We start from the raw sequence: 115343 nt of genomic DNA on the forward strand, positions 1-115343 counted from the left end.
CTTCGAATACGATATCAAGCCACTGATTTTTTATAATATCTAATTTCATACTTCTTGATTTTTAAGTCGATAAAACTAAGATTGCTCTTATTTTTTATCTATCACTTTTGCTTCTTCTGGTGTAAACTCAGGAACAATTGCATATGTCTCAACTCCAGTGATAGCCATTTCGTCCAAGATATCAACCAAATTACGGTAATTTGATTTTTTTGTTGGTTTAATGATCACAATGATTCCGTTTTTAGGTTTCCCTAAAGCTGCAGAATATGCTAAAACATTTTTCTTTTGTTTTAACAATTCTCTACGGATACCATCTTTACCATATGCAATATCTTTTGGGCCCACTTTTGGTGATGCCAATAACCCCATATAGTAAACCATTTTATTATCGCCACCTAACATTACTGTCATAGTTCGATTTTCATCTACCTTAGTTTTATCTGTTGGTTTATCATCTGGCTCTTTATTAGGCAATGACAAATCCATCGATTGAGGTTTTGACAACGAAGTAGTTAACATAAAGAATGTAATCAATAAGAATGCCAAATCCACCATCGCTGTTAAATCGACTTTCGAATTCTGCTTTTTACTTCTTACTTTACCACCTTTACCACCACCGCCGTCGCCGGTATTTAATTCAGCCATCTTAGTGTATATTTTTTAATTAAAAGTCTCTTCCTCTCTTACCTGTAACTAAGTTAAAGGAATTGATTTTCTGATCTTGCAAAATATCCATAATTTTTCTAATTCTTGGATATTCTTCTTTAGCATCTCCTTTAATCGCAATCTGCAATTCTTTGTCATCCAAATCAATTGTAGCTCTTCTAGAAATTAGAAGCCATTCTTTTAATTGATTATCTAATGAGTCCAAAGGAATTCCAGGCTGGTTTGCTTTGGTTCTGTCCGCCGCTTTCATATCAATGATTTGCTTCAAACCTGTAATTGGCACACCAAAATCATCCATAAGAGCAAATTTGGTTTTATCTTCTTCTGAAAATTCAATACCATATTTTGCACCCATTCCTTCAAGAGTTCTTTTACGAACTTCTCTTCCTTTGATGTCAAAAAATACTTTCCCTTTTCCTATTGTAATGATCGCCAAATCAGTATCTGGCAATTTGCTTATCGCAACAGAAGCAGGCATATCTACAGGCAATGCCTCAGGCACTTTAGCAGTAGCGGTCAAAATAAAGAACGTTAGCAAAAGGAACGCTACATCACACATCGCAGTCATATCTGTCGATGTAGACTTTTTTTTCATTTTTATTTTAGCCATTATCTTTTATTTTATTTTTTTGATGTAAAATCAAAAATTAATTATTGTCTTAAACTTCCTCTGAATTTTCTGTAAGTATTCACGATTGTAGTACCAGCCTCATCGATAGAGTAAGTTAAATCGTCAATTTTAGCAGTAAAGAAGTTGTAAGAAACAATTGCTAAGATAGAAGTAGAGATACCTGTAGCAGTGTTGATAAGTGCCTCAGAGATACCTGTTGCAAGAGCAGCTTGGTCAGGAGTACCAGCAGAAGCTAACGCACCAAACGCTTTAATCATACCAGATACAGTTCCTAATAATCCTCCTAATGTACCTAAAGATACTAAAGTAGAGATGATAGTCATGTTTTTCTCTAACATTGGCATTTCTAATGAAGTTGCCTCTTCAATTTCTTTGTGGATTACTTCAGAAGCTTCTTCACTGTTGAATCCTTCTTTTTTAACATCTTGGTATTTTACCAAAGCAGATTTAATTGCGTTTGCAACTGAACCTTGTTGTTTATCGCAAGAAGCGATAGCAGCTTCGATGTTTCCTTCTTTAATACTTCCTTGAACACTTTTCATGAATTTGTCAAGGTTAGTTTTTCCAGCAGCTTTACCAATAACAATAAATCTTTCGATAGAAAAAACAACAACCATTAAAAACATACCTAATAATACTGGTACGATGAAACCTCCTTTATATACTTGTCCTAATGTATTGATTGGATGTCCTGTTTCTGGATTACCTCCTTCGAAGTTAGCAGAATCCCCCATGATTACTTTCCAAATAAACACCCCTACTAAGATACACGCTACAATAATGATTCCTGTGATCATTCCTCCGCCATTTGAAGTGCTTTCTTTTTTAACTTTAACGTTTGCCATTTTTTTTAATTTTAATAGTTTTAAATAATTTTTATTTTTTAGTTATATTTAACTTGTAGAGGAGCAAATTTATACGTTTAGTTTAAATAAAAAAACTTTTTTTAATTTAATTGACCGAAATTTAACTTCGATTTAAAAAATATCTCATTAAATTGGCGGCGTCATTTTTTAGATAAAACAAAAAAAAGGACGATAATTAGAAAAATTACAACGTTTTAGTAAATATTCAAAGATTCCTTTGATATCTTCTTAAAAAGCTGCGAATTTTTTTTTTATTAATTTTTCAATCAAAAAAAGCTTTTTCTTACTAAAAAAAACCACATAAAAAGTGTCCAAAAACAAAGCAATACTCATATAACAATCTAAATTACAAATAAAAACATGAATAAAAAAGAGAATTTTATTGCTGATATAAATACAGGGTATTCTTCAAAGGGAGACAGCATCATACTTGGAGGCGCAATGCTTGACGGTGAACCAATTGCGGAAGCGCACGTCAAAATTCCGCTGAAAACTTTAAATCGCCACGGATTAATTGCTGGTGCAACTGGAACAGGAAAAACTAAAACAATCCAGGTTTTTTCGGAGCAACTTTCGAATGCGGGAATTCCTGTATTAATGATGGATATTAAAGGAGATTTTAGCGGTATTGCCAAAGAAGGTAAAGAGGAAGGTTTTATTACAGAACGTCATGCTAAAATAAATGTACCTTATAATGTAGCTTCATTTCCTGTTGAGTTAATGTCGCTGTCTAAACAGAATGGAGTTCGTCTTCGTGCTACAGTTTCTGAATTTGGCCCTGTATTGTTTTCTCGAATTTTAGACTTAAATGATACGCAGGCCGGAGTTGTAGCGGTTATCTTTAAATACTGCGATGATAATCAAATGCCTTTATTGGATTTAAAGGACATCAAAAAAGTAATTAATTATATTACTGAGGAAGGCAAAGATGAAATTGCCACTAGTTATGGCAAAATCTCAACTGCCACAACAGGAACCATTCTTAGAAAAATTATAGAACTGGAACAACAAGGTGGTGATTTGTTTTTTGGCGAATTATCTTTTGAAACCGATGATTTAATGCGAATTGATGAAAACGGAAAAGGTTACGTTAATATCATCCGCTTGACGGATATCCAAGATAAACCTAAATTATTCTCGACTTTCATGTTAAGTCTTTTGGCTGAAATTTATCAGAAAATGCCTGAAAAAGGAGACGCAGAGCAACCAGAATTAGTCATCTTTATTGACGAAGCTCATTTAATTTTTAATGAAGCTAGTAAAGCACTTCTAGAGCAAATCGAAACTATTGTAAAGCTAATTCGTTCTAAAGGTGTTGGAATTTATTTTGTTACCCAAAACCCAATGGATGTTCCGAGCGGTGTTTTAGCTCAGTTAGGACTAAAGATTCAGCATGCGCTAAGAGCTTTTACGGCAAATGACCGTCAGGCAATTAAAAAGACAGCCGACAACTATCCTACTTCTCCTTATTATAAGACTGATGAATTGTTAACGAGTTTAGGAATTGGAGAGGCTTTGGTTACGGCGCTTAACGAAAAAGGTATCCCAACCCCTCTAGTTGCTACCATGATGCGTGCTCCCATGAGCCGAATGGATGTTTTATCTCCATCTGAAATTGATGAAATAAACGGCAAATCGAAATTAGTTAAAAAATATGCTGAAGAAATTGACCGCGAAAGTGCTTTTGAAATCTTAAACAAAAAATTAAGTCAAGCCGCAGAAGCTGCAGCACAGCAAGAAGAACAAGCTCCAACAAAACCTTCAAAAGCAGGGCCAAGTACTACAGAAGTGGTGACTAAATCTGTTCTGAAAGTGGTAACAAGCGCTACTTTTATAAGAGGTGTTTTTGGTGTCTTAACTAAAATCTTTAAAAAATAAAAGAACTGAACCAACCTAAAATATAAAACCCGACAAATTGAAAATCTGTCGGGTTTATTATTATGTATAAAGATTATATTTACTTATATAGTTTATAGGTATAAAAACTTAAGCCTTCTCTAATAATGCTAGAATTTTGTTTTCAACTTCTGGGCTATTCCAGATGTTTTCTATATTTTCCATTCTAAGAACCTCCTCCATAATTCCGTTTTGATAATCTCCGATTGCCAGAGCTTCAGCATATGGACGATCGCTAAAAGTAACACGGCTATAAAGCGGAATCCATTTGTCTGGATGTTTGTCTGAAAAGATCTTTTCTATTTTCTTTTGCAGTAAGAATTTTTCGTCTGCTGTTTTGGTGCTCATTTCTAAGAAATTTCGATATGAAAGTTCTGCAATGGCATCTGCATTTGGTTTTCTTGAGATCTGATATTCTGAAAATATTTTTCTCCAATCGTCTTGGTACTTTTCAATCATTTCGCTCAAAACGGTTATATCTTCAAAACCCGCATTCATTCCTTGTCCGTAGAATGGGACTATGGCATGACAAGCATCACCAATTAAGGCGATTTTATTTTCGTAAGTCCAAGGAAAACATTTCATGGTAACCAAAGTACTGGTTGGATTTTTAAAGAAATCATTTGCCAATTCTGGAATTACTTCAATCGAATCTGGGAAATTTTTCTCGAAGAAATCTTCAACCATTTTACGGTCTGTCAATGATTCAAATGAGTTTTCTCCTTCAAAAGGCATAAACAAAGTACAGGTAAAACTTCCATCAAGATTTGGAAGTGCAATTAGCATGTACTCGCCTCTCGGCCAAATATGAAATGAGTTTTTATCCAATTTATGAGTTCCGTCAGGATTTGCTGGAATATTTAATTCTTTATATCCCATATTCAAAAATTCCTGAGAATAATTGAACATGCTTTGGCGCTGCATTCTGTGGCGAATTCTAGAGAAAGCGCCATCGGCACCAAAAACCATATCGAACTTTCTTTCTTCCCACTCGCCTCTTTCGCTTTCGCCGATATGAAGTGTTGCATCATTCAAAGTAACGTCCCAAACTTTTTGTTCAAAATGAAATTCGGCTCCAGCTTCTTCAGCGAGATCGATCATTTTTCTGTTTAATTTTCCTCTTGAAATAGAATATATTGATTCTCCTTCTTGACCGTAATTCTGAAAATTTAATTTATCTACCAAGTGAATGGCACGTTTATCCATCGGAATTGCAATTTCTCGAACCGAATCGCCAACACCAACCGCATCCAAAGCTTTCCAGCCTCGGTTGGACATTGCTAAATTAATAGAACGGCCAGAAAAATTTATTTTTCGGATATCTGGACTACGATCATAGACATGAACAGAGTGACCAGCTTTTTTAAGATAAATTGCCAGTAACGATCCTACAAGTCCAGAACCAACAACAGCAATTTTTAAAGATGTTTGCATCGAGGAAAATCTAATATTGGGTCGTAAAAATAACTAATAATTGTACATGAGCCTTAAAATAAATGAACAAATTGTTTGTAAATAGTGATTCACAAAGATCTCCCCGTTTTTTGCTGTCTTAAAAATATAACAAATTGTTATTTTATTTGATTTATTCGCAGAAATTAAACAACTAATTTTGCTTTAGATTTAATTCATTCTATAAAAACAAAATTCATGAACAGCGAAATTTTACAATCAGAGATTATTTTAGAAAACGAAAATGTGCTTCTTCTTCCATTTGAAAGCAAAAGAAACGCAGAACTTAAAGAAATCATTTTTGATGATAAAATTTGGAAATATATGGGAATGTATGTTCGAAGTGATGAAGACTTTGAAAACTATATTACAAGTACATTACAACAAAAAGCAGACGGAATTTGCTATCCTTTCTTAATAATTGACAAAGCGACTAACAAAGTTGCCGGCAGTACACGCTACGGTTATTTAAATCACGCAAGCCAAAAATGCGAAATTGGATGGACTTGGTACGGAAGAGCTTTTCAGGGAACGGGATTAAATCAGGCATGCAAATTTGAATTGTTGAATTTTGGTTTCGAACAAATTCAATTTAGAAGAATACAATTTAGTGCAGATCTTGAAAATATAAGATCGCAAAAAGCTATTGAAAAACTGGGCGCTGTAAAAGAAGGCATTTTTAGAAACAATTATGTTGATTCTGAAGGAAAAAGTAAAACTGACGTTTATTTTAGTATTATTTCTGAAGAATGGAAAAATACTAAACGGGATTATTTTAGAGAATATAATCAGTCAACACTAATAAAACTTTAAACGAAGTAAACGTAACTATAAATAGTTTACAAATAACGATTTCTGAGTTAGACACAAAGTTAAGTGTTAGTGATAAATACAATAAGGACCATTATGCCATTACATTGTTAAAGTAGCACACGATTTTTCAGGAATAAAAAACAAACCCCAGCCATAAAACTGGGGTTTTTAATTGAATTTAACTTTTCTAATAATTATTCTCTTTCCAATTTGATAGTATTAAATGAAACAAATTGAACAATTGCGCGTCTTACTTTTTAATACATTTCACAGTAATCAATCAAAATCATGAAAAAATCAATTCTTTTACTATTAATGGTCTTTTTATCTGCGGCAGCTATTTATGCCCAAACTGAACCAATAAAATATGGCAACAACAAGGAAGCTGGAAATTATAAAGAAATTAACGGCTTTAAAATGTACTACGAAACTTATGGAACCGGAAAACCTTTAGTTTTACTTCATGGAAATGGCGGTTCTATTAAAGGCCACAGCAAAAGAATTGAGTATTTTAAAAAGCAATTTCAGGTTATTGCAATTGACAGCAGAGGGCATGGAAAATCTATTGATCCTTCTAACAAGCAATTGAATTATAACGAAATGGCAGATGATGTGAGCGCTTTACTTGATTCGTTAAAAATAAAAAATGCTTACATCTGGGGACAAAGTGATGGTGGAATTTTAGGTTTACTGCTTGCTATTCATCATCCTGACAAAACCGAAAAAGTTGCTGTTTTTGGAGCTAATTTATATCCAGGAAAAAAAGCAGTTTATAGCGAAATTGATCAATTGGTTTTAGACACCTTAAAAGCCACGAAAGATCCTCACACAAAAAACTTATATACTTTATTGGCAAAACAGCCTAATATTTCTAAGAAGGATCTACAGAAAATAAAATGTCCTGTTTTGATAATGTCAGGAGATCGAGATGCTATTAGACTAGAACATTCTATAGAAATATTTGATAATATTCCGAATTCGAACTTTTTTGTAATGCCCGGCGCAACACATTTCGGAGCTTATGAAAAACCAGAATTACTCAATACAATTGTGACAAGTTTCTTTAATGATCCTTTTAACAAAACGTCAACTGTCGATATATTTACAGGAAAAAAATAAATATGAAACTAAAAACCCAGCTTTACAGTTGGGTTTTTATATGGAGCTAATCCATTTCCAAGTCTGGCACTAAAAGTTAATATAAAACCATAAATTCTGGCCATTTTTCAAAATCATGTTTTGGATCTCATTCTTACCACGTCACTTTTTTTAACCTAAATTTGAAGTCTATTTTCAAATCAATATTAAAAAGTCTCATACAAAATGCAATTATATTCAGAACATTACGTCAGTCCTAAAGCAGAACGGTTTGTCAATAAAATCTGGCGTCTAGATAATAGCATCGGCGAAAGCCTAATCGAAAATAAATTGGTTTTGCCAAACGGCTGTTTTAATCTTGCTATTGTTAAGGGCAATTCGATTGAAGTTCATACGAGTAAAAACAAATACGAAATGAACGAAGGCATTTATTTCTGCTCTCAAATGACTAATAAAGTGCTCGTTAATATGCAGCCCAAAACAAAAGTTACCATAATCCAGCTTCATACTTGGACGCTTTCTTTGTTTCCTAGATACGATTTGAACAATTTTACAGATTCGATTATTAAAATTAATGCAGCAGAATTGCCTTTTAAAGTGGAGATTCAATCTGATATTGAAATACTATTAAAAACTATTAATACTTATTTTGAAGCATTATCAGATTCAAATCAAAATATAATTGAAAAAATCTGTGAGATTATACGACTTCGCGAAGATGAAATTTCGGTTTCAGAAATAGGAAAATTGTTGAATTCTTCGCAGCGATTACTTCAAATAAAATTTAAAACGGCGACTGGGCTTACGATTAAAAAATACATTCAGATTTTAAAATTCAGAAAATCGGTCGATCAAATGCTGAACGCCGATTTAGAGAAAATGAGTTTAACCGAAATTGCACTTTACAACAAATACTTTGATCAGTCGCATTTTATCAGAAAGTTTAAAGATGTGACAAAAACAACTCCAAAAATGTTCAATCCTGATTTGTATTTTCTTTCGCAAAAAAGATAAAATTTCGCTTTTATACAATTTTGGTACTTTTGATTGAAGTATTCTTGCAAAATCAATAATCATCAATCAATCATCAAAATGAAAATCATCAATCCTATTTTTTTTCAATTAAAAACTATTTTAGTTGGAATTTTATTCTTTCAAATACAAATTGGTCTTTCTCAAGAAGAAAAAAACTCTGCTTTGTATAAAACCATTATGTCCAAAGACAGTCTCTTATTTGATATTGGTTTTAATACTTGCGATGTAAAACAATTTGAAAATTTATATACTGAAGATTTTGAGTTTTATCATGATAAAGACAGTGTTTCGGATAAAGCGAGATTTCTAAAGACTTTCAAAAGTGGCATTTGTTCTCCAACTAGAAAATACAATTACCGCAGAGAACTAATTTCTGGTAGTACCGAAATTTATCCATTATTTAAAAATGGCATTTTATACGGCGCGATTCAAATGGGAACGCATCGCTTTTATGAAACTTCTGCTGATAATCCTGAGCAAGCGGGGAGCTTCGCCAAATTCACGCATCTTTGGCTCTTAAAAAATAAAGAATGGAAATTGGCAAGATCGCTAAGCTACAACCATCAAATGACTAGTTCTACGGCAGGCTTATCTGGTCTTTTTGACAATGATCAGGAAACGGAAAAATGGCTTAAAGAAAATAATGTTCCTGCTTTAGGAATAGGAATTATTTCGGATGGAAAACTGAAGCAAATAAAAACGTTTGGCAATCTGAAACGCGATGTACCCGCACCTTATAACACGATTTGGAATGTTGCTTCGCTAACAAAACCAGTAACTGCAATTGTTGCTTTGAAATTGGTTTCGCAAGGAAAATGGGATTTGGACGAACCGCTTGATAAATATTGGATTGATCCAGATATTGCTAAAGATTCGAATCATAAATTATTGACGACAAGAATTATTTTAAGCCATCAAACTGGTTTTCCGAATTGGAGAGATTTTAATGAATCTAAAAAATTAGACTTCAAATTTAAACCCGGAACTCAATACCAATATTCTGGAGAAGGTTTTGAATATTTACGAAAAGCATTAGAGAAAAAATTTCATAAAACATTAGATCAATTGGCTTCAGAATTAGTTTTTGAGCCTTTAAAGATGAACGATTCCCAATTAATATGGAATGATAAAATTGATCTTTCGAGATATGCCATTAATTATGACAAAGACGGAAATGCTTACGACCCGACTAAAAATAAAACAGCAAGCGCTGCAGACGATCTTTTGACTACAGTTGAAGATTACGGCAGATTTTTATCTAGTGTAATGAACAGCGAAGGCTTAAGCAAAAAGGTTTTCGACGACATGATTTCGCATCAAGTCCAGACGAAAAAAAACAAATATTTTGGTTTGGGTTTTGAAATCTATGATTTAGGAAACGAAAATTATGCGCTTTCTCACAGCGGAGCTGATAAAGGTGTCCAGACTATTTTTATTCTGCTTCCAAAGACCAAACAAGGTGTAATCATTTTTACCAATGTTGATGATGGCTACAAAGTTTATGAAAATATAGTCGTTCATTATCTAGGGGAAAACGGCAGAAAAATAGTCGATATCGAAACCCAATAATTGCTATCAACATCAGATATTAACCTTAATCTGAGTAATATGCTAAAATTATTTATCCTTTTAATATTATACATAAGTAAAATTTTAACTGCTTAATAGCACTAAAAATATTTGTTAGTTATGAGCATAGGCCTACTTTTTAAGTAACTGGTCTGTGCTCTACTTTTTTATACTCCAAAAAAAAATAAAAATTTTAGATTAATCTTGAAACCAAATCACAAATCAATCGTCTAACATTTTAGAACATCTGTTTATTTCATTCAAGAAGTTTCAATCATCAATCAAAAACAAATTTCATTAATCTTAAACCATAATCAATCCACTATGAAAAAATCAATCAAACTTATTGCGCTTTTTGTCGCTTTTCAGCTTTTCTCATTTAGCCTTTTTGCTCAAGACAAAGCGCAGCAAATCGAGCAACTTTTAAATAAATATAACGAATACGGACAATTTAACGGTTCGGCTTTGGTGGCGGAAAACGGAAAAATAATTTTCAAAAAAGGTTTTGGTTCTGCCAACATGGAATGGAATATTCCAAATCAGCCAGACACCAAATTCAGATTGGGTTCTATCAGCAAACAGTTTACTGCTCTTTTGATTGTAAAGCTGGCAGAAGACGGAAAAATAAAACTAGATGTGCCTATTACCACTTATCTTCCTGATTATCCAAAAGAAAACGGTGATAAAATTACAATTCATCACTTATTGACACACACTTCTGGAATTCCAAATTACACCAATGCACCTAACTTTTTTAAAGATAAAGCAAGAAATCCATATGCTCCAGAAGCTTTTGTAAAGACATTTTCTAGTCTTCCACTTGAATTTACTCCAGGCGAAAAATTCACTTACAGCAATTCGGGTTATTTTTTATTGGGTTACATTATCGAAAAAATTACAGGCAAAACGTACGAGCAGAATTTACAAGAAACTATTTTCACACCTTTAAAAATGGTTAATTCTGGTTACGATCACAGCGAATTAATTATAAAAAACAGAGCTGCTGGATATGAAAAAGAAGGAAAGAAAATTGTAAACGCCGCTTATATTGACATGAGTATTCCGTACGCAGCCGGATCTTTATATTCTACTGTAGAAGATCTGTATTTATGGGATCAGGCGCTTTATACCAATAAATTGCTTTCTGAAAAATCAATGGAATCTTTATTCAAACCTTACATTAAAGCATGGAATGGCTTCTACGGATACGGATGGTCTACTTACGAAGTGCCAAACGGAAATGACAAAGTAACTGTTATTGAACACGGTGGCGGTATCAACGGATTTAACACCGTTATTTCTCGCATTCCTAAAGATAAAAATCTTGTGGTTTTATTTAATAATACTGGTGGAACAGTTTTGGGAGAAATGAACACCGCAATACGTTCAATTTTATACAATCAGCCTTTTAACCAGCCAAAGAAATCACTTGCTCTTGATCTGTTAGATGTTTATAACGAAAAAGGTGCAGTTGCAGGAACAGAAACTTACAAAAAGCTAAAAAACGATCCAACCTACGGAATTAAAGAAGGAGACATGAACAGAGTTGGATATCAATTGCTTCAAACCGGAAAAAAGAAAGAAGCGATTGAAGTTTTTAAAATCAATGTTGATGCTTTCCCTAAATCAGGAAATGTATATGATAGTTTAGCCGAGGCATATTTGGCAGATGGAGATAAAAAATTAGCAATTGTCAACTACAAGAAGTCTGTTGAACTGGATCCTACAAATGAAAACGGAAAGAAAGTTTTAGAAGAGCTTTCTAAAAAATAAAGAGAGCGTATTCTAGATTAAATTTTTAAAAATGGCTCCGATAAAATAGCTCTAGCAGTTGTTTTATCGGAGTTTTTTGTTACAACTTGGGACATTCAAAATTGGGAAATTATTTTTTAAAAATAGTATTTTAGCTTCACCCAAAATAATTGAATAACCTATGAAAAATCTAAACCAACACCATTTTCTGGTTGCGTTCCTGTGTCTTTTTATTTCTTCTAAATCTTTATCTCAAAGCAATCAGCCATTGATGCCTAGTCAACAGAACAAAATTATAATCGATAAAATTGTTGAAGCAACTCGGTATAAAAATTATGTTATTGATTTTTGCCTTTCAAAAATAAATGAAGCTACAGCAAAAGAAGGTTGGAATGACCAAAAAGCAATGGAAATTACCCAAAGCATTAATTACAAAAATTTTAGAGATGCGATTTACAACAGTTTTGTTGTATTTGACGAAGTTGAACTGGAAACTTTATTAAAAGCCTATGAAAAAGACCCAGCTTATCAAACACAAAATGTTATGACCAACAATAAGGTTTTAATTAATAATCTGAACATTTTTGCTAATGATATTGTGAAAGGCAAATATCTTTTTAAGTAAGGTTCAAAGAGACAAAGTAACAAAGGCACAAAGTTTTTTCTTTGAACTTATCTTTGTCAAAGTTTGAAACTTTGACAAAGATTACACTAGCAATAACTTGAAACTTGAAACCAAAAAAACAAAACCTTACTTCTTCGGTTTCAAAATCAACTTTGTAGATGTTTTTATGATTTCGTCTTTGTTCAATTTCATTTTTCTGAATTTACCTGCGTTGTACATTTCAGCTTGATCGCTATAATGCTTGCTGAAAGGATTTCCAGATTGTCCAGTTGGCAAAATACTCCAGCTGTTTTCTATATCGGCAAAATCGACAATTCTTCTTGTCGAAGGTCCGCCTTTAGTATAATACTTTCCTTCATCATTAAATCCGAAGAATAAATTATTGATGACTTCATTTGAACCTGGAGAATTAAAAGGTCCCACATTAAATAATCCGCGAAGTGCTTTGACTTTTCCTAATGGATGCTCGTGTTCTACTGTATGCACTTTTCCCCAATTCCATTCTGAGATATTTTCTCCCAGCTGATTCTGCAAACCCACAACAGCATCGTGAAATGATTTTGACACAACGTCTGTTCTGGTTTCTTTTACATTTTTTGTTTTGATATTATCCCACCAAACCGAATTTTCATTTTTTATCTGATTAGCAATAACTTGTTTTCCTAAAGAAATTCCCAAAAATAAATTGAAGTTGTCTTTACCCATTTCGTCTTCAAACGTATTTTTCAGATACAAATAAATCCATTTGTTGTAAATCGTTGGCGCAACATCTTCAACATTTGTTGTTCCTTTCCAAGATTTTAAAACTTTTATAACTTCTTTCTCATTATTAGAAAGTGACTTATTATCTAAACTTGCTATTAAGTTTTTCGAAACCTCAACTGCAACATCCGAAGTATTATCATAAATCATTTTACTGATAGCTTCTTTATCCCAATCTGATTTTGCATCTAAAATCCCAGAAATTCTTTTGGCGCGATCTTCTGGCAAATAATACCCAGGATATAAATAACCATTATCTATAGCTTCTGGCTGATTATTGGCAGAATAAACATATCCCCATTCTGGATTTTCTGCAGACGGATTTTGATCAAAATCTAGAAATTTGGTGATATCATCTTTACCGCTTGCGCCATCTAAAATCAAATGCGTATTAACGCCTTCATTATGTCTGTACAATTTCCCGCTCGCCCACCAAGCCACATTTCCTTTTGCATCGCCATACATTACGTTTAATCCAGGTGCCGCAATTAGACTCACTGCCTTTTTAAAATCGGTAGTATTTTTGGCATGCGAAAGTCCATAAGCCGCGTCTAAAATCTGGATTGGCTCCCTTGTATACGTCCATGACATTGCAATTGGATTTTTCTTTTCTAAACGATCTATAAAATCATTCATAACTGGACCATGACGAGTAATCTTAACTGTCAAAACTACATCTGAAGAATCTTTTACTTTAATCGTTTTTTTTCTGATTTCATATTTGCTGAAACCTGTTGGTGTCTGATACTCAGAAGCATCATCTGCTTTGTTTTTTTCTTGATAAAAATCGATGTCATCATTTTCAAACATCGTTAAACCGTAAGCATAATCTCTGTTATGCGCCAAAAGTGGAAATGGAGTTCCAGCCAAATAACATCCATATAATTCCTGTTTTGGTGTTACAATATGCGCTTCGTACCAAGTTGCAGGTTGAGAAAATCCAATATGCGGATCATTAGCAAAAATAACTTTTCCTGTTTTCGATTTATTCGGCCCAACAACCCAACTGTTACTTCCAACAAATGGAGGAATCGGAGATTGATCCAGCATTTCAGTTATAGATTTTGAAATCTCGGTATATTCCTCACTTTTCCCTTTTGAGATTTTAATTTTTGTATTGTTAAATTCTCCCTCAATACCTAAATCTTTCAAATACGCAGTACCATATTTATTTTTAATATCAGTTAATAAAGGATCTGTTTTCTGCGCCATAGCAAAACTGAAAGACATGTATCCAAAAATATTATAAACGTCTTTTATTGTAAACTTTTGCTTTTTCACACTAACCAAAGTAAATTCTAATGGCGTAACTCCTTCTTCCAAATATTGGTTAATTCCATCGAGATACGCTTGAGTCAGTTTATAACTTTCGCTGTTTTTATCCAATTTTGCAATGGCTTTCGCCGAAGCTTCTTCAATTCCGATTCCAGCAAAAAATTTATCATTTTTAAGCGCAACTCCTCCAAAAATTTCAGACAAACGACCTGGCGCAATTCGGCGCAATAATTCCATTTGCCATAATCTTTCCTGCGCATGCACATATCCAAGCGCCGTCATAGCATCTTTTTCAGAATCAGCATAAATATGAGGCACTCCAAAATCGTCAAAATAGACTGTGGTTTCTTTTTCCAGATTATTCAATTGCAAAGAACCTTCATATTTAGGTTTTAGATGAAAAATATAAGCGCACAAACCAATCGCAAGAACTGCAATAAGAACCAAAACTATCAGCAGGATTTTTTTAATTATTCTCATATTTTAAAAAAGGATGAAATTCGTAATAATGTAACTTTTCTTCAAAATCTTATAAGAGACAACAGTCTTTAAAAGTCTAAATTTATGTATTTAAAATTAATCCTATAAATGTCTGTATATAAAAAAATAGCGATTGTTGTAATTTCTCTTCTTGTACTTGTAATTCTTGCCAACATCGGGCTGAATTACTGGATCAAAAAACAGCTTCCAATCATTATTCACGAAAAAAATAAAACCGCATATAATATTAATTATGAAAAAATTGAAGTCTCTCTTTTTTCCAGAAATATTTATGCACAGACTTTATTGGTAAGTCCGAAAAATGAGCCTAAAGACAGTAAAAATGGGCTTTTCTCAAAAATTGAATCAGTTACCATCCAGCATTTTAATATCTGGGATTTGGCATTTCGCGATATTATTCAAGCCGAAAGTATCATTATCAATAAACCTCGCGTTATTTTATACAAAAAAGGCGAGAAGCTGATCAACAACAGCAAAAGTATTAAAACTGAAATTGTAGATCCATTCCGCAAAATTATAGCCGTTTCCAATATTTATCTGAACGATGGAGCTGTTGATGTAGTTTCTCTGGATACAGAAAAGCCGATCTTCAGTATTAAAAAAATCCTTTTAAAACTGGAAGGCATATTAATTACTGATGCTACATTAAAAGAAAAAATTCCGCTTCAATATAAAAGCTATGCCTTGGTTTGTGACAGTTTGTTTTACAGACCAAACGGTTTCTATCACATCAACATTGGAAAAATAAGTACTGAAAAGAATTTTTTAAAAATTAATAATTTTTCTAATCTTCCTCAGCTTAGCCGAAGAGAATTCACAAAACGTCTTGAAAAAGAAAAGGATATTTACAATTTAAAATTTGACTCGGCACAGGTTGAAAAAATGGATTGGGGTTTTAAAAACGATCGTTTTTATTTCAAAGCCAATTCGCTGGTGATTCATCATTTTGATGCTAATATTTACCGTGGAAAAATGGTAAAAGACGATCCAAGCAAAAAATATCTTTACAATCATTTATTGCGAAATCTGAAATTTCCCCTTCAAATTGATACACTGCAGGTTTTAAAATCAAAATTGGTTTACGAAGAAGAACTTGATTTTGCGAAAGGGCCAGGAATGCTAACTTTTGACAAATTCAATTTACAAGCAACCAATCTGCGAAGTGGTTTTGGTCTGAAAAAAACGGATGATGTAAAAATTAAAGTCAAATGTATTTTTATGAAAAATTCTCCGCTTGATGTCGATTGGCGTTTTAATGTTTTAGACAAAAGTGATGGATTTCATATTCAAGGCGTGATTTCAAATTTTGATGTTGGAGCTATGACAAGGTTTACTAAACCCTATATCAACAGTACTTTTACCGGAACTTTCAATAAATACCGTTTTAATTTCTATGGAAACGACAACGGATCGAAAGGAAATGCTTCCTTGGATTATGAAGATCTGAAAGTAAAATTATACCAAAAGAAAAACCCTGAAAAAGAAGCCAAACTCAAAACAGCAGTTGTTAATTTATTAGTTAAAAACGATTCGAAAGAAAAAGCTAAAACCGCTGAAGTCGAGGTAGAACGTCTTCAAGATAGATCGTTCTACAATCTTTTGTGGAGAAGCATTGCAGAATCTTTGAAGAAGATTTTGATTTAGTTTTTTTCTGCTACTTTTTTCTGCCACGAATTAAACCAATTTTCACGAATTTTTATTTGGCGGATCTTAAAATTTAATTTGTGTTAATTCGCGTAATTCGTGGCAATCCATCTGCAAACCTGATATTTGTCAGGTTTTATAAAAATTTATTTTTCTTCATTTGTCCCTATTTTAATTCGAATACAAATGACAAAAAATAACCTGCATACTTTTCATATTCCAGTAATGGGACTTGCATATACCATAGACAGTCCTATTCGAGTTGCGCAGTACGGAATTTCATCTGTTATTGCTTTAGCAGACGATGATCTGATTGAAAAGATGCGTAATTTTTACAGCACAAAATTCAATGTCCCGTACGAAGAAATTACTCAGAAATTTCATGATTATCGCGCTGAAAGAATTGCCTCTTATTTAAATTTAGTCGATAAAATTGTAAAAGAGAAATTCGAAAATTTCAAAATAGAATTGGCAGAAAGCAAAACAGCTTTGGAAAACTTTATGTCGATGCTGCCGAATACTTCTGATATTAAAAAAGGATTTCAGAATTTATTGGATGACGGAATTGCTTTTAAAGAGAACATTCAACATTATATCGAAACCAATCTTTTTCCAGGAGAAATCGATGTTAACATTATGACCAAATTGGACAAAGATAATTTTGTCAAAAATGAACAGCTTCCAATTGAATTTAACGACGCACATGCTGCTTTAAGAGGTTTTGCAAAAAGCAACTTGGAATCTTCTGTGGTTCTTTCTGCCGGAATGAATCCGAGATTGTTTGGTTACTTCGAAAACTTCAAAGATTTTTTTCCAAATGAAAATAACGAACTGAAAAAGAAAATTATCTTAAAAGTAAGTGATTTTAGGTCGGCTATGATTCAAGGGAACTTTTTAGCAAAAAAAGGTCTTTGGGTTTCAGAATATCGAATCGAATCGGGATTAAACTGCGGCGGACATGCCTTTGCAACTGAGGGACTCTTATTGGGTACGATTTTAGAGGAATTCAAGCAGAAAAAAGAACAATTGGTGCAATCGGCCCACGATTTAATGATTAAGGCTTTACAGGCAAAAAAACTGCCTATTCCTGAAAATCCTTTAGAATTAAAAATTACAGTTCAAGGTGGTGTTGGAACTGCGGCTGAACATGAGTTTTTATTAGACGAATATAACGTTGATTCTGTAGGTTGGGGGTCGCCATTTTTATTAGTTCCCGAAGCGACATCTGTCGATAAAGAAACTCGTAATTTATTAATGAGTGCCAAAGAAGATGATTTTTACTTAAGTAATATTTCGCCTTTGGGAGTTCCTTTTAATACTTTGAAAGGAACTACAAATGAATTTTTAAAACAAAAGCGAATTCATGAAAACAAAGCCGGAAGTTCTTGTCCGAAGAAATTTTTAGCTTTAAGCAAAGAATACGACCCACACGGAATTTGCACGGCTTCAAAAAAATATCAGGATATTAAACTGGAAGAATTAGAAGCAAAAAAGGATTCGCTTTCTACAGATGAATTTGAGAAAAACAAAATCAAAATCACCGAAAAATCATGTCTTTGTGTTGGTCTCGCCAATGCTTCTTATCTAGAAAATGACATTAAAATAAAAGGTCAGGCACAAGGCGTAGTAATTTGCCCTGGACCAAACTTAGCTTATTTTGATCAGGAAGTTTCCTTAAAAGAGATGATTCAGCATATTTATCAAGGAAAATCGATTATTAGAACTGAGCGTCCAAACTTGTTTATAAAAGAGCTTAAAATGTATATTACTTATTTTAGAAATGAAATTCAATCTATTTCTGGAGAACTTACAGCAGCTCACCTTAAAAAATGGAATTCTTTTAAATCTAATCTGTTAGATGGAATTGAGTATTATAAAAATTTATTTGAATCGACGTCAGTCTTTAAGGGTCATCTTGATCAACTCGATTCTTGTAAATCAGAATTAGTTGATATTAAAATTCCCGTTTCAGAGTTGGTTTAAAATTGAAAACCCCAAATTAGATGATAATTTGGGGTTTGTTTTTATTTATAGAATAACTATTCTTTCTTTTTGTTTTTACTGTCAATAACAGCTCCTGTTCCAGTTCCAAGTGCGGCTCCAGCTAATCCACCAATAACAGCACCTTCGCCTTTTTTCTTACTGACAATAGCTCCAGTTGCTGCTCCTACTCCAGCACCAATTACAGCACCTTTAGCGGTTGCACTCCAACCTTTCTTTTTGGCTGGTTCGGCTGTTGTTGCGGCAGCTTGCTGATGCACTACAACAACTTTCTCTTTCTGAGCTTCGATCTTCTCTTCGTTTAGTTTCGCCATTTCCGTCTTCATCGAATCGATAACACGCTGTTTGTTAATCTCAACTTTCATTGAATCAATGCTGGCTTGTTTGGCTTTATTTATATCTCCTTTGCTTTGATTTTGGCAAGAAGTTAATAATATCACGGTCAATAAAATATATAAGCCTTTCATGATTGTAATTTTTAAAAAATTATACATTACAAAGTACTTAATATCTGATATAAATAATTATTACAGAATTTTTTATAAAGTTTATAAGATTTGAAGATTGCTGTTTGTTCCGCGCTGAATGAAATTAATCACGCAAAGTCGTGAAGGCGTAAAGTTTTATTCTCATTTTTTCATTTCAAGAAACGAGACTCGAGCGATAGCGAACAGACAAAGTAAATCGCACTAGAAACTCTACAAAGATTGACGATATACTTTGCGGAATAACTAGTGCGATTATATATTTTAAATAAAAAAGTTTGCGACTGTGCCTGACTATTTTTTTACTTTCCCAAAATTCCTTTTTTCAAAATCTGCCCGAAATCATACATATCTTCATAAGAGCAATATAAAGGAACTGGCGCTAGACGAATAACGTTTGGTTCGCGCCAATCTGTAATGACACCATTTTTCATTAAATAATCAAACAATGCTCTTCCTTCTCCGTGAAGAAAAACAGATAGTTGCGAAGCTCTTTCTTCAGGATTTGAAGGTGTAATGATTTCGAAATTACCTTTTACTTCTTTATCAATTTCATGAAGAATAAATTCCAGATAAGAAGTAATATGATCACGTTTTGCAATTAAAGTATCCATTCCAACCTCAGCAAACATTTCTACCGAAGCCAAATACGGCGCTAAAGACAAAACTGGAAGATTACTAATCTGCCATCCATCTGCTCCGTGAACTGGATCAAAGTTGGGCTCCATTTTAAAACGGCGCTCTTTATTATGTCCCCACCATCCTGCAAATCTCGGTAAGTCCGAATTATGATGCTTTTCGTGAACAAAACAACCAGAAGCGTTTCCTGGTCCTGAATTCATATATTTATAACTACACCAAGCAGCAAAATCTACATTCCAATCATGAAGTTCTAATTTGATATTTCCTGCAGCGTGCGCTAAATCCCATCCTACTTTGGCTCCTGCTTTTTGTCCAGCGGCAGTGATGGTTTTAATATCAAAAACTTGTCCGGTATAATAATTTACTCCTCCTATTAAAACCAAAGCCAGTTCATCGCCAACTTCTTCAATTTTTGCTAACACATCTTCTAACCGAATATTGTGTTCTCCTTCTCTACGTTTAATTTCTACAATCGCATCTTCTGGTTTGTATCCGTGAAAATTGACTTGACTTTGAAACATATATTGATCTGACGGAAAAGCTTTTTCTTCGCAGATAATTTTATAGCGTTTGCCTTTTGGCTGATAAAAAGAAACCATCAATAAATGAAGATTTACAGTCAACGTATTCATCACCGTAACTTCAGACGGAAGCGCTCCGACAATCTTGCTTAACGGATCAGCAAATCTTTCCTGATAATCCCACCAAGGTTTTTCAGCATAAAAATGACCTTCAACTGCCAAATTTGCCCAATCGTCCATTATTTCATCAACATAAGCTTTGGTTCGTTTTGGCTGTAATCCTAAAGAATTTCCAGTAAAATAAATTACTCGTTTGTCGTTTACTTTTGGAAAAATGAATTGTTCCTGATAGTGGTTTAGTGTATCTTTCGAATCTAGCTCTCGTGCAAATTCGCGTGTATTTTGAAAAGTCATTGTGTTTTTATTTTGATTGCTAAAATAACAAAATTTGTTTGTTTTGTTTCAAGTTTCAGGTTTCAAGTTGATATGCTTTATGTGTTTAACTGCAGAACGAACTTGAAACCTGAAACTTGAACCAAAACTATAAAAACAGAAAACCCGACAGATTCTAAAAATACTGTCGGGTTTTTTTTATAAGATAAACTCTAATTATAGAATTAACATCGCGTCTCCGTAAGAATAGAATTTGTACCCTTCTTTGATCGCTTCATCGTATGCTTTTTTCATTAAATCGTGTCCACAGAAAGCAGAAATCATCATTAATAATGTCGATTTTGGTGTGTGGAAGTTTGTAATCATGCAGTTTGCAATACTGAAATCGTGAGGAGGGAAAATAAATTTATTTGTCCATCCTTCGTAAGGATTTAAAGTGTTAGCAGAAGACACAGAACTTTCAATTGCACGCATAGAAGTTGTTCCAACTGCACAAATGCGTTTTTTCTTTGCTTTTCCTTCGTTTACAATATCACACGCTTTTTGAGTGATGATCAATTCCTCAGAATCCATTTTGTGTTTAGATAAATCTTCTACCTCAACTGGGTTAAAAGTTCCTAAACCAACGTGTAAAGTTACCTCAGCAAAATTAACTCCTTTGATTTCTAATTTTTTCAAAAGGTGTTTTGAGAAGTGTAAACCAGCAGTTGGTGCCGCTACCGCTCCTTCTTCTTTTGCATAGATTGTTTGATATCTTTCAGCATCTTCAGCAGTAACTTCTCTGTTGATGTATTTAGGAATTGGAGTTTCTCCAAGTTCTGTCAATTTATTTCTGAATTCTTCGTAAGATCCATCGTATAAGAAACGTAATGTTCTACCACGAGAAGTTGTATTATCGATTACTTCAGCAACTAACGAATCGTCATCACCAAAATAAAGTTTATTTCCGATACGGATTTTTCTAGCTGGATCAACCAAAACATCCCAAAGGCGTTGCTCTGAATTTAATTCTCTTAGTAAGAAAACTTCAATTCTAGCTCCAGTTTTTTCTTTGTTTCCGTACAAACGAGCAGGGAAAACTTTTGTATTATTAAGAATTAAAACGTCTCCGTCATCAAAATAGTTGATCACGTCTTTAAACATTTTATGTTCGATAGTGTTTTTTTTACGGTCAATTACCATTAAACGAGATTCATCTCTGTTTTCTGCTGGAAATTCAGCCAAAAGTTCTTTCGGTAAATTGAAATTGAAGTGTGATAATTTCATATTTGAAGTTAGATTTTAAAATATCAATCTTAGACTTTTTTATCTAAAATTTTAAATCGCCTGCAAATATACGATTGTGAGATAGGCGTTGTCAAGTGTTTTGACGTTTATTTTCAAAAGTCCTTGATTTTGTGAGGTTTCACGGTGTGATAAAAACACATTATTTAAATTAATTTTAACATTTAAACCATAATAAGAAATATAAGTTCATTTAAATCTGAATCTTTATAATTTCTGAAAGTTTTCATTTCGACCAAATTAATAAACCACAATAGACACTCCCCAGTTTAAATCGCCAATCTTTGTAGAGTTATGTGTGCGATTTCTCCCTTCAGTCGAAATGACAAAAATTAAAAAAACCTCCAGTTAAAAACTGAAGGTTTTTCAAATTATGCACATTTTATTAAATGAACTTATATTTCTTATAGGCTTTAATCTTACAATTCTGAAATCTGAAAATTCAAAGCTTTCAAATCGTTCCAGAAATCTGGGTACGATTTAGAAACTACTTCGGCATCGTCAATAATAATCGGAACTTTTATTGCCAATGGCGCAAATGCCATTGCCATACGGTGATCGTTGTATGTTGCAATATGAACATCGTGATTAATATCTCCAGAACGTTCTAAAGTCAAACTGTCATTAGTTACCGAAATATTGGCTCCTAATTTTGTAAGCTCGATTCTTAAAGCTTCTAGCCTGTCCGTTTCTTTGATTTTTAAAGTGTGAAGACCTGTTAAATGGCATCCAATTCCTAAACCTAAACAGGTTACTACAATTGTCTGTGCAATATCTGGTGTATTATTCAATTCAAAATTTACATCTTCGTAATTGAATCCAGAAACTTTTTCCAAAGTCATTTTATTGTTTTGGAAAGTTGTTTTGACCCCCATTTTCTCATAAAGAGAAACCAATTCAGAATCTCCTTGAAGACTGTTTTCTTTATAACTGCTTAAAGTAATTTTAGCTGCATCAGACAAAGCTACAAGGCTGAAGAAATAAGAAGCTGAACTCCAGTCTGATTCTACCACCATTTCTTTAGTTTCAACTGATTCTTTAGGGAATACCTTAATCACATTTCCTTCAAAACTAGTTTTAATATCTAAATCAGCTAACAAAGCCAAAGTCATTTTGATATACGGAATCGAAGTGATTTCTCCTTCTAAAGTAAGTTCTAAACCATTATCTAATTTTGAAGCTACTAATAAAAGTGCCGAAATATATTGGCTGCTTACATTTGCTGCCAAAGTTACTTTTGAATCTGTAACTTTTTTCCCTTTAATTCGAATTGGCGGATATCCTACTTCTTTCTCATATGAAATCTCAACACCCAATTGTGCCAAAGCTTCCACTAAAATTTTAATCGGACGTTCCTGCATTCTGCTAGAACCAGTCAAAACCACTTCTCTGCCTTCGTTAACCGAAAAGTAAGCAGTAAGAAAACGCATTGCTGTTCCTGCATGATGAATATCTACAATTTCATCATTTCCCGCTAATGCTTTCTGCATTACTTCGCTGTCGTCTGAGTTGGAAGTATTAGCTAAAGTAATATTTGGAAATAATGCTTTTAGTAATAATAAGCGGTTCGTTTCACTTTTAGAACCGGTGATATTTAGTTGCGAATCATCAATGGTGAATTGTGAATTCGTGCTTAATTTTAAATTCATGATAGTAATTATGATTAGCGAATTACGAGTGTCTAAATTCGATTGCGCAATTTACCACTCCTTGCCCGTAAATCAAAATTCACCATTGATATTTCACAATTATTTCAATTTATCATTGTTTTTGTGACGATCTTTATCTCTAACCGATTTTAGATCCATTTTTTTATCAAAAGAGGCTTGTAAATCAATTCCTGTTTGGTTGGCTAAGCACAGCACAACAAAAACAACATCTGCCAATTCTTCTCCTAAATCTTTGTTCTTATCGCTTTCTTTTTCAGATTGTTCTCCATAACGGCGCGCAATGATTCTAGCAACCTCGCCAACTTCTTCTGTCAGCTGTGCCATATTGGTCAATTCGTTAAAGTAGCGAACACCATGTTCTTTTATCCAAGTATCAACAACTAATTGTGCATTTTTTAAATCCATCTTTTTATATCTTTTTAAGAATTATTTTTTCGTTTTGGCTTACGACCATCTTCTGAAAAAACTCTTTTATCATTCCGTAATCCTCCGCTGCAAAAATACTACTGTTGATTTCTTTTTGGCTCACAATTTGAATTTTGTTTTCAGAAACCGAAAAATTTAAAATAAAAGACATTAGCTTATCCTCTGAAGATATTCTGAATGGTTTAGGAAGTGATTCTACGGTGTATCCCTCCGGAATTTCAATATTCAAATTAAACTTTTCTATGTTTTTATATCCAAAATAAACAGGCATTTGCCTTTTTTCCTGATTAAACGGATTTTTACTTTGGGTGAAAAACAATAGAGGATTTACAAAAATCTTCCCATCAATAATATCCGAACGGTTGCCTGAAGCAAAAGAAAAAGTTTCGATCACCGACTGATCTAAGTTAGATTTCTGATTTTCGATTGCATAATTTGAAATCTGTAAACCACCCAATCTATTCTCTAATTTTTCAAGATAAGCATCTTCCGTTTTTGTATTGTTTTCTTCTCTAAAACTGTATGCATCATAATCTGTTCGTTGAACTCGAGCCTGACCATTCATTTTTCCGTCAGGATTTATTTTGACTATAAGACTGCAAATTTCTCTAGACTGCTGCGCTGGATCTAATTGAATTTCTTCAGAACTGCCATCTTTTTTGATTAATCTTCCATTCCAATTTAAAACATTTAAGGGTAAAATATTTGGTGCTGTAAGTTTATGACTTGCATCCAAAAGACTTTTTTTGCCATCAATTTCAGCTGCAACTATGACATAATTGAATCCTGTTCTTGTTGGATAAATTGGAATTCCGTTTTGTATTGTACTTACCAAAACAGGATTGGCTTCTATACCAGCGGCGCGAAGCATATTTATCAAAATAAAATTGATTTCTGCAACATTCCCTGTTTGATCTTTATAGGCTTTTTCGACTCCTTTTTCTGTATAACAGCTATTAATCTCATTCCAATTCATTCGATTTTTGACATAAGTAAAAATCAGATCTAATTTTTCCTTTTTGTCTTCTACATTAAGTAATAATTTATTCAGATCATCTGTAAACAAACTACCTTGATTTAATTGTTTCCCAAAGCTATCCTCTTTAAAAATAGTTGTAGCAACACCTTCCCAAGTTAAACTGTAATCTTTTACAGGCTGATCAGGAAGACGCACTCTCTCTAATTCTTGCTGAATACTTCCACGATAATTTTCAAGATTATTAATGTAAGGTTCCTCTTTTAATGCTGGAACATCTTTTCCTTTATAAAAGGTTTCAATCTGTTTATAACTAAATGAGCTTGTCTGACTGTAAGCATTGTCAAAACTCTGACTAGCGCCTGTAAATTTAGATTCTGTTTCTAATGGAATTCCTCCAATTAAAATGGGTTTATAAATATAAAACTCTGGAATCTGTGTTTTGTAATAAAAATAGTCAACAGGAATACTGAACTGAACATCAAAATCGGGAAACTTCACCAGATTTTCAGATCTTAAAACATATTTGTATTCAATAATAGAACCTACTTTTACATTTGGCAAAGTAATCGTCTTTTCTTTCCAATATTGATTGATTTTGTTTTTAAACTCGCCCTGATTATTTAATTTAGTTTTTACGATGTTGCCATTTTCTAAATTATAGGTCACTGCATCTGAAAACTCCAAACGGTCCTCGTTTAACTTATCATAACCGATATAAAAACGCACTTTCTGGTTGGCCCAGCTTAAACCTTCTTTTTTATAAATTTTGATTTTCACTTCGCAGACATGGTTGGCATAAAATCCAACATCTTTATTATAGCCAAAATAAGTTCTTCCTTTTTTAAACAAGATAGCAGCGGGTGCGCTGTTATCTTTAGGATGAACTTTTTCATTTAACTCCGCAATAGTTACTTTTCCCAAGTCATAATTTTGAGCTTGAATAGTTATTGTACTTCCCAAAAAGACAATACAAATTAGGAGGAATCTCAGCATAATTAAATACGTTTCAAAACGATTTTTTCCGTTTCTTTTTCTACCATTGTTTTATAATATTCTTTTAGCATCTCATATTTTTCAGCAGAAACAATAGCCTCATTTATTTGATGCAAAATAGACAACTGAAGTTTATTATCATTTGCAGCAATATTAAATTTAAAAACGCCCAAATTATCTTCCATTGTTACAGCAGCTGGGGCTGGCAATGTTTCAACCACAAAGCCTTCTGGTATTTCAATATTAATACTAAACTTGTCTGTGAATGGGAAACTAAAATCTACTGGATATTCTCTACTTTCCTGCTTAAAAGGATTGTTATTTGTCGCAAAAAACAACATTGGATTCAAGTAAATTTTACCTCCAATAACTTCGCACAAATCATTTCCAGTAAATGAATAGCTTTCTATAATTGGAAGAAGGATATCCTTTTCGTTTGTTTTTGAATAATCGCTAATTTCTATTTTTTTATTCTTGTTTTCTAACTTTTCTAAATATTCTTCTTCTTTTAATCCTTCAATATTGCCACGCGTAATCATTGCATTATAATCCATGTATTGTCTTCTTGTTTTTCCTGTGACTTTTCCAGCGCTATCGATACTGTAATTAAGGAAAACATTATCAACAGAAGTTTTTTCTGGCATTAAATTAATTTCTTCTGACGAACCATCTTTTCTAATCAATCTTCCTGACCAATTTAAAACTCTTAATGGCAGAACATTCGGAACCGAAAATTTTTCTGACGCATCTAATAAAACATATCCATTTGGAGTTTCTACCGCAGCAATCACATAATTGAATGCCGTTCTGTTAGGAAACAATGCTATTCCGTTTGCACGTGTACTTACCAAAACTGGATTTGCTGTAAGGCCAGAATAACGCAACATGGCAGTAAGCATTAAATTAATATCGGCAATATTTCCCGTTTTTTCCTTGTACGCTTTTTTAACTCCATTATCACAGCCATAACCGTAATATTTATTCCACTTTACGTTTGATTTTACATGATTTAAAATAACTAAGATTTTCTCTTCAGGCGTATTAATTCCTGAAAGTATTTTTTTCAAATCATCCTCAAAATAACCTGTTTTATTAAGTTCAGGACCAAAATCATCATAATCATAAATGGTTCTCACAACCGAAGCCCAATCTGCAGAATATTCTTTAAGCACCTGATTTGGAAATTTAGTCATTGATAATTCGTGAGCAACAGACGATGTGTAATTATCAATATTGTTAACATAGGCCTCATCTTTCATTGCAGGAAAATCTACAGCTTTGTACGTAACTTGATCTTCCATATAACTTAAATAATCAGTAGAAAAATTAGTTGATGTCACACGTCCTCCAGATCTTTCCTTGTTATTAAAAGTGATGCTTTTGGCAACCCTTGCTGTTGTTGCCTTTGGAAAAAAATAACCTTTTTGTCTTGGACTGAAGGTGTAATATTCTGGAATGAATGTTGAAAACTCAGAATAGTTGACTGGGATACTCGTTTGAAAATCCCAATCTCTTATCATTTCTTGTGGACATTTAATACTATATTTAAATTCAATAACAGAGCCTTCTTTCACATTAGGCATTGTTATTTTTTTTAAGCTTTTATATTTATTTAATACTTCTTCAAAAACGCCATCACTTTTAAGCTTCGTTTTTTCAATTTTACCGCCAACTATGTTATAAGTTACAGCATCTGAAAAAGACACTTTCTCTCTTAGACCAGAATAATTATAATACCAAACATCCTGATTTGCCCAATCCAAGCCTTCTTTTTTGTAAATTTTAATTCTAGTTTCTACATCTGTGACTGTAACAAAACCATCATTAACATCATATTCAATTCTTGCTGTTCCTTTTTTATACAAAATCGCGGCTGCAGCTGCCGAATCTTTCGGATGTACCTTTTGTTCTAATTCTGCGATGGAGACTTTTCCTAATTTAAATTCCTGCGACATCGCTTTTGAAGCGATCAATAAAATCACAGTGAGACTAAATAATTTAATAATTTTCATTGGTAATTTTTGGTTTACTTTGGTTACACTTGTTAGTTCTTGGTTAATATTATTTTGGCGTTATCGTTTCGAGAGACTTGTTCCATAAATAGGCGATACTCATCATATTCTTTGTTGGAGTATTTTCCTTTATTTAAAAACATCGATCTTTTATAAGTCAGTTTATTATTGTCTTTTTTAATGATTTCGGTTTTGTATTCACCAAATTTGCCTTTTAGCTCATAATTTGAAGGAAGAAATTCGATACTGAAACCTTCAGGAAGATTGATTTCAATTTCATCGGTATCTAAAAAACCACGTTGAATTTGAAAAGGATTTTTTCGGTTTCTAATTCGTTTTACATTTCCTGTATATTGATTGAAAGCATCAACTACAAAAATCATTTTGTTACCCGAAAGAGTTCCATAATTTACAGCGCTTAGCTGAACATCTTCGGTAAAACGAATATTTTCTTTATCATTCGTAAAAGTAATTTTACCTAGTTTCAAGTTGTTGATATTATCCCAATACTCTTTGTAATGTTCCTCTTTTTCATTCGGCTGCATGGTTTCTACTCGAGATTTAAAAGCATACACACTTCCTTGAGATGCTATTTTTAAAGTTCCAGAAAAATTCCCAGTTGGATCAATTGTATAAACCCCTTTCCCTACTTGCGTGTTTCCTTTATCATCGTAGATTTTAGTTCGTACAATTTGACCTCCCTCAGGTTTCACCACCAAAACATCACGATCGTCAGTAAAAGTTCCTTGATATCCAAACGGATCGTCCTGACTCGTACATTCTAACCAGATATAATTATCTTTATCTGGGATGGCCAAAATCATATGATTGCCTTGCATCGAAACAAAATCAGATTGAATATTTTCTTTGTAACGATCGCCATATAAAATAGTATTATAAGACGGAACATCTACAACCTGTAAAAGTGCTTTTGTATAGTTTGACAATGCTTTACAATCTCCATATCCTAAACGGTCAACATCGTTGGCTAGCATAGGTTTCCAACCGCCAATACCAATTGCAATGTTTACATATCGCGATTTTTTCTGTACATAATCGTAAATGATTTTAGCTTTCTTGATAGGATCTTTCTCATCTCCAACCAGCGTTTTAATTTTTGCTTTTGTCTCTTCTGGCAAAACAGTCGTACCGATTAAGATTTTATCTTCATACCATTTTCCGAATGCTTCCCAAGTAGTAGCATTTCCGTCAACTCCTTCTAAGTGAAAATTTTCTAATCCCATCATGACTTTAGGAAAAAGATCTGAAGGAGAAGGACTAAGATCTTCTTGTTTTTGAGCCGTGATATTTGTTGCCGTATAACTCAGATTTGTATCTGTGTCAGCTGTTTTAGTTATTTTGAAGTTATCAAATCGGAACTCTTTTTTCTTAAATCCCAATCCTTTCGGGAAAGTTACATTCAAAACGCATTTTTCTACGCTCAAATAATACCCCCCAATAAAATACCATTTTGGTATAAATGCAGTATTTGAAGTTTCAATTTCGCTGGTGTAAGCAATTGTAAAAGGATATGAAATAGGTGTGTAATTTAAATAAAGCACTCGATTATCAGAAAAAAGAGTACTTCCGCCTACAGCGCTCTGATCTTTAAAATCTTTTCTTTTGATTTTTTTTATCTCATTCCCCAATGCATCATAAACTACAGCTTCAATATTTTTTATTGAAGTTGTTTTATCATAATGACAGTATGCATCAATGTCATTTAGACCTTTTTCATTTAAAACAGAAACAACTCTTTGGGTCTTAATATTCATACTTCTTTGCGAAGCAATAACAATATCCATTTGGTCTAAACGGAGAACAGCATTTGCATTCTGTTTTAAACTATCTGGAATAGAAAGAATAGGATAAGTGCTCTTTTGGGCGAATGAATTAAGGGTTGTTAAGAATAAAAATAACGCAAAAAAAAGATTTTTCATTAGTAGGGATTTTCGTCAAATATATATTTTTTTCAGAAATCCTTAACATATGTTTAATAATATTTTTACTCCCTGTTTTTGCTGTCCATTACAATCGTAACGGGTCCATCATTGAGAAGACTGACCTTCATATCGGCACCAAAAATTCCTGTTTGCACTTTCTTGCCAAACTCTTTTTCTATTGCTTGAACAAAATTCTCGTACGTCGGAATTGCAAAATCTGGTTTTGAGGCTTTTATATAAGAAGGACGGTTTCCTTTCTTAGTTGATGCGTGAAGTGTAAACTGACTTACAACAATAATATCACCGCCAATATCTTGAACCGAACAATTCATAACATCATTCTCGTCTCCAAAAATTCTCATTTTAACGATTTTTCCAGCAAGCCAGTCAATATCTTCTTGTGTATCGGCATCTTCTATTCCTACTAAAACTAATAGTCCTTTTTTAATGTCGGCTGTTTTTTTATTGTTAACTGTTACTGATGCTTCAGAAACTCTTTGAATAACTACTTTCATTTATTTAAGTCTGAAAGCCGAAAGTCAAAAGTCGAAAGTCTAGTAAGTTTCTAAAAACTTTAAGACTTTCGACTTTCAACTTTTGACTAATTTTATTTTCTCGTTTCATCACTCGCAGCACGATCTTCACCATAAGTGTCGGTGCGATAATGCTCTTCATCGCCTTCAAGAATTTTTAGATAACTATTGTAACGAGACCAAGCAATTTCGTCTTTTTCTAATGCTGCTTTTATGGCACAATGCGGTTCTTCTTTATGCAAACAATTGTTAAATTTACATTGATCTTTGAGTTTAAAGAATTCAGGAAAATAACCGCTTATTTCTGAAGGCTCCATATCAACAATTCCAAAACCTTTAATTCCTGGTGTGTCGATAATTCTAGCATCAAAAGACAAATCATACATTTCGGCAAAAGTTGTGGTGTGCTGTCCTTGTTTGCTTTGTTCTGAAATGACCGAAGTTTTTAAATGTAAGCTTGGTTCCATTGCATTTACTAGAGTTGATTTCCCAACTCCAGAATGTCCTGAAAACATGCTTACTTTACCAATCATCATTTCTTTTAGTTTGTCAACACCTTTGTTTTCTGTAGAAGAAATACGAAGACATTTATATCCAATTTCAGAATAAATATGTTGCAAATAAAGCTGATCGTCTAAAGTCTGCTCTGTTAAAGTATCAATTTTATTAAAAACAAGAATGGCTTCGATTCCGTATGCTTCCGCAGTAACCAAAAAACGATCAATAAAACTCGTAGTCGTTGGCGGATTATCAATAGTAATCAGTAAGAAAACCTGATCGATATTAGAAGCAATAATATGAATCTGTTTGGATAAATTAACCGATTTACGAACGATATAGTTTTTTCTTTCGTGGATATTATGAATTGTTCCTGTAACGGCATCTGAAGTTTCATCCAACTCATAATCAACAATATCGCCTACAGCAATAGGATTGGTACTTTTAATACCTTTTATTCTAAATTTCCCTTTCATACGGCATTCCACAAAATCTCCTTTTTCAGATTTTACGGTATACCAGCTTCCTGTAGATTTATAAACGGTTCCTGTCATTCTTTAATTTTAGATTTCAGATTTTAGATTTCAGATTTGAAAACTAAATCCCTGCAAAGATAAATGAATAATTTTAAACATAGCCCACGATTGAAACCAGAGGGCTATGTTATAAAAAACAAAAATCCCTGCTACTTCTTTCAAAGTAACAGGGATTTAAAAAAACAATCTATTTTTAAAATCGTGATATAAGAAAACTCAAGGTCAAAATTTAGAATAAACTCAAATTAACTTATATCACTTATATGTTTCAGCAAAAAATTATGCGTTGAAAATTTTCTCTTGGTGACCAATACTTTCTTGGTGAATTGCTTTGAACATTCTCAAAACGAATTCTTCCGTAAGACCTTTTTTCTCACCTTCCAAAATCATTTTTCCCAAGATTTCGTTCCAACGGTTGTTTTGAAGAATTGCAACGTTTGCATCTTTTTTCACCTGACCAATTTCGTCAGCTACTTTCATACGTTTTCCTAATAACTCTAATAAGTTAGCATCCAAAACATCGATGTTAGCTCTTAATTTTGTCATTTTCTGACTGTACTCATCTGTAGTATCATCCGTTTTTCTAATTGTCAAATCTTTAATGATTTGTTTCAAAGCATCTGGAGTTACTTGTTGCGCAGCATCAGACCAAGCGTTATCTGGATCGAAATGAGTTTCGATAATCATACCATCGTAGTTCAAATCTAAAGCCTCTTGCGTTACTTCGAAAATCATTTTACGATCACCAGTAATGTGAGATGGGTCGATGATCAATGGTAAATCAGGGAATTTATTTTGCAATTCGATAGCAATCTGCCATTCTGGAATATTTCTGTATTTTGTTTTTTCGTAAGTAGAAAAACCTCTGTGGATAACTCCTAATTTCTCGATTCCAGCCATGTGTAAACGCTCAACACCACCTAACCATAAAGCTAAATCTGGGTTTACTGGGTTTTTAACCAAAACGATTTTATCTGTTCCTTTTAAAGTATCTGCAATTTCTTGAACTGCGAAAGGGTTTGCAGTTGTACGTGCACCAACCCATAAAACGTCGATATCGTGTTCTAAAGCTAATTTACAGTGAGCTGCAGTTGCAACTTCAGTTCCCATTAATAAACCAGTTTCTGCTTTAGCTTTTTGCAACCATTTTAATCCAATTTCGCCAACACCTTCAAATCCTCCTGGACGAGTTCTTGGTTTCCAGATTCCAGCTCTGAAAACGCTAACTTTTGAATCTTTCAATTCGTGAGCAATTTTCAAAACCTGATCTTCAGTTTCTGCACTACATGGTCCAGCTATCACAAGTGGGTGATTTAAATTGAAATCTTCTAACCACTTTCTCATTTCTTTCTTATTTTCCATCTTAATTCTAATTTACTTTTTAGTTGTTGTTAATCCGTTTAGTATTTCTTTTATTTTATTTATGCTTTCCATTTCTTCAAAAATGGCATTATAATCTTCTTCTTTTAGCAAATCTCTAAACCGACTCAGGTTAGATATATAAGCTTCTAAGGTTTCTAGAACATATTCTTTATTTTGTTTAAAAATCGGTGTCCACATTGCGGGCGAACTTTTTGCCAAACGAACCGTGCTTTCAAATCCACTTCCTGCCATATCAAAAATATCCTGTTCGTCTTTTTCTTTATTCATTACCGTTTTCCCAAGCATAAACGAACTAATGTGCGATAAATGCGAAACGTAGGCAATGTGCTTATCGTGTGAAACGGGATCCATATATCGAATTCTCATTCCGATTGAAGTAAAAAGATTTAATGCTTTTTCTTGTAACTTAAAAGCCGTCTTTTCGACTTCACAAATAATGTTTGTTTTTCCTTGAAACAAACCTCTTATTGCTGCTGATGGTCCCGAAAACTCTGTTCCGGCAATTGGGTGCGTAGCAATAAAATTTCTTCTTTTTGGGTGATTGGCTACTGCTTCACAAATTGGCCTTTTCGTCGATCCTACTTCAAAAACAATCGTTTTATCTCCTACTGCATCCAAAACTTTAGGTAAAACCGTCAGCGCTACATCTACTGGAACAGAAACAATTACAAAATCAGCTTTTTGTAAATCTTCAAAACTTCCTGCTTCGTCAATAACTCCAAGATCAAGTGCTTCTTCCAAATGTTTTTCGTTGCTATCGATCCCTAAAATAGTCGCATCAGGATAACGTCCCTTAATGTCTAGCACCATTGAACCGCCTATTAACCCTATTCCTATTACGTATACTTTCATATCTTTTTATTTGAAGCTAAGCTTCTTTATAAATTCCAAATGTTAAATTCTAAATTCCAACTTTTGATATTTTCCGTTTATTTTGTCATTTCGACGAAGGAGAAATCTTCGCAAGTAACTCCACAATCAAAAGAACCAATCTTTGTCGATCTAGCAACGGAGATTTCTCCTTCGTCGAAATGACAAACTTTGGCGAAAAATCTAAAATCTACATTCTAAAATCTAAAATTTAAAATCGATCAATCGCTTCCTGTACTTTTTCTTCTTTTACACACAATGAAAATCTGATATATCCTTCACCGTTGCTTCCAAAAATGGTTCCCGGTGTAATGAAAATATGTTTCTCATATAATATTTCGTCAATGAACTTTTCTGCAGATTCTATTCCTTCCGGAAGCTTTGCCCAAACAAAAAGCCCAACTCCTTCTTTATAAACTTCGCAGCCTAATTTCTCTGCTAATTTCTCTGTTAATTCTCTTCGGCGTCTGTAGATTTTGTTTTGATCTTCAAACCATGATTTATCACATTTTAAAGCCGCAATCGCACCTTTCTGAATTCCGTAGTACATTCCGCTGTCCATGTTGCTTTTTACTTTTAGAACTGCATCAATAATTTCAGGATTTCCTAAAACCATTCCGACTCTCCAGCCTGCCATATTGAATGTTTTACTAAGTGAATTCAATTCTAAAGCCACATCTTTTGCTCCTTCAACCTGCAATAAACTCATCGGATTATCATTCAAAACAAAACTATACGGATTGTCGTTGATCAATAATATATTGTGTTTTTTAGCAAAAGCAACCAATTTTTCAAATAACGCTAAACTTCCTCTCGCTCCAGTCGGCATGTGCGGATAACCCAGCCACATAATTTTTACTTTCGAAAGATCCAATTTTTCTAAAGCTTCAAAATCCGGTTCCCATCCATTTTCTTCTTTCAAATCATAATAAACAGGAACTGCCTGAACTAAATTGGTTACCGAAGTATACGTTGGATAACCTGGATTCGGAATCAAAACGTGATCGCCTTCATTTAAAAACGCTAACGAAATGTGCATAATTCCTTCTTTCGAACCCATAAGAGGTAAAATCTCATTATTCGAATTCACTTCAACACCAAACTGATCTTTATAAAAATCGGCCATCGCTTGTCTCATTTCTGGCAATCCCTGATAGCTTTGATAACCATGCCCGTTTTCTTCTTGAATTGCTGCAGCGACTGCTTCAATTACTGCTTTTGACGGACTCAAATCAGGGCTTCCAATTCCCATATTGATGATCGATTTTCCTTCAGACATTAGTTGTCTAACTTCTCTTAGTTTTGATGAGAAGTAGTATTCTTCAACTGTGTCTAATCGTTTTGCTGTTGTAATCATTGTTTTTAATTTTTGCTTTAGGCTATATGCTTTTTCTTTTTTTCCCTTTAAGACTTTCGACTTTTCAACTTTAAGACTCACTTAAAGGTTTTGTGTTTTTATATTCTCCCAACACTTTAAAATACTCTGCCATTATATTTAATAACGCTTTTGCTTTTGCAAAATCCTCGTATTTCTCAAATGTCACATCTACGAAGAATGAATATTTCCAAGGTGTTTCAATTTTTGGAAGCGACTGGATTTTTGTCAAATTCAGTTTGCAGTCGCTCATTACATTTAAAACCGCTGCTAAACTTCCTCTTTTATGATCTAATTCAAATTTTACAGAGGCTCTGTTGATTTCGCTTTCTGGCAAAAATGAATTTTGCTTTTTGATGATCACGAAACGAGTCATATTATTTTTGATCGTTTGAATTGATGATGCAATTATATCCAAATCGTACATTTCAGAAGCAGTTACACTTGCAATAGCCGCAATTCCAGTTAGCTGTTTTTCCTGAATTCTTCTTGCCGTTTCAGCTGTATCTTTATCCTCAACCAATTTGATATTTGGATACTGTTTCAGAAAATCCATACATTGCAAAAGCGCCATCGGGTGCGAATGAACTTCTCTTATATCTTCAATTTTCTGACCTTTTAAGGCCATTAAATTCTGTTGAATATTTAAATAATGTTCCCCAATAATATGCAGATTGTTCTTGTCAATCAAAGCATAATTTGGGATAATCGGCCCTGCAATCGAATTCTCAATCGCCATAACAGCCTGATCAGATTTTCCGGCAATAAGGCTGTCGATCAGTTCTTCAAAAGACAAACACTCATCAATATCCACATTTTCAGAGAAATACTCCTTTACAACCTGATGATGAAAAGATCCTTTAATACCTTGTATTGCAATTTTCGTTGTCATATAGTCAAAAAAAAATCCTGATTTGCATCAGGATTGTATATTAGTTTTATTTGTCTTAAAAATTTTCTCAAATAACCATAGCACAATCCTGACTTCTACTAAAGAAGAAATAAAAATTGTTGCTAAAATAAAAACGGTTACTTGCCATTTTGTTTGTGTTTTGTTTTAAATTCTCTGCGAATGTATAAATTATTTTTACCGCACCAAAAAAAAGATTGCATTTTATGATACAAAAAAGGATTTCTTAACAAATTTAGCAGGTTTTGTAGGATAATATAAAAATATCGGCTTGAAATGAGATATTTATAATTGCTTTTTGAAAGGTTCTAAGTTTTTTTTTCGCCACGAATTCACGAATTACCATAAATCTTTGTGGCTATTTAATTTGAATTACACAGATTACCTGGTGTTTTTGTCATTTCGACTGAAAGGAGAAATCACAATCGTAAATCGACAAAGATTGATGATATACTGTACGGAATTTCTAGTGCGATTTCTCCTTTCAGTCGAAATGACAAGATTGAGATTATGCAAACAATCCTGAAACCGGTTTATTTGAAATCCCAATTTTAGAATAATCGAAATTCATTTTTTCTTTTAATAACGAAGCATACACACTTCTAAAATCAATTTCGTGTTTTAAATCGCCATTTTCTAAGTCGGCTAAGTTTGGATTATTGCCTAAAATCGTTCCTTTATTACTTCCTCCAATTATAAACATTGGCGCTGCAGTTCCGTGATCCGTTCCGTTTCCGTTGTCTTTTACACGTCGCCCAAATTCAGAAAAAACTACAACGGTGACATTCTGCAATAACTGCGCTTCTTTTAGATCTGAATAAAAACTATATATGGAATCGTTTAAATCTGTCAATTTTCGTTCGTGAATTGATAATTGATTATCATGCGTATCAAATCCGTTAAGCGAAGTGTAATATACTTTTGAATTTAAATTTCCTTTTATCAATCGCGCAATCCATTCCAAGTTTTTAGATAATTCCGTTTTTGGATAACTGATTTCCGTTTTAGATTTTGCTAAAGCTTTCTGAATTTCATCTGATCCCTCGGTAACCGAATTAGCAATTTTTCGAATAAAATCTAAATGCGGATTTTTAGACAAAGTCACATTTTCTTCTTTCGATTTTACTTTAAATCGATCTGGATCTTTCACCGTTATAAAATTAGGCTCTACTCCTTTTAAAGCTAAATTATCAATCGAATCTAAATTTATGCCCGCAGTCGCCTGATGGCCGTTGCATTGCAAATCTAAAAATCTTCCCAACCAGCCTTCATTTATATATTTATTAGAATCGGTTGCGGTCTGCCAGATTTCCTGACTTCTAAAATGCGACCGAATAGGTTCTGGATATCCGACATTCTGAATTACAGTTAAATCTCCATTTTGCTGCATTTGAGCAAAATCTTTTAGCGACGGATGAAAAGCCATTCCGTTATTTTTTCCCACAACGGCATCTTTATTCAAAGCGATTTTTGTTCTCAATTCATAATACAACGGATCTTCATACGGAATAAAAGTATTCAAACCGTCATTCCCGCCATTCAACTGCACAAAAACAATACATTGCTCACCAATTATTAAATTTTGCTGCGAACCAAAAGCGTGTAAAAAACTTGGAAGTACAAGCATCCCGCCTGTAAATGTTCCTGTTAACGTTAGAAAATTTCTTCTGTTCATGATTCCTACTTTCTAGATTAATTGATATTCGGGCAGTTTTGTAATGTAATTGAAAACTCTGACTACAGCAAAATCAGCATGAGGATCTTTTGGATCAAAATCATATTTCAACAGATTTTCCATGTCTTTTTGAGCCGAATTGCTGACAGAAAACAATAATCGATCTGACAATTCAGAAATAATGGTTTTGTTATTTCCATTTGAATCAAAAACGACTTTTACCGCAGTTTTTTCATATTCTGATTTTTCTTTTTCAACTCCGTTTACCATGGTTTTCAAAATCTTTCTGTTAAGACTTTTGCCACCGCATAACAAATCGGATGTATTGTTTCTTTGGAGGTAAATCTGCGAAGTTAGCCATGAATTTCCGCCGTCCCAGCCTTTTACATTAATCTGATTATACAAATCCATTCCCTGCTGCTTTATAAATGCCATAATTGCAGCATCATCAACATTTTCAATCTGCAATTCATCGCAAAGCTGTAAAATATAGACCAGCGGATTTTTAATCTTATTTCCCGAATTCTCTTTTTTAAATTCTTCTGTAAAAATCTTTGTCAGCAAAGGCTCGATTTCAAACTTTTGCTTCCTAAAATGATCTCCGTAATAAACCACTAAATCTTCAGGCGGATTATCATAAATAAACCATTTCAGGATTTTTCTGGTAATGAGGTATGGAATGTTTTTCTGTTCGAAAATAATATCGACTAAGTCGTCTGCTTTCCAGTTTCCCGTTTTCCCTAAATAGGCTTTATCGCTGTTATCTTCAATGTTTTTTCTGTAAACAGCGCCATCATCACCAATATTTAAACCAGCTAAAGCTTTGGCTCCATTTTTAATATCATCTTCGGTATAATTCCCAATTCCGATAGTAAATAATTCCAGCAGCTCACGACTTAAGTTTTCGTTGATTTTGCCTTTTTTATTGTCGCCATTATCGAGATAGCGAACCATTGCGTTTGATTTCAGAATTTGCTTGGTTAAATCTTTAAAATTCCCAAAAGCATTTTCGCGTAAAATCATATTGTGCTGATAAATCCAGTAATTGATTTTTACTTTTTGAGAAGTGGAAACAAAATGATTGTGCCAAAAACAAACCATATTCTCGCGTAATGGAAATTCGTCATTACGCATTTTGGCAATCCACCACTTTTTAAGTGCAGCGGTTGCTTGATTTTCTTTTTTCTGAATTTCTTTTTTGGTTTCAGGATCTGAAGTTTTAATTAATTCCCGAACTTGTTTCAGTTCTAAGGTCGTTTTAGGCTGATCTTGCAGAAACACTGGAATTTCTGTGTTAAATTTTGAATCGTAGGAATGGTTTAGAAATTTTTCTAATCCGAGTTTTTCAATTGTTGAGGCTTGTTTTCCTGAAAAACCTAATCGTAAGGACCAAAGACTGCTTTTTTTCATCGTTCAGAAATTATTACAATAAGACTTGACTTTCTTTTAAAGGTTTAATTTTAAAAGAGGCTAAGTCGCTAAGATTCTGAGGTGCTAAGTTTTAAAAGGCTTTGGTATAAATTAGAACGGGAAATTTTTTGAGATATTGTTTTATTTATTGAGCAATCATAATCAGCATAGCCCGTGGTTTCAACCACGGGACACAATGCGTTTTCCTAATACGTTTCCCGTGGTTGAAACCACGGGCTATGCAATTAGAAATTCATCTACAAATTCTTTGTTTTCATCAACATATAGAAAATAATCAGATATCGTTTTTTGATCTTTGAGAAGCTCTAATCTAATTTCAATACATGGAGCTGGAATAAAATCATGATCTAATAAAATTGAAATAGATTTCGGAATGATTTCATCAAAATCAGCCTCTAACTCAATACCTTCTATTTTCTTTAAGTAATGAGTAGCTAATTTATAATAGTCATTTTTATTTTCTATAATAATATTTAAATCCATACTATCTCAAATTTTAATTTTTCTCCAGTATTGATCTGACCTTTCAACATCATCAATTAGAAAAGCTATTCTTTTATTATTGACTTTAATAAATTTCATTTGCTGTCTCTTTTTATCATTATCATAAAGTAATAAGGTATCGCCAGACATTTTCCACTTTCCATATTCATCATCAAAAGTTCTTAAAACATTTTTTCGAGCCATCCTTCTTGAATTGTACTTTTGAACCGAGAGTTTATAACTATAATCATCGCGTAAATATAAAACACTGACTCCATAAAAATACCCATTTGCAGGATAAGAATCATAACCGATTCTATAAACAATATCTCTTTTTTGAGCGTAGATAATACTAACAGGCAAAAGCAAAAATAAAATGATTTTTTTCATAAATTTTCTATTGAATCATTACTAGCCCCGATTGAAGTGGAAATCCTTTTTTATTTTTTCTTTAAAAATAAAAAAGATTGCAACGGAAAGCGGGAAATAGCTCCTTAAAAAAACAAAAGCAGCTATCATTACGATAACTGCTTTTCTATAAACACAAGAATAAAATCTTTCCTCTTTATTCTATCTTCTTTCTTCTAAAAAAATTAAGACCCACACATTTCACAATCCTCAGGATCTGCCGCTTGCGCTTTTAAAAGCATTGCTTTATAATCCTCAACACTGATTGCTTCAGTTTCTGCAACTAATGACGGAGCTGTTTCTTCTTTTTTATCGTTGTTTAATGTGAATTTAATCGCATCTACAGCCGCTTTTGTTCTTAAGTAATACATTCCTGTTTTTAAACCAGACTGCCAAGCATAGAAGTGCATTGACGTTAGTTTAGAATAGTTGGCATCCTGCATGAACAAGTTCAACGATTGAGATTGGTCAATAAAGTATCCTCTTTGACGAGACATATCGATAATATCTTTCATAGACATTTCCCAAACTGTTTTATAAAGATCCTTTAAGTCTTGAGGAATCTTATCTATATTTTGAACAGATCCATTATGACGCATAATTTCTTGTTTCAAATCTTCGTTACACAAACCTAATTTTACTAAATCTTCTAGTAAATGTTTATTTACTACGATAAATTCTCCAGACAATACACGACGTGTGTAAATGTTTGATGTATATGGTTCGAAAGCTTCGTTGTTTCCAAGAATTTGAGAAGTTGATGCTGTTGGCATTGGCGCAACCAATAATGAGTTACGAACTCCGTGTTCAACCACTTCTTTTCTTAATGAAGCCCAGTCCCAACGTCCTGATAATTCTTCATCTTTCATTCCCCACATATTGTATTGAAATTCTCCTTTAGACATTGGAGAACCTTCAAATGTAGAATATGGTCCTTCTTCTTTTGCCATTTCCATAGAAGCGGTTACAGCTGCGAAGTATAAAGTTTCAAAAATCTCCTGGTTTAATGTTTTAGCTTCATCGCTTGTAAACGGCAAACGCAACATAATGAAAGCATCTGCTAAACCTTGAACTCCTAATCCTACCGGACGGTGACGCATGTTTGAGTTTTCAGCTTCTTTTACTGGATAGTAGTTTCTGTCGATTACTTTGTTCAAGTTACGAGTTACACGTTTTGTAACATTGTAAAGCGCTTCGTGATCGAATTTTCCGTTTTCAATAAACATTGGTAACGAAATAGAAGCCAGATTACAAACTGCAATTTCATCTTTAGATGTAAACTCCATAATCTCTGTACACAAGTTCGAAGAACGAATTGTTCCTAAATTCTTGTGGTTCGATTTACGGTTTGCTGCATCTTTGTACAACATATATGGCGTTCCTGTCTCGATTTGAGATTCTAGGATTTTCTCCCATAACTCACGAGCGCGGATTGTTTTTCTACCTTTTCCTCTAAATTCATAATCCGTATATAAAGCTTCGAATTCATCTCCGTAAACATCATATAATCCTGGACATTCGTTAGGACACATTAAAGTCCAAGTTGAATCTTCCTGAACACGTTTCATGAATAAATCTGATGTCCACATCGCGAAGAATAAATCTCTCGCACGCATTTCTTCTTTTCCTGTATTTTTCTTTAAATCCAAGAAATCGAAGATATCAGCATGCCAAGTTTCGATATAAATTGCAAAACTTCCTTTACGTTTTCCTCCACCTTGATCTACATAACGAGCCGTATCGTTGAAAACTCTCAACATCGGAACAATTCCGTTTGAAGTTCCGTTTGTACCGCGAATGTAAGATCCAGTTGCACGAACGTTATGGATAGACAACCCAATTCCTCCCGCTGACTGCGAGATTTTTGCTGTTTGTTTTAATGTATCGTAAATACCATCAATACTATCATCCTGCATTGCCAAAAGGAAACAAGAAGACATTTGAGGTTTTGGAGTTCCTGCATTAAACAACGTTGGCGTTGCATGCGTAAAGAACTTTTTAGACATTAAATCGTAAGTTTCAATAACCGATTTTAAATCGTCTAAGTGAATACCAACAGAAACACGCATTAACATGTGCTGCGGACGCTCAACAATTTTTCCGTTTATTTTAAGAAGATAAGAACGCTCTAAAGTTTTAAAACCAAAGTAGTCGTAATTAAAATCTCTTGTATAAATGATATGAGAATCTAAAAAAGCAGCATTTTCTTGAATTACTTTGTACACATCGTCAGCAATTAATGGAGCGTCTTGTCCATTTCTTGGATTCACATAGTTGTACATATCTTTCATCGTTTCAGAGAAAGATTTTTTAGTATTTGAATGTAGATTAGAAATAGCTATACGAGCTGCCAATTGAGCATAATCTGGATGCGCAATTGTCATAGAAGCTGCCGTTTCTGCTGCAAGATTATCCAACTCAGAAGTCGAAACCCCATCATACAATCCTTCGATAACTCTCATCGCTACCTTAACCGGATCTACAAGCTCATTTAAGCCGTAACACAATTTTTTGATTCTTTCTGTAATCTTATCAAACATTACGGGCTCTCTGTGGCCATCTCTTTTTACTACATACATAAGCTTACCTTTTTAGTTATTGAAAAAATGAAAGTACCTAGAGAACGAGCTCTAGTACTTAAACATTGCGTGTTTTTAAATTAATTTTGGAGAATTACCAAATTCTCAATAGTTACTCATTTCAAATTCGAATTTCGAATTTAAATGCGTCAAAAATTGCTATTGAATCTACGACTTGGGGAAAGAGATTCAACCTTTAAAATATTCCTGTAATCTTTTTTTTAGCGTCTCTAGAAGATAGACGCTAAAAGTATTTTTGTTGTCTAAAAATCTGCATCGAATGAAATTTTTTGAGCATCACTGTCATTGTTCATAACACCTGACTTTTGATACTCTGCAACACGTTTTTCAAAGAAATTAGTTTTTCCTTGAAGAGAAATCATGTCCATGAAATCGAATGGATTCGCTGATCCGTAAACGCGCTCGCATCCTAACTCTACTAATAATCTATCAGCAACGAACTCTAAGTACTGTGTCATTAACCCAGCGTTCATACCAATTAAACTTACCGGAAGAGATTCTGTAACAAACTGTCTTTCGATATCTAAGGCATCGACAATAATTTCTTTAATTCTTTCTTTTGGCACTTTGTTTACCAAGTGGTGATTATGCAAGTGAACTGCAAAATCACAATGTACGCCTTCGTCACGCGAAATCAATTCATTAGAGAAAGTTAAACCTGGCATTAAACCGCGTTTTTTCAACCAATAAATTGAACAGAAGGCTCCAGAGAAAAAGATTCCTTCAACTGCGGCAAAAGCAATAAGTCTTTCTGCAAATGAATCTGACTCGATCCATTTTAAAGCCCATTCTGCTTTTTTACCAATTGCTGGGAAAACTTCCAAAGCATTAAACAATTCTGCTTTTTCTGCTTCATCTTTCACATAAGTGTCAATCAATAAAGAATACGTTTCACTATGAATATTTTCCATCATAATTTGGAAACCATAGAAAAACTTCGCTTCAGCATATTGAACTTCGTTTACAAAGTTCTCAGCCAAGTTTTCGTTTACGATTCCGTCGGAAGCAGCAAAGAATGCCAAGATATGTTTAATAAAATATCTTTCGTCGTCATTCAATTTATTATTCCAGTCTGTCAAATCTTGGTGCAAGTCGATTTCTTCTGCAGTCCAAAAACTTGCTTCCATCTTCTTATACCACTCCCAAATATCATGATGCTTAATCGGAAAAATAACGAAGCGATTTTTATTTTCTTGTAATATTGGTTCGATTTGTGACATGACAGATTCTGTTAATTTTTTTATTGAATTTTTACACATTCAGTGCACTACAAAGATTGTCAATTAACGGCAAAAATAAAAGCCAAACTTATTCACAATCGGACGTAGTTTTTAACAAAGCTTAAAATTTGAAAAACTTTTCAGACAATAATTAATTTACTGCAAATGAATCATTTAAAACCCATTTTACACTTCAAAGGCCCCGTAAAATATAGACTTTTTCAAATAAAAAGCAAGAAATTTTAAATAGTTTTAAAAAGTTTTTTTTGAGTCAAAACTTTGTTTTTTTGAGTTAAAAGATGTAGTCAAAAAGACTATAATTTTAACAGTAGATTTTTATGAATTTTTGAGTTCTTCGGCTACTTTTTCTAGCTCCAAATACCAATCTTCGCCAAAGCGTCTAATCAGCGCTTCTTTTACAAATTTGTAAACTGGAACTTCTAACTCTTTACCTAACGAACAAGCATCATCGCAGATGTCCCATTTATCATAATTGACCGCGGCAAATTCTGTGAAGTCTTTTACACGAATTGGATATAAATGACAAGAGACTGGTTTTTTCCAGTCAACGATTCCTTGATTATAAGCTTGCTCAATTCCGCAAAGAGCAGTTTTTCCGTCAAAAATTACGTAAGCGCAATCTTTATTATCAATAAGCGGTGTTTCAAGATCACCATCGGTTCCTTTTACCCAAGTACCTTGAGCTTCGATTGCATCAATCCCCTCTTTTCTCAAGAAAGGTTTTACTTTCGGATAAATTTCTTCTAAGATTTTAGTTTCAGCCTCATTCAAAGGCGCCCCCGCATCTCCATCAACACAACAAGCTCCTTTACAAGCAGACAAGTTACACACAAATTCTTTTTCCAGAATATCTTCTGAAATAATAGTTTTACCTAACTGAAACATGATATTAAAATACTCTAATTTATAAAGTGCAAAGATAGTCAAAGAAAGTAGATAAAAAATGTACCTCGAACATTCGCAGCCGTTTCTCACAGAAATCTTAAAAGAATAATTCCGTTTTTCGTCTTTTCACAATTTAAGCTTTGCGAATCTTTGCGAAAAAACTTTGCGATACTCTGCGGCAAAAACAATAATTGTTACAAATATCACTTTTTTAACCATTAAAACGTGTTTTTACAACAAAAATACATTGTAACGAAAAAACACCTAACTTTATTAACTACTTTTGCAGCAGTTTTTTAAACCCTAAAAATCAAAGCGATATGTTAGAAATCGATTTTAAAGAAATCATTACCGTTAGTATGGTGCTTTTTGCCGTAATTGATATTGTTGGTTCAATTCCGATTATTGTGAATTTAAGAGCTAAGGTTGGACACATCGAATCTGAAAAAGCTTCTATTGTTGCCGGAGCTATTATGATTGTTTTTCTTTTTGTTGGAGAAGGTTTACTAAACTTAATTGGCATTGACGTTCACTCGTTTGCCGTTGCAGGATCCTTCGTTTTATTCTTTCTGGCTTTAGAAATGATTTTAGGAATCAGAATCTACCGCGACGAAGAACCAGGATCTGCCTCTATCGTACCTTTGGCTTTCCCGCTAATTGCTGGAGCAGGAACAATGACGACTTTATTATCGCTTCGATCTCAATTTCACACCATTAATATCATCATCGCGATTGTACTAAATATCATCTTGGTTTACATCGTCTTGAAATCTTCTAAAAAAATCGAAAATCTATTGGGAGAAAACGGACTTGGAGTAGTTCGCAAGACATTTGGAGTAATACTTTTGGCAATTGCTGTTAAATTATTCGCTGCTAATGTTAAAGGTTTGTTTGTCTAAAATTTATTTTTATAAATTTACCCCGTAAAATTTCTAAAATACAACTTTAAGGCATTTTCCTCATTAAAGTTCTACTTTTATTATTTTAGGCAAAAACAAAACAACCTTATGAAAATTTTCACTTCAATCTTAGTGCTTTTAGCATTAGCTTTAATCGTTTTTAATATTACGCTATTAGACTTTAAAAATCCTTTTCAGGGGGATAGTATGGTAGCTTTTATTGGGATCGCCGCTTCATTTTGCGCTGTTTTGATTCTTTTGATTTTTAGAATTTCGAAAAGAATTGAAGAAAAAATGAATGACAACAGATAATATGTTTGATGTTTTAATTATCGGAGGAGGAGTATCTGGAATGTCATGTGCTCTTGTCTTAGGATCCGCAAAAAACAAAACCTTTGTTACTGATAAAAAAATCGGAATTTTTACCCATCAGAAAAATTCTTCTTTACAAGAAGCAATATTTTATAACGCTTACGGAATTACACCAGGAAAATTAGGTTCTGAACTTTTAACCGAAAGCACACAGGATTTAGCTAGAACTTACCCGCACATTACTCAGATTCCAAATGAAAAAGTAATGAAAATTGAGGGCAGTTATCCTGAATTTACTGTTGTAACCAACAAAAATTCATACCAAACAAAAAATATCGTGGTCGGAATTGGTTCTGCCAATACTTTCGACATTGAAGGTTTAATACAATTTGTTGAACCTCACAAAAAAGCGCTTCCAGAAAAACAGCGTATTCAGCTTAAAAATGACGACCATAAAGTGGCTGATGGCATTTATGTAATTGGGACTTTAGCGGGCTGGAGAAGTCAATTGGCCATTGCGGCCGGAAGTGGCGCTGCTGTAGCAACAGATATTCTTACTTTATGGAATAACGGCACGCAAACTCACGCGCACGATAGTATTCGATAAAAAACATTTACCAAAATATTAAACCATATAAGTTATATAAGTAAAATATAATGCCTTGTGCATCGATATTAAATGAACTTATATAACTTATATGGTTTATCTTTTTATTTAACCGATACGATTTCGGTTACTTTGATATGATTTTCGTCTTCACTTTTCCATTTTTCACCTTTTACAGATACTACGTCTCCAATTTTTAATTGCTTGTAGTTTTGAGGTCCGCCAACATTTACAATACTAATTGTAGCAAAATAAACTTCTTTGGCATCTGTAGTAATTTTTGCTGTGTAACCGTCTTTTCCTGCCTCAATAGAATCTACTTTTCCAGAAACTGCAGCATTAGGATCATTTTTCATCGTTTTACAAGAAATTACAAAAGCCATTAAAATTGCCAGCAAACTTATTCTTTTTAAATTTTTCATGTTTTAAGATTTTAACCACAAAGAACGCAATAGAAACCGCGATGTTTGCTAAGTTTTATTTTAAGTTAATATTATTTTTCCAGCTCCAAACTTTATGCCAACTGAACGCAGCTTCCTGCAATAACTTTTAGATTTTTCCCTATTTTTTTCCAAACTCTTATGTATTTGAAAACTCCATTAATCGGGGTGTTATCATAAGTTCCATTTAAAGCAATTGTAACAGTAACTACAGCCGAATCACCAATTATGTTAACAATTTGATCAGAACCTTCCAAAGAATCAATTTTAATCTTTCCAGAACGATATGTCTGTAAATCTAAATCTTTAGTGATAGTTTGTCCATCTGGCATGTTGAATAATAAATCATCATGAAGGATGGTTTCCAAAGCCAAAACATCCGATTTTTTAATAGCAGTTAAAAGTTCGATTTCTGCATTAACAACGGTTTCTATTTTCATGATATAAAGATTGAAGTTATTTCTTCGGAGTCAGAATTGTATTTATCATGGCATCTTCTTTTAAGATCACATCATAATAGTACAATTCTCCATAAAGCTGTCGGGCAAATTCAGCCGTAATATGACGGTTGACAAGTGCTTTTGTTTTATCCATTTTTAAATCCAGACCCGTCATCAAGATATAATTCTTGAATTTTTTGAAATACAAATCTGAGTTTTTCATTTTAGCTAAAAAATCAGTAAAACTATCCCCTGCAAAAGCATTTCTATTTTTATCTAATTCTTCAAAAACAAAATGGCCAACAATTCCCGTCTGCAGCAAATAAGCAACATTTTCATTCCCGTGCTCTGCTTCTAAAGGAACAAAAACATCTGGAACAATTCCGCCACCGCCGTACACTATTTTACCTTTCGGTGTTTTGAATTTTAAGGAATCTGCCACTTTTATGCTGTCTTTTGCATAAAATTCTCCAGTAGCAATTCTAGATTCAGATTCTTTAAAATATTCTTCGTTTCCTTTTTTATATGGTTTCTGAATTGATCTTCCGGTTGGCGTATAATAACGCGCCACTGTCAATCTCACGGCAGAGCCATCGTTAAAATCCATTTCTCTTTGAACTAGACCTTTTCCGAAAGAACGGCGTCCAACAATTGTTCCGCGGTCATTATCTTGAATTGCTCCAGCCAAAATTTCACTTGCAGAAGCGCTATTTTCATTAATTAAAACATAGACTTTTCCCGTTTCAAAACTTCCTGATTTTGTAGCGTATGTCTTTTCAGTAGAGCCATTTTTGCTTTTCGTAAAAACAATCAATTGTTTGTCTTTTAAGAATTCGTCTGCAATGGCAATTGCTTCTTCCATATAACCTCCTCCATTATCACGAAGGTCGACTACAAGCGATTGAATTCCTTTTTGTTTTAATCTCGTTAAACCCGTTTTAAACTCATTGAATGTAGTTTCAGCAAAACGGTTAATTTTGATATAACCTACACTATTTCCAATTAGTAAAGATGCATCTACACTTTTAATTGGAATAATGTCTCGTTTAACTTTAAACTTAAGTTTCTTTTGTTCTGATTTTCTAAAAACAGTCAGCTCGATTTCTGAACCTTGAAGACCTTTTAATTTAGAAAACAAACTATCTGAAGGCAGTTTTCTACCATATAATTTAGTTTTTCCTGCAAATAAAATACGATCTCCCGATTTTATTCCCGCTTTTGCCGAAGGCCCGTTTTCGACTGGTTTTATAATGGCAACCGAATCTTTATACATATAAAAATTAATTCCGATTCCCACGAAATCACCTTTCATGCTTTCAGCGACCTCAGCTTGTTCGCTTGGCGGAATATAAACCGAATGCGGATCTAATTTGGAAAGAATATTATCGACCGTAAGATTTACAATCGAATCGGTATTGACGCTATCAACATATTCTGTGTTAATAAAATCAATAAGCTTATTTAGTTTGGTTTTAGAGTAATTTTTAGCCAAAAGCTGATCGCTTGCGGGAGCATTCATCAGGCTTCCGGCAATGGTTCCAAGAGCAAAAGTTGCTCCAATTACTATTGGCAAATATTTTGAGTTAAATTTCATTACTCTTCTAAAACAGGAATATGTTCTACTTCTACGCCTGCTTTTATTAAAAATTGAATTCCTGAATCATCACGATATCCATCTTTGTACACCACTCTTTTTATTCCCGACTGATGTATTAATTTACTGCATTCTTTGCAAGGCGAAAGCGTGATATACAATGTTGCGCCTTCGCAAGACTGCGTTGATCTAGCTACTTTCAGGATTGCATTTGCTTCGGCATGTAAAACATCCCAGCGTGTTAATCCGTCTTCGTCTTCGCAGCAATTTTCAAATCCAGAAGGTGTTCCATTATAACCATCAGAAATAATCATTCTGTCTTTTACAATAATAGCACCGACTTGTTTACGTTTACAATAAGAAAGCAGGCTCCACTCTTTTGCAATTCGCAGATATGCTTTATCGTATTTATTCCGTTTTTTTACTTCCATTTAATTTATCTGTTCCAAATTGGGCTTTCAATAATCATCGGAATTACAACTCCAATAATAAAAGCCGACATTACAAGTGCCCAGTCACGTTTTGAAAAACGGAAAACAGTCTGCACTATATATGAAATTACCAACACAACAAAAACTACCACCAACTGAGCAGCTTCTATTCCTAGGGCAAACTCTCCCAAAGGTAACAATTTTGAGGTTGCAGAACCTCCTAATATTGTTTTGAAATAATTAGAAAAACCTAAGCCATGAATAATTCCAAAGAATAAAGTTATGAAAAATACTAGATTTACGCCATCATTTTTTGAGGTCTTTCCAGCCGTAAATAAATGATAAAGAGCGGTTACCAAAATTGTAATCGGAATCAGGAATTCTACAACATCTACTTTTATGGCAATTATTCCGTAAACGGAAAGAACTAAAGCCAGAGTATGACCAATTGTAAAAAGAGAAACCAGTAAAAAAATTCTTTTCCAATCTTTAAATAGATACGAGACGGTTAAGGCGATTAAAAAAAGAACGTGATCGTAAGCATTGATATCTAAAACGTGTTTTAATCCTATTTGAAAATAAATCCAAAATTGTGACATAGGTATATTGCAATTAAATAATTAGGGGTTGTAAACTTACGATTAATTTTCAAACTAAAGATTCAAGATATCAAATCCTTCAATAAAGAAAAGTTAAATTTTAGGAGAAATTTAAAATCAATAATTTAAAAATAGGATTATATTTGTTATAATAAAACTTTTATAATTATGTCATTTTCAGAATTATTTGATAGCGAATTCAAGCAAAGAAACAAAGGACACTTTTCTGCTATTGTTCGCGTAGCTTTAGCAGATGGAGTTGTATATCCAGAAGAAAAAGCCTTTTTAGACAAACTTGCTTCTCGTTTAGAAATTACAGAATCGGAATACGAAGAAATTCTTAGCGATCCATTAAAATATCCTATTAATCCACCGTATTCTTATGTTCAGCGTTTAGAGCGTTTATACGATTTAACAAGAATGGTGCATGTTGATCATCATCTTGAAGACAAACAAGAAGTGCTTCTAAAAAAGATAAGTGTTGCCCTTGGGTTTACACCAAGCAACGTAGATTATATTATTGCAAAAGCATTGTCTTTGGTTGACAAAAAAGTCGATGCAGATACTTTTATCTACGAAATGCAACACATGCATAAATAATAGTTTTCAGTTTTCGGGCGCAGTGTACAGCTACTCTTGATTCCGAAAAAAATTAAAACTCGCATTAAATTACAAACCCGACAGTTATCAAAAATTGTCGGGTTTGTTGTTTTTATGCTCTATTTTGATTGTGTAATTCTTATATCTTCAACATAATTTCCTGCTTGAAGACCTATAGTAAGCAATCGATCTTTAGCCGTTGTATTTTTATGCATTGTAATAACTAGTGTGTTTTTATTTTTCTTTTCTACTTCAAAATCGTCATTTTTAAAAACAAAACTTTCTGCAAGCAAATTTACCGTTCCAGTATCCACTTTTACTTTATCTAGTGCAAAACCATTTACCCGCCATCCTGACTCGCCTGTTGTAATCGTAATCGTGTTTGGCTCCGCACTAAAAGTGGCTTCTTTTTTTGAAAGTTTAATTTGATCCTCGCTGGTTCCCGCTACCTGTTCTTTAACCTCATCGCTGCTACAAGAAACAAACAAAACAGAAAACATTCCGAGCAGAATCATCAATACTTTTTTTTTCATAACAATTTACTTTTTAGGTTTGATTAGTTTTAAAGGCATTCGAATAAAAAATTAGTCCATAATTTCTCATAAACACCTGGTTCTTTTTAAAGATTGCTGAAACTAAAAATGGTTGCGTCTTTATGTCAAAAAAACCGATAGCTTTTTAAACTACCGGCTTTATTTTTAATGTTATATGAAAGCCGAGACTTTAAACTTAATTCGCCTCAGCCATAAATTCCTCTGCTTTTTCTACCATATTATAGCTTCCGCAAAAGAAAGGCACTCTTTGATGCAGTTCTGTCGGTTGGATTTCCATAATTCTTCCAAAACCATCTGTTGCTTTTCCTCCTGCTTGTTCTGCTAAAAACGCCATCGGATTACATTCATATAACAAACGTAATTTCCCTTTTGGTGCTTTTGAACTTGTTGGATAAATGTAGACACCGCCTTTAATCATATTTCGATGAAAATCGGCTACCAAACTGCCGATGTATCTCGAAGTGTACGGTCTGTCTTCTTCTTCACGCTGGCAGTATTTAATGTAATTTTTTACGCCCTGCGGAAAATGAACATAATTCCCCTCGTTTACCGAGTAAATATTTCCATTTTTTGGAAATCTCATGTTTGGGTGCGAAAGGTAAAATGTACCAATCGCAGGATTTAGTGTAAAACCATTCACCCCATGTCCAGTTGTATAAACAAGCATTGTAGAAGTTCCATAAATTACATAGCCTGCTGCAACTTGATTGATTCCCGGCTGTAAAAAATCCTCGCTAGTTACCGGGGTTCCTATTGGAGTAATTCTTCTGAAAACAGAAAAAATAGTTCCCACAGAAACATTTACATCAATGTTTGAAGATCCGTCAAGCGGATCCATTAAGATCACGTACTTATTATTATGACAGTTGTCGCTCCCCTGAACTGTAATAAAATCGTCGTTTTCTTCAGAAGCAATACCACAGACAATCTCACGGTTTATTAACGTCTGGATAAATACTTCGTTTGCATAGACATCTAATTTTTGCTGGTCTTCTCCTTGAACATTCTGCTCGCCAGCGGCGCCAATAATGTCTACTAAACCTGCTTGATTAACTTTATGATTGACAACCTTTGCTGCCAAACGAATCGAGTTAATAATTCGGGAAAGTTCTCCCGACGAATACTGAAATGCTTTTTGGTGCTCAATAATAAACTCTCCCAGTGTTTTATTGCGTTCTTCCATTGCTAAATCGTTATAGTTTTATTTTTAAGTCACAAATATCGTCTATTTTGTGAGAATGATTTAAAAATTATTTTGTTAGTTTGTTACTATTGTATATTTGCTAATAATCTGCAAAAAGCGACCAATAAAATGAAGCTTTTTTAGATAATAAATACCTAAAAATACGAATACATGAATATTAGAAAAGGAAATCCTGAAGACATGAAATCGGTGTTAGAGCTTATTCAGGAGCTGGCTATATTCGAAAAAGAGCCTGATGCGGTTGTCATTACTGAGGAAGATTTAATACGCGATGGTTTTGGTGAAAAGCCATTATTTCACGTTTTTGTAGCAGAAATCGAAAACGAAGAAAAACAGAAAGAAATTGTTGGAATTGCATTGTATTATTATCGCTATTCTACCTGGAAAGGAAAGACCATTCATCTCGAAGATTTGATTGTAAAAGAAAAGATGCGTGGGACAGGTTTAGGTTCTGCTCTTTATGCCGAAATCATGAAACAAGGAAAAAGAGATAATGTTAGAAGAGTAGAGTGGAATGTTTTGGCATGGAATACACCAGCAGTTAATTTTTACAAGAATTCTGGCGCCAAAATTCTAGAAGACTGGCAAGTGGTTCAAATGGATGAAGCAGGCGTTAATTCGTTCTTAGAAAAATTATAAAACATAGTTTGCTACAGATTATGAGGATTTAAAATCTGTGTAAATCATTTTATCGGGATAGTTATCGGCGGTAACAGAAAAACAAAATACTAGGTTTCGATTTGAATCTGAAATCTAAAATCTAAAATCTATTAATTAAAAATGAGAGTATTTAAATTTGGAGGAGCATCGGTAAAAGATGCAGATGGAATTAAAAACGTATACGACGTTTTACAAAAAGTAGGTTACGAAGATGTAATTCTTGTAGTTTCGGCTATGGGAAAAACAACAAATGCTCTTGAAGTGGTAATCAAGAATTACTTTGAAAAATCGACAGAATTGAATTCTTCTGTTCAGGAAATCAAAAAATATCATAATCAGATCTTATTGGATTTGTTTGAAGATGAAAATCATGCCGTTTTTGCAGCTGTAAATGCACAGTTTGCTGAACTAGAATATTTCTTAGCACATAATAAATCTCCAAATTACAACTTTGTTTACGATCAGGTTGTAAGTTTTGGTGAGTTGATTTCGACTAATATTTTAAGTCATTTTATGAATTTCATGGGAATTCAGACGCAATGGCTTGACGTTCGTAATTTTATCAAAACGAATGCAAACTACAGAGATGCAGAAGTTGATTGGGAAACTACGCAGCAAAACATCAGCAAAAATGTACCTAGAAAACAATTAAATATTACACAAGGATTTTTAGGTGCCGACGAAAATAACTTTACTACAACTCTTGGCCGTGAAGGTTCTGATTATACTGCTGGAATTTTTGCTTATTGCTTAAATGCTGAAAGTGTAACGATCTGGAAAGATGTTCCTGGAGTTATGAATGCCGATCCGCGTTATTTTGAAAACGCAAGTTTGTTAAACCAGATTTCGTACCGTGAAGCTATCGAATTGGCATTTTACGGAGCAACGGTTATTCACCCAAAAACATTACAGCCGTTACAGAAAAAAGAAATTCCATTATACGTAAAATCGTTTATCAATCCGTTATTAAAAGGAACTTGTGTTTCTAAAGGAGTTGATTTGGAACCACAATATCCATGTTTTATCGTAAAAAGAGAACAGCTTTTAATTTCGCTTTCATCAATTGATTTTTCTTTTATTATGGAAGAAAACATCAGTGAGATTTTCGGTTTATTCCACGAATTCAAAATCAAAGTAAACTTAATTCAGAACTCTGCCATTAGTTTCTCTGTTTGTGTAGAAGATAAATTTGGAAATTTCCCAGAATTGAATGCGATTCTTTCTAAAAAATTCAAAGTAGAATACAGCGAAAATGTAACCTTATATACCATTCGTCACTTTACAGAAGAAGCTGCCCAGACGGTTGAAGCGAATAAAGAAGTTTTATTGAAACAAGTTAGCCGCGAAACCATGCAGATTGTGACGAAAGAATTAATCTAATATTGCTTTATAAAAGGTAATTATTTAATTCAAAAATTATTGAAAAGGCTTCACTTCATTGTGGAGCCTTTTTTATTTCGAAAGAATTTTCTTCGTTCATCTGTTTTTTGATTATATTTACTTTCTTTCTAAAGAACTTAAAATGAGCAAAAAGAGCTTTTTATTAGTTTTCATTATCCTTGGTTTATTGTACATCAGTATATCTTTAAGTCCGTTGCTTGCGAAGGACATTAAAGACATTTCTTACTCCGATTTTAGATTAGTGATTGGTCCTTTTCTTTCTACAGTCGCTATTCTCATTACCTATACACAACTGAAAAGGAGAAAAAATTAATTATTTACCTCGCTCTATTATTCTCCGACTGCTCAACTTCCGATTTTTTATAAGTGGTCTTTTTTGAATCTCCAAAACTATACGTTGCAATTAATTTAAAATAATCAGTGCTATAGGTTCGGTGATAATAAATTTGGGTTTGCCCTACATTATAATCGCCAGAAACCATAAACTTATGAAAGATGTCGTTTGCTGTAAAATTGAGTTTTAAAGCATCTTTAAAAAAGTTTCTCTCTATTCCTAAAGTGACTGTCGAACGGCCATTTTCGCTTCCCAATCCATAACTTCGATCACTTAAATACCAAGCCAAAAGCTGCAGTTTAAAAAAATTAGGAATAGTAAATGTATTATTAGTATATAAATAAATTTGAGGCTCTACGGGACTAAAAGCAAATGCATAATAATTGTCTACCGATTTCTGCCAGGTAATGCTTGCTGTATTAACCGAATTCCACCATTTGACATTGAAAGATCTGGATAGCGAAGTAAAAAAAGTATGCCCTTTTTCTAGATTTAGTGCTCTTAAAATATAGCTGTTTGGCGTATCTCCGCGTAAAGCCGCAGCAGAAATCGGATCTATTTTATAAGTGTAGCCAACTTTAAAATCGATTTTTTTGTACATCGTCCCGATTTCAAAAGCGTGTGTTTTTTCTGGAAGCAAATTCGGATTTCCTTCAATCGTAGTAAAGGGATCCTGATAAATCACATACGGATTTAAAGCCTGATATCTAGGTCTTGTAATTCTGGAAACATAGGAGAAATGCGCTTTCCAATCTTCTAAAAGATTAAAGTTTAAAAGTGCATTGGGAAAAAAATTACCATAGGATTTATCAAATTTCTGAATTCCGTTGGCATTTGTAAATAAATTATAATTTGTTTTTTCGCCTCTTACGCCAAGAGAAAAATTGATTTTATCGTTCAATTTCCCGATATAATTAAAGTAAGCTGCAGCGATTTTTTCACTGTATTCAAAATCGCTCGAAAGTTCGTCATCCAGCTCAAAATTTATTTCATCATCAGAAATCAAGAAATCTGTTCCTGAATTTATTGTAGCGTGGCTAAACTTCGCTCCTATTTCTAGTTTTGCTTTTTCATTTATTTTCTTCGAATAATCAGCTTGAACTGCAATTATATTGATCCGGCTTCCCACATTATTCTTTAAATACCTTTCAGAATCTGTTTCTTCGATCAAGCCATTTTCGTCAATAAAATCTCTTATAGTTTGATTATAATTTGAAAATTGTGATCCTAGAAACAATGTAGAGCCTTTAGCCGTTGTCCAATTATAATTCAAATTGATAAACTGATTTAACAAAACATCGTTTCGGTCAACATCTGTGGCATAAAAACTATTTCCTGAATTATTGGTTATCGAGTTCCTGCTTTCAGTAATTCCGCCAAGATCATTTACATTTCCGCTATAAGCCAATGAAATGTAATTATTTGAAGAAAAACTATATTGAAGTCCAAATCCGAAATTAGAATAATTATTAAATCTTCTTTTCCAGTCGGTTGTCAATTCAGATTTCATAAAATCATCAGGATCAGGGCGTGTTCTTGTGGTGTAGAGCAACTCGCGGTTTCTTCCTAACTGCAAACCGTAATTGGTTACAAACGAAAATTTCCCTTTCGAATAATTAAAATCAACAAGCGTATTATAAATTGTTCCTCCAAATTTAGAAACGGTCACATGCTGATTGACGGTTCCCGTTACACCGCTTTCGATGTTTTGCTTGGTAATAATATTAATAACCGCTTTTCCTTCGGCATCGTATCTCGCAGAAGGATTAGAAATGACTTCAATCTTTTGAATTTGCGAAACAGGAATTGCAGCAAAGCGTTCATAATTAATCAAAACTCCGTTGAGATAAATTATGGCTTCCCCTTTTCCTACAACGCTAATTTCTCCGTCGGCAACCACAACATTGGGCACTCTTCCTAACAATTCGTTTACCGAACTGCTTGTTGCCAGAACAGTTCCGTTTACATTGACATCAATATTGCCGTTTGCCCCGTATTTTAACAATACCGGTTGGCTTTTTATAACCACTTCATTTAGCTCGTTGTGCTCTTTCTCTTTAATAATTACAGTATCTTGAGCAAACTTTAACAACCTTCCATAGAGTACATCATCACTATAATAACTTTTATCTGCATTTTTTTTTATGCGTTGCGCTTTTATTTCTATTGATGAAAAAATCAGAAGAAAAACATAAAGGATAACCAAATTTAGAAATCTCATAAACTTTAACAATTAACAGTTTGACTTTTATTTGAAACAAAAGTCATCCGAAAATCAATGAATGAGATTCCAAAAAGCGAAATCAGGAGTACGAATTTATAAATTGATACTCAATTAGGATTGTAAAGCCTGAAGCTGATAGTTGAGCGGAGTTGTTCCCGTATGCTTTTTGAATGCTGCGAAAAAGGTTGATTTAGAATTAAATCCAACATCGTAGCCCACAGATTCTAATGTCAATTTATCTGAAGAAGTGATAATTTTACACGCTTCGTTGATTCTGAATTCGTTTACGTAACTGGTAAAATTCTTTCCTAGATTATTATTCAGAAACTGCGATAATTGATGGCTTGAGATATTAATTTCTTGAGATAAATCTTGAAGCGTTAAGTTTGGATTTTTATATAAACTTTTTTCAAACATGGCGTTCTCCAGTTTTTCTGACCACATTAATGCATCTGCTGATTCTATTTTTTTATTCAAAATCTTTCCATTCAATAAAAACAAATCGTCTGTTTTTTTTCGATACAAAAGAATCGAAATTCCTAAATATAAAATGAATGAAAAAACTACTGCTCCACTTATATATGTAGCTCCTGGCGCTCCCATAATGGATAGAAAATAAAATAGAAACAAAAGAAAATTACCTAAAAAAAGCATTCCGAACCACATTTCGGCTGGAGTCGTTTTTTCTTTTCTCCTGAGGATTTTTTTCAAAACGCCACGAAGTTCAAAACCAGCAAAAGTAATGTATACAAACCATTGGAAATAGATAATTCTAATCAAATAACCTCTCCAAAGTTCTGGATACGCTTCGTAAGGATATAAAATGCCAACCGCAACGATTAAAATTCCCCAAAATACCAATGTAAATTTCCATGATGTGGGCATTCTATGCACTTCTTCAACTGCCGATTTGATGAAATAATACAAAAAAGGCCCGATAAAGAAACAAGCTGTAAGGCCAAACTGCAGATACATTTTTGGAAGTTCGGGATGAAAATAAACAAATACAGATTTTCCGATCCGGATACTTAATGCAAACAAAAGCGCGCCTAGAAAATAATTCGTCAAGTATTTTTTCTTGGTAAAAAAAAAGAAATAAACACCGAGAATAATTCCGTTGAAAACTCCTAAAGCACTGAAAAAGAACAAGAGTTCTTTGCTAGTATCCATAATTTAAGTTAGTTATATACTTAGCAAAGCTAAAATATTATTTTTAAATGGAAATCAATTAACTTTATAATAGCTAAATAATACCAAAAATAATGAAAGACTTTAACGACCCAAGCGAAGAAATGAAAAACGAATGGGAAAATGATCCGGACTCGTTTTAGCTTTTATTAAATACGGAAAATAACCTTCGCTGCCGATTAATAAATCTAAAATATACTAAACCAAAATTCCCAATTATAAATACTACTTTTGGCTTTTTAGAGTTAAAGTATTTATGTTGAAAAAATTACTGTTTTTGACGGTTTTCTTCTGGTTTTCTGCGCTTCAGGCTCAGGAAACTGAATCACTGTACAAAACCAAAAAAGTAATAGTTTCAAAAGACACCATTCGTCTTGAAAAAGTCTCTATAAATTCTGGATTTTTTCAAATTCTAAATACCAAAAATCAACCAATCGATTCGACTTCTTATAAAGTCAATTTTCAAAAAGGATATTTGCTTTTAAATGAAAATTTTCAATCGGTTTCAGATACCTTAATTGTCAATTATCTTAATTATCCTGATCTCTTAACTAAAGAATACAGCCTTTACAAATCGGAACAAATTGTAAGCGGCGATGTCGGAACAGAGAAACTTTACCGAATAGACAACAATTCAAACACCAAAAAAGTAACCCCTTTTGATGGTTTGGAAACTTCTGGAAGCATTACTCGTGGTATTACGGTTGGCAATAATCAAAGTACGGTTTTAAACTCCAATTTAGACTTGCAGATTACAGGAAAACTTTCAGACAAAGTGAGTTTGAGGGCTTCGCTCCAAGATAATAATATTCCTTTGCAAGATGGCGGTTATTCACAAAAACTGGATCAGTTTGACAATATTTTTATCGAACTTTTTAGCGAAGACTGGAATATTCGCGCCGGCGATGTTTTTTTAGAAAATAGAAAAACGCAATTTTTAGGCTTTAACAAAAAGGTGCAAGGGCTTTCTGCCAACTTTGATTTTGATACCGAAGAAAGCAAAACCAATGTTTTTGCTTCTGTGGCTTTTGTAAAAGGGCAATATGCCAAAAGTACTTTTACGGGTCAAGAAGGAAATCAAGGTCCTTACAAACTAAAAGGTCAAAATGGCGAATTGTATGTTCTTGTTATTTCAGGTTCGGAACGCGTTTATGTAAACGGGGTTTTATTAAAAAGAGGTGAAAACAACGATTATGTGATTGATTACAATGCGGGAGAAATTGTCTTTACTTCGCTTTTTACTATTACTTCAGAAATGCGTATTAATGTAGAATACCAATATTCAGAACGCAATTACAATCGATTAGTCACTTACGCTGGCGCAACACACGAAAATAAAAACTGGAGTTTTGGCGGTTATTTGTATTCTGAAAATGACATGAAAAATCAGCCTTTGCAGCAAAATCTTTCTACAGAACAAGTTCAAATTTTAAGTCAGGCCGGTGATGATATCAATTTGATGAAAGCGCCTTCTGCTTACGAAGATACTTATGCCGAAAATAAAATTTTATATAAAAAGACACTCATCAATTCGGTTGAAGTTTATGAGTATTCGAATAATTCTGCCGATGTTTTGTACAATGTAAGATTTAGCCAAGTTGGTGCAAATGCTGGAAATTATATTATTCAAAACAATAATTCTGTTGAACGAATTTATCAATACATTGAACCTGTCAACGGAATTCTGCAAGGAAATTACGAACCAATTGTACAGCTTGTTGCACCAATGAAACTTCAAGTAGCTACTTTTTTAGGAAAATACAATCCGAATGAAAAAACATTGGTCGATTTTGAATTGGCTGTTAGTAATAATGACCAAAATTTATTTTCTGGAATTGACGATTCTAATAATGAAGGAGTTGCTTTTAAAACCAATCTTAAAAAACGTCTTTTTTCTAGAGACTGGAGCTTAGACGCTTTTGCCAATTATCAATATGTGCAGCAGAATTTTAAATCGGTGGAGCGTTTATACAATATTGAGTTCAATCGCGACTGGAACTTAACGGGAACACTTTATGGCAATCAGAGCCTTTTGGTTACGGGTTTGAATTTTGATTTATTTTCGAAAAAGGAAACTTCAAACATTGGTTTGCTTACTTATCAATTTGAGAAATTAGATTTTAGCGAAAGCTATACTGGCGTACGGCATACCACAAATGCTTTGTTTAAATTGAAAAATTGGACGATCGAAAACAGCGGAAGTTTCTTGAATTCTGATGCCACAGCTTCGACCTCAAAATTCATTAGAAATCAAACGAGAACCAAATATCATTTTGGCAAAAACTGGGTTGGTGGAACTATGCAACTAGAAGACAATCAGGAAAAAGACAAAGTGACCAATCAGTTTTCGGCTTTAAGCCAAAGATTTACAGAATATGGCGTATTTACAGGACGTGGCGACAGCACCAAAGTTTTCGTGGAAGTTGGTTTTCTGCAAAGACGCAACGATAGTTTGCAAAACGGATTATTACAGCACGTTAATAATTCGCAGACTTATTATTTAAGATCAAAATTAATTCAGACCAAGAAGACCGATTTAGCCGTTTATGCGAGTTATCGAAATCTAGATTTTACCGATAAATCTAGACAGAACGAACCTTCTCTAAATTCGAGAGTCTTATACAATGATCGTTTTTTTAATCAGTTCATGCAAATTGGAACAGCTTACGAAACGAGTTCTGGAACTATTGCCCAGCAAGAATTTACATACGTAGAAGTGCCAACAGGACAAGGAGTTTACACTTGGAACGATTATAACGGAAACGGAATTCAGGAATTGGAAGAATTTGAAGTTGCCGTTTACCAAGATCAGGCGAGATATGTTAGAGTATTTTTACCCAATCAGGTTTATATAAAAACCAACCAAAATAAGTTTTCGCAGTCTTTAACTTTGAATCCGCTACAATGGCAGAATGAAAAAGGATTTAAAAAAGTACTGTCTTATTTCTATAATCAGACTTCTTTTATAATGGATCGAAAGATAAAAAGCGAGGGCGAAAAATTAGAACTCAATCCGTTTGATTCCTCAGAAGAAAATATTTTAGGCTTGAATTCCAGTTTTAGAAACAGTTTGTTTTACAATCGAGGCAAACAAAAACATTCTGTAACCTATTCTTATTTGGTCAATAAAGGCAAAAGTCTACTTTCTATTGGTTCGCAAAATGTACAGAATTATTCGCATCAAATTCAATACACTCATTTGTACCAAAAGAGCTGGCTGTTTAATCTCTTTACCAAAACCATTAAAACTGATTTGGTTTCTAAAGATTTTACAGAGAAAAATTATGACATTCAAGGCTGGCAGCTGGCACCGAAAATCAGTTATTTATTTTCCAAAAACACCAAATTGGATTTCTTTTACGAACTTCAAAACAAGAAAAACCAAATTGGAAATCTAGAAACTTTAGACCAAAATAGACTTGGAACTTCTTTTTCTTATGCAGGCGAAAAGAAAGTTACAGTTAATGGAGAATTCTCTTTTTATGAAAATAAATTTAACGGAAATGAATTTTCATCAGTAGGTTTTCAGATGCTGGAAGGGTTACAGGCAGGATCAAATTTAGTTTGGAAACTGCTTCTGCAAAAGAACATTACATCATTTTTGGATGTTAATTTAAATTATCAGGGACGAAAAAGTGAAACTGGAAATACGATTCATACAGGAAATGTCCAGCTTCGTGCATATTTTTAATGTAACACGAAAAAGATGACAATAAATTGCGTAATTTTAATTGAAATTTAAACTTTTAGCCTTATGAAAAAATTAGTATTGTTCTGTTTAATGGTTGTTTTCTCTTCTAATTTTTATGCTCAGGAAACAACTGCAAAAACTGCAAAAAGTAAAACAGAAACTTCAGCAAAAAAAGCAAAAGCAAGTGCCGACAAAGCTTCGGCTGACGCAAAAAAGGAAGCCACAAAATCGAAAAAAGCTGCTGACGATGCAAAAGCCGCATCAACAAAAGCCAAAAAAGAATCGGCTGACGCAGCAAAAAAAACAGCTGACAAAGAAGCAGCAAAAGCCAAAGCCGATGCAAAAAAAGCTACTGTAGAATCTGACAAAGCAAAAACAACTGCCGACAAAGCAAAAAGTACAGCTGATAAAGCCAAAACTGATGCAAAAAAATCGACCGCAAAAGCTGACGCAGCTAAAAAAGATGCAACCACTGCTAAAAAATCAGCCACCAAAACTTTAAAAGAGACGAACGAGAAAGCACCAACTGTACCAGACAAAGTTACTGGCGAATACAATGGCAAAAAAGTATATACTGGTCCAAGAGGCGGTAAATACTATATTAACAAAAATGGAAATAAAACGTATATTCAGGATTAAATTTCTAAGATTCTAAGACGCTGAGATTCTAAGATACTGAGATTAAGAAAATAAGCCGAACTATAAGTTCGGCTTATTTTTTTTAAGCAGAAAACATTTAAACTTAGGGACTTAGAATCTTAGTAGCTTAGAAACTCAGAAATTTAGCACCTTAAATTAATAATTTAGTAATACCCTCGAAATAACACAGAAAACATATTTGTCTATCTTCGTTTTTAAAACGTGTTAAAAATGAGCATAGATTATTCTGCGAATAAAACTATTTTAGTAGCTCCATTAAATTGGGGACTTGGGCATGCCACTCGCTGCATTCCAATTATCAAAGCGCTTCAAGAGAATAATTATATTCCGATTATCGCCTCAGATGGTGTTGCGCTGGCTCTATTACGAAAAGAATTTCCTTATATACAAACTTTAGAATTGCCTTCTTATCATATTGAATATGCCAAGAATGGCAAAAACTTTAAATGGAAGCTGATTAAGAATCTTCCAAAAATGATTACTGCCGTTTTGGATGAGAAAAAAATGGTGAATCATTGGATTAAAAAACACGGCATTGATGGAATAATCTCAGACAATAGATTAGGGGTTTTCAGCAAAAAAGTGCCTTCGGTTTTTATGACTCATCAATTGAATGTAATGACAGGAAACACTACTTGGTTTACGAGTAAATGCCATCAGTATTTCATTAAAAAATACAATGAATGCTGGGTTCCTGATACAAACGGAAATGTTAACTTAACGGGAGATTTAGGTCATTTAAAATCGAACGGACTCAATCTAAAATATATTGGCCCATTGAGCCGAATGAAGAAAAAAGATACTCCGAAAATATATGATTTGATGATTATATTGTCTGGTCCTGAACCTCAGCGTACTTTTTTGGATGAAAAACTACAGAAAGAAGCGGCAAACTATCCCGGAAAAGTTGTTTTTGTACAGGGTCTTGTAGAAAAATCGCAAGAGAAATGGCAAGCTGGAAATGTTACCTATTATAATTTCATGAACTCTAAACAGCTGGAGCAGACTTTTAACGAAAGTGAATTTGTATTGTGCCGTTCGGGTTATACCACTGTTATGGATTTGGCAAAACTAGGCAAAAAAGCTTTTTTTATTCCGACGCCTGGTCAATATGAACAGGAATATCTGGCAATAAAACTTCAGGAAGAAAATCTAGTGCCGTATGCAATGCAGGATGACTTTAGTATTGAAGATTTATCAAAAGTAAAGTCGTTTAAAGGATTATCCCAATTTGAAAATAATATTGATTGGGATTCTTTATTTAAGGTTTTTGAAGATAAAACAGCATAATTGTACCAAACTAGTTTGGCTAAAGCCCAATCATTACAATAAAAAAACCTCCAGTTTTGGCTGGAGGTAATTCAAATTTTATATAAAAATCAGTTTTATCAAGGTCTTTGCGACAACAAATCTGTTCAATCTGTGTCCTCTTAGAAGTTAAACTGTACCTGCATTCTAAGAACATTTCCTTGCTGTCTGTTTACTGGTAAGACGCTGTCTTCAAAAGTTCGGTCTGCTACTACATATTCTGCAGTTAGTTCTAAGGCTTTAATTGGCTGCCATTCTACACCAAATTCAAAATCTCTTACTACATAACTTCTAGCATCTTTTTCGTATTTTTTTCCTCCGTCGTAATATTGGAATTTGGCGAAAGGATAAATATGCTGTTTTTTAATATCCCATTTGTAGTTTAGTAAAACATAACCTCCGTTCAAATCGGTTTGGTCAATAGTGTTGGTAAGTGTGTTATATCGAGGTCCAGTTCCGATGTTGTATTCGGTTTGGATTCCGAATGGTCTTGGATATAAAACGAAAGTCGCTCCAACGCGCTGATCTTTTACATATTGAGGATCATTAACCGTAACTCCTGGCGAAACTTCTCCTGTAAAAGCCCATTTACCTGTGTAGGCCTGAATTCCAGGCTCTATAATCTGGCTTCCAATAACAAAAGGATAGGTAACTCTCGCCACCACATTTAAGTCTCTGTTACCATCTAATTTATTTGCGATTTGACCATTGTAAACACCAAAAGCAAAAACACCAAAATCTCCAGAACCTTTGTAACCATCTCTAACCAGCATTTCGAAACGCTTTCTGATTTCGGCTGGAGCCCAATAAAAGAATACTCCTAAATCACGTTCATTTAAAATTGAAGAGTTGATGGCGTCTGCACGGTCTAAAGTTAAACGCTGTGAACTTGACTGCATATTCTCAAATCCGTATGGAATTTTACTCTGTCCAACACGAACACGATATTCTCTTTTTTTATCAAAAGAAAGATCAAAATACAAGTCACGAATCTGTACGAAATTATTAATTCCGCTAGAAGGCGAACTCGCAAAATCGGGCTGAAAATAGAAAAACACATTTGGATGCACTTGCCCAGAAAATACTAAACGGGCACGGCGAATAAAAAGTCCGTTCTTTGCTTTTGCATCTGGAGCTGTAGAAGTTGTTCCCCAAGATCTATCACATTGCTCGCAAGAAACTTTATCATTTGTAGAAAAAAGACCATTGTATCTAATTTGTGCGTACCCTCTTAAAGAGATTCTATCGTACCAATGTTCTTCAACTCCTCCTCCAGATTTTGTCTCTGGAAGTTTAGCTTTGTTTATAGAATCTAAAATACGCATTACTTCGTTTTTTACATCCTGTTTATTTAATTCTTGCTTATTTGTTTCCTGCGCATTTGCAGCACAAGCTAACAGTAATAAAACGGCTAAAAGTTTTCTTTTTATCATTAGTTCTGTAATTCCCTTAATTTCAGGATGCAAAGATGGAGCACCTATGTTAAGAAATCATTAACCAGATGTTACTATAATAAAAATTTAATGTTATGGCCTAAATCGATATGTTTATTTATTGTTAAACACCTTTGTTTTAGGGCTTTCAGCCAAATCGACGTTACGATTTTTTAACGTCCGTTTTTGATGTTTTATTTGCTTTTTCGAGCGTAAAAGAGAATTCAGAACCAATTCCGAACTCACTTTCTACATAAACTTTCTCTTTATGCGCTTCAATAATATGCTTTACAATCGCTAATCCTAAACCAGAACCACCTTCAGATCTTGTTCCGCTTTTATCCACTCGGTAAAAACGCTCAAAAAGTCTTGGAATATTTTGCTTTTCGACACCTTCACCATTATCACTAATACGAATTAAGACTTTTTTCTTCGTTAAATTAACTACCCCAACTTCAGTTAAACCACCTTCTTTTCCGTACTTAATAGAATTTACAATCAGATTTTCCAGCACTTGCTGTATTCTGTCCTGATCTCCTCGAATCATTACCGACTGGACATTTTTACTTTCAAAAGCCAACTTGATTTTCTTTTTATCAGCTTTCATTTCAAGCAGTTCAAAGACATTCTGAATTAATACGACAATATCAAAATCGGTCATATTCAAATCTAAATCGCCCGATTCTAATTTGGTAATCATGTCCAAATCTTCTACTATATAGATAAGGCGCTCTACACCTTTTTCGGCGCGTTTTAAATATTTCTTTCTGATATTTTTATCGTCCATTGCTCCATCAAGCAAAGTTGAAACATAACCTTGAACGGTAAACAACGGTGTTTTGAGTTCGTGCGAAACATTTCCTAAAAACTCTCTTCTATATTGCTCACGAATTTCGAGCATTTCGATTTCGAGTTTTTTATCGGTCGCAAACTTTTTCACTTCACGCGAAAGCGTTTCCATATCGGTATTAATCGGTTGATTGATTAATGTTGTTGATTCTAACAACGAAACCTCATCGTAAATTTTCTTTACTCTTCGGTAAATAAATCGTTCTACACGATATTGCAAAACCAGAAAAGAGAAAATATAGATTACGATAATGAAAATTATTCCAAACGCAACTTGATGTTTTAATTGATTTTTATAAAATAACGACATTAATATCAGTACAAATCCTGTTGTAAAGAGACTGATATACAATGCCGATTTTATGGCGAATTTGTATGTTTTCTTAAAATTAATTTTCATTGATAATTTTAACCATTAAGAGATTATTATGTTTTACCATATAAGTGATATAAGTTCATTTAAATAGAACGCTCATTCTTTCATACCATAAAAATAAGAATTTAAAAAGTTCATCTTATCAAAGTTTGAGCTTTGACAAAGATGAACTTAGTATAGTATAACAAAAAGTACGTTCTATAATTTAGATGAACTTATATCACTTATATGGTTCAAATTTTTATTGACTGTTTATACTTCAAATTTATAGCCAACTCCTTTAATTGTTTTAAAAAGATCTTCGCCTATTTTTTCACGCAGTTTTCTGATGTGAACATCGATTGTTCTTCCTCCAACCACAACTTCGTTACCCCAAACTTTATCCAGGATTTCGTCTCTTTTAAAAACTTTGCCTGGTTTTGAAGCCAATAGATAAAATAATTCGAATTCTTTTCTTGGCAAAGCAATTTCTACATTGCCTTTTATAATTTTGTATTCCTCACGGTTAATCTCGATTCCGCCAACATTTAAAGTATCTGTAACAACTTCTTGTTCTTTTAACCTTCTTAACAGCGCCTTTACTTTTGAGACCAACAATTTTGGCTTGATTGGCTTAGTAATATAGTCATCGGCACCTGCATCAAAACCAGCTACTTGAGAATAATCTTCACTTCTTGCTGTAAGGAATGTTATGATAACATTATTTAATTCTGGAATTTTTCTAATATGCTCGCAAGCTTCCATTCCGTCCATTTCTGCCATCATCACGTCCATAATGATTAATTCTGGCAGCTCTTTCTGTGCTTTTGCTATAGCATCTTTTCCATTAGAAGCTGTAACAATCTGATAGCCTTCCTGAGCAAGGTTATAGCCAACGATTTCTAAGATATCTGGTTCGTCGTCAACTAATAAAATCTTAGTTTGTGTTTTTTTCATAAATAGCAAAAATTGAGATTTTTATATCGAAACTTTTTCATTAAACATTCGATATTTCTTATTTCACAGGGTAAATATACTAACAAAAGAACCTTTAAAAAATGGTGTTAACCGTAATTTAATCTCGTAACAATTTGATAATCTTAACAACACAAAAACATAACAAGTCGGTAACATGGACTTCACAGAGCGGTTCTTTCTTTGCACAAAAATAATAAGACACAAACACAACACTGAAAAAAAATGAAATTCAATTTAAGATTTCTCTTTATTGCATTATTTATCTGTACGATTTCGATCGCGCAAAACAAAGGTACGATTTCTGGAGTTCTGACTGACAAAGATATGAACAACGCATCGCTGCCATTTGCTAATGTTTTAGTTAAAGGTACAAATATTAGCGTAAATACGGACGTAGATGGAAAATATTCATTAAGCGTAAATCCTGGAAATTATACTTTAATCTTTAGTTTTTTAGGATATGAATCTGTAGAAGCTCCTGTTGCTGTAAAAGCAAACGAAACTGTAACGGTTAATCAAGGGCTTTCAGCAGGAAGTTATACTCTTAAAGATGTAGTGGTTCAAGCTTCAACTGGAAGCAAACAAAAAGAATCTGCTTTACTTTTGGAACAAAAGAATGCTGTAGATATTAAACAATCTATTGGCGCGCAAGAGCTTTCTAGAAAAGGAGTTAGCGATGTTGCAGCTGCAGTTTCTAAAACTACTGGTATTACAAAACAGGAAGGTTCTGGAAATATTTTCGTAAGAGGTTTAGGCGATCGTTACAACTCTACAACAATGAACGGATTACCAATTCCGTCAAACGATCCTGAAAAGAAAAACATCAATCTTGAAATTTTCTCTACCGATATCTTAGAATATGTTTCTATTGACAAAGTTTACAGCAGTAAACTATATGGAGATTTTGCTGGAGGAAACGTAGATATCATTTCTAAAGATTACAAAGGAAACGGATATTTTAAAATCGAAATGGGTTCTAATGTAAACACAAACGCATTAGCTGAAAAAGATTTTAAATTACAAAGAGGTATCAACAGCTTCGGATTTGATAATCCTTCAGTTCCAAACAACCCGCTTACTCAATACAACTACAACACTTTACAAATGGATGGAAAAAATCCGTTTGCTGGTTCGCTAGGGATATCAGGAGGAAAATCTTTTAATGTTGGTGATGGTGGAAAATTAAGTTTTTTCGCTACAGCTAATTTTAGCAACGAATACAACTCTATTCGTAACGCTACTGCAAAAGGTGGTGTAAACGGTGCTGGAGTTGCAAACAAAGATTTCTACTCGTATACTGACATGGGTTACCAAACAAACTCTACAGGTTTATTGAATGTGGGTTATAAAATTAACTCTGATAACAAAGTAAGCTTTAATACTGTTTACATTAATACTTCTTCTCAATCTAAAGAAGAATATGCTGGATACATTGTGGATCTTGCCAACAACGGAAATGGTTTAATTCGTCGTTTTAACTACGAGAAAAACAGTCTTTGGATCAACCAATTACTTGGAGATCACAAATTAAGCGACAGATCTAAATTAAACTGGGGAGCATCTTACAACATCATTGATGGTTCTATGCCAGATAGAGCACAAAATACTTTTAGAAACGAACCAACTGGTTATGTATTATCTTCTATCTCTAGACCAGACAACCACAGATATTTTCAAAAGTTGAAAGAAGACGAATTAGCAGGTAATATTTCTGTAGATTACAAATTCAACAAAAATTCTGATGACGAATACAAAGGAAAATTCACATTAGGAGCAAGCGGAAGAATTAAAAACAGAAACTTTGAGGCTTCTCAATTTAATTTCTTATCTCAGCCAGGTTATACCAACACAATTGTTGATCCAAATAACTTAGATTTATTCTACAACGAAACAAACTTAAACAACGGATACTTCAACATTTCTACTTTTAGAGGAAACTCTCAAGTATCAAATGCTTTAGATCCTCAAACTTATGATGGTAAACAAACAATCTTTGGAGGTTACTTAAACACAGAATACAAATTCAATCCAAAATTAACAGCCGTTTTAGGTTTACGTGCAGAATCAATTGTTCAAAATGTAGATTGGAACACTCAATTAGGAGATGTTGGAAGCGATGAGTTAAGCAAAGTAGCATTCTTGCCAAGCTTAACAATGAAATATGAATTGAACGAAAAACAAAATTTACGTTTAGGTTTCAGTAAAACATATACATTGCCTCAATTTAAAGAAAGAGCATTATTTGTTTACGAAGAAGTATTACAAGTAAAAGTGGGTAACCCTTACTTATATGAATCTGATGATTACAACTTAGATCTTAAATGGGAAATGTTCCCAACTAGTGACGAGTTAATTTCATTCACTGCTTTTGGAAAGTACATTCTTAACCCAATGAACGAAGTTACAATTGCTTCTTCTTCTAATGATATCTCTTACATTAACACAGGAGATTATGGATATGTAGCCGGAGCTGAAGTAGAATACCGTAAAATGCTTTTCAATTTTGACGAAGTAAATGCAAAAAAATTATCTGCTGGTATTAACGCATCTTACTTACATACAAGTCAAGAGTTAAACTCAGACAAAGTTGATAGAGAAACAGACTACCAAGTTGTATTTACAAACTCTAAAAGCCAATTTACTGGAGCTTCAGATTTATTGCTAAACGCTGACCTTTCTTACTTAGCAGAATGGGAAAATGATAGAAGTTTAAACACAACCGTTGCTTATACTTATTTCTCAGATCGTATCAACGCAATAGGAACAAACGGAAGAGGAGACTTAGTTGACAAAGCTTTTGGTTCATTAGATTTTATTGCTAAATCTAAATTAAACAAAAACTTAGGATTAGATTTCGTAGTAAAAAACATTCTTGATCCAAAAATCAATAGAGTCCAAGAAAATGCTTCTGGAGATGTGAATGTATTATCATATAAAAAAGGATTAGGATTAAGCTTCAAACTTAATTACACTTTCTAATCTAATACAAGAAACAGTTATAGATAAGAGGTCAGTTTAACAACTGGCCTCTTTTTATTTCTACTATATAAAAACACGCAGGTTCTGGGCTTGCAAAAGCAGTTCATTTTCAATTTACAAACCTAACATTTACTTAATATTAAATACGGTTTTTATTAAACTAACAATCACGGTTTCTTAACATCTAAAAAAGATTTCTATTCCATCTTTGCCTCAAGAAATTAAACACAAAAATTACAACACAATTATGAAAAACTCAATTGTAAAATTAATTGGAATTGTCACTTTATCTGCAGGTTTAATGACAAGCTGCTCTAGTGACGACAACAACAAACCATCATCTTCATTTGTTGTTAACGCAAATGATTTTAAAGGAACAATTACTGACGGAGAAGTAGTTCTTGATGCAGGAACAACTTACAAACTAACAGGAAAAATTCAAGTTAACTCTGGCGCTACTCTTACTATTCCTGCTGGAACAGTAATTCAAGGAGTTGGAGGTACATCTGCTTATATCGCAATCGCACAAGGAGGTAAAATCAACGTAAACGGAACAGCTGCAAAACCTGTTATCATGACATCTGGTTTAGCTACTAAAGCTCCTGGAGACTGGGGTGGATTAGTAATCTGTGGAAAAGCTCCAATCAACCGTACATCTGGCGGTACAGGAACTGCTCAATCTGAAGTTGCTGACTTAACTTATGGTGGAACTGTTGCTAATGATAACTCTGGAGTTATTAAATTCTTAAGAATCGAGTACGCTGGTGCTGCATTCAACACAGAAAAAGAATTCAACGCACTTTCTTTCTTCGGAGTTGGTTCAGGTACAGTTGTTGAAAACGTACAAGCTTTCCACGGTTCTGATGACGGATTCGAATTCTTCGGTGGAACTGTAAATACTTCTAACTTAGTTGCTATTGGTAACGAAGATGATCAATTTGACTGGACTGAAGGATGGTCTGGAACTAACACTAACTGGTATGGTAAATTAGCTTTCGGAAAAGGAAACAGAGGAATTGAAGCTGATAACTTCGAATTAGGATATGCTAATACTCCAATCGCTAACCCAACAATCACTAACATGACTCTTGTTGGACCTGGAAGCGCTGCAGATGCAACTGTTTACACTGAAAACCAAGGTATCAAATTCAGAAGAGGAACTAAAGGTCAAGTTTCTAACGTAGTTTTAAGCGGATGGAAAACTGGTATCGATGTTGAAAACGATGAGACTATCGCTTTCGTACCATCAGCTTTAAAAGTTTCAAACGTACTTTACGTTGCTGATGTACCTACAAAAACTAAAGGAAAGAAAACAGACGGAACTTCTGCTGACGTAGCTGCTGTATCAGTAGAATCTGCTACTGCAACTGGAGCTGGAGCTGGTGTTGCTCAACCAACATGGGCTGCTGGATGGACAGTAGGTTTCTAATCTCTTCGAATACATAATGTTAAAAACATCCTAAATATTTAGGATGTTTTTTTTTGGCGTACTTTTTGTATTTTTTTTTGTATATTTACATTAATCAAATACATGCGATGGCAAAAAACTACTTTTATATTACTTTCTTATTGGCATTTTTCTTCACTGTTAGCGTTTCAGCTCAGGACAGCAAGCAATTACCAAAAACTCAAGAATCTACTTCTATCGAGGGTCTTAGCCTGTATCCTAATCCAGTAACAAACGGAAAAGTCTATATCTCATCTAAAAACGATTTAGAGAAAGAAATTATTGTGTTTGACATCTTAGGAAAAAAAGTATTGCAAGCACATTTAGTATCACGAGAATTAAGTGTTTCCGAACTGCCACCCGGTGTTTATATCATTAAAATAAGTGAACAGAATGCATCGGCAACCCGAAAACTCATTATAAGATAAAAGCTCCTTTTGGAGCTTTTTTTTGTTTACAGTATTCGATCCCAGTTCTCGGTTTACAAACTGCACCTGAAAACTGCGACTGAAAACCAAAAAATAATATCTTTGCAAAAAAAAGTTTTGATTACACCGAGCGATATCTTTACCATTTCAAGTCAGAAACAATTTGAAAAAATAGCATTAAAAGTGTTTCGTTTTCAGCACGAGAACAACAAAGTTTATCGCGACTTTTGTGATTTTTTAAAAATCAATCCACAGCAGGTAAAATCACTCCAACAAATTCCATTTTTGCCCATTCAGTTTTTCAAAAGTCATGATGTAGTTTCTAATACAGATCCTATACAAGTAACTTTTACCAGCAGCGGAACAACTGGGATGATTACAAGTAGGCATTTAGTGACCGATATTTCCCTATATGAGGAAAGTTACCGCAAAGGATTTTCGCAATTTTACGGGAATATCGAAGATTACGTTGTTTTAGCTCTTTTGCCGTCTTATTTAGAACGCGAAGGCTCTTCGTTAATTTATATGGTAGAAGATTTAATAAAACTCTCCAATCAGCCTGAAAGCGGGTTTTATTTACACAATCATGAAGACCTAATCAAAAAACTTCTTGAATTGGACGAAGCGGGTCAAAATGTAATCTTAATTGGAGTTACATACGCTTTATTAGATTTGATTGAAAAACATCAATTCAACCTACAAAATACCATTATTATGGAAACTGGAGGAATGAAAGGAAAACGCAAAGAAATGATTCGCGAAGAATTGCACGAAATACTTTGTAAAGGTTTCGGTGTTTCCTCTATTCATTCCGAATATGGAATGACCGAACTTTTAGCGCAAGCATATTCTTTAGGCCAAGGTGTTTTTGAGTGTCCTACTTGGATGAACATTTTAGTTCGCGATCCCGAAGATGCTCTCACTTACGTGAAAGACGGAAAAACTGGAGGAATAAACGTAATTGATTTGGCCAATATCAATTCATGTTCTTTTATTGCTACACAAGATCTAGGCAAAAAAAATCCCAACAACTCTTTTGAAGTATTGGGACGTTTTGATAATTCTGATATTCGTGGTTGCAATTTGATGGTTCTTTAAAATAGAACATATTTTTTTTAATGACACATTCGTAAGATTATACATAATTTATTAACTCATTGTTAATATAAAAAAAATACTACAATTATATTTAAAAGATATTTTTATTCAAATTTTAAATATAATTATGATGAAAAAAATTACTTTCTTACTTATGCTTAGTTTTTTAAACTTAAAAGCATGGTCGCAAAACCCAAATTACAGATATCATGAACTTCAAGATTTAGGCACTACCATAGAGTGGGCTATTTCTATTGAATGTACACATCATTTCCAGCCTCTAAGGGTCCTTGATGTCAATCTAAAACAAAATTTCAAATTAGAAGTTGGTAAAATTTATAAAGTAGATTTAGGATTACCTGCAAACTATGGAACACGATATTACAAAGTTACTTATGCTGGGGATTCAGGAGTTGACAAAGGAGATGAAATAGACACTCCTCCTAATTTCGGTTTACCAATAACCGATTTGTGCAATTCTTTATCTTGGAAATTTATTAGACCAATATTATTAGGATCAACTCTACAAGAAGCGCAAAGTAACTACTGTACAAATTTAACAGCTAATAGTACGAGAGAAAAAGTAAATATTAAAATAACCCAATCATTAATTATAGGCAGTGTTTACTTTATGGATTTTGGAAAGGGTGCAAATTACTACCTTATAGATGGGTCAAGTCCAGAAAATGGCGATGCTGACTATGAATTTGATCCTACAATTGCCAACAGCGTCTTTTCTCCTACTACATTAAATTGTCCAAAACCAGATTTACAAGCTAACGCTGTAGATTGCGGGTCTGCAACAATGGCCACTGGAACAACTTTCACAGCAGTTTATTCTCTGAAAAACATCGGTGGCAGATCATTTTCACCATCTCACTGCTTAATTTACTTTTCTAAAGGCAATTCAACTCTAAGTGCTGATGATATATTAATCAAAGATATCACCATTGACCCATTGAATCCTAGTGAAATTAAATATGGAACACCATCTATAACGATTCCTGCGAATATTAGCGGTGGTATCTACTATGCAATTATGCAATTAGTTAATAGCGAAGAAACAAATACTAGCAATAATATCGTTTCGTCTACATCATCATTCATTATTAACCAAACAACAACACCAGCAGGAAAACCAGATTTAGTTATTGATCCAACAAATACGATTATTTTTAGCAATTGTTTTGATTGCAGTGCAGCGCTTAGTGATTTAGGAAGCAAAAGACACACAATAAATAATCAGTCTGGAATTATCAATTTACAATCAATAACTATTAAAAATACAGGAAGCGCTACATCAACTCCTTCTACTCTTCAGTTTTATTTATCTTCAGACGGTGTTCTTGATTCGGCTGACATAAAATCTACTGCTAGCGCTATCTCAATACCTGCAATAAACGCAGGAGCGTCAATTTCTGTTTCTAAATCTATTTTCTCTTCTGATTTTGGTGGCCTAACAGTTACCGGAAATCGAAACATCCTTATTTCAGTTGACGATTCTAAAACAAATACAGAATCAAATGAAAATAACAACATAATACCTATACCTGTAACTTTCGTTAACCCTTTTGCGAGAACAGCACAATCAAGTTCAGAAACTGAAGAAATTACTCAGCCTTACTCTATCAATGTTTACAATTTTGATGGACAAAAAGTATTAACTAAAGAAGTTACTTCTAAAGAAGAAGAGGACAAATCTCTTGATTCTTTAAAAACTGGAATTTACATCATCAAATCAAAAGGTGAGACTCGAAAAGTTCTAAAAAAATAAATCTTACTTATTATAAAAAGAAAGGCATCCTGTTTTGTAGGATGCCTTTTTTATTTCAAATTAAAAATATTTTGTTTTCGAAGTTATACAACACGAATAACAAAATAATTTTTCTTTCCGCTTTGTAATAATACAAACTGATCGTTAATTAAATCATTTGCCGTTAAAACGAAATCTTCTTTTATTTTCTCTCTGTTTACAGAAATTGAGTTTGCTGTTAAAGCTCTTCTTGCTTCTCCGTTTGATTTAAAAAAACCTGTTTTTTCATTTAAAACAGTAATAATTTCCAATCCATTTTCTAAATCTGCTTTTGCGATTTCAGCTTGAGGAACTCCGTCAAAAACTTCTAAGAAAGTTTTTTCATCCAATTTTTTTAAATCTTCAGCAGTAGAACTTCCAAACAAAATATTTGAAGCTTGAATTGCTTTCTCTAAAGCCTCTTTCCCATGTACAAAAGCTGTAATTTCTTCTGCTAATTTTTTCTGTAAAATCCATAAATGTGGCGCTTGATCATGCTCTTCAATTAAAGCATCTATTAGATCTTTATCTAAAAAAGTAAAGATTTTAATATATTTCTTCGCGTCAATATCAGTTACTTTCAGCCAAAATTGGTAAAATGCATAAACAGAAGTTTTATCAGCGTCTAACCAAACATTTCCTCCTTCAGATTTCCCAAATTTAGATCCGTCTGCTTTTGTAATCAAAGGAGTTGTCAAAGCATAAGCCTTTGCATTCTCACCTCCCATTCTGCGCACTAATTCTGTACCTGTGGTAATATTACCCCATTGGTCAGAACCTCCCATTTGTAGAATACAGTTGTTGTTTTTATATAAATGATAAAAATCGTAACCTTGAATTAATTGGTATGTAAACTCTGTAAAAGACATTCCTTCACCTTCTCCGCTAAATCTCTTTTTTACAGAATCTTTAGCCATCATGTAATTTACAGTGATTCTTTTTCCAACTTCACGTGCAAAATCAATAAAAGAGAATTCTTTCATCCAATCGTAGTTATTCACCATTACTGGCGCATTTGCTTCGGTTGAATTAAAATCCAAGAAACGAGACAAAACACTTTTGATTCCAGCTACGTTTTTAGCCAGAGCTACTTCATCAAGCAAGTTTCTTTCATCAGATTTACCAGAAGGGTCACCAATCATTCCTGTTGCCCCACCTACTAAAGCAATCGGTCTGTGTCCGAAATTCTTTAGATGAACCAATAAAATAATCTGAACCATACTTCCGATGTGCAGTGAATCTGCCGTTGGATCAAAACCGATATAGGCAGTGGTAGCTTCTTTTAGCAATTGTTCTTCCGTTCCAGGCATACTATCATGGTATAACCCTCGCCATTTTAATTCTTCAACTAGATTCTTCATTTTTTTAAATAATTTGCGCAAATATAAGGATTGTGAATTGCAATATCAAAACGGTTTGCCACAAAGGCACTAAGACACAAAGTTTTTTATTTCCATAAAATTTAATCATTTAAACAAAGGATATATTAAATACATCTATTAAATAAATTAGTTTACGGAAACCCGTAAAGATGCATATAGTTTTTTTCTTAGTTTCGCCTCCCAAAAAAACTACTAATAATGAAAAAAACTTTTTTACTTATTCTTTTTCTTTGTTGCACTTTCATGAATGCACAGGTTACTTTTGAAAAAGGATACTTTATTTCTAACAATGGAAAACGAACAGAATGTTTAATTCGAAACTTAGACTGGAAAGACAATCCAACTGATTTTAGGTACAAAATAGATCCAAACGACAAGGACTATATAACCGAAACTATTGCAAACGTTTCTGAATTTGGTATTGGAAACACTATCACCTTCAAAAGGGCAAAAGTAAAGATAGATCGTTCAACTGATGACTTATCCAAGATATCACAAACAGGAAAACCAGTTTGGGAAGAAAGCACACTTTTTCTTCGTGTTTTAGTTACTGGCGAAGCATCATTATATTCTTATAGAGAAGCAAATCTTTTCAGATATTTTTATGAAACGAAAGAAGTGCCTCTTGAACAGCTTGTGTACCTTAGATACATTGAAACACAAAATGAAAATGCCAGTAAAAATCTTAAGGAGAACAACTATTATAAGCAGCAGTTAAACCTAAATGTAAGATCGTCAAACACTACTGAGAACGACATTAAAAACTTGTCTTACACAAAATCTGATTTGACGAAATATTTTATAAAATTCAACAATATTTCTCCTGACACGGAAACTACAAAAGCATCAGCTGATGGAGAGAAAAACATTTTCCATATTAAAATTACTCCAGGAATAAGCTTAATTTCTTTATCCATGGACAGTAAAGGTCTACCGTACCGCAATATAAAATTAGACAATAAAACCAATTTTAAAATTGGTCTTGAAGCAGAATATATTCTTCCATTCAACAAAAATAAATGGAGCGTATTTTTAAATCCGACATACCAGAAATACAAAAATCAAAAAAGCTATAGCCTTCCTGGTCTTTTCCCTACATCTCCTTTAGAGGAACATGAAGTAGATGTAGAATACAGCGGAATACAGATTCCGATGGGAATTCGCCACTACCTTTTCTTGGACAAAAATTCAAAATTCTTTATCAACGCAGGATTTACTTTCGATGCGGGCAAAAGTAAAGTTGTCTACGACAAAGATAGAGTTAGTGAAAGCACAGCCGGATCTAATCTAGCCTTTGGTTTTGGATATAATTTTAAAGATAAATTTGGTATAGAAGCAAGATTAAACACCAAAAAAGATTTAATGGCCGAGTATAGCGATCTTGCTGCAAACTATGGCTCTGTTGATTTTATCTTTTCATACACGGTTTTTTAAGCCAATTTTTTTATAACTTAATAATTAAACAGTTTACAGAAATTAATGATTTCTATAAACTGTTTTTTTATCTAATTTTATCAACAACTACCTTTGTAACCAAACCTCATTTATTCAAAAGTACTATCTTTACAACATGATATTAGTAACTGGAGGAACTGGTTTAGTTGGTGCACATTTATTACTTCATTTAATTGAAAATGGAGAAAATGTTCGGGCTATTTACAGAAGTCAAAACAAAATTGAAAAAACAAAATCGGTTTTTGATTTTTATAAAAAAGCAGATTTGTTTGAAAAGATTAATTGGCTTGAAGCCGATATTCTAGACATACCTTCACTTGAAACTGCTTTTATTGACATTAAACAAGTTTATCATTGCGCAGCTTTTATTTCGTTTGAACCCAAAGACGAAGAAATCCTTAGAAAAACCAACATCGAAGGAACTGCCAATATGGTCAATTTTGCTATTGCCAAAGAAGTAGAAAAGTTTTGCTATATCAGTTCAATTGCCGCTTTAGGAGATATTGCTCCTCACGAAACACACATTACAGAAGAAACAGATTGGAATCCCGAGAAACCGCATAGCGATTACGCTATTTCTAAATATGGTGCCGAAATGGAAGTTTGGCGAGGGCATCAAGAAGGCTTAAATGTTATTATTGTAAATCCAGGAGTTATTTTAGGTCCGCCAAAAACGATGGATATTTTTGACGAAGGCAGTAGTGAAATTTATCGAAAAGTTTCAAAAGGACTTCCATTCTACACACTGGGAAGCACGGGTTTTATCTCGGTTGACGATGTTGCAAAAACAAGTCTTGAATTGATGAAAAGCGAAATAAAAAACGAACGTTTCACGCTTATCTCAGACAATATTGTTTTTAAGGATCTTTTAGATACCGTTTCTGACACTTTAAAAGTAAAAAGACCACACATTCATGCAAAGCCTTTCCTAATGAATTTCTTGTGGATTACTGATGGAATATTTTCTACTTTATTTTTCAGAAAAAGAAGCATTACAAAAACAACAGCAAAAGCTTCGTACTCAAAAAATTTGTATAGTAATGAAAAAATAAAAACCGCTCTAGGAACGGTTTTTACTAATATTCATCAATATATTAAAGACAGTTCTAAGCTATAGTCTTTTTCTTCTGTCTTGCATTTGCATTTGAGCTCTTTTTATAGAATCGACATTAACCTTAGGAGTTACTTTCTTCACAGAATCTTTTGAAACTTCTTGTGCTTTCTTTTTAGTTTCCTTAGCTGCTTTTTTCTCATCAATTTTAGCTAAAGAATCTGCCGCTCGCTGGTTTACAGAAATTCTTTTATTCACTTGGTCAAACATGTCTTTATAATTTTCATAATCTGAAGCATAATACATGTTGTTTTGAGCAAATTGAAGACTATCTACTTTATATTTCTTTAAAATAAATTTCGTCGGATCATTTTCTATAGAATCCAAAGACAATGGTTTCTGATATCTCATCGCTTCCAAAAGAGACAAATCATACATAATATCAATCATTTTGTCTTTCTCAATAAGCTTTGCAGGCTGTTGTACAACTTCCTTTTTACAGCTTATAGAAAGAAACAAAACCAATATTATTACTATAAAATTCTTCATAGTTATTTTTTATCTGTCAAACAATAATCTTTTACCCGCTTTGATATCTTTTACTTTAAAGTTATTATAAACCAATTCACCGTTTACAAAAGTATGTGTGATTCTAGATTTAAAAGTATAACCCTCAAATGGAGACCAGCCGCATTTGTATAAAATATTTTCAGGTTTCACGCTCCAAGGCAAACTTGGATTTACGATTACCAAATCGGCATAGTATCCTTCTTTTATAAAACCTCTTTTTTCAATTTTAAAAATCTTAGCTGGATTGTGGCACATTTTCTCCACAATTTTCTCCACACTAATTTTTCCTTGATGATGCGCTTCGAACATTGCTACAACTGCATGCTGAACAAGCGGACCTCCAGAAGGCGCATTCAAATAAGACTGCTGTTTTTCTTCTTTTGTATGAGGAGCGTGATCGGTTGCAATTACATCAATTCTTCCGTCGTTTAAGGCTTTCCAAAGTTCTGCACGATCTTCGGCAGTTTTAACCGCAGGATTCCATTTAATGAAATTTCCTTTTGTTTTATAATCTTCATCTGTAAACCAAAGGTGGTGTACACAAACCTCAGCCGTAATTTTTTTATCTTCTAATGGAATTTTATTCGTAAATAATTCCATTTCTTTCGCAGTTGAAAGGTGGAAAATATGCAATCTTGCTCCAGTTCTTTTAGCTAAAGCTACTGCTTTTGAAGAAGAAATATAACAAGCCTCTGCACTTCTAATTAAATGGTGTGCCGTAACTGGAACATCGTCTCCATATTGCTCTTTAAAAGCAGCCAGATTATTTTTAATTGTAGTCTCGTCTTCACAGTGAACTGCAATTAACATTGGAGTGCTCGAAAAGATTTTTTCTAAAACCGCTTCATTATCAACTAACATATTCCCAGTTGATGAACCTAAGAAAATTTTAACCCCAGCAACATTTTTTGGGTTTGTTTTTAAAACTTCTTCCAAGTTATCATTTGTCGCACCCATCATAAACGAATAATTCGCAAATGATTTTTGAGATGCAATTTGATATTTATCTTCTAAGATTTCCTGAGTAACCGCATTAGGAACTGTATTGGGTTGTTCGATAAAAGAAGTAATACCTCCTGCAACAGCAGCACGAGATTCTGATTCGATATCTCCTTTATGTGTTAAACCTGGTTCTCTAAAATGCACTTGATCATCTATTGCGCCAGGCATTAAATAATTTCCTTCAGCATCGATTACAATACAATCTGAAGTTTTTAATGAAATGCTGTCTGCAATTTCAACAATCAGATCATTTTCAATTAAAACATCACCTTCAACAATTGTCCCTTCGTTTACAATTTTGGCATTCTTTATTAAAATCCTGTTCATTTTGGTTGATTTATAATGAATTGACTAATTTTCTTATTCTAAGTGAAATTACTCCAAGTATCGCCTCTTTAATGATCGCATTGCTCATTTTAGAAACTCCTTTTGTTCGATCTGTAAAAATAATTGGGACTTCGGTAATTTGAAATTTAGCACAATAAGTTCTGTACTTCATCTCGATTTGAAACGCATATCCAACAAATTTTATTTTGTTCAGATTGATTTTTTCTAAAACCTCTCTTTTGTAACAAACAAAACCTGCAGTAGCATCATGAATTTTCATTCCGGTAATAAATTTTACATACACAGAGGCAAAGTAAGACATCAAAACTCGGCTTAGAGGCCAGTTTACAACATTTACCCCCGTTACATAACGAGAACCAATTGCCAAATCTGCTCCGCCAAAATGACAAGCATCGTATAATTTTTCTAAATCATTTGGGTTATGCGAAAAATCGGCATCCATCTCAAAAATAAATTGATAGTCGCGCTCCAAAGCCCATTTAAAGCCATGAACATATGCAGTTCCTAATCCAGACTTTTTTGTTCTTTGTTCTAAAAAAAGTTTTCCTGGAAATTCTTCCTGTAAAGCGATCACTTTTTTAGCAGTATGATCTGGAGAATTATCATCGATAATCAGCAAATGAAAAGATTTATGCTGCGAAAGTACAGCTCTAACTATACTTTCTATGTTTTCAATTTCGTTATAAGTGGGAATTATGACAATACTATCATTCATTTTTTTCTCGGTAATTTCACCGCAAAAGTAAACTTTTTATAGCATTTGATTCATAATAAATATATAATAAAAGTATTGCATCAAAAAATTACTAATTTTGTATCGCTATGATTGAACAACTTCATCCTCGAATAATCGAAAACAAGGACTGGGCAACACTTTTATTTGTGGTGACCTTTGCCGTTGTTGCCATGACAAAATCGGCTTACGAAACAAGATTTAGTGAGTTTAGTAAACTTATTTTTTCTGATAAATACGCTAAAATTTATCGAGACAACAGCCACATGAAAAACAGCTTTACAGTTGGTTTATTTTTTGTACAAATTGTATCGTTTGCCTTTTTCATTCTGCTTACAATGAATGCTTTTGGATACGCTTCAAAAACCGACTGGGTTCTATTCATCCAGATTGCCACTTTTCTGCTTTATTTCATTTTAGGAAAGTATTTAATTGAAAAAATTGTAGCAGCTTCATTCAATATTGACGATTTTGTAGAGCTATTTAACTTACAAAAGGTAACCTACAGGACTTATATAGGCGTTTTAATCCTTCCAATCAATGCCATTTTGTTTTATTACAACAATATTCCGCAGATTATTCCGCTAGCAATCATAGGTATTTCGCTGTGTATTAGTGTATACTCTTACTTTATTTCAATTAAAACGTATCAAAACGTAATAATCGGTAAGTTATTTTATTTTATTTTGTATCTTTGCGCTCTTGAAATAGCCCCTTATTATTTTCTCTATTATTGGATAGCAAAAGGGAGTGCTTAGTAAATATTTATAATATGAAAGTGAAAACAATTTTGGTGTCACAGCCTGAACCTAAAGTGGAGAATTCTCCTTACTTTGAGCTCCAACAAAAACACAAAATAAAAATTGATTTCAGACCATTTATTCATGTAGAAGGGGTTAGCGCAAAAGAGATTCGATTACAAAAAATCGATCTTAATCATTACACTGCGATCATTTTAACAAGTAGAAATGCTGTAGATCATTTTTTTAGAGTGGCTGATGAAATGCGTTACAAAGTTCCTGAAGGATTGAAATATTTTTGTCAATCTGAGGCTGTTGCGTTTTACCTTCAAAAGTATGTTGTGTACAGAAAACGTAAAATTTACGTTGGAGCAAAAGATTTTGCAGATTTATCTCCGCTAATTAAAAAGTACAAAGACGAGAAGTTTTTACTTCCTGCATCTGACCAATTAAATGCAGATGCTCCTGTTACATTAAACAGTTTAAAAGTAGATTGGGCACAAGCTATTTTTTACAGAACTGTAATGAGTGATTTATCTGACCTAGCTGACGTTTATTATGATGTTTTAGCTTTTTTCAGTCCAACAGGAATTAAATCATTGTTTAAAAATTTCCCAGATTTTAAACAGAACGATACCAGAATTGCCGTATTTGGAAGCACAACTCAAAAAGAAGCTCTAGATCATGGTTTAAGAATTGATATTCTTGCTCCAACTCCTGAAACTCCTTCTATGACAATGGCTTTAGAAAAATATGTAGCAGAAGCCAACAAAGGAAAATAACCTAAGAATAAAAATATACTCCCGAAGCCTCGGGATAAAAATCCAAATTCCAACTAATCATTGGGATTTGGATTTTTTGTTTTTAGGATTTCTATTATACGTCCTATTGTAGTAAAATCGCGAACTATGTTTTTAATTTGAGACCTAGACTTGGGTTTTGGAATTTGGAATTTCAATATTGGAGTTTTCTTTTGTTCAGCATTTTAATTACATTTGATTTCTATTCAAAACCCAAATCACAAAAAATAGTTACAAATTGTAAGTTATGAAAATCAACTCCCTCTTAATTGAAATTGACGGAATCGACAAAGAAATTCTTCGTTATCTTATGGATGACGCTCGAAAACCGATTTTGCAAATCGCTAATAAAATCGGAATTTCTGGAGCCGCGATTCATCAGAGATTAAAAAAACTGGAACAATCAGGCGTAATCTCTGGCTCTAAGTTTACTGTAAATCCAAAAGTTTTAGGTTACAATACAATGGCATTTGTTGGAGTTTATTTGGATAAAGCTTCGAGAAACTCAGAAGCCGTAAAAGAACTTAGAAAAATACCCGAAGTCTTAGAATGCCATTATACCACTGGAAACTGGTCTGTTTTAATTAAGATTATCTGTCGTGACAACGAACATTTAATGCAACTCTTAAATACCAAAATTCAAGCAATTGAAGGGGTTTCAAGAACAGAAACTTTTATATCACTAGATCAGCAGATTGATAGACAAATACAGCTTTAATTAGAAAATGTGACAATTTGATAATTTATTCAATTAGAAAATCCGGCAATTAGATAATTTCTCAAAAATAAAAAACCCGACAAGTTTAAAAAACCTGTCGGGTTTGCTATAAATTTTCTAATTGACTAATTATTACAATTAAATAATTAATTCCTTCTGCTTCCAGAATAAATTGATATATAGTACAGCAACGTTGCAATCGAACCAATTGCAGCTACTACGTAAGTTCTTGCTGCCCATTTTAAAGCATCTTTTGCTCCTGCCTGCTCTTCTTGAGTAAGCATGTGTTTGTTTTCTAGCCAAGCCAAAGCACGATTACTTGCATCATATTCTACCGGAAGCGTAATAACCGAGAACAAAGTGGTTGCGGCAAAAATGATAATTCCGATTAATAATAATCCAGGAAAAACTTTAATCATTAAAATTCCCGCAATTAAAATCCATTGTACATAATTTGAAGCTACGCTTACGATTGGTACTAATTTAGAACGCATGGTCAACCATTCGTAACCAATTGCATGCTGCACAGCGTGACCACATTCGTGCGCTGCAACGGCCGCAGCAGCTGCATTACGATGGTTGTAAACTGCTTCACTTAAGTTTACTGTTTTATCTGAAGGGTTATAATGATCTGTTAACTGGCCTGGTGTCGAAATAACACGAACATCTGTGATTCCGTTATCGGCAAGCATTTTTTCAGCAATTTCTCTTCCGCTCATTCCGTTTCTTAATTGCAGTTTCGAATATAATTCAAACTTACTTTTCAGCTGCGAGCTTACCAGCCAACTGAAAAGCATTATAGCTCCAGCAATAATTAAATATCCTGATCCCATTTTTTTATGTTTTTAGATTGATTTTTAAATTTACAAAACAAACTGCAAATTGCGAACCATTTTAACAAAATGCCATTTTGACATTATTTTACCATTTTTGACTTAATTCAACATGTTGTTTTTAAGTAGAAAAGCAATTAATTCTGCCACATTCTTCATTTTATATTTCTGAAGAATATTGCGTCGATGAGTTTGAACGGTCAAAAAACTCAAAAATAAATCATCAGCGATTTCTTGAGTCGACTTTCCTTGCGAAAGTAACAATGCAATATCTCTTTCTCTTCGGCTCAAACCCGGAATTCGTTCCAAATCTTCAGACAAAGGCTGACTGATTATAGTTTTTACTTCTTCACTAAAAACAATTTCGCCGTCAATTGCTTTGTAAATACAGTTTTTAAATTCATCGAAAGAAGCATTTTTAAGAATATATCCGTTTCCTCCGTTCTGGATAAACTGCATAACCAGACTTCTTTCAGACTGGCTGCTCATTCCTATAATTACAATTTTAGGATGCTTTTGCTTAATTGTTTTGCACAGATCAACTCCGTTTATTACGGGCAGAAAAATATCCATTAAAATCAAATCAACTTTACTGTCTTCTATATAATCTAAAAGCGCAATTCCCGATTCGAATTTTTCTACAATTTCTATATTATCTAACTCCGAAAGCAAGCCCGCAATTCCAGAAATCACAATTGGATGGTCGTCTACTATTACCGTTTTATACTTCATAATCATGATTTGGGTTATATTTTAATTCAATATAAGTTGAAGTCCCTTTATCAAGGACAGAATCAATTTCTAATTTTCCGTTTAAAAAAGCCACACGGTTTTTAATATTTCGCAAGCCCATTCCGTCTCTTTTTTCTGCATATTCTACATTAAAACCAATTCCATTATCTTCGACTGTTATAAAAAATACATCTTTATTTTGAGAGCAGGAAACTAAAATCTTAGAGGCTTTTGCATATTTTAAAGCATTATTTAAAAGTTCTTGAATAATCCTGAAAATCATAATTTTAATATGCTGTGGCAAAGTTGTTTTTTTAATCAAATACTGAAATTCAATTGTTGTTTCTGCTGTTGAATGAGAAACGCATAAATCCCTTAAAGCATGTTCAAGCCCTAATTTCATTAAACTTTCAGGCATTAAATTCTGAGAAATGTTACGAAGTTCTTTTATTGAATCGTTCAGCATTCCGTTTATATTAGAAACGTTTTCATTATTTTCACGTTCAGCAAGATTCAAATGAATTTTCAATCCAGAAAGCATACTTCCGAGTCCGTCATGCAAATCTCTTGCAATTCTTTTTCGTTCAATTTCTTCTCCTTCAATCAAGGCATTTGAAACGGATAATTTCTGTTGATTCTCTAATGCCTCCAGTTCTTGTTTATGGTTTACTTCTTTTTGAAAACTTATCTTTTTCTGATAATTATTCCAACTCCACAAAAACAAAACAGTCAAAAACAATACAAACGAAAGCACTGCAAAAAGCATCATATTCAAGCGATTATTATTAACCTGCAAAACCGCTTTTTCATTTTCGGATTGTAACAGACCGATTTTTTTTTCGCTTTCTGCTTTCTTATATTTTGCTTCGAGCTCAACAATTTCGCTTTTCAGTTTAGCATCGTTAAGGCTGTCATTTATTACGTTATACTTATTCGAATAATAATACGCTTTCGGATATTCTTTAGTCGCGTTGTAAACTTTAGACAACTCTTTGTAATAATTCTTTTTATCTACTATAAAAGGCGTTTTTGCTATTAGGTATTCCAAATTGCTTTTGGCTTTTCCGTAATTCTTCAGTTTAAAAAGCACTTCATATTCTGCAAATTTTAGTCTATTTACTGCAATCGCATTATTGTGATTTTCAGCAGATTTGATTCCTTTTTCAAAACTTACTAATGCCTCATTATGCTTATTTTGTTTCGCATAATAAAGCCCTTCCGAATAAAAATAAGAATCATTTAGATTAGATTCTGGGTATTTTTCTAATGTCGCATAAGCCTTGTCCAGAATTTCTTTAGCATCATAAAAATGCTTTAGCTCCACTAAATTTTCTGCATTTATAATATACGTCTCCATCTTAGACTCAGCTAAAGTTGCTGATTTTTTCGTGGCATTTTCAATATATTTCTGCGCCTGATCTAGATATTCTGCTGCTTTTTCGCGCTCCTCATTATTCATAAAAATAATGGCAACAGCTTTATTTAAAGCACTTATCAATTCGTAATCTCCACTTTTTTTAGCAATAGGAATTGCTTCGTTGACTAGCAATTTCATATAAGCGTTTTCATTATTCCTCCTTTGCTGCATAATACCGTAGTTCTGAAGTATCACGGCACGAAGTTTATATGCTTCTTTATTACGATACTTTTTAAGTTTTGCGTTTGCATCTAGTAAAGCTTTTTCAAAACCTTCTAAATCGCCTTTTTCTATAAAGCTGTACGCATTGTAAAAAACAGAAGCATCTCTTAAAAAAGGAAATTTCACTTTTAGACGATTCGCTTGATCAAGATATGTCTTTGATTTTTCTGCATCTTGCGCCATTAAAAATAGTTTTGACAATCTGAAACTATTCAAACTTTTGACGCTGTCGGATTTTGTATTTTTTGTGATTTTAACAATACTGTCAATATAAATCGTATCATCATCTAATGAAAGAATTACTTGCGAACTGGAAATTGCAGTGAAAAATAAAAAAAAGAATAAGGCGTAGAGTTTCTTCATAAATGTGGCATTTACTCAAAGTTATTAAAGCTTAACGACTTTCAAAAAAAAATCACTTGCTTTTACCTGATATCAGGTAATAAAAAATACATTTTATCAGGTATTGCCGTCCGCAGGATAAGCGTCTAACTTTGTTAAGTTATGAATTTTAATTAAAGAATTTTATTATGAAATCAATTTTGAAAACCTTAGCAATTGTAATGACTCTTGCTTTTACAGCAGTTTCTTGCAGCAGCGATAATGATGATAATGGCTCAGGAAGTGGATCAAGAGATGTTAAATATGAAATAACTGGAAATTATACAGGAACAGCTTCAGTTACTTACTTTGAAAAAGGAGGGAATGCATTAAATGAAGACTTGACCAAACTTCCTTGGACTAAAGAATTTACTGCTGAAGCGAAATCTATGGGAGCATCATTAAGCGCCAGTGGATACGGTGGTGTCGCTGGACAAACATTAACTGGAAAACTTTACGTTGGAGGAAAATTAGAGAATGAATTAACTGTGACAGCAAATAGCGACGGAATAATTGTATTATCTCTTACACCGTACGTTTTTAAATAGTTTAGAATTTAGATTTAAGTTTTTGGTAAAAAGAAAGCTTCGTAGAGGATTTTACGAAGCTTCTTTTTTTTTTTATGATTTTAATTGATTGTTGACTTCTTCAAACTTTTCAATTAAGGTATTTATTTTTTCCTGCTGTTTTTTAATTTGTTTCGGACGAATGTAAAACCAATTGAACAACATCCAAAGCAAAGTGATTCCATACGTTAAACTTGCTCCTAAAGCACTCATTCTACTAGCGTATTCGTACATATATAAACAAATTCCAACTGTTAGCGCTATAAAGTAAAAACTCATCATTTTGGTTTGGAGAAACTGTTGCTTCTTTTTTATCGCAATCAGTTTTTGAAGGTATTCCTGATTGGTCTGTGTAGAATCTATATTTTTATAATCGCTCATTAACTTATTATAGACAAACACATAAACGACCATAGCAAGAATGGTAAGCACAATTCCGATTTTAGTCGAAATAAATTGTGGCTGATAATATATCCAAATAAAAACAATAAAGAGACTTGTTACTGAAAGCATAATATTGATCATCCATAAACTACGCAAAGCCGCTTTTTTAAATTTAGTTAATCGCGCCAGCAAATCGGTCAGGTCTGGCTGACTTACGGATTGTTTTTTCCATAAATCTTTAAAATCTATATTATTATCGTTGTTCATTTTCTTTAAATTTTTGAGTCAGTTTTTCTTTTATTCTATGGATTTTCACTCTAACATTGGCTTCAGAAAGTCCGACAATTTTTGCGATTTCATTTTGTTTAATGTCTTCCAATTCTAATGAAATAATAATACGATCGGTTTCCGGAAGCTCAGCAATACATTTATACAAGAATTGAATCTGAGGTTCTATCGAATGCTGTTTTTCTTCTGAAAGATGAATAGGAAGTTCTGATTTCGGAAAACGTTTTTGTTTTTCTATCTGCCTTAGACAGTTATTGGAAGCTATTCTGAAAATCCAAGTTCCAATAGCCGATTCGTTTCTAAAGGTTTCCAGCTTTTGCCAAACAATTATAAAAGTTTCCTGGGTCAAATCCTGAGCAGCATCATAATCATTCACGAAACCCATACAGAGCCTAAAAATTCGATCCCAATACATTTTGTAGATTTGTTCAAATTCCATTCTTCCTATTTTAAAAAAGTGCTTAATTGCTCTAAGTACCAAGCTGTATCATCGTACATAATAAAATGCAGTCCATTAGTAGCGTATTTAAAATTGGCCGTTTTCAAATTTTTATACTGACCTTCTATAGTTGGTTTTAAATTTATAAAATAAGATTCTAATAAAATTAAAGCGGGACATTTAATCTGTGCAATTCTTTCTCTTAAATCAATATTATAAAAGTCGCAATACATTTGCCCAAAAGTTGTTCTATCTGATTTTACACTCCAATCTACAACCATATCTAGCTTAGAAGCATCAGCCAAAAGTCTTGGCATTGTCTTTTTTTGCATATCATAAAACTGATCATTGGTCATTCCTGTCATCTGATTTACGGTTGAAGAACAATCGTTATCCATTTTTGATTTAAAAGCAGGATCACTTAAAGCTGCCAAACAAGGAAGCGCATCTACCACCACAATTTTACTGATCAAATCTGGATAATCTGCTGCAATGGCAAGCGCTAATCCGCCACCCATGCTATGGCCAATTAAGATTGGTTTTTCAATATTATTTTCTTTGATATAATTGGCAATTCCATTCTTCCAGTTTTCGAATGAAGCATTCGGCTGTGGTTTTCTTCCAGCAAAACCAGCCATTGTAAGGGTATAGCAAGTGAATTTATTTTCAAATGTCGTTCTAGTTTCATTCCAAACATCTCCAGAAGATGCAAAACCAGGTATAAATATAATAGACTGTTCTCCATTTCCAGTTTTAAGAACTTCAAACGGAAATTGTTTTGTTTGTGCAAAAACATTTAGACATAGTGCTGAGAATAAGAATGCGATAATTAAGATGATATACTTTTTCATTTTTAATAGTTTTAAGTTGTTAATTAAATCGGATCCATGCTTTTGATACGGCAACTATTAAAATGTTACAACTTAATTTATTTTTTTAATGAAAAAATTTAAAATCCCAATGTTCGTGCGGGTTTTTAACCTCAAAGTAAACAAAGGTTTATGCAAGGAACGCTAGGGTGTTTTACGTGCAAAGGCACAAGGTCGCAAAGTTTTTTCCACAATCTTGTCATTTCGACGAAGGAGAAATCACACATATAGCTCGACAAAGATTGGCGATTTTCTATGCGGAGTTTCTAGTGTGATTTCTCCTTCGTCGAAATGACAAACTATGCGTATTTTGGGTGAAATTTGTGGAAATTCGTTAATTCGTGGCAAAAAAAACAAGCATAAAAAAAATCCCAAACCCCAATCGTAAAATTGGAATTTGGAATTTTTAATATTGGAATTTTAAAAATAATTAACCGACTAGATTAATTATTTTCCCAGGAACAATAATCACTTTATTTGGAGTTCTTCCTTCTAAGTGTTTTTGAGTTCTTTCGTCTTTCATTACGATTTCTTCGATTTGTTCTTTGGTTAAATCCAAAGGCAATTCGATAGTGAAACGCATTTTTCCGTTGAAAGAAACCGGATATTCTTTGTTAGTCTCTACTAAATGTTTTGCATCAAAAGCTGGAAAAGCAACTTCTGAAATTGAAGTTGTATGTCCTAACTGCGACCATAATTCTTCTGCGATATGCGGAGCATAAGGCGAAACTAAAATCGCTAATGGCTCTAAAATTGCTCTTGAATGACAGTTTTGAGAAGACAATTCGTTTACACAAATCATAAACTGAGAAACAGAAGTATTGAAAGAGAAATTCTCGATATCATCTGCTACTTTTTTGATTGTTTTATGCAATGATTTCAAATTGTCTTTTGTTGGTTCATCGTTGTTTACAATTAAACCATTATCATCAAAATACAATCTCCATAATTTTTTTAAGAAACCAAAAACTCCAGAAATTCCAGCGGTATTCCAAGGTTTTGCTTGTTCTAATGGACCTAAAAACATTTCGTACAAACGCAATGTATCAGCTCCATATTCTGCACAAATATCATCTGGCGTTACAACATTATAGTAGGATTTCGACATTTTTTCAACTTCGCGACCAACAATGTATTTTCCGTTTTCGTCAAAAATAAATTCAGCTGTATTGAAATCTTCTCTCCAAGCTTTGAACTTTTCAATATTCAATTCATCAGAAGAATTAACAAAATGAACATCAACGCGAATTGGCTGTACATTTTGACCTTCGATTTTATTTTTAGATACAAAAGTATTTGTTCCTTCCAATCTGTAAACATAAGCTGTAGTTCCCAAAATCATTCCCTGATTGATCAGTTTTTTGAATGGTTCTTCAGTCGGAGCAAAACCTTTGTCTTTTAAGAATTTGTTCCAGAAACGAGAATACAATAAGTGACCTGTTGCGTGCTCACTTCCACCAATGTATAAATCTACATTTTCCCAATAAGCCAATGCTTCTTTACTTGCAAATTCATTTTCGTTATGCGCATCCATATAACGCATCCAGTACCATGAACTTCCTGCCCATCCTGGCATTGTATTTAACTCCAAAGGAAAAATTGAAACATTGTCAACTAAATCTGTATTAACAACTTTATTTTGTTTTGTATCCCAAGCCCAAACAGCTGCGTTTCCTAATGGAGGCAATCCGTCTTCTGTAGGTAAATATTTTTCTACTTCCGGTAAAATAATTGGCAAATGCTGTGCATCAATCATTTTTGGAAGACCATTAACATAATAAACTGGGAAAGGTTCACCCCAATAACGCTGACGAGAGAAAACAGCATCACGCAAACGGTAATTTGTTTTACCAGTTCCTTGACTAATTTTTTCTAATTCTGCAATTGCTTTTTGAGTTGCCTCTTTATAATTTAACCCGTTTAAGAAATCAGAATTTGCGATTTCAACATTGTCTTTAGAACCGTAAGCCGCTTCAGAAATATCAACATTCGCAAAGATATTTTTAATTTCAGGCATTCCGTTTTGTCCTTTAAAGAAATTAGCAAAAGCGTAATCTCTTTCGTCTCCGCAAGGAACCGCCATTACAGCACCTGTTCCGTAACCAGCCAAAACATAATCCCCAATCCAAACCGGAATTGGTTCTTTTGTAAATGGATGTTCAGCATAAGCTCCTGTAAACACTCCAGAAATCGTTTTTACATCGGCCATACGCTCACGCTCTGAACGTTTTGCCGTTTTTTCGATATACGCTTCAACTGCTTCTTTTTGCTCTGGAGTTGTAATTTTAGCTACCAAATCATGTTCTGGAGCCAAAGTCATAAAAGTAACTCCAAAAATAGTATCAGGTCTTGTTGTAAAAACTTCTATAACTTCTTTATGATCTTTCACATTAAAAGTCACCAAAGCACCTACCGATTTCCCGATCCAGTTACGTTGGCTCTCTTTTATAGACTCACTCCAATCAATATCATTTAAACCTTGAAGCAAGCGTTCGGCATAAGCAGAAATTCGCATACTCCATTGTGTCATTTTTTTTCTTATAACAGGAAAGCCTCCGCGTTCTGAAACTCCGTTTACAATTTCATCATTTGCCAAAACAGTTCCTAAGCCTGGACACCAGTTTACTTCGGTTTCGGCCAAATACGTCATTCTGTATTGCAACAAGATTTTTTCTTTTTGATCTTCAGAATAAGAATTCCATTCGTCGGCAGTAAAAATTGCTACGTTGTCATCGCAAACTGCCTCAACCAATGCATTTCCGCTTTCTTCAAAAACGGTTACTAATTCTGAAATATCAAAAGCCTGCCCTTGTTTTCTGCAATACCAAGAATTGAACAATTGGATAAAAATCCATTGTGTATGTTTATAATAATCAGGATTTGATGTACGCACTTCACGCGCCCAATCAAATGAGAATCCTATTTTATCTAATTGTTTTCTGTATCCTGCAATCTGTTTTCCTTCTTTGTCTACTCCACCATCAATATTTACGCGTGTTGTATCTTCAGGACGCTGTCCTGTCTGAATCGCATATTGTTCTGCTGGCAATCCGAAACTATCGTAACCCATTGGATGCAAAACATTGAAACCTTGATGTCTTTTGAAACGAGAATACACATCTGAAGCTATATAACCCAGCGGATGCCCAACGTGTAATCCTGCTCCAGACGGGTAAGGAAACATATCGAGAACATAATGTTTCGGTTTTTCAGAGTTGTTCTTTGCTGCAAAAGTTTGATTTTCTGCCCAATATTTTTGCCATTTGGCTTCAATTTCGTTTGGATTGTACTTCATTTCTAAGTGACTAAGATTCTAAGTTACTAAGGTTCTAAGGCTTTTCACTAAATTAATTATTAGCCGCAAATTTACATTTATTGTGGTTTGTACCAAAGCTATTTCATTGACAAACAAATAAAATAACAAATTACGTATTTTATATTAAGTAAAAATACTTATGTTTACAATACCAATACGTAGTTTTAAATTGTTTTTAGATTAACTTTCAGCATAATGAGAGAATCAATTTACAGAAAATAGCTATTTTTACAAATAAGCAATAATTAAATGAGCAGCAACAAAAAATATTCGATTGAAGTCCGTGTTTGGATTGAAGAAACTGAAGGTGCATTTCTTGGAATTGGAAAAATCTGGCTTCTTGAAAATATCAAGAAAACGGGATCCATTACCAATGCTGCTAAAGAAATGAAAATGGCGTATCGTCAGGCTTGGCAATTGGTTGAAGAAATGAATCAGCGAGCAGAAAAACCATTAGTAGAAAAACTTCTCGGCGGAAAAGGCGGAGGAGGTGCACGATTAACCGATGCTGGAGAAAGAGCCATTACTGTTTTTTATGAAGTTGAAAAACGTATTAAAGATTTTGCTCAAAAAGAAACTCAGAATCTCAAATTTTAAAAATAAACATTTAAACACATAGAATCATAGCTCTAATTACTTTAAAAAAAGGCGTTTCACTCATTTTTTATGTGTTAAAAAAATAACCGACTAAACCAAAATCATTTTTTTTAACCATCAGTATTCATTTTAAAACATACTGAGTTTAGCAGCCAAAAACCATGAATCAAAAATTGTATTTATTCTTTGTTTTTATAAGCCTAAAAAGTTTTTCCCAAGTCCAAAATACGAAAACACAAGACAGCATTAAAAAAGAAGAACTGAATGAAATTGTTATTACTGCCTCTCGTCGTTCTGAAAAATTAATGCATTCTCCAATTAGTATTGAGCAATTAAAATCGGCGGAAGCCAGAAAGATGGGGTCGCCAAGTATTTATGAAGCACTCGAAAATGTAAAAGGTGTCCAGATTATCACGCCAAGTTTGGGTTTTAAAGTCATCAATACAAGAGGTTTTGCCAATTCAACCAATGTAAGATTTGCCCAATTAGTAGACGGAATCGATAATCAGGCTCCGCATTTGGGCGCTCCAATTGCAAACGCTTTAGGAGCCAATGATTTGGATATTGATAAAATCGAAATTATTCCGGGAACTGCAGCTGCTTTGTATGGAATGAATGCCATTAACGGTTTGGCCAATATTCAGACCAAAAATCCTTTTGACTATCAGGGAATCGGTGTTCAGCAATTGACTGGAATAAATCATGTCGGGAATATTGATCGGTTTTCACCGAAAGTATATTCACAGTTTAATTTAAGACTTGCCAAAGCTTTCAATGAAAAATTGGCCCTTAAAATAAATGCTTCCACTACGGGAGGAACAGATTGGGTTGCCGATGACAGAACAGATTTGGCTCCAAATGCAAATGCTTCTACTGGTTTATTTGGCGCAGATAATCCAGCTTATGATGAAGTAAATGGTTACGGAAATGAATCGGCAAATCGAAAAACACTGAATTTAAACGGCAAAAATTATGTTGTTGCTAGGACAGGTTATCGCGAAACTGACATTTCAGATTATGGAATCAAAAATTACAAAGCTGATTTCGGATTGTATTTTCGACCAAAGAAAGATCACGAACTTTCCGTTACTTACAAAACTGCTCTTATCAATACCATTTACCAGCGTTCCAACCGATTTCGATTGGACAATTATACTTTAAATCAATTTTCGGCCGATTATCACACGCCTATTTTCCAAGCAAAAGCCTACGCAACAACCGAGAATACTGGCGATTCATATAATATGCGTTCGCTTGCCGAAAATATGGACCGCGCTTATAAATCGGATGATAAATGGTTTGCAGATTACAGCACAGCTTATAAAAATGCTGTTGCAGGCGGAGCAAGCGTTGCCGACGCACATAGAATTGCCAGAACGCAATCTGATGCAGGTCGATATTTACCAGGAACCGAAGCTTACGAAGAGAAGAAAAAAGAATTGATCGATATTAACAATTGGGATATTGGTGCAGCTCTGAGAGTAAAATCGACTTTGGTTCATGGCGAAGGATTGATTAATTGGGATAAAGCCTTTGTTTCCTTTTTCGAAAAAATTGATACAAAACTTTTGAACGGTGTCGATTATAGAAATTACATTATTGTTCCCGACGGAAATTATTTCATCAATCCAGTTCATGCTGACGAAAATCTGACGTATCAAAAAACTGGTGCTTTCACACAAATCACAAAAGATTTTTTCTCAGACAAATTACGTTTAGGCGCAACCGTCAGAATGGACAAAGCGGATTATTTTGATGCGAAATTTACGCCTCAGTTTACAGCCGTTTATTCTCCAAAGGAAACCATCAATTTTAGAGCTTCCTACCAAAACGGTTATCGTTTTCCGAGTATTTTTGAAGGATTTTCAAATGTAAATTCAGGCGGTGTAAAACGTGTTGGCGGATTGCGAATTATGTCTGACGGTATTTTCGAAAATTCATATACAAAAGCTTCAATTGATAAATTTCAGGCAGAGGTAAATACCGATGTCAACACAAATGGTTTGACTCAAGCGCAGGCGATCGAAAAAAACAAAAACACGATTCAGAAAAATCCGTATACGTATTTAGAACCTGAATTTGTAAAATCATTTGAAGTCGGTTTTAGAGGATTGGCTTTAAACAGAAACCTTTTTATCGATGCCGATTTTTATTATAACTCTTATAAAAATTTCATTGCTCAAGTCGAAGCCAGCATTCCAAATACTACCGATCAAAACCTTATTCCGACTGCTTTGTATTCTAAAAACACCCAAAACCGTTATCGTTTATGGACCAATTCTAAAAGTAAAATTTATAACTACGGCGGAAGTTTAGGTTTGAAATATCAATTTGATAAAACATTTACCGCTCTAACTAATCTTACTTACACCAAACTCGATAGAACTGATGATAAAGATGGACTTGAAGATGGTTTTAATACTCCAGAATTCAACGTTAACGGAACTTTGATGGCACAGAATATCTGGAAAAATCTCGGGGCAAGTGTTACAGCACGTTATCAAAACAATTTTGATTATGTTTCTTTTTTAGTCAGCGGGACCGTTCCTGCTTATTGGTCGATGGATGCACAGGTAAATTATGCTTTCAAAAAAGGAATTTCAGCTAAACTAGGTGGAACAAATATTCTTAACAAACCCTACACTTCAATTCTCGGCGGACCGTCAATTGGCGGATTGTATTATTTGTCATTGGTTTGGGAAATAGGTAAAATCTAAAACACAACTTTTATGAAAACTAAAAATTACATTCTCATTCTTTTAATTGCATTTTCATGCTCAATGTGCAATTCTTCTAAAAAAGAAGAAAAAATTTCAACTGAAAAAACTTCTGAAACTAAAAAACATGAACATGAAACTCTTACGGCAGAAGACAGCTTGAAATTAGTCAATCATCAAATTGAAGTAAAAGGCGAGGTTGAATTTCCGCTTCGATTGACAGTTGATTCATTAAGAAAAATGAAAGTTGTTACGATTGACAATTTTAAAATTACTGGAAAAAATGGAGAAGTAAAAAGAGAAATTAAAGCTTGTAAAGGCGTTCTTTTAAAAGATATTCTCGAAAAAGCCAAAATCAAGCAGCAAGATCATAAAGACCGAAACTTCTACATCGTAGCACGAGCTTCAGACAATTATAAGGCCACTTTTTCGTGGGCAGAACTTTTCAATAATCCAACTGGAGAAAATGCTTATATCCTTTTTGAAGAAAATGGAAAACCAGTTAAAAACGGAGAGATGATTGCGATTTGCCAAAATGATACTAGAACTGGACCAAGACACGTTTATTGGTTAAAAAGTATCGAGGTTTATAAGGTTGAATAAAAGATGCTAAGATTCTGAGATACTAAGTTGCTAAGTTTTTTTGCTCGCAAAGTCGTAAAGTCGCAAAGTTTTTCTTCAATCAATTTTTAAAATTGCAGCATATATTTTTAATTTCTTGTCAAACATAGCCTGTGGTTTCAACCACGGGAAACTTATTTGCATATTCTGCGTGCCACGATTGTGTACCCGTGGTTGAAACCACGGACTACATTTAAAATACCATACGTACAAAACTCAAAGTTTATTTTTTGCCACAGATTAAAGGATTTACACAGATTTTAAAAAATCATTTAATCCCTTAATCTGTGGCTATAATTTTTACTTTGCGACTCTGCGACTTTGCGAGATTAAATAAGCTTTGTTTGGAAACTTTACATAAAACCTTGCGCACTTTGGTATTAAATAAACTTTTATTCAAGATTTAAATGTACTTTTAAGGATAAAAGTTTGTTATTAACTTTAAATAAAGAAATTCTTTATTATTTTTACCACATAATTTAAGCAAACTATGAGTTCTAACTTTGATAAATTTCAAAAGCGCAGGTTAATTTCCTCTTATTTTTCGGTAGTATTAAGTGTATTCTTGGTTTTATTCCTTTTAGGAGTACTAGGATTATTCATTATTAATTCTAAACAGCTGGCAGACGATTTTAAAGAAAAAATCGCCATGACGGTTTTCTTCAAAAATGAAGCTAACGACAGTGTTATCAAAGCATTTAACACCGAACTTAAAAGAGCACCTTTTGCGAGATCTTTTGTTTATGTAACCAAAGAAAAAGCGGCGAAAGAACATACTGATATTATCGGAGAAGATTTCTTAACCTTTTTGGGAGAAAATCCTTTATTGAATTCATACGATATTCACTTAAAAGCCGATTACGTAGAAAGAGACAGTATTGTTAAGATTGAAAGTAACTTTCGTAAAAATGCAATGATCTCAGATATTGTTTACGACAAACAATTGGTAAATCTGGTAAATGATAATATCAGAAAAGTAAGTATGTGGATTTTGATCATCAGCGGTTTCTTGACTGTGATTGCGGTATTATTAATCAATAGTTCATTACGTTTATCTATACATTCAAATCGTTTTATTATCAAAACCATGCAAATGGTTGGAGCGACAAAAGCGTTTATCCGTAAACCATTTGTAATGCGAAGCGTAAAACTTGGAATGTTGGGTGCAGGTTTGGCTATTATTGCTTTAATCGCGCTTTTACTTTATGTAGATACTAATTTCCCTGGTTTAGGGATTCTAGAAGACAAAGCCTTAACCGGTTTAGTTTTAGTTGCTGTTTTCGGATTAGGAGTTTTAATTACTTGGGTTAGCACGCATTTCGCAACACAACGTTTCTTGAATTTAAGAACTGACGATCTTTATTAATTTTTGATTGCAGATTTTATATTGCAGATTTTAGATTTAAAAAATTGCCTTTGACTTCGCTCAGGCTGACAAATACATAAAAATGAAAAACAACAATAATATAGAAGAACAACAAGTTCAAAAACAGGAATTCCTTTTTGACAGCATCAATTATAAAATTTTATTAATTGGTATTGCTGTAATAGCGCTAGGATTTATTTTAATGTCTGGCGGAGGAAGTAAAGATCCTAATGTTTTTAACGAAGATATTTTCAACTTTAGACGTATTCGTTTAGCACCGACAACTGTTTTAATCGGTTTCGGAATCACGATTTATTCTATATTCAAAAAATCTAAATAGACTTTATTAGACTTCTTAGACCTTTTAGATTATTAGATTAATCTTATCTGAAAAAATCTAAGATGTCTATCCCGAAGCTTCGGGACTAAAAATCTAAAAATCTAATTTAAATGAACACATTACAAGCTATTGTTCTTGCCATTATTGAAGGAATTACAGAGTTTTTGCCTGTTTCTTCTACAGGTCACATGATTATTGCCTCTTCTTTTTTTGGAATCGCTCATGACGATTTCACTAAACTTTTTACTATTGTAATTCAGCTTGGCGCAATACTTTCTGTTGTTATTTTATACTTCAAACGTTTCTTTCAAACTTTTGATTTTTACTTTAAGCTTCTTGTTGCTTTTATTCCAGCAGTTGTTTTAGGATTATTATTAAGCGATTTTATTGATGACTTATTAGAAAACCCTGTAACTGTCGCAATTTCACTTTTAATCGGAGGAATTATTTTATTGAAAGTTGACGAATGGTTTAACAATCCAAATACAGCTGAAACCTCTCAAGAAATCAGTTATTTACAAGCTTTCAAAATTGGATTATTTCAATGTATCGCTATGATTCCTGGAGTTTCTCGAAGCGGAGCTAGTATCGTTGGAGGAATGTCTCAAAAATTATCAAGAACTACAGCTGCAGAATTTTCATTTTTCTTAGCCGTTCCTACTATGTTGGGTGCAACTGCAAAAAAATGCTACGATTACTATAAAGCTGGTTTTGAATTATCTCACGATCAAGTAAACATGTTGGTTATTGGGAATATTGTTGCTTTTGCTGTAGCACTTTTAGCAATTAAAACTTTCATCGGATTTTTGACTAAAAACGGATTCAAAGTTTTTGGTTACTACCGAATTATTGCCGGAATCATTTTATTATTGATTCACTTTTTTATTCATCCGCTTACCATTATATAATGACACCTGAAGAATATTTAGAAGGACAGGTTTTATTGATAGATAAACCTTTAAAATGGAGTTCATTTCAAGCTGTCAATAAATTAAAATACCTTTTAATTAATAAAGTTGGGCTTCCAAAAAAGTTCAAAATTGGCCACGCAGGAACTTTAGATCCTTTGGCAACTGGACTTTTATTAATCTGCACAGGAAAATTCACTAAAAGAATTTCAGAACTTCAAGGTCAGGCAAAAGAATATACGGGTACGTTTTATATAGGCGCCACTACTCCATCTTATGATTTAGAAACCGAAATAGATCAGACATTTCCAACTGATCATATCGATGAAGCTTTAATTCATGAAACGGTAAAACAATTTTTAGGCGAAATCGATCAGAAACCGCCTATCTTTTCAGCCATTAAAAAAGACGGAGTTCGCTTGTATGAACACGCTCGTGCTGGAGAATCTATTGAAATTGAAAGCAGAAAAACTACTATTCACGAATTTGAAATCACCAGAATCGAATTGCCTGAAATAGATTTTAGAGTAGTTTGCTCTAAAGGAACTTACATTCGTTCCTTAGCGTATGATTTTGGAAAAGCGATGAATTCCGGTTCGCATTTAACTGTTTTGCGCCGAACTAAAATTGGCGATTATGATGTAAAAAATGCGATTGATATTACTTTGTTTGAAGAGAGCATCAAATAATCTCAAAAAAAAAGCACATTACCATTTGAAAGTAATGTGCCAAGCTTCTAAAACAAGTAATTTTATTGCATACTTATTTCAATTAATAGTGAGGCACATTCTTCCCTCCAAATAGAAATTTAGAAAAGAAATCATAAAATCTTTCGAATAACTTTTTCATAATAGTGTATTTTTTAATTGTTAAACATTAAATAACACCAATAAAAAGAGTAAATCTGAAAGCTATAATAGATGTGGGATTAGTTTTACTAAGTTACAAAATTCTATTGAAGTCTAAAAGACTTTAAGACAACTTTATTAACAAATCACCTGTTTATCAACAGATTAATCCGATTAAAGTCTATTGTATTTAATATTTTCCATAATTTCAACCAATTCTTCCTGAACTGAAATTCCTTTATCTGCCAAATACCATAATTGCAGATCTGTTTTTATTTTTTCGTCAATAGCACCAACTTCTCTTTTATGCTTGGCCATTAATTCGGTTGCTCCTTTTGGTCTTGGCCCCCAATCGGCACGCACAATTCCGGCTTCTTTACAAATAACGATTACTTTAGGGATTGCTCTTCCGCCATTGGTCAAATAATGGCTCATCAAATCGTCATTTTCATCACGAAGTGCAATTCTCAAATCGATTCTTTTATTAGAAGCCAAAGCCATTTTATTTAAGATCGGAAGAATTTGCGCTGCATCTCCGCACCAACCTTCAGAAAGCACTAGCCATATATAATGATTGTCTAAGTTTTGAAGTTTATCTGCAACAGATTCTGAAACGGTTATCGTTTTTTCTAGCCTATTCATTCTGGCTTCATTCAATTTAGAATAATTGGTAAGACTTTCAGATTGTTCATTTCCCGTTGATTTTCCTTCGGTCAATAAATCAGTTACTATTTTTCTGTATTCTGCATAAGAATGACTATTGAATAATGCTTTGGCTACGATGCTTTTCATATTGGTTTCATTTTTAGGATACAATAAAAATACAAAATTTAACAAGACGTGGAAAATGACATTTATCACATTTGAATTAAATTAAGTATAAAGCCTTTTAAAGACTAAAATTGTAGTACGAATTAATTTTTTGCAAACATTATTTCTAAAAATCAGAATATGTCTATATTTGCACAAATTAACGCAACACACACATGAAATATAAAAGAATTCTTCTTAAACTTAGCGGCGAGGCCTTAATGGGTGATTTACAATACGGTATTGACCCGAAAAGATTAGGCGAATATGCAGATGAAATCAAGCAGATTCACGACAAAGGAGTAGAAATTGCTATTGTTATTGGAGGAGGAAATATTTTTAGAGGCGTTGCCGGAGCAAGCTCAGGAATGGACAGAGTGCAAGGAGATTACATGGGAATGCTTGCAACTGTTATTAACGGAATGGCTTTGCAGGGCGCTCTTGAAGATAAAGGAATGAAAACGCGTCTGCAGACCGCTCTGAAAATGGAATCTATTGCAGAACCATATATTAAAAGAAGAGCTGATCGTCACCTAGAAAAAGGCAGAATTGTAATTTTTGGAGCTGGAACTGGAAATCCATATTTTACAACTGATACAGCTGCTGTTTTAAGAGGTATCGAAATCAATGCTGATGTTATCCTTAAAGGTACTCGTGTTGATGGTGTTTATGACTCTGATCCAGAAAAAAATGCTTCTGCTGTTAAATTTGATTTTATCTCATTTGATGATGTAATCAAAAAAGGATTAAATGTAATGGACACAACTGCATTTACATTAAGCCAAGAAAACAAACTGCCAATCGTTGTTTTTGATATGAACAAAATTGGAAACTTGTTAAAAATCTGCGAAGGCGAAAACATTGGAACTGTAGTTAATATCTAGACTGCTTAGATTGTTAGTCCCGAAGTTTCGAGATAGAAAGGCTTTCTAAATTCTTGACAACGATTAAGACCATTTAAAAAAACAAAATAATATTAGTTAGTAAACTAGAAGAAACCATTTTTAAAGTCTAAAAATCTAATCTTCTAAAAATCTAAAAATCTAAAAAAATGACTGAAGAAATAGACTTTATTTTAGAAAGTACTGAGGAATCAATGAATGGTACTATTGCACACTTAGAGAAAGAATTTCTTAATATTCGTGCAGGGAAAGCTTCTCCAGCTATGCTTGGAGGTGTTTTTGTTGATTATTACGGATCTGCAACTCCGCTTTCTCAAGTATCTAAAATTAGTGTTCCAGACGCTAGAACAATTACATTACAGCCATTTGAAAAAAATATGCTGCAAGCAATTGAAAAAGCAATCTTGATTGCTAACATTGGTTTTAACCCAATGAACAATGGAGATATGATCATAATTAGCGTACCGCCACTAACAGAAGAGCGTCGTCGCGATTTAGCAAAGCAAGCTAAATCTGAAGCTGAAGATGCTAAAATTGGTATTCGTAACTCTCGTAAAGATGCTAATACTGACATTAAAAAATTAGAAAAAGAAGGAACTTCTGAAGACATCTGCAAATCTGCAGAAGAAGAAGTTCAGAACCTAACAAACTCTTACATCAAAAAAATTGATGAGTTATTGGCTGCAAAAGAAGCTGAAATCATGAAGGTGTAACCTGAGATTGAGATAAAATAAAAAATCCGTTTGGTTTATTGTACCAGACGGATTTTTTTATTGCTATTTTTGCATACGAAAATTAAATTCTTTTCGTTTTTGAAACTATATCATTCTGTATGAAGCTATTTTGTTTTTTGACTTTGTTTTTTACGCTTACTCTTCAAGCGCAAATTCAAATAAACGGAATCGTAACCGATTCAAACAACAAACCTCTTCCGTTTGCCACCCTTACCACCTCAGAAAGCAATAACGCCATTACAGATGTTGATGGAAAATTTATTTTTAAAATTAGCAGTTCGACCACATCGCTTACCATTTCTTATGTAGGTTTCCAAACTAAGACTATTGCATTAATCAATAACAAAACCTTTTATTCGATAGCACTTTCACAGCAGACAGATGACCTAAAAGAAGTTGTTGTTTCGAATGAAAACCCGGCACTTACCATAATTAGAAAAGTTATTGCCAATAAAGCCACAAATGATCCGCAGAAAAAACTCAATAATTTTGAATATAAAACCTATAACAAACTTATTGTAACCGCCAATCCAGATTCGATAGACGGCCGTATTGACACTACTGCAGCATATAAAGATTTAAACAAAAAAATCATCAACATCGATTCTTCCGATTATAAGTTTAAAGAAATTGTAAGCAAACAGCATTTATTTCAGACCGAGAAAGTTTCTCAATATCAGTTTGGAGACCACAAGTTAAAAGAAACCGTTTTGGGAACTAAAATCGCAGGTTTCAAACAACCTATTTATGAAGTCTTGGCTTTCAACCTTCAATCTATTTCGATTTACGATTCTAAGTACGAATTATTTGAAACCAAATATGAAAATCCGATTTCGAAAAATGCGCCTTCCAACTACAATTATAAACTCTTAGATACTGTTAGCATTAAAGGTCGTGATGCGTATATGATTTATTTTAAAAATAAATCAAAACACAGAACCTCTGGATTAGAAGGGGTTTTATATATCGACAAAGAAAATTTTGCTGTCGCGAAAGCTGTAATGCGTATTAAGGGTGTTTTGGATATCAGTGGGATTCACGAATTTGAATATATTCCGAAAGAGAAAATATGGTTTCAAAGCAATACCACTTTTAAAATTGTAAAAGGTAAGAACGATGATGATATTCGAATTTTGGGCGGTACGATTCAATTTGACGGAGATGTTGAAGAGAATTTTGAACCCAGAAAAAAAGTGGCTTCAGATTTCACCTATCTCCTTTCTGAAAGCAATAGTTTTGACATTCGTGTCAACACTGGAACTCCAATAAAAAACCCTTCGCTTTATATCGAAATTAAAGACGATGCGGCCAAAAAACCCGAAAGTTTCTGGGAAGCCTACCGAAAGGAAAATATCGATTTAAAAAGCCAAAAAACCTATTTGCTGCTAGATAGTCTTTCCATTCGAAATCGAATCGAAAAACGCTTAGGAATTGGTCGAAAAATCATTAATGGCTTCTACCCGATTGGCCCTGTCGATTTAGATTTGAAAAAAATCATAAGTTATAACAATTACGAAGGTTTTCGTATTGGAGTAGGCGGAATTACAAACGATCGTTTGTCTAAAAACTTCCGTCTAGAAGGCTACACCGCGTACGGAACAAAAGATGGTGTTTTTAAATACAGTGTTGGAGGTGGAGTTTTATTAGACAAATACACCAATACTTGGTTTAATGGTTATTATACCGATGATGTACGAGAAATTGCGAGTACCGTTTTTTCTGTTGATAAACGCGTTTTTAAAATTTACGATCCGCGCCCGATAAACATTAGTACATTCTATGAGTATATAGGATGGCGTGCCAATGTTCAAACCAAATTTATTCCGAAAACCGAAGCTGTTTTAGAGCTTTCGCGAAATTATATCGAGCCAAAATTTGATTATCTTTTTAATCTAAACGGGAAATTGTATTCTAATTATATTATGACCACAGCAATGCTTTCTATTGTGTGGGCACCTTTCAGCAATTATATGCAGACTCCAACAGGAAGAACCGAAAGTGATAAAAAGTTTCCGAGATTTACTTTTCAATACACACAGTCGTTACCAAATGTTTTTGATAATGATTTCACTTTTAGCAAAATAGATTTTAAAGCCGAATACGAAAAACAGTATTTAAACCGCCAGAAAACAAGTTTACTTTTACAGGCTGGTTATGCAATGGGAGATGTTCCTATTACGCATTTATACAACACCTCTCCAAATAACTTAACGAAGGAAACTGTTGTTCAGCGTATTACTTTTGCCGGAAGAAATGCTTTTGAAACCATGTATTTTAACGAATTCTTCTCGAGTCAATATTTAATGTTTCAAATTAAACATGGTTTTGACCGAATTAGAATCATGAAAAAAGTTCGCCCATCATTGGTTTTAGTTACCAGAATGGCCTGGGGAAGTATGGAAAATCCAGAACAGCATGTTGGGCCAGATTATAAAACTTTGGATAAAGGTTACTTTGAATCAGGAATCGAATTGAACAGAATTTTTAAAGGTTTTGGTTTAGGCGGATTCTATAGATATGGCCCAAATCAGTTATTGAAGTTTGAGGACAATATCGCGGTTAAGATTTCTTATGTTCTTGATCTGGGACTCTAAAGGGTTAGATTCCAATTTTTACGCTACGTTTGTTCATTTCGATCTCGAGGTTTCGTGAGAGAAATCATAAATAAAAAAAATCCCAAATTCCCAATAGTAAAAATTGGAATTTGGAATTTAAAAAAAATTGATATTTAAAAACTTATGGTTTAAGAATCAAAACCGAAGGCGAGTTATTTAGCCAAATACTTTGAGATTCTATTAATTTTTTCCAGCTATCTAAACTGATAATCATCAAATTTTGGCTTTCTAAAAATTCTTTCTTCAGTGTTCTATCATTCATAATCATGATATGATTTGGTGCAATCTGCTCGATCGAGCGAATTGTTTCCTGAATTTCTCTCGTATTTTTCACTTCTCCACCAGCATCCAAAACTGTAATCTGAGAACCGTTATTATTGATCAGCTTTTTAGCATAATCAATTAAAAAAGCATCTTCTTTACTAAAAACAGGCATAAAAATCTGGTTTACTTCTTCTAGATCCTTATCGATAAAAATACCAACTGGCATTTTTGCTTTAGTAATAATATGTCGTGTTCTCTCATCGAACGGATTGTTTTCAAACAAACCTTCTTTTCCTGTAAATTTATCGATCAAACGATCTGGATTTACAATTCTCGTTGTGAATCCGAGAATTTTCCCCAATAAAGTTCCATCAAAAATAGACTGTCCTAAACCAACCAATAATAAATCATATTCTCCATGGTTTGCCGTATCAATGATATCTGAATCAATATCGCTCGAAACTTTAAACAAGCTCTCTAAATTTTGATCTAACAATTGCGATTCTTCTACCACTGGCCCTATCATTTTACGCTCATGTTCTTTAACATCGAAAGAATGTATTTCTGTACTTAAAGAAATATGCATTGCTGTTACAACCGAGTTATCTGTTTGCTTTTTAACAAGACTGTTGGCGATTTTGAGCAATTTTTTCCCTTTTTCTGGAGTGGCAAACGAAAGCAAAATCTTGTACTTGCTTTTCGTTCCAATTTCCTCCGGAACGGCTGTGATTTTATCTTTAAAAATGAATCCAATAAAATCTAAAGCCGGGCCCGTCATAAAAGTAGTTACCAATGCCATAATTACCATCATAGTAAAGATTTCTGTCGATAATACACCAAGATCGTAACCGATATTTAAAACCACCAGCTCCATTAAACCTCTTGTATTCATCAAGGCGCCAATGGCTAAACTGTCTTTCCAGTTTTGCCCCATGAATTTCGCCGCCAAAGCACTTCCGAAGAATTTACCAACGACAGCAACCAAAATGATCAAACCAGTAAGTTTCCATAACTCAGGATCATTCAATAATCCTATTTGTGTACGCAAACCTGTGAACACGAAAAATAATGGCAATAAAACAATGATGGCAACATCTTCAACTTTTTCGATAAATATGTTTCTAAATTTATTGTTTTCAGGCATAATCGCTCCAGCCAAAAAAGCACCGAACAAAGCATGAATTCCGATTAACTCAGATGCATAAGCCGAAATTAAAAGTGTAATAAAGAAAATGGCAACAACTGGTTTGTTTAGACTTTCTCTTGTTGCATTTAAATCTCCTACTCTTTTTAAAAACGGGCGAACGATTTTTAGCATGATAATTACATATAAAATCGCCATTCCGATTACATAAAGTGAACTCGAAAGCGAACCAGCTTTTACGATCGCAATAACAACCGCCAAAATACACCAAGCTGTAATATCGTCTGCGGCCGCGCAAGTAATAGCAATGGTTCCTAATTTTGTCTTCTGCATGCCGCGCTCTTGAACTATTCTAGCCAAAACAGGAAAAGCTGTAATACTCATGGCGATTCCCATAAATAAACCGAAAGAAGAAAACTCAACTCCCAATGGAGCATAGGTTTCATAAATAAAAAATGCTAACGATAAACCTAAAGCAAACGGAATTACAATACTGGCGTGACTGATTACAACCGCATCATGCGCTTTGTTTTTCAGCACTTTTAAATCCAGCTCCATTCCAATAACAAACATAAAAAGGATTAAACCGATTTGGCTTAAAAACTGTAGATTACCTAAAGATTCTTTTGGAAATAAAGCTGCCGAAAACTCTGGAAAATACATTCCTACAAGAGACGGCCCTAACACAATTCCCGCAATCATTTCACCAATTACCGAAGGCTGTCCTATTTTTCTAAAAAACCATCCAAACAAACGGGCAACTAAAATGATGGTAACGATCTGCGCTAGTAAAATAGCCAAAGGATGCTGCAGATTTTCCACCATCGAATGAAGAAAGTCTTTCCAATGGTTACTTTCAACACTTTTCTTTACAATATTACGCCCTACTTCTAATGAAGCGCCTTTTGATATTACCCAATATATTAGCGCTGTAAAACCACCAATAACGGTTACGTAGAATAGAGAGTTCTTAATGTTATTCATAAACTCGTTCTTTAGATTTAATTAACGCAAATATCAGCACTGTGAATTTAGTGAAAAAGTAATTCACTTGTTAATTTCGATCACATGTAACAAGTCAGGAAAAAATTGTAATAAGTTTTAGAGCTTTACCTTTTTCAAAAAATCAGCTCGATAGGTTTCGCTTAAAATTAACGTGGTGTTTTTACTATTTTCTTCAACATGATGCAACACAATTTCGTTATGATTAAAGAATTTAATTGCTTTTACCGCCACGATTTCTTTTTTATTAACTCGACAGAAATCAGCATCTGGTAATTCGTTTAAAAGGGTATCGAATTTTACATTTTTCAAATTCAAAAAACTTCCATCGGTAAGCAGAACCGTTTTGTCTCGGCTATCACTTGCTGCAGTTTTTATATATTGAATTTTATTAAAATATAGCAACGTTTTCCCTTTGTCTGTATTGAGCTGAATGAATTTTTTATCTGAATTTGATTTTTCAAAACGCTCCAAAGCTTTGGTGACTGCTTTTTGCAAACGTTCCAATTTCACAGGTTTTGTAATGTAGTCTACGGCATCGATATTAAATGCTTCGGCCGCATATTCTTTATACGCAGTACAAAAAATCACCAATTTATCTTGCAATTTTTCAGCCAGATGCAAGCCATCAATTCCAGGCATTTCGATATCCGAAATGAGCAGATCAAAATCAAGATTCGAAAAATCAGACAGGAGTTTCTCGGGATCATTACTTGCTTTTACGATCTCCAATTCCGGAATTTGTTCGCAAAGCATTTTTAGGTAAGTCAATCCTGGAAGTTCATCGTCCAGAAGCAAGCATTTCAGTTTTGTATTCAAGTAAATCAATTTTTAGATGGGCAATATAAACATCGTTTTCTATAAACCTATCGAGTTTGAAATTATTCTTATAAATAATGCGAAGACGATGTTCGAGCGTTGTATGCCCAAAACCGCTTCGTTCTTTTTTCAGTACTTTTTTATCGGAGATTTTATTGGAAACCGTCATAAAAAAAGCATTGTTTTTAAATTCAAAAACTACCGAAATAAAAGCATCTGCGCTCTGAAGATCGGCATGTTTGAATGCATTTTCAATTAAATCAATCGAAATTAAAGGCGCCAGCAAAGGCTGATCATATAATTTGTCTTCTTGATTGATATTGGTTTTAACCTTAAGTTCGAAAAGCGGACTGATTTTGATTTTGTTGATTTCGATTAGATTCAATGCAAAATCTATTTCTTCTTTGGCCGTTACAAATTTCTTTTTGCTTTCGTATAAAATATAATCCAGAACATTGGCCAATTTATCCAGAGCAAAATAGGTTTGATAAGCATGCGATTGAATTGAATTTAAGATATTCTTAAACAAGTGCGGATTTAGTTTGGATTCTAAATTCTCCAACTGCAAATCGTTTACCTTAGATTCTAAAGCATAAAAACTTTTTTCAGCATCTTCTTTTGCTTTCTTAGTTTGCTTTAATTGATAAATCATAAAGCAAATAATAACAATTAAAAGCAAAAGAATAGTTAGAAAAATTAAAGTTGTAGTATTATTTTGTTGCATTGTTGCTGATCTATTTCTTAGTGCAAAATTACAATAACAGTATTTTTTACTGTAAAACTAATTGCAAATATGGCAAAAGCTAACGACTAATTGGCAAAAAGCAAGTAAATAATGCTGTTTTTAAAAATCTTTCATTTTGTGTTAACATAAAGTAAAATAGAATCGAATATTTATGATTTCGAGCACTTTTCACTACATTTGCATCCATTTTTAAAGATTTTATGAAAAACGCTATCCAAGTTGGATTTTGGGAAAAGTTAGCCCGAATCATACTTAAAAACCGAATTACGATTCTGGTAATACTTTCTGCTTTAACTATTTTCTTTGGTTATCAGTGGAAGAATCTTTCTATGACTTATACCGAAGCCAATTTGCTTCCAAAAGATCATATTGCAAATAAAGATTATCAAAAATTCCTCGATAAGTTTGGTGAAGAAGGAAACCTAATCGTTATTGGTTTCAAAGATTCTAAATTCTTTACACCAAAAAATTATGCGGCTTGGACCGAATTAATGAACGGTTTGAAAAAAGCCAAAGAAGTTGATTTAGTAATTTCTTTAAATGATTTAAAGAAACTTGAAAAAGACACTATAAACCAAAAATTTGTTCTAGCGCCATTTATTGACGAAAGTAAAGTACTTGATGCTGCTTATTTAAAAAGTGTCCAATATGATTTGTTTCACAATCTGCCATTTTACGAAGGACTCTTGTTTAATAAAGAAAGCGGAAGCGTTCGTTCTGCCATTTATATGAATAAAGCTCTGGTGAATACGGCCGAAAGAAAGGTATTTATCTTAAAAGATTTAGTTCCGAAAATCAATAAATTCGAAAAAGAAACTGGAATTGATCTTAAAGTTTCAGGAATGCCGTACATCCGTACGATCAATGCGGATAATATGAAAGGCGAAATTGGACTTTTCATTGGAGCCTCTTTATTGACTGTTTCTCTGATTTTCTTTTTCTTTTTCCGTTCCTTTAGAGCTACGTTTATTTCGGTTTGTATTTTAATTGTCGGGGTAACATGGTCATTTGGAACTCTTGGATTGTTCGGATATAAAATCACGATTTTAACGGCTATTATTCCGCCACTGATTATCGTAATCGGAATTACCAACTGTATTTTCCTGATCAACAAATACCAGCAGGAAATTAAAATTCATAACAATCAGGCAAAAGCTTTACAGCGTGTTATTTCTAAAATTGGACATTCGACTTTCATGACCAATTTAACTGCCGCCATAGGTTTTGCAACGTTGATGATTACTGGAAATGAGTTGCTTTTTGAGTTCGGATTGGTCACTTCTATCAACGTACTTTCTGTTTATACTTTGACGCTTTTTATAGTGCCGATTATTTACAGTTTTATGCCATTGCCAAAAGCAAAACATTTATATCATTTAGACAAAACTTATATTTCGACACTTTTAAATACAGTTACAACTATCGTTAAAGGTAAAAAGACAATTGTTTATTGCATTTACGCTGTTTTATTTCTGGTAAGTTTGAATGGAGTTAGACAAATGAAAGTTTCGGGAAGTTTGATTGGCGAAATGCCCAAAAGCGCCTCTTTCTTTAAAGATATTTTATTTTACGAAAAAGAATTCAACGGTGTAATGCCACTGGAAATCATGATTGACACCAAAAAGAAAAAGGGTGTTATGAAACCGGCAACAATTCGCAAAATGGACGAATTACAAAATACCATTTCTGAAATTCCTGAACTTGCAAAGCCTGTTTCCGTTGTAAACTTGGTTAAATATGCAAAACAGGCTTTTTATAACGGAAATCCTGAATATTACCAATTGCCAACTTCTCAGGAACAGACTTTTATTTTGGGTTATGCTAAAAATGCAACCAAAAATAGTAAAGAAAATTTAATGAAAGCCTATGTTGATTCGACTGGACAATACGCGCGAATTACCACTTTCATGAAAGATATCGGAACAGATGAAATGGCAAAAGTAGAAGGAAAATTACGCAAAAAAATTGATGAGATTTTCCCTAAAGACCGTTACGAAGTTACCATTACTGGAAAAGCATTGGTTTTCCAAAAAGGAACGACTTATCTTGCACATAACTTAATTGAATCATTGCTTTTTGCAATCTTAACAATTGCAATTTTGATGTTGTATCTGTTCAGATCTTTCAAAATGGTCGCAGCTTCTTTAATCACGAATATTTTACCGCTTTGTATAACTTCTGGATTAATGGGTTATTTCGGAATTCCGTTAAAACCTTCAACGATTTTGGTATTCAGTATCGCTTTCGGAATCTCAGTTGATAATGCCATTCAGTTTATGGCGAAATACAAAGATGAGTTGATTCAAAACAAAGGAAAAGTAAAAAAATCTGTTTTCAGCGCTTTAAGAGAAACTGGAGTAAGTACTTTCTATACTTCTATCGTTTTAATTTTAGGTTTTGCAACTTTTACTCTATCAAGTTTCAGCGGAACAATTGCTTTAGGAGGATTAATTTCTTGTACTTTGGTTTTTGCGATGTTTGCTAACTTGGTGGTTTTACCATCGCTGGTTTTGACTTTTGAGAAAAAGAAAACTAAGAAAGAGGAATTGGAGAATTTGGAGAAGTAAGGTTTTTGACACGAATTTCACGAATTGAATTCAAAATAAAGAATGGAATCAAAACTTAATATTATTGAATTTAGAAATCGAATCAAAGACAATACGGTAATTGGAAACCCAAAACTTAAGTTAATCAGTCCATTTGGTCTATTTAGAATATTTGGAAGTTTTTCAAAACCTTTCTATGGAAATTTTGACGACTCAACATTTCGTTTAACAACAAATTCTGCTGTATCGCCAACATTTTTTATGATTAAAGGAAATTACAGAATTACAAACAGAACTTTATTTGTTAATTACACTATTGAGCCAACGCATAAAATTCAGATAATTTGGCTAAAATATTATCCACTTATTGCATTTATTTTATGTAATTCAGTATTTATTTTAATAGAAAAAGTTCCTATGCAAGTGTACTTAATCTTTAATTTATTTATTGTCTTTTCAATATTCCATAGTAAATGGCTTCCTAAACGAAAAATGAAAAGTTTAGAACAAAAGTTTAAGAAAATATTTGAATTATAATTTTAAGAACAATATTAATCTTAAAGTTTTATACAATCTTGTCATTTCGAGGAAAGAGAAATCTCCACAAGTCGCTCCGCAGAGTAATTCATAACTTAGTTAAGTTTTTTACGGAGATTTCTCTCCGAAGCCTTGGAATCGAAATGACAAAAATAAAAGAAATCGCTTCTTTTGAAGCCGACTGCCCTAGCCCTGATCGAAGCGGCATCCTTTCTGTTTTTTCTTTAAAAACAGAAAGATATAGCGAAGAGCAGGAATCCGCTTCAAAAATTAATTATTATCGATTATATTTGCAGTTGTTCAAAACGAATATTATTTAATATCAATTATATATAAAAATGAAACACACAAAAGTTAGAGACTTATTAAACAGTACGACGACGTTACAGGAAGTGAATGCAAAAGGTTGGGTGAGAACTTTTAGAAATAATCAGTTCATCGCTTTAAATGACGGTTCTACAATTAATAATATTCAATGTGTTGTTGATTTTGAAAATACACCAGAAGAGACTTTAAAAAGAATCACAACTGGAGCAGCAGTTTCTGTAATTGGAACTTTGGTTGAAAGTAAAGGTGCAGGTCAGAAATATGAAATTCAAGTGAACAAACTTGAAATCCTTGGAGATTCTGATGCTGAGAAATTCCCAATGCAGCCTAAAAAACACTCTTTAGAATTTTTACGTGAAAACGCTCACTTGCGTGTACGTACAAATGCTTTTGGAGCAATTATGCGTGTACGTTCTGTATTGTCTTATGCAGTTCACAAATATTTTCAGGATAAAGGTTTTGTGTATGTAAATACGCCAATTATCACTGGAGCTGATGCTGAAGGTGCTGGAGAAATGTTTCAAGTAACATCTTTACCATTGGATAATCTTCCAAAAAACGAAGAAGGAAACATTGATTTCAAAAAAGATTTCTTTGGAAAACATACCAACTTAACGGTTTCTGGACAATTAGAAGGTGAAACTTTTGCAATGGCTTTGGGTCAGATTTATACTTTTGGACCAACGTTTAGAGCAGAAAACTCAAACACTTCTCGTCACCTTGCTGAGTTTTGGATGATCGAACCAGAAGTTGCTTTCAACGACCTTGACGACAACATGGATTTGGCTGAAGATTTTATTCAGTACGTAATTAAATATGCTTTAGACAACTGTCAGGATGATTTGAAATTTCTGGAAGGAAGACTTCTTGAAGAAGAAAAATCAAAACCTCAGGCGGAAAGAAGCGAAATGGCTTTGTTAGAGAAATTAAACTTTGTATTAGAGAACAACTTTAAACGTGTTTCTTATACAGAAGCTATTGATATTTTGAGAGATTCAACTCCAAATAAAAAGAAAAAATTCAGCTATCTTATCAACGAATGGGGAGCTGATTTACAATCAGAACACGAGCGTTATTTAGTTGAAAAACATTTTAAATGTCCGGTAATTTTATACGATTACCCGGCAAATATCAAAGCGTTTTACATGCGTTTGAACGACAATACTGAACCTGGAAGAGAAACGGTTCGTGCAATGGATATCCTTTTCCCTGGAATTGGAGAAATCGTTGGTGGTTCTGAAAGAGAAGAACGTTACGATGTTCTGGTTGAGAAAATGGAAAAACTTGGAATTGATAAAGAAGAATTATACTGGTACTTAGACACCAGAAGATTTGGTTCTGCAACTCACGCAGGTTTTGGTTTAGGATTTGAGCGTTTGGTATTGTTTGTTACAGGAATGACAAACATTAGAGACGTAATTCCTTTCCCAAGAACTCCGGGCAGCGCGGAATTTTAATAGAAACGGATTTGCCACGAAGGCACAAAGACACTAAGTTTTATTTTTAAAAACTGATTTAAGACACAAAAAAAAAAATTAAATAATACCACGAAGACACAAATTCAAAAAAAGTATTATTTATGTTTTTTAAGGACTTGAGCCTTAAAAAAAACAATCTTTGCGCCTTAGCGTCTTCGTGGCAAATACAAAATATTATGCTCTCTGAAAGAACGGAAGAAATTGGAAAAATAATTGTAAACGCAGCTTTTAAAGTCCACAAACAACTTGGCCCCGGATTATTAGAAAGAGTCTATGAAATTTGTTTGGCGCATGAAATTACTAAGGTTGGTCTTGATGTAAAACGCCAAGTTGATATTCCGATTGTTTATGATGGAATTGAATTTAGCGAAGGACTAAGATTAGATTTATTAATCGAAGATTCTATAATAATAGAAATAAAAGCAGTAGAACAAATAAATCCAGTTTGGGAAGCGCAAATTATAAGTCAGTTAAAATTACTAAACAAAGATTTAGGTTACTTAATTAATT

At 33.4% G+C, this 115343-nt stretch carries 98 protein-coding genes (2 of these 98 running past the window's edge); 44 read left to right on the forward strand and 54 right to left on the reverse strand.

Annotated elements, in window-relative coordinates:
- The 4 genes in view from M0M44_RS02770 to M0M44_RS02785 are tightly spaced (at most 41 nt apart) and all read right to left on the reverse strand, a layout consistent with a single transcriptional unit that may run on beyond the window.
- On the reverse strand, positions 1-49 hold the start of the coding sequence (locus M0M44_RS02770; protein WP_248728407.1) for an energy transducer TonB. It extends 752 nt beyond the left edge of the window; the window shows 49 of its 801 coding nt (coding positions 1-49); it begins with the start codon at positions 47-49; the stop codon falls past the left edge of the window.
- A 38-nt stretch (positions 50-87) separates the two neighbouring features.
- Entirely contained in the window at positions 88-645 is a 558-nt protein-coding gene (locus M0M44_RS02775; RefSeq protein ID WP_248728408.1) for an ExbD/TolR family protein, read from the reverse strand.
- Positions 646-664: 19 nt separating this feature from the next.
- Entirely contained in the window at positions 665-1276 is a 612-nt protein-coding gene (locus M0M44_RS02780; RefSeq protein ID WP_095928222.1) for an ExbD/TolR family protein, read from the reverse strand.
- Between the two features lie 41 nt (positions 1277-1317).
- Positions 1318-2142 carry a MotA/TolQ/ExbB proton channel family protein gene (locus tag M0M44_RS02785; protein WP_008464979.1) on the reverse strand — a complete coding sequence of 275 codons (825 nt, stop codon included), beginning with the start codon at positions 2140-2142 and terminating at the stop codon, positions 1318-1320.
- A gap of 381 nt (positions 2143-2523) precedes the next feature.
- On the opposite strand from M0M44_RS02785, the gene M0M44_RS02790 reads away from it, so the two are divergent.
- Positions 2524-4041, forward strand: a complete 1518-nt coding sequence (locus tag M0M44_RS02790; RefSeq protein WP_248728409.1) for a helicase HerA-like domain-containing protein — start codon at positions 2524-2526, stop codon at positions 4039-4041.
- 108 nt (positions 4042-4149) lie between these two features.
- Here the strand turns inward: M0M44_RS02790 and M0M44_RS02795 are convergent, their stop codons facing one another.
- Positions 4150-5493, reverse strand: a complete 1344-nt coding sequence (locus M0M44_RS02795; RefSeq protein ID WP_248728410.1) for an FAD-dependent oxidoreductase — start codon at positions 5491-5493, stop codon at positions 4150-4152.
- A gap of 216 nt (positions 5494-5709) precedes the next feature.
- Between M0M44_RS02795 and M0M44_RS02800 the strand changes: the two genes are divergently transcribed.
- The 6 genes from M0M44_RS02800 (at position 5710) to M0M44_RS02825 (ending at position 12403) form a co-directional block, all read left to right on the forward strand.
- Positions 5710-6324 carry a GNAT family N-acetyltransferase gene (locus M0M44_RS02800; RefSeq protein ID WP_248728411.1) on the forward strand — a complete coding sequence of 205 codons (615 nt, stop codon included), beginning with the start codon at positions 5710-5712 and terminating at the stop codon, positions 6322-6324.
- Between the two features lie 288 nt (positions 6325-6612).
- On the forward strand, positions 6613-7443 hold the full coding sequence (locus M0M44_RS02805; RefSeq protein ID WP_248728412.1) for an alpha/beta fold hydrolase: 831 nt from the start codon (positions 6613-6615) through the stop codon (positions 7441-7443).
- A gap of 204 nt (positions 7444-7647) precedes the next feature.
- Positions 7648-8436, forward strand: coding sequence for a helix-turn-helix domain-containing protein (locus tag M0M44_RS02810; RefSeq protein WP_248728413.1), 789 nt, complete (start codon positions 7648-7650; stop codon positions 8434-8436).
- Between the two features lie 78 nt (positions 8437-8514).
- Positions 8515-10026 (forward strand): serine hydrolase domain-containing protein, encoded by a 1512-nt coding sequence (locus M0M44_RS02815; protein WP_248728414.1) that lies wholly within the window; start codon positions 8515-8517, stop codon positions 10024-10026.
- Between the two features lie 324 nt (positions 10027-10350).
- On the forward strand, positions 10351-11799 hold the full coding sequence (locus M0M44_RS02820; RefSeq protein WP_248728415.1) for a serine hydrolase domain-containing protein: 1449 nt from the start codon (positions 10351-10353) through the stop codon (positions 11797-11799).
- A gap of 160 nt (positions 11800-11959) precedes the next feature.
- Positions 11960-12403 (forward strand): hypothetical protein, encoded by a 444-nt coding sequence (locus tag M0M44_RS02825; RefSeq protein ID WP_248728416.1) that lies wholly within the window; start codon positions 11960-11962, stop codon positions 12401-12403.
- A 126-nt stretch (positions 12404-12529) separates the two neighbouring features.
- Here M0M44_RS02825 and M0M44_RS02830 read toward each other — a convergent pair whose 3' ends face one another.
- Positions 12530-14920, reverse strand: coding sequence for a penicillin acylase family protein (locus M0M44_RS02830; RefSeq protein WP_248728417.1), 2391 nt, complete (start codon positions 14918-14920; stop codon positions 12530-12532).
- Positions 14921-15028: 108 nt separating this feature from the next.
- Between M0M44_RS02830 and M0M44_RS02835 the strand changes: the two genes are divergently transcribed.
- Positions 15029-16585 (forward strand): hypothetical protein, encoded by a 1557-nt coding sequence (locus M0M44_RS02835; RefSeq protein WP_248728418.1) that lies wholly within the window; start codon positions 15029-15031, stop codon positions 16583-16585.
- Positions 16586-16771: 186 nt separating this feature from the next.
- The gene (locus M0M44_RS02840; RefSeq protein ID WP_248728419.1) at positions 16772-18568 is read left to right on the forward strand and encodes a hypothetical protein; all 1797 of its coding nucleotides are present in this window, start codon (positions 16772-16774) and stop codon (positions 18566-18568) included.
- A gap of 56 nt (positions 18569-18624) precedes the next feature.
- Here M0M44_RS02840 and M0M44_RS02845 read toward each other — a convergent pair whose 3' ends face one another.
- From M0M44_RS02845 to M0M44_RS02945, 21 genes are all read right to left on the reverse strand, one after another.
- A complete protein-coding gene (locus M0M44_RS02845; protein WP_248728420.1) occupies positions 18625-19053 on the reverse strand; it encodes a YMGG-like glycine zipper-containing protein in 429 nt (142 codons plus the stop codon).
- 320 nt (positions 19054-19373) lie between these two features.
- Positions 19374-20648: a kynureninase gene (gene kynU, locus M0M44_RS02850; RefSeq protein WP_248728421.1), complete on the reverse strand. Its 1275-nt coding sequence runs from the start codon at positions 20646-20648 to the stop codon at positions 19374-19376.
- A 195-nt stretch (positions 20649-20843) separates the two neighbouring features.
- A complete protein-coding gene (gene queA, locus M0M44_RS02855) occupies positions 20844-21893 on the reverse strand; it encodes a tRNA preQ1(34) S-adenosylmethionine ribosyltransferase-isomerase QueA (RefSeq protein ID WP_095928237.1) in 1050 nt (349 codons plus the stop codon).
- Between the two features lie 437 nt (positions 21894-22330).
- Complete coding sequence (locus tag M0M44_RS02860; protein WP_248728422.1) at positions 22331-23560, reverse strand: 3-phosphoshikimate 1-carboxyvinyltransferase; 1230 nt, start codon at positions 23558-23560, stop codon at positions 22331-22333.
- 99 nt (positions 23561-23659) lie between these two features.
- Positions 23660-23986, reverse strand: a complete 327-nt coding sequence (locus tag M0M44_RS02865) for a nucleotide pyrophosphohydrolase (RefSeq protein WP_248728423.1) — start codon at positions 23984-23986, stop codon at positions 23660-23662.
- A gap of 4 nt (positions 23987-23990) precedes the next feature.
- On the reverse strand, positions 23991-25946 hold the full coding sequence (locus M0M44_RS02870; RefSeq protein ID WP_248728424.1) for a DUF3857 domain-containing protein: 1956 nt from the start codon (positions 25944-25946) through the stop codon (positions 23991-23993).
- Positions 25947-25981: 35 nt separating this feature from the next.
- The gene (locus tag M0M44_RS02875; protein WP_248728425.1) at positions 25982-27991 is read right to left on the reverse strand and encodes a transglutaminase domain-containing protein; all 2010 of its coding nucleotides are present in this window, start codon (positions 27989-27991) and stop codon (positions 25982-25984) included.
- A 32-nt stretch (positions 27992-28023) separates the two neighbouring features.
- Positions 28024-29931 (reverse strand): DUF3857 domain-containing protein, encoded by a 1908-nt coding sequence (locus M0M44_RS02880; RefSeq protein ID WP_248728426.1) that lies wholly within the window; start codon positions 29929-29931, stop codon positions 28024-28026.
- 65 nt (positions 29932-29996) lie between these two features.
- On the reverse strand, positions 29997-30449 hold the full coding sequence (gene dtd / locus M0M44_RS02885; RefSeq protein WP_248728427.1) for a D-aminoacyl-tRNA deacylase: 453 nt from the start codon (positions 30447-30449) through the stop codon (positions 29997-29999).
- 92 nt (positions 30450-30541) lie between these two features.
- Entirely contained in the window at positions 30542-31519 is a 978-nt protein-coding gene (gene rsgA / locus M0M44_RS02890) for a ribosome small subunit-dependent GTPase A (protein WP_248728428.1), read from the reverse strand.
- 261 nt (positions 31520-31780) lie between these two features.
- Positions 31781-32863, reverse strand: coding sequence for a bifunctional 3-deoxy-7-phosphoheptulonate synthase/chorismate mutase type II (locus M0M44_RS02895; RefSeq protein WP_053472520.1), 1083 nt, complete (start codon positions 32861-32863; stop codon positions 31781-31783).
- 12 nt (positions 32864-32875) lie between these two features.
- The gene (locus tag M0M44_RS02900) at positions 32876-33736 is read right to left on the reverse strand and encodes a prephenate dehydrogenase (protein ID WP_248728429.1); all 861 of its coding nucleotides are present in this window, start codon (positions 33734-33736) and stop codon (positions 32876-32878) included.
- Between the two features lie 229 nt (positions 33737-33965).
- The gene (locus tag M0M44_RS02905) at positions 33966-35111 is read right to left on the reverse strand and encodes a pyridoxal phosphate-dependent aminotransferase (RefSeq protein WP_248728430.1); all 1146 of its coding nucleotides are present in this window, start codon (positions 35109-35111) and stop codon (positions 33966-33968) included.
- A gap of 70 nt (positions 35112-35181) precedes the next feature.
- A complete protein-coding gene (locus tag M0M44_RS02910) occupies positions 35182-36021 on the reverse strand; it encodes a prephenate dehydratase (RefSeq protein ID WP_095928250.1) in 840 nt (279 codons plus the stop codon).
- A gap of 526 nt (positions 36022-36547) precedes the next feature.
- Positions 36548-37714: a DUF1501 domain-containing protein gene (locus M0M44_RS02915; protein ID WP_248728431.1), complete on the reverse strand. Its 1167-nt coding sequence runs from the start codon at positions 37712-37714 to the stop codon at positions 36548-36550.
- Positions 37715-37726: 12 nt separating this feature from the next.
- On the reverse strand, positions 37727-39124 hold the full coding sequence (locus M0M44_RS02920) for a DUF1800 domain-containing protein (RefSeq protein WP_248728432.1): 1398 nt from the start codon (positions 39122-39124) through the stop codon (positions 37727-37729).
- A 237-nt stretch (positions 39125-39361) separates the two neighbouring features.
- Positions 39362-39628, reverse strand: coding sequence for a hypothetical protein (locus tag M0M44_RS02925; RefSeq protein ID WP_248728433.1), 267 nt, complete (start codon positions 39626-39628; stop codon positions 39362-39364).
- A 6-nt stretch (positions 39629-39634) separates the two neighbouring features.
- On the reverse strand, positions 39635-40018 hold the full coding sequence (locus M0M44_RS02930; protein WP_248728434.1) for a hypothetical protein: 384 nt from the start codon (positions 40016-40018) through the stop codon (positions 39635-39637).
- A 203-nt stretch (positions 40019-40221) separates the two neighbouring features.
- The gene (locus tag M0M44_RS02935) at positions 40222-42615 is read right to left on the reverse strand and encodes a ribonucleoside-diphosphate reductase subunit alpha (RefSeq protein WP_248728435.1); all 2394 of its coding nucleotides are present in this window, start codon (positions 42613-42615) and stop codon (positions 40222-40224) included.
- Between the two features lie 263 nt (positions 42616-42878).
- Positions 42879-43856: a ribonucleotide-diphosphate reductase subunit beta gene (locus M0M44_RS02940; protein ID WP_248728436.1), complete on the reverse strand. Its 978-nt coding sequence runs from the start codon at positions 43854-43856 to the stop codon at positions 42879-42881.
- Positions 43857-44192: 336 nt separating this feature from the next.
- Positions 44193-44762 (reverse strand): DUF3109 family protein, encoded by a 570-nt coding sequence (locus M0M44_RS02945; protein WP_248728437.1) that lies wholly within the window; start codon positions 44760-44762, stop codon positions 44193-44195.
- Positions 44763-45082: 320 nt separating this feature from the next.
- Here M0M44_RS02945 and M0M44_RS02950 point away from each other — a divergent pair, with 320 nt between their 5' ends.
- From M0M44_RS02950 to M0M44_RS02960, 3 genes are all read left to right on the forward strand, one after another.
- Entirely contained in the window at positions 45083-45661 is a 579-nt protein-coding gene (locus M0M44_RS02950; RefSeq protein ID WP_008465051.1) for a MarC family protein, read from the forward strand.
- Positions 45662-45769: 108 nt separating this feature from the next.
- The gene (locus tag M0M44_RS02955) at positions 45770-45973 is read left to right on the forward strand and encodes a hypothetical protein (RefSeq protein WP_008465053.1); all 204 of its coding nucleotides are present in this window, start codon (positions 45770-45772) and stop codon (positions 45971-45973) included.
- A 1-nt stretch (position 45974) separates the two neighbouring features.
- Entirely contained in the window at positions 45975-46580 is a 606-nt protein-coding gene (locus M0M44_RS02960; RefSeq protein ID WP_248729978.1) for an FAD-dependent oxidoreductase, read from the forward strand.
- A gap of 104 nt (positions 46581-46684) precedes the next feature.
- Here the strand turns inward: M0M44_RS02960 and M0M44_RS02965 are convergent, their stop codons facing one another.
- From M0M44_RS02965 to M0M44_RS02985, 5 genes are all read right to left on the reverse strand, one after another.
- Positions 46685-47002, reverse strand: a complete 318-nt coding sequence (locus tag M0M44_RS02965) for a hypothetical protein (RefSeq protein WP_248728438.1) — start codon at positions 47000-47002, stop codon at positions 46685-46687.
- A 92-nt stretch (positions 47003-47094) separates the two neighbouring features.
- Entirely contained in the window at positions 47095-47460 is a 366-nt protein-coding gene (locus M0M44_RS02970; protein ID WP_248728439.1) for a nuclear transport factor 2 family protein, read from the reverse strand.
- Positions 47461-47476: 16 nt separating this feature from the next.
- Positions 47477-49054 carry a S41 family peptidase gene (locus tag M0M44_RS02975; protein WP_248728440.1) on the reverse strand — a complete coding sequence of 526 codons (1578 nt, stop codon included), beginning with the start codon at positions 49052-49054 and terminating at the stop codon, positions 47477-47479.
- Positions 49054-49485, reverse strand: a complete 432-nt coding sequence (locus M0M44_RS02980; RefSeq protein ID WP_248728441.1) for a deoxycytidylate deaminase — start codon at positions 49483-49485, stop codon at positions 49054-49056. The genes M0M44_RS02975 and M0M44_RS02980 overlap by 1 nt, the downstream gene beginning before the upstream one ends.
- A gap of 5 nt (positions 49486-49490) precedes the next feature.
- On the reverse strand, positions 49491-50084 hold the full coding sequence (locus tag M0M44_RS02985) for a HupE/UreJ family protein (protein WP_248728442.1): 594 nt from the start codon (positions 50082-50084) through the stop codon (positions 49491-49493).
- Between the two features lie 168 nt (positions 50085-50252).
- Between M0M44_RS02985 and M0M44_RS02990 the strand changes: the two genes are divergently transcribed.
- Positions 50253-50684 carry a TerB family tellurite resistance protein gene (locus tag M0M44_RS02990; RefSeq protein WP_095928262.1) on the forward strand — a complete coding sequence of 144 codons (432 nt, stop codon included), beginning with the start codon at positions 50253-50255 and terminating at the stop codon, positions 50682-50684.
- Between the two features lie 119 nt (positions 50685-50803).
- On the opposite strand, the gene M0M44_RS02995 is transcribed toward M0M44_RS02990, so the two are convergent.
- Together M0M44_RS02995 and fbp are read right to left on the reverse strand one after the other, a co-directional pair.
- Positions 50804-51217, reverse strand: coding sequence for a hypothetical protein (locus M0M44_RS02995; RefSeq protein WP_248728443.1), 414 nt, complete (start codon positions 51215-51217; stop codon positions 50804-50806).
- Positions 51218-51413: 196 nt separating this feature from the next.
- Complete coding sequence (gene fbp / locus M0M44_RS03000) at positions 51414-52421, reverse strand: class 1 fructose-bisphosphatase (protein ID WP_248728444.1); 1008 nt, start codon at positions 52419-52421, stop codon at positions 51414-51416.
- A gap of 171 nt (positions 52422-52592) precedes the next feature.
- Here fbp and M0M44_RS03005 point away from each other — a divergent pair, with 171 nt between their 5' ends.
- A complete protein-coding gene (locus M0M44_RS03005) occupies positions 52593-53081 on the forward strand; it encodes a GNAT family N-acetyltransferase (RefSeq protein ID WP_248728445.1) in 489 nt (162 codons plus the stop codon).
- A gap of 141 nt (positions 53082-53222) precedes the next feature.
- Positions 53223-54482 (forward strand): aspartate kinase, encoded by a 1260-nt coding sequence (locus tag M0M44_RS03010; RefSeq protein WP_248728446.1) that lies wholly within the window; start codon positions 53223-53225, stop codon positions 54480-54482.
- Between the two features lie 338 nt (positions 54483-54820).
- Here the strand turns inward: M0M44_RS03010 and M0M44_RS03015 are convergent, their stop codons facing one another.
- Both M0M44_RS03015 and M0M44_RS03020 read right to left on the reverse strand, forming a co-directional pair.
- Complete coding sequence (locus tag M0M44_RS03015; RefSeq protein ID WP_248728447.1) at positions 54821-57058, reverse strand: TonB-dependent receptor domain-containing protein; 2238 nt, start codon at positions 57056-57058, stop codon at positions 54821-54823.
- A gap of 114 nt (positions 57059-57172) precedes the next feature.
- Positions 57173-58231: a helix-turn-helix domain-containing protein gene (locus M0M44_RS03020; protein WP_248728448.1), complete on the reverse strand. Its 1059-nt coding sequence runs from the start codon at positions 58229-58231 to the stop codon at positions 57173-57175.
- Positions 58232-58505: 274 nt separating this feature from the next.
- Between M0M44_RS03020 and M0M44_RS03025 the strand changes: the two genes are divergently transcribed.
- The 3 genes from M0M44_RS03025 (at position 58506) to M0M44_RS03035 (ending at position 63890) form a co-directional block, all read left to right on the forward strand.
- Positions 58506-61940 (forward strand): hypothetical protein, encoded by a 3435-nt coding sequence (locus M0M44_RS03025; protein ID WP_248728449.1) that lies wholly within the window; start codon positions 58506-58508, stop codon positions 61938-61940.
- A 63-nt stretch (positions 61941-62003) separates the two neighbouring features.
- Entirely contained in the window at positions 62004-62579 is a 576-nt protein-coding gene (locus tag M0M44_RS03030; RefSeq protein ID WP_248728450.1) for a hypothetical protein, read from the forward strand.
- Positions 62580-62810: 231 nt separating this feature from the next.
- Positions 62811-63890, forward strand: a complete 1080-nt coding sequence (locus tag M0M44_RS03035; protein ID WP_248728451.1) for a glycosyltransferase — start codon at positions 62811-62813, stop codon at positions 63888-63890.
- A gap of 140 nt (positions 63891-64030) precedes the next feature.
- Here M0M44_RS03035 and M0M44_RS03040 read toward each other — a convergent pair whose 3' ends face one another.
- The 3 genes from M0M44_RS03040 to M0M44_RS03050 form a co-directional block, all read right to left on the reverse strand.
- Positions 64031-65341, reverse strand: a complete 1311-nt coding sequence (locus M0M44_RS03040) for a porin (protein ID WP_248728452.1) — start codon at positions 65339-65341, stop codon at positions 64031-64033.
- A gap of 163 nt (positions 65342-65504) precedes the next feature.
- The gene (locus M0M44_RS03045; RefSeq protein ID WP_248728453.1) at positions 65505-66590 is read right to left on the reverse strand and encodes a sensor histidine kinase; all 1086 of its coding nucleotides are present in this window, start codon (positions 66588-66590) and stop codon (positions 65505-65507) included.
- 228 nt (positions 66591-66818) lie between these two features.
- Positions 66819-67502: a response regulator transcription factor gene (locus M0M44_RS03050; protein ID WP_008465097.1), complete on the reverse strand. Its 684-nt coding sequence runs from the start codon at positions 67500-67502 to the stop codon at positions 66819-66821.
- A gap of 243 nt (positions 67503-67745) precedes the next feature.
- Here M0M44_RS03050 and M0M44_RS03055 point away from each other — a divergent pair, with 243 nt between their 5' ends.
- From M0M44_RS03055 to M0M44_RS03075, 5 genes are all read left to right on the forward strand, one after another.
- Positions 67746-70502 (forward strand): TonB-dependent receptor, encoded by a 2757-nt coding sequence (locus tag M0M44_RS03055; protein ID WP_248728454.1) that lies wholly within the window; start codon positions 67746-67748, stop codon positions 70500-70502.
- A gap of 247 nt (positions 70503-70749) precedes the next feature.
- Positions 70750-71931: a hypothetical protein gene (locus tag M0M44_RS03060; protein ID WP_248728455.1), complete on the forward strand. Its 1182-nt coding sequence runs from the start codon at positions 70750-70752 to the stop codon at positions 71929-71931.
- Between the two features lie 107 nt (positions 71932-72038).
- Positions 72039-72377 carry a T9SS type A sorting domain-containing protein gene (locus M0M44_RS03065; protein ID WP_248728456.1) on the forward strand — a complete coding sequence of 113 codons (339 nt, stop codon included), beginning with the start codon at positions 72039-72041 and terminating at the stop codon, positions 72375-72377.
- Positions 72378-72470: 93 nt separating this feature from the next.
- On the forward strand, positions 72471-73475 hold the full coding sequence (locus tag M0M44_RS03070; protein ID WP_256469812.1) for a LuxE/PaaK family acyltransferase: 1005 nt from the start codon (positions 72471-72473) through the stop codon (positions 73473-73475).
- A 127-nt stretch (positions 73476-73602) separates the two neighbouring features.
- Complete coding sequence (locus M0M44_RS03075) at positions 73603-75249, forward strand: CARDB domain-containing protein (RefSeq protein WP_248728457.1); 1647 nt, start codon at positions 73603-73605, stop codon at positions 75247-75249.
- Positions 75250-75332: 83 nt separating this feature from the next.
- Here M0M44_RS03075 and tyrS read toward each other — a convergent pair whose 3' ends face one another.
- Positions 75333-76628, reverse strand: coding sequence for a tyrosine--tRNA ligase (gene tyrS, locus M0M44_RS03080; protein WP_248728458.1), 1296 nt, complete (start codon positions 76626-76628; stop codon positions 75333-75335).
- Positions 76629-76847: 219 nt separating this feature from the next.
- On the opposite strand from tyrS, the gene M0M44_RS03085 reads away from it, so the two are divergent.
- Both M0M44_RS03085 and M0M44_RS03090 read left to right on the forward strand, forming a co-directional pair.
- Positions 76848-78083: a porin family protein gene (locus tag M0M44_RS03085; protein ID WP_248728459.1), complete on the forward strand. Its 1236-nt coding sequence runs from the start codon at positions 76848-76850 to the stop codon at positions 78081-78083.
- 136 nt (positions 78084-78219) lie between these two features.
- Positions 78220-79221 (forward strand): NAD-dependent epimerase/dehydratase family protein, encoded by a 1002-nt coding sequence (locus tag M0M44_RS03090; RefSeq protein WP_248728460.1) that lies wholly within the window; start codon positions 78220-78222, stop codon positions 79219-79221.
- Here the strand turns inward: M0M44_RS03090 and M0M44_RS03095 are convergent.
- From M0M44_RS03095 to M0M44_RS03105, 3 genes are read right to left on the reverse strand one after another with little or no spacing between them, the layout of a single operon-like run.
- Positions 79216-79704, reverse strand: coding sequence for a DUF4296 domain-containing protein (locus tag M0M44_RS03095; protein WP_248728461.1), 489 nt, complete (start codon positions 79702-79704; stop codon positions 79216-79218). The genes M0M44_RS03090 and M0M44_RS03095 overlap by 6 nt on opposite strands.
- Positions 79705-79713: 9 nt before the next feature.
- Positions 79714-81054 carry a dihydroorotase gene (locus tag M0M44_RS03100; RefSeq protein ID WP_248728462.1) on the reverse strand — a complete coding sequence of 447 codons (1341 nt, stop codon included), beginning with the start codon at positions 81052-81054 and terminating at the stop codon, positions 79714-79716.
- Between the two features lie 10 nt (positions 81055-81064).
- Positions 81065-81790, reverse strand: coding sequence for a polyprenol monophosphomannose synthase (locus tag M0M44_RS03105; protein ID WP_095928284.1), 726 nt, complete (start codon positions 81788-81790; stop codon positions 81065-81067).
- Between the two features lie 107 nt (positions 81791-81897).
- Here M0M44_RS03105 and M0M44_RS03110 point away from each other — a divergent pair, with 107 nt between their 5' ends.
- The 3 genes from M0M44_RS03110 to M0M44_RS03120 all read left to right on the forward strand — a co-directional run bounded on the left by M0M44_RS03110 (position 81898) and on the right by M0M44_RS03120 (position 84066).
- On the forward strand, positions 81898-82566 hold the full coding sequence (locus tag M0M44_RS03110; protein WP_095928285.1) for a DUF4271 domain-containing protein: 669 nt from the start codon (positions 81898-81900) through the stop codon (positions 82564-82566).
- A 14-nt stretch (positions 82567-82580) separates the two neighbouring features.
- Positions 82581-83330 carry a uroporphyrinogen-III synthase gene (locus M0M44_RS03115; protein ID WP_109190797.1) on the forward strand — a complete coding sequence of 250 codons (750 nt, stop codon included), beginning with the start codon at positions 82581-82583 and terminating at the stop codon, positions 83328-83330.
- Positions 83331-83595: 265 nt separating this feature from the next.
- On the forward strand, positions 83596-84066 hold the full coding sequence (locus M0M44_RS03120) for an Lrp/AsnC family transcriptional regulator (RefSeq protein ID WP_008465121.1): 471 nt from the start codon (positions 83596-83598) through the stop codon (positions 84064-84066).
- Positions 84067-84212: 146 nt separating this feature from the next.
- Here M0M44_RS03120 and M0M44_RS03125 read toward each other — a convergent pair whose 3' ends face one another.
- The 3 genes from M0M44_RS03125 to M0M44_RS03135 form a co-directional block, all read right to left on the reverse strand.
- The gene (locus tag M0M44_RS03125; protein WP_095928287.1) at positions 84213-84899 is read right to left on the reverse strand and encodes a zinc metallopeptidase; all 687 of its coding nucleotides are present in this window, start codon (positions 84897-84899) and stop codon (positions 84213-84215) included.
- A gap of 102 nt (positions 84900-85001) precedes the next feature.
- On the reverse strand, positions 85002-85631 hold the full coding sequence (locus M0M44_RS03130) for a response regulator (RefSeq protein ID WP_248728463.1): 630 nt from the start codon (positions 85629-85631) through the stop codon (positions 85002-85004).
- Entirely contained in the window at positions 85621-87633 is a 2013-nt protein-coding gene (locus M0M44_RS03135; RefSeq protein WP_248728464.1) for an ATP-binding protein, read from the reverse strand. Before M0M44_RS03135 ends, M0M44_RS03130 begins: the two co-directional genes overlap by 11 nt.
- Positions 87634-87800: 167 nt before the next feature.
- On the opposite strand from M0M44_RS03135, the gene M0M44_RS03140 reads away from it, so the two are divergent.
- Entirely contained in the window at positions 87801-88199 is a 399-nt protein-coding gene (locus M0M44_RS03140) for an MmpS family transport accessory protein (RefSeq protein WP_248728465.1), read from the forward strand.
- A 72-nt stretch (positions 88200-88271) separates the two neighbouring features.
- Here the strand turns inward: M0M44_RS03140 and M0M44_RS03145 are convergent, their stop codons facing one another.
- From M0M44_RS03145 to leuS, 4 genes are all read right to left on the reverse strand, one after another.
- Positions 88272-88868, reverse strand: coding sequence for a hypothetical protein (locus M0M44_RS03145; RefSeq protein ID WP_248728466.1), 597 nt, complete (start codon positions 88866-88868; stop codon positions 88272-88274).
- Complete coding sequence (locus M0M44_RS03150) at positions 88855-89328, reverse strand: RNA polymerase sigma factor (protein WP_248728467.1); 474 nt, start codon at positions 89326-89328, stop codon at positions 88855-88857. The genes M0M44_RS03145 and M0M44_RS03150 overlap by 14 nt, the downstream gene beginning before the upstream one ends.
- 5 nt (positions 89329-89333) lie before the next feature.
- Positions 89334-90179, reverse strand: coding sequence for an alpha/beta fold hydrolase (locus M0M44_RS03155; protein WP_248728468.1), 846 nt, complete (start codon positions 90177-90179; stop codon positions 89334-89336).
- A 448-nt stretch (positions 90180-90627) separates the two neighbouring features.
- Positions 90628-93492 (reverse strand): leucine--tRNA ligase, encoded by a 2865-nt coding sequence (leuS, locus tag M0M44_RS03160; RefSeq protein ID WP_248728469.1) that lies wholly within the window; start codon positions 93490-93492, stop codon positions 90628-90630.
- A gap of 270 nt (positions 93493-93762) precedes the next feature.
- Between leuS and M0M44_RS03165 the strand changes: the two genes are divergently transcribed.
- The 7 genes from M0M44_RS03165 (at position 93763) to truB (ending at position 100751) form a co-directional block, all read left to right on the forward strand.
- Complete coding sequence (locus tag M0M44_RS03165; protein WP_248728470.1) at positions 93763-94110, forward strand: winged helix-turn-helix domain-containing protein; 348 nt, start codon at positions 93763-93765, stop codon at positions 94108-94110.
- A gap of 161 nt (positions 94111-94271) precedes the next feature.
- Positions 94272-96827, forward strand: coding sequence for a TonB-dependent receptor (locus tag M0M44_RS03170; protein ID WP_248728471.1), 2556 nt, complete (start codon positions 94272-94274; stop codon positions 96825-96827).
- A 12-nt stretch (positions 96828-96839) separates the two neighbouring features.
- The gene (locus tag M0M44_RS03175; RefSeq protein WP_248728472.1) at positions 96840-97430 is read left to right on the forward strand and encodes a molybdopterin-dependent oxidoreductase; all 591 of its coding nucleotides are present in this window, start codon (positions 96840-96842) and stop codon (positions 97428-97430) included.
- A gap of 508 nt (positions 97431-97938) precedes the next feature.
- Entirely contained in the window at positions 97939-98814 is an 876-nt protein-coding gene (locus M0M44_RS03180) for a cell division protein FtsX (RefSeq protein ID WP_248728473.1), read from the forward strand.
- A gap of 82 nt (positions 98815-98896) precedes the next feature.
- Positions 98897-99154, forward strand: a complete 258-nt coding sequence (locus M0M44_RS03185; RefSeq protein ID WP_248728474.1) for a DUF3098 domain-containing protein — start codon at positions 98897-98899, stop codon at positions 99152-99154.
- 110 nt (positions 99155-99264) lie between these two features.
- Positions 99265-100062, forward strand: coding sequence for an undecaprenyl-diphosphate phosphatase (locus tag M0M44_RS03190; RefSeq protein ID WP_248728475.1), 798 nt, complete (start codon positions 99265-99267; stop codon positions 100060-100062).
- Positions 100062-100751 (forward strand): tRNA pseudouridine(55) synthase TruB, encoded by a 690-nt coding sequence (truB, locus tag M0M44_RS03195; protein ID WP_248728476.1) that lies wholly within the window; start codon positions 100062-100064, stop codon positions 100749-100751. Before M0M44_RS03190 ends, truB begins: the two co-directional genes overlap by 1 nt.
- Positions 100752-101084: 333 nt before the next feature.
- On the opposite strand, the gene M0M44_RS03200 is transcribed toward truB, so the two are convergent.
- Positions 101085-101702, reverse strand: a complete 618-nt coding sequence (locus tag M0M44_RS03200; protein WP_248728477.1) for a thioredoxin family protein — start codon at positions 101700-101702, stop codon at positions 101085-101087.
- A 194-nt stretch (positions 101703-101896) separates the two neighbouring features.
- Between M0M44_RS03200 and pyrH the strand changes: the two genes are divergently transcribed.
- The 3 genes from pyrH (at position 101897) to M0M44_RS03215 (ending at position 105950) form a co-directional block, all read left to right on the forward strand.
- Positions 101897-102604, forward strand: a complete 708-nt coding sequence (gene pyrH / locus M0M44_RS03205) for a UMP kinase (protein WP_008465141.1) — start codon at positions 101897-101899, stop codon at positions 102602-102604.
- Between the two features lie 167 nt (positions 102605-102771).
- Positions 102772-103335 (forward strand): ribosome recycling factor, encoded by a 564-nt coding sequence (gene frr / locus M0M44_RS03210; RefSeq protein WP_095928306.1) that lies wholly within the window; start codon positions 102772-102774, stop codon positions 103333-103335.
- A 119-nt stretch (positions 103336-103454) separates the two neighbouring features.
- Positions 103455-105950 (forward strand): DUF5686 family protein, encoded by a 2496-nt coding sequence (locus M0M44_RS03215; protein WP_248728478.1) that lies wholly within the window; start codon positions 103455-103457, stop codon positions 105948-105950.
- A 142-nt stretch (positions 105951-106092) separates the two neighbouring features.
- On the opposite strand, the gene M0M44_RS03220 is transcribed toward M0M44_RS03215, so the two are convergent.
- The 3 genes from M0M44_RS03220 to M0M44_RS03230 form a co-directional block, all read right to left on the reverse strand.
- On the reverse strand, positions 106093-108363 hold the full coding sequence (locus M0M44_RS03220) for a cation:proton antiporter (RefSeq protein ID WP_248728479.1): 2271 nt from the start codon (positions 108361-108363) through the stop codon (positions 106093-106095).
- A gap of 117 nt (positions 108364-108480) precedes the next feature.
- Entirely contained in the window at positions 108481-109200 is a 720-nt protein-coding gene (locus M0M44_RS03225; protein ID WP_248728480.1) for a LytR/AlgR family response regulator transcription factor, read from the reverse strand.
- A complete protein-coding gene (locus tag M0M44_RS03230) occupies positions 109163-109924 on the reverse strand; it encodes a sensor histidine kinase (protein WP_248728481.1) in 762 nt (253 codons plus the stop codon). Before M0M44_RS03230 ends, M0M44_RS03225 begins: the two co-directional genes overlap by 38 nt.
- Before the next feature lie 221 nt (positions 109925-110145).
- On the opposite strand from M0M44_RS03230, the gene M0M44_RS03235 reads away from it, so the two are divergent.
- The 5 genes from M0M44_RS03235 to M0M44_RS03255 form a co-directional block, all read left to right on the forward strand.
- Complete coding sequence (locus M0M44_RS03235) at positions 110146-112512, forward strand: efflux RND transporter permease subunit (RefSeq protein ID WP_248728482.1); 2367 nt, start codon at positions 110146-110148, stop codon at positions 112510-112512.
- Positions 112513-112554: 42 nt separating this feature from the next.
- Positions 112555-113028: a hypothetical protein gene (locus M0M44_RS03240; protein WP_248728483.1), complete on the forward strand. Its 474-nt coding sequence runs from the start codon at positions 112555-112557 to the stop codon at positions 113026-113028.
- 143 nt (positions 113029-113171) lie between these two features.
- A complete protein-coding gene (locus M0M44_RS03245) occupies positions 113172-113348 on the forward strand; it encodes a hypothetical protein (protein ID WP_248728484.1) in 177 nt (58 codons plus the stop codon).
- Positions 113349-113366: 18 nt separating this feature from the next.
- Entirely contained in the window at positions 113367-114812 is a 1446-nt protein-coding gene (gene asnS / locus M0M44_RS03250; protein ID WP_248728485.1) for an asparagine--tRNA ligase, read from the forward strand.
- A 122-nt stretch (positions 114813-114934) separates the two neighbouring features.
- Positions 114935-115343, forward strand: partial view of a GxxExxY protein gene (locus M0M44_RS03255; RefSeq protein ID WP_248728486.1) — the 5' portion only. 62 nt of this gene lie beyond the right edge of the window; 409 of the gene's 471 nt are visible here — the first part of the coding sequence; it begins with the start codon at positions 114935-114937; the stop codon falls past the right edge of the window.

The organism is Flavobacterium humidisoli, assembly GCF_023272795.1.
Lineage (GTDB): Bacteria > Bacteroidota > Bacteroidia > Flavobacteriales > Flavobacteriaceae > Flavobacterium > Flavobacterium humidisoli.

Coding starts and splice junctions, on each gene's coding strand:
- truB (WP_248728476.1), top strand. CDS start 100,062: ATGACACCTGAAGAATATTTAGAAGGACAGGTTTTATTGATAGATAAA.
- M0M44_RS03085 (WP_248728459.1), top strand. CDS start 76,848: ATGAAAAAAACTTTTTTACTTATTCTTTTTCTTTGTTGCACTTTCATG.
- queA (WP_095928237.1), bottom strand. CDS start 21,893: ATGAAATTATCACACTTCAATTTCAATTTACCGAAAGAACTTTTGGCT.
- M0M44_RS02950 (WP_008465051.1), top strand. CDS start 45,083: ATGTTAGAAATCGATTTTAAAGAAATCATTACCGTTAGTATGGTGCTT.
- asnS (WP_248728485.1), top strand. CDS start 113,367: ATGAAACACACAAAAGTTAGAGACTTATTAAACAGTACGACGACGTTA.
- M0M44_RS03120 (WP_008465121.1), top strand. CDS start 83,596: ATGAAAATCAACTCCCTCTTAATTGAAATTGACGGAATCGACAAAGAA.
- M0M44_RS03115 (WP_109190797.1), top strand. CDS start 82,581: ATGAAAGTGAAAACAATTTTGGTGTCACAGCCTGAACCTAAAGTGGAG.
- leuS (WP_248728469.1), bottom strand. CDS start 93,492: ATGAAGTACAATCCAAACGAAATTGAAGCCAAATGGCAAAAATATTGG.
- M0M44_RS03215 (WP_248728478.1), top strand. CDS start 103,455: ATGAAGCTATTTTGTTTTTTGACTTTGTTTTTTACGCTTACTCTTCAA.
- pyrH (WP_008465141.1), top strand. CDS start 101,897: ATGAAATATAAAAGAATTCTTCTTAAACTTAGCGGCGAGGCCTTAATG.
- M0M44_RS03055 (WP_248728454.1), top strand. CDS start 67,746: ATGAAATTCAATTTAAGATTTCTCTTTATTGCATTATTTATCTGTACG.
- M0M44_RS02835 (WP_248728418.1), top strand. CDS start 15,029: ATGTCTGTATATAAAAAAATAGCGATTGTTGTAATTTCTCTTCTTGTA.
- M0M44_RS02830 (WP_248728417.1), bottom strand. CDS start 14,920: ATGAGAATAATTAAAAAAATCCTGCTGATAGTTTTGGTTCTTATTGCA.
- fbp (WP_248728444.1), bottom strand. CDS start 52,421: ATGGAAGAACGCAATAAAACACTGGGAGAGTTTATTATTGAGCACCAA.
- M0M44_RS03045 (WP_248728453.1), bottom strand. CDS start 66,590: ATGAAAATTAATTTTAAGAAAACATACAAATTCGCCATAAAATCGGCA.
- M0M44_RS02960 (WP_248729978.1), top strand. CDS start 45,975: ATGTTTGATGTTTTAATTATCGGAGGAGGAGTATCTGGAATGTCATGT.
- M0M44_RS03165 (WP_248728470.1), top strand. CDS start 93,763: ATGAGCAGCAACAAAAAATATTCGATTGAAGTCCGTGTTTGGATTGAA.
- M0M44_RS02905 (WP_248728430.1), bottom strand. CDS start 35,111: ATGATTACAACAGCAAAACGATTAGACACAGTTGAAGAATACTACTTC.
- M0M44_RS03060 (WP_248728455.1), top strand. CDS start 70,750: ATGAAAAACTCAATTGTAAAATTAATTGGAATTGTCACTTTATCTGCA.
- M0M44_RS02800 (WP_248728411.1), top strand. CDS start 5,710: ATGAACAGCGAAATTTTACAATCAGAGATTATTTTAGAAAACGAAAAT.
- M0M44_RS02915 (WP_248728431.1), bottom strand. CDS start 37,714: ATGAACAGAAGAAATTTTCTAACGTTAACAGGAACATTTACAGGCGGG.
- M0M44_RS03230 (WP_248728481.1), bottom strand. CDS start 109,924: ATGCAACAAAATAATACTACAACTTTAATTTTTCTAACTATTCTTTTG.
- M0M44_RS02825 (WP_248728416.1), top strand. CDS start 11,960: ATGAAAAATCTAAACCAACACCATTTTCTGGTTGCGTTCCTGTGTCTT.
- M0M44_RS02980 (WP_248728441.1), bottom strand. CDS start 49,485: ATGGAAGTAAAAAAACGGAATAAATACGATAAAGCATATCTGCGAATT.
- M0M44_RS02880 (WP_248728426.1), bottom strand. CDS start 29,931: ATGAAAAATCTTTTTTTTGCGTTATTTTTATTCTTAACAACCCTTAAT.
- M0M44_RS03145 (WP_248728466.1), bottom strand. CDS start 88,868: ATGAACAACGATAATAATATAGATTTTAAAGATTTATGGAAAAAACAA.
- M0M44_RS03135 (WP_248728464.1), bottom strand. CDS start 87,633: ATGAAGAAACTCTACGCCTTATTCTTTTTTTTATTTTTCACTGCAATT.
- M0M44_RS03245 (WP_248728484.1), top strand. CDS start 113,172: ATGACAAAAATAAAAGAAATCGCTTCTTTTGAAGCCGACTGCCCTAGC.
- M0M44_RS03025 (WP_248728449.1), top strand. CDS start 58,506: ATGTTGAAAAAATTACTGTTTTTGACGGTTTTCTTCTGGTTTTCTGCG.
- M0M44_RS03100 (WP_248728462.1), bottom strand. CDS start 81,054: ATGAACAGGATTTTAATAAAGAATGCCAAAATTGTAAACGAAGGGACA.
- M0M44_RS03150 (WP_248728467.1), bottom strand. CDS start 89,328: ATGGAATTTGAACAAATCTACAAAATGTATTGGGATCGAATTTTTAGG.
- M0M44_RS02895 (WP_053472520.1), bottom strand. CDS start 32,863: ATGGAAAATAAGAAAGAAATGAGAAAGTGGTTAGAAGATTTCAATTTA.
- M0M44_RS03200 (WP_248728477.1), bottom strand. CDS start 101,702: ATGAAAAGCATCGTAGCCAAAGCATTATTCAATAGTCATTCTTATGCA.
- M0M44_RS03185 (WP_248728474.1), top strand. CDS start 98,897: ATGAAAAACAACAATAATATAGAAGAACAACAAGTTCAAAAACAGGAA.
- M0M44_RS02985 (WP_248728442.1), bottom strand. CDS start 50,084: ATGTCACAATTTTGGATTTATTTTCAAATAGGATTAAAACACGTTTTA.
- M0M44_RS02840 (WP_248728419.1), top strand. CDS start 16,772: ATGACAAAAAATAACCTGCATACTTTTCATATTCCAGTAATGGGACTT.
- tyrS (WP_248728458.1), bottom strand. CDS start 76,628: ATGAAGAATCTAGTTGAAGAATTAAAATGGCGAGGGTTATACCATGAT.
- M0M44_RS02920 (WP_248728432.1), bottom strand. CDS start 39,124: ATGAAAAAAAGCAGTCTTTGGTCCTTACGATTAGGTTTTTCAGGAAAA.
- M0M44_RS03090 (WP_248728460.1), top strand. CDS start 78,220: ATGATATTAGTAACTGGAGGAACTGGTTTAGTTGGTGCACATTTATTA.
- M0M44_RS02815 (WP_248728414.1), top strand. CDS start 8,515: ATGAAAATCATCAATCCTATTTTTTTTCAATTAAAAACTATTTTAGTT.
- M0M44_RS03110 (WP_095928285.1), top strand. CDS start 81,898: ATGATTGAACAACTTCATCCTCGAATAATCGAAAACAAGGACTGGGCA.
- M0M44_RS03010 (WP_248728446.1), top strand. CDS start 53,223: ATGAGAGTATTTAAATTTGGAGGAGCATCGGTAAAAGATGCAGATGGA.
- M0M44_RS02805 (WP_248728412.1), top strand. CDS start 6,613: ATGAAAAAATCAATTCTTTTACTATTAATGGTCTTTTTATCTGCGGCA.
- M0M44_RS02990 (WP_095928262.1), top strand. CDS start 50,253: ATGTCATTTTCAGAATTATTTGATAGCGAATTCAAGCAAAGAAACAAA.
- M0M44_RS02845 (WP_248728420.1), bottom strand. CDS start 19,053: ATGAAAGGCTTATATATTTTATTGACCGTGATATTATTAACTTCTTGC.
- M0M44_RS03125 (WP_095928287.1), bottom strand. CDS start 84,899: ATGGGATCAGGATATTTAATTATTGCTGGAGCTATAATGCTTTTCAGT.
- M0M44_RS02940 (WP_248728436.1), bottom strand. CDS start 43,856: ATGTCACAAATCGAACCAATATTACAAGAAAATAAAAATCGCTTCGTT.
- M0M44_RS02810 (WP_248728413.1), top strand. CDS start 7,648: ATGCAATTATATTCAGAACATTACGTCAGTCCTAAAGCAGAACGGTTT.
- M0M44_RS02975 (WP_248728440.1), bottom strand. CDS start 49,054: ATGAAATTTAACTCAAAATATTTGCCAATAGTAATTGGAGCAACTTTT.
- M0M44_RS03035 (WP_248728451.1), top strand. CDS start 62,811: ATGAGCATAGATTATTCTGCGAATAAAACTATTTTAGTAGCTCCATTA.
- M0M44_RS02955 (WP_008465053.1), top strand. CDS start 45,770: ATGAAAATTTTCACTTCAATCTTAGTGCTTTTAGCATTAGCTTTAATC.
- M0M44_RS02785 (WP_008464979.1), bottom strand. CDS start 2,142: ATGGCAAACGTTAAAGTTAAAAAAGAAAGCACTTCAAATGGCGGAGGA.
- M0M44_RS02930 (WP_248728434.1), bottom strand. CDS start 40,018: ATGAAAAAAATCATTTTATTTTTGCTTTTGCCTGTTAGTATTATCTAC.
- kynU (WP_248728421.1), bottom strand. CDS start 20,648: ATGACTTTTCAAAATACACGCGAATTTGCACGAGAGCTAGATTCGAAA.
- M0M44_RS03095 (WP_248728461.1), bottom strand. CDS start 79,704: ATGAAGAATTTTATAGTAATAATATTGGTTTTGTTTCTTTCTATAAGC.
- M0M44_RS02875 (WP_248728425.1), bottom strand. CDS start 27,991: ATGAAAATTATTAAATTATTTAGTCTCACTGTGATTTTATTGATCGCT.
- M0M44_RS03065 (WP_248728456.1), top strand. CDS start 72,039: ATGGCAAAAAACTACTTTTATATTACTTTCTTATTGGCATTTTTCTTC.
- M0M44_RS03235 (WP_248728482.1), top strand. CDS start 110,146: ATGAAAAACGCTATCCAAGTTGGATTTTGGGAAAAGTTAGCCCGAATC.
- M0M44_RS03040 (WP_248728452.1), bottom strand. CDS start 65,341: ATGATAAAAAGAAAACTTTTAGCCGTTTTATTACTGTTAGCTTGTGCT.
- M0M44_RS03105 (WP_095928284.1), bottom strand. CDS start 81,790: ATGAATGATAGTATTGTCATAATTCCCACTTATAACGAAATTGAAAAC.
- dtd (WP_248728427.1), bottom strand. CDS start 30,449: ATGAAAGTAGTTATTCAAAGAGTTTCTGAAGCATCAGTAACAGTTAAC.
- M0M44_RS03140 (WP_248728465.1), top strand. CDS start 87,801: ATGAAATCAATTTTGAAAACCTTAGCAATTGTAATGACTCTTGCTTTT.
- M0M44_RS02900 (WP_248728429.1), bottom strand. CDS start 33,736: ATGAAAGTATACGTAATAGGAATAGGGTTAATAGGCGGTTCAATGGTG.
- M0M44_RS03190 (WP_248728475.1), top strand. CDS start 99,265: ATGAACACATTACAAGCTATTGTTCTTGCCATTATTGAAGGAATTACA.
- M0M44_RS02780 (WP_095928222.1), bottom strand. CDS start 1,276: ATGGCTAAAATAAAAATGAAAAAAAAGTCTACATCGACAGATATGACT.
- M0M44_RS02925 (WP_248728433.1), bottom strand. CDS start 39,628: ATGGATTTAAATATTATTATAGAAAATAAAAATGACTATTATAAATTA.
- M0M44_RS02860 (WP_248728422.1), bottom strand. CDS start 23,560: ATGAATTTAAAATTAAGCACGAATTCACAATTCACCATTGATGATTCG.
- M0M44_RS03180 (WP_248728473.1), top strand. CDS start 97,939: ATGAGTTCTAACTTTGATAAATTTCAAAAGCGCAGGTTAATTTCCTCT.
- M0M44_RS03020 (WP_248728448.1), bottom strand. CDS start 58,231: ATGGATACTAGCAAAGAACTCTTGTTCTTTTTCAGTGCTTTAGGAGTT.
- M0M44_RS03030 (WP_248728450.1), top strand. CDS start 62,004: ATGAAAAAATTAGTATTGTTCTGTTTAATGGTTGTTTTCTCTTCTAAT.
- M0M44_RS02865 (WP_248728423.1), bottom strand. CDS start 23,986: ATGGATTTAAAAAATGCACAATTAGTTGTTGATACTTGGATAAAAGAA.
- rsgA (WP_248728428.1), bottom strand. CDS start 31,519: ATGACAGGAACCGTTTATAAATCTACAGGAAGCTGGTATACCGTAAAA.
- M0M44_RS03175 (WP_248728472.1), top strand. CDS start 96,840: ATGAAAACTAAAAATTACATTCTCATTCTTTTAATTGCATTTTCATGC.
- M0M44_RS02775 (WP_248728408.1), bottom strand. CDS start 645: ATGGCTGAATTAAATACCGGCGACGGCGGTGGTGGTAAAGGTGGTAAA.
- M0M44_RS03075 (WP_248728457.1), top strand. CDS start 73,603: ATGATGAAAAAAATTACTTTCTTACTTATGCTTAGTTTTTTAAACTTA.
- M0M44_RS02945 (WP_248728437.1), bottom strand. CDS start 44,762: ATGTTTCAGTTAGGTAAAACTATTATTTCAGAAGATATTCTGGAAAAA.
- M0M44_RS02790 (WP_248728409.1), top strand. CDS start 2,524: ATGAATAAAAAAGAGAATTTTATTGCTGATATAAATACAGGGTATTCT.
- frr (WP_095928306.1), top strand. CDS start 102,772: ATGACTGAAGAAATAGACTTTATTTTAGAAAGTACTGAGGAATCAATG.
- M0M44_RS02935 (WP_248728435.1), bottom strand. CDS start 42,615: ATGTATGTAGTAAAAAGAGATGGCCACAGAGAGCCCGTAATGTTTGAT.
- M0M44_RS02820 (WP_248728415.1), top strand. CDS start 10,351: ATGAAAAAATCAATCAAACTTATTGCGCTTTTTGTCGCTTTTCAGCTT.
- M0M44_RS03155 (WP_248728468.1), bottom strand. CDS start 90,179: ATGAAAAAGTATATCATCTTAATTATCGCATTCTTATTCTCAGCACTA.
- M0M44_RS02795 (WP_248728410.1), bottom strand. CDS start 5,493: ATGCAAACATCTTTAAAAATTGCTGTTGTTGGTTCTGGACTTGTAGGA.
- M0M44_RS02910 (WP_095928250.1), bottom strand. CDS start 36,021: ATGACAACGAAAATTGCAATACAAGGTATTAAAGGATCTTTTCATCAT.
- M0M44_RS03170 (WP_248728471.1), top strand. CDS start 94,272: ATGAATCAAAAATTGTATTTATTCTTTGTTTTTATAAGCCTAAAAAGT.
- M0M44_RS02970 (WP_248728439.1), bottom strand. CDS start 47,460: ATGAAAATAGAAACCGTTGTTAATGCAGAAATCGAACTTTTAACTGCT.
- M0M44_RS03240 (WP_248728483.1), top strand. CDS start 112,555: ATGGAATCAAAACTTAATATTATTGAATTTAGAAATCGAATCAAAGAC.
- M0M44_RS03220 (WP_248728479.1), bottom strand. CDS start 108,363: ATGAATAACATTAAGAACTCTCTATTCTACGTAACCGTTATTGGTGGT.
- M0M44_RS03050 (WP_008465097.1), bottom strand. CDS start 67,502: ATGAAAAAAACACAAACTAAGATTTTATTAGTTGACGACGAACCAGAT.
- M0M44_RS03015 (WP_248728447.1), bottom strand. CDS start 57,058: ATGAGATTTCTAAATTTGGTTATCCTTTATGTTTTTCTTCTGATTTTT.
- M0M44_RS02965 (WP_248728438.1), bottom strand. CDS start 47,002: ATGAAAAATTTAAAAAGAATAAGTTTGCTGGCAATTTTAATGGCTTTT.
- M0M44_RS02995 (WP_248728443.1), bottom strand. CDS start 51,217: ATGAAAAAAAAAGTATTGATGATTCTGCTCGGAATGTTTTCTGTTTTG.
- M0M44_RS03130 (WP_248728463.1), bottom strand. CDS start 85,631: ATGAAGTATAAAACGGTAATAGTAGACGACCATCCAATTGTGATTTCT.
- M0M44_RS03005 (WP_248728445.1), top strand. CDS start 52,593: ATGAATATTAGAAAAGGAAATCCTGAAGACATGAAATCGGTGTTAGAG.